Consider the following 115,343-nt stretch of genomic DNA (forward strand, 5'->3'; position numbering starts at 1 on the left):
GCCCAAACTGGCCTTCGACAACAATACCGGCACGTTCTGGCATACGGCCTGGGGCAGCAATGAACCCCAGTGCCCACACACCATCGTGGTGGATATGAAGAAAATCTACAAGGTGACGGCCTTCACCTACCTGGCTCGCCAGGATGGCAACAGCAACGGTATGGTGAAAGCCTACGAGGTATACCTGAGTCTGGACAAGACCACCTGGACCAAGGTGGCCAGCGGCGAGTTCAAGAACACCACCGCCCAACAGACAGCCAAGCTCACCACATCCACCGCAGGACGCTACCTGAAGTTCGTGGCCAAGTCGGAAATCAATGGCAACGCCTGGACATCAGCAGCAGAGATAGGTATCGAGGCCGAGGCAGACATCACAGGCATCAACGCCGTGACAGACAAGCCCCTGGCCAACAACACCGGCTATTACGACCTGCAGGGACGCCACTATACCGGCGAATTCCAGTCACTGCCCAGCGGTATCTATATTAATAAAGGTAAAAAGGTGAAAAAGTAAAAAGGGACTCGCTTTAGCGCTTTTACAAAGCGTAGCGACTAAAAGAAAAAAAACAAAGATAAGCGCTATGAACTACAAGAATCTGCTAGGATACATGGCCTTAGGGGCTATGGTCCTTTCGTGTAACACACAACCCAAGGAGATGGCAGAAACCAAACTCACCACACCGGGCAACCCCTTCCTTCCACTCTGGGAACATATCCCCGATGGCGAACCCTATGTGTTTGAGGATCCCGACAATCCCGGCCAGTACCGTGTCTATCTGTATGGCTCGCACGACGACCTGGTGACAGCCTACTGCGGACGCGACCAGGTGGTATGGTCGGCACCCGTCGACAACCTCACCGACTGGCGTTATGATGGTGAGATATTCAGCGTCAACAAGAATGCCAATGGTGAACTGCTGGACAGTGCCGGACTGGCCGACGTGCTCTTCGCACCCGATGTGACGATGACCACCGACTCGGCAGGCAACAAGGTCTATTACCTCTTCCCCAACAACCAGTCGTGGGGACGCAACGGCATGGTATGTAAGAGCAGCCGCCCCGACGGACCTTTCGAGGTGTGCAACTGGAGTAAGGAGAACCCCAACGCCACCGATGGCGTGCTGCAGTTCGACCCCGCCGTCTTCGTAGATGACGACGGACGCGTGTATGGCTACTGGGGCTTTGAGCGCTCGTATGCCGCCGAGTTCGACCCTGCCACGATGGCTACCGTGAAACCAGGCACCAAGATTGTGGAGGATATGATATCCGGTCGCAACCAGAAGGGCATCTTCAGTTTCTTCGAGGCCTCTTCTATCCGTAAGATTAAGGACAAGTACGTCTTCATCTATAGCCGTTTCACCAAGGATGGCGAGTTCGGACTGCCCATATCCAACTACACGCTGGCCTATGCCTATAGCGACAACCCCCTGGGTCCCTGGACCTATGGCGGCACCATCATCGACGGACGCGGACGTGACGTCAACGAGCAGGGCGACACAATCGCTACGGCCACAGTAGATGGTAATACCCACGGCAGCATCTGCGAGATCAACGGACAATGGTGGGTGTTCTATCATCGTCAGACAGGCACCGACGAGTATGCCCGTCAGGCTATGGTGGCTCCTATCGAGGTAGAAGTAGAGGAAGGTCCTGGCGGCAAGGTCTTCATCAGCGAGGGCGAATATACCTCCGAGGGTTTCTGCACCGATGGCCTGAACCCGCTGGAGCGCCATTCTGCCGGTATTGCCTGCTGGTACACAGGTCCAAAGACCGCCATCCACGAGTGGCCTAACAACACGTTCTTTGGTTCTTATGTAGCCTCTTCCTATGGCACCGACGATAAGTTTGAGAAGCCCTACGACCTGAAGAACAACACCAACTCGGTGGTCAACAATACCGACGGGTCTATCGTAGGTTATAAATACTTCAACTTCACCGAGACGGAAGGCAAGAAGACCTCGCTGCTGCTCAACTTCATCCCCGAAGGCATCAAGGGCCAGATTGACATCATGATCGACAGCCCCTGGGAGTCGCGCGGTGGCGTGAAACTGGGTTCTATGGAGCTGACAAAAGAAATGAAGAAGGTACCCACAGAGGTTGCAGTACCCCTGGATCCCCTGTCCACCTATTCAGGCAAGCACGCCATCTTCTTCGTGTTCAAGTCGGATACGAAGGGCAAATCCCTCTGCAAACTCGAGAATTTTGTGTTCCAGACAAAATAAAATCTGATTTATTTAAAAAAAAGTTGCACCCGTTGCAACTTTTTTATTTCTCCCTACGTCTAACGTACAGAAACAACAAAAGAAAAGGAGAAAGAATATGAAAAAGATTCTATTTACACTGGTACTTGCCATCATGACCATGGCAGTGCCCATGGAAGCACAGAAGAAGGCTGCTACGCCTAAGAATGACACCGTGCCTCAGATAGAGGCATACTCTGACACCACATCATTGGACTCAGCTGCAATGGATGACGAATTCTGGGATGACGACGACGCATGGGACAGAATGAGTTCCTCCGACACCAAGTCGCTGATGAACGATATCGGTGTTGACGGCAGCGACATCATGGGCATGTTCTTTGTGATTGTCGTCCTGATTATTATCTTTATCCTGGCCCCGGTTGGCCTGATAGGCATCATCCTGTTCTTCGTCTATAAGAGCCGCAAGCAGAAGATGCGCATGATGGAGATGGCCATGAAGAGTGGCAAGCAGATACCCGTAGAGGCCGTGGGCATGCCCAGCCAGAAAGGAGAGGACGTGTGGAACAAAGGTGTCAAGCAGATATTCCTCGGCGCTGGCGTTGGCTTACTGCTGTGGGTGATTATCGGCAAACTCGGAATGGCTATCGGTGTCCTCATCACCCTGATTGGTATTGGTAACATGGCTATCGGTTATGGTGCCAAGCAGAAGCAGAAGGAGCAGGAGCTGCACGACCGCATGTTCAACAAAGGCAGCGAGAGCAGAACATCCACCCAGGAACCAGAACACGAATAAACCCAGATAAAGACCATGCAGTCGCTAAGCGATATATCCCTCGTAGCACAGGTGGCGGTATTCCACAACCGACGGGCCTTCGACCAGTTGGTAAGGAAATACCAGTCGCCCGTGCGCCGGTTCCTGCTCAACCTCACGCTGGGCAACGAGGCGCTGAGCGACGACCTGGCACAGGACACCTTTATCCGTGCCTATACCCACATCACGCAATTCCAGGGTATCGCCTCGTTTCAGACCTGGCTCTTCCGTATTGCGTATAATGTGTACTATGACGACAAGAGGAGGACTCACCCACAGCCCCTCTCTGAGAGAGAGGGGAGTGGTCGCCCTCTGGAGCAAAGTCAATCTACGCCCCTCACTTACAGGGAGGGGACGGGGGTGGGTCTTGATATCCACTCCGCCCTCGCCATCCTCAAGGAGGAAGAGCGAGTGTGCGTGACCCTACAGCTCATCGACGGCTATTCACTCGACGAGATAGCCAAGATGACAGAAATGCCGGTGAATACGGTGAAGTCGCACCTGCGACGCGGTAAAGAGAAACTGACGACCTACTTAAAGAATAATGGCTATGACGGAAATAAATGATCAATTACTGGAACAGTTCTTCCAACCCGCAAAGGCGGTGAAGGTGGAAGACAACGGATTTACGGAACGTGTGATGCGCAAGGTGCCTTATAACGCCGTGTGCCTGTCGCATCTGTGGACACTCTTCTGCGTGCTGCTGGGCATCGTGGCCTTCGTGGTATTCGTAGGCTGGCAACCCATCTTCCGCGGTATCCTCACACTCCTGAATACCAATATCGGCGATTTGCACCCCGTACCCATCTTCATGACAGCCGGTGTACTTATCTCCCTGGCTGTGGTTGAACTGGTTCAGAAGATGGAGCGTCTGCAGATTTAGCATCCATGCCGTAGGTTGTACGCAGCACGGTGAATTCCGTGCGGCGGTTCAACTGGTTGCATATCTCCTGTTTCTCCTCGTCTAGGGCCTTGATGAATTCCTCCGTCAGCACATCGCCCTCCTTCAGCCAGGGGTAGGTCTCCGTGAGCTTGCGCTTCACCGTCTTAGGCTTCATCTTACCGTAGCCCACGGGCTTCAGGCGATCCGCCGCTATACCATGTTCTATCAGATAATTCACCACACTCTCCGCACGACGCTGTGAGAGTCGCTCGTTGTAGGCCGCCGAACCACGATAGTCGGTATGCGCACTCAGTTCGATGGTGATATTCGCATTCTCGTTGAGCAGTTCTATTAAGCTATCCAGCGCCATGGTTGACTCCGGGCGCAGCGTAGCCTTGTCGAAATCATAGAAGATATTCCTGATGAGCACAGGCGCCGTGAGCGATGCCAGGGGGAACTGCAGCACGTATTCCTCCGACTCCAGTACCGGTTCTACGCGCAACTCCTCCGTATGGTTCAGGTAGCCCTTACACGTACCCAGGAACACATAGTCCACGTTGGGGTCTATCAGTTCCGTAAACGAACCGTCACCCTTCACGCTCAGTTTCTTGTTCGTACCGTCATTACCCACCATATAGACCAGCGCCTCAGGCAGTTCGTATCCGTCTTTCTCGTACACCCAGCCCTTCACGGTCTGCACCACCTCCTGCTTCTCAAACGAGTAGATATGGTCCCATCCGCGCGCGTCGCCACGGTTCGACGAGAAATACCCCCTGTTGTGCAGTCCCTCGAAAGTCATACCAAAGTCATCCCCCTGCGAGTTGAGCGGTGCGCCAGGGTGCTCTATCACATACACCCCATCCTTATTAGGCGAAGCTATAAAGATATCCAGTCCGCCGAATCCCGGATGCCCGTCGCTCGAGAAATACAGGTCGCCATTCGGGCGGAACGTGGGAAACATCTCGTTGCCGGGCGTGTTGATAGGCGCCCCCAGATTCTCCAGACTGTTCAGTCCGTGGGCCGTAATCTCCACACGCCAGATATCATAGCCACCCAGTCCGCCGGGCATGTCGCTGACGAAATAGAGCCACATGCCATCGGGCGATATGGCAGGATGCGCAAACGTAGATAGCGTGTCCTTCGTAATCTCCAGTTCGGTAGCCTTACCCCACGATGCATCACTACGCTGGGCGGTGGCTATCTGTGCAAAGCGCGGATATTCCGGGTCGGTCTTACACACCGTGAGATACATCGTCTTGAAGTCGGGCGTAAAGACACAGGCACCCTCATCAAACTCCGTGTTCAGGTCGGTCTCTATCGCCTCCGGCTTCGACCATTTTCCCTTGTCATCTTTCTGCGAGAAGAAGATATCCGCATTCTTCGTACCCGTGATGCCACTCAGTTCGTCGCCCTTTGCCTGACTGCGAGTACTCGAGAAATACAATTGGTTGTAATCATCGCCGGCCAACATCGGTGAGTACTCCGCGCGGCGCGAGTTAAACAGGTCCTGCTTCTTCACCGTATAGCCTGAATACTGGGCTTCCGTCTTCCATTTCGGCGCCATCTGCGCACTTTGTAATCCATTCTTAACCAGAATGTTACGCGGCATAGAATCCTCTAACGTTTTAAATGTCTTCTCAGCCTCCTTATACGACCCGTTTTTCAGTTGCAAGCGCCCCAGATGGAGCATCGCCGTAGAGTCGGCCTGCTTAAATCGCACCGCATTCTGGTAGGCTCCGATAGCCTTCTGCGTGTAGTTGATACGTCGGTAGCAGTCGGCCAGTTTCAAGGCTCGCTGCCCGCGCAAGGGCTTGTCCTTCGACTTCGTCTGCGAGTAGGCCTTCTTGTACTGGTCGGCAGCATCATAGTATTCACCCAGGGCATAGAACTTGTCACCCTTACGCATAGCAGAATCGGCTCCACATCCTGTGACGAGGAGACCGATCAATGCTGTATATATGATTGCGATAAGTTTGCGCATACCCTATTATAACGCAAACTTCTCCGTTTTATTGCTCAAAAGGCTTGCGGAAAGTGCATCCTTCCTTCCAGCGCGAACAGCCATAGGCCGTTTTGCCCTTGATAATGGTGCCTTGGCCGCAAACAGGGCAAGGCTGGCCAGCCAAAGAATCTCCGGACTCACCCCCTGCAGACTCACCCCCTGCCCCTCTCTGTGAGAGAGGGGAGTTGTTAGACTTGGGAGCAGTGGATTTTGTTGCGCGCTTCTTCTTGACCTTCAGGTCTTCTTCGGTGGTCACGGTGACACGACGGTTGGTGGTGTCGCCAATCACCTCGCGGACTATTTCCGTGACCTGCTGCTTCAGTTCATCGATAAACTGCATCGGATCGTATTTCTTCGCCTCGATGTCGCGAAGTTTCTTCTCCCAGATACCCGTCAGTTCGGCACTCTTCAGGAGCTCCTCACGAATCAGGTCTATCAGTTCTATACCCGTAGGCGTGGCCAACAGGTTCTTGCGTTCCTTGCGGATATAATGGCGCTTGAACAGCGTCTCGATGATGGCAGCACGCGTTGACGGACGGCCGATACCGTTCTCCTTCATCGCCCTGCGCAGTTCTTCATCCTCCACCAGCTTACCGGCCGTCTCCATCGCACGCAACAGCGTGGCCTCCGTATAGTACTTTGGCGGCGTGGTCATCTTCTCCGTCAGCGTAGGCGTATGTTCCCCACTCTCGCCTTTCACGAAGGCAGGCAACGTGCGCTCTTCCTCCTCCGGCTTCTTCTCGTCATCATCCGTCTGCACGTCCTTTGCATACACGGCACGCCATCCCGGATCAATGATGGTACGACCGGTCACCTTGAACTCCACACCGTCCACATCTCCCAGTACCGTGGTCTGTGCAAACTTACAGTCGGGATAGAACACCGAGATGAAACGGCGGGCTATCAGGTCATACACCTTACGCTGTACATCCGTCAGGTTCTGGGGCACGATTCCCGTGGGGATAATGGCGTGGTGGTCGGTCACTTTCGACGAGTCAAATACCTTCTTTGACTTCTGTAACGGCTTGCCGCCCAACGCTTTAACCAAATCAGCATAAACTGATTGTCCGGCAAACTTCACTTGGAACAGTCCGTTCATTGTCTGCGGACATTTAGCATACACATCATCCGGCAGGAAGGTGGTATCCACACGCGGATAGGTGGTCAGTTTCTGTTCGTAGAGCTGCTGGATAATGTTCAGCGTCATCTCAGCCGAGAACCCGAATTTCTTGTTGCAGTCCACCTGCAGCGAGGTCAGGTCATACAGGCTTGGCGGCGTCTCCTTACCGTTTTTCTTCTCCACCTTCGTCACCGTGAATGGCTTTCCCTCGATGGTGGCAAAGGCCTTCTCGCCCTCCTCCTTCGACGTGAACTTACCCGATGTGGCCGTGAACGTTGTGTCACGATATACGGTGGCCAGCACCCAGTAGGGCTCCGGCTTGAAGTTGTCTATCTCCTTCTGACGGTTCACGATCAGCGCCAGCGTGGGCGTCTGCACACGACCGATGGAGAGCACCTGCCTGTTCTGTCCATATTTAATGGTATACAGGCGCGTACAGTTTATACCAAGGAGCCAGTCGCCCACAGCCCTCGACAGTCCAGCCAGGTAGAGCGACTGATATTCGTTCTGGTCTTTCAGCGTGGCGAAACCCTCGCGGATGGCTTCGTCGGTCATCGACGATATCCACAGGCGCTGCACCGGACACTTGGCCTGCGCTTTCTGCATCACCCATCGCTGAATCAGTTCACCCTCCTGTCCGGCGTCACCGCAGTTGATGATGCCGTCGGCCTTCTGCATCAGGCTCTCGATGATGGCAAACTGCTTCTTGATGCCTGCATCGTCCTTCAGGCGGATGCCGAACTTAGGCGGAATCATGGGTAGTGCCGACAGACTCCACGCCTTCCACACGGGCGTATAGTCCTCGGGCATCTTCAGCTCACACAGATGACCGAATGTCCACGTCACCTGATAGCCGTTGCCTTCCATATATCCGTCGTGACTACTGTTAGCACCGATGATACGTGCTATATCTTTCGCCACGCTGGGTTTCTCTGCTATACAAACAATCATGTTTCTCTTAATTTGCATGCAAAGGTAATCAAAAAAAAAATATTTTGCGCTTTTCTCCCGAATAATTTGGACGCTACGGAAAATATTCTTACCTTTGTCAGTGAAAAAAATAATACTAACACCCCATGAAGGAATTAGGAGACCATTACAAGAAAATAATCTTTAATCAAAATAAAACCATTATGAATAAAAACGTGAAATTTGTCATCACGATCAACCGTGAACTAGGAAGCGGAGGTCGTACCGTAGGTCGTAAACTTGCCGAGCGACTGGGTGTGGAATTCTATGATAAGGCGGTCATCAAAGGGTTGATGGAGCAATACCACCTTACTGTAGAAGAGATTGAAAAGCTGAAGGGTCAGAAACAAGGTTGGTGGGCCGACATCAAGCGCATCATGTTTGTGAGTCCCAGCATGCACTCCAACTACTATATCCCCGAGAAAGGCAGCGAACCCGAACTGCTGGATACCGACCAGATTTTCGAGGCTGAGACCGAGATACTCAAGGGCATCAGCCACGAGGAGTCGTGCGTCATTGCCGGTCGTAGTGGTTTCCATATCTTCCGCAACCACCCCAACCACGTCAGTATCCTCATCCAGGCTTCCCAGCCCTTCCGTCTGGAGCGTGTGATGCGCAAGCAGGGCATCAGCGAGAAAGAGGCACTCAAGGTCATCAAGGAGGTGGACCTGATGCGCGAGAACTATGTCAGGAAACATACCGGCACCTCACGCTACGACACCCGCAACTACGACATCGTGATCAAGGCCGACGGCAAGACCGAGGACGAGATCGTGGACATCATCATGTTGTACCTGAAGTAGCCCTGTGAGCAAAGTTATCAATTTACCCAACCAAATACATTAAAAGTCTAACAAAAAAAAATGATGAAGAAAAATTATCTGAAGACGATGGTGTGCTGCGTAGCATTGCTCGGCACATCATCATTGATGGCCCAGCCAGCCGGCGGTTTCGGCGGCTTCCAGCAGCAGGCAAGTATTGAAACCTCACAGCAGTGGAAGGATGTGAACTATGCCGGCGACGGCCAGGCATTCCACACCTGCGACATCTACCTGCCCAAGCAGGAGAAGGCAGCCTATCCCGTCGTAGTACATATCTACGGCAGTGCGTGGTTCTCAAACAACAGTAAGGGTGCTGCCGATATTGGCACCATCGTGAAGTCGCTCCTCGATGCCGGCTATGCCGTGGTTTGTCCTAACCACCGTTCCAGCGCCGATGCCAAGTGGCCTGCCCAGATCAATGATATCAAGGCCGTGGTGCGCTTCATCCGCGGCGAGGCCAAGACCTATAAGTTCGACACCTCGTTCATCGCCACCTCAGGCTTCTCCTCAGGTGGTCACCTGGCCACCCTCTGTGCCGTCACCAATGGCGTAGGACAGACCAAGGTGGGCAAGGAGCAACTGAATATCGAGGGTACCGTTGGTCAGTATACCGAGCAGAGCAGCCTGGTGAATGCCGCCTGCGACTGGTCCGGCCCTGTCGACGTGACCGATATGGAGTGCGGTGAACACATGTCGTTCGGCCCCTCCAGTCCCGAGGATGCCCTTGTAAACAGCAAGAAGGACGTAGATCCCGACAAATACCTCTCTGTCAGCTTCCTGCCATATATCGACAAGAACGATGTTCCCCTCATCGTATTCCATGGCATGAAGGACAATGTGGTGCCTTGCTGTCAGGGCAAGAAGCTCTACGATGCCCTGAAGGCTCTGGGCGTCAAGACCGACATCACCCTGGAACCTGAAGGCGGTCACGGCATGGGCATGTACTCTGCCGAGAACCTGAAGAAGATGACCAACTTCCTCGATGCTGTTCGCACGAAGAAATAAACCCTCTCTCTTATATCATAAAATGGGAATCTCGGGAGTAGCCCCCGAGGTTCCCATTTTTTATGAGTTTATAAATAGATGTATAGGGAACCTGAGCTACGGGGTCAATTACGTTTAAGCATGTTCTTGAATCGCTTGTATCCTTCCACGCCGAGTATTGTCAGGCCTCCATACTGACAGGTCTTTGCCAGTCCGAAGAGTACCGTCCAAAGAATACCTTTTGCTGCAGCGCTTATAGGTAGCACCATCTGGGCGAAGGATAAAATATAAAACGGTATGCAACTCATCAATACGATAACTCCAGTCCTGAAGGAGAGCGACCGCAACCATTGCCTTACATTCTCGAATAATTGTCTGATTGATTTCATTTGTCTATTTTGTTATAATGTGTTGGATTTAAGATAATTACATATTGCCTCCGGAATAACGCCTCACCGGGTGATATATATGTAATGCAAAGATAACCATAAAAACTAACATAACCAAATAATTCTTTAGCAAGATGCCAGGGGACTGGCATCTCGACTCTTCCTTACCCATAAGGTAATGATTCAGAAGCAAGACACTCGTCTCTTACCTTTGCATCCGATTATAGAGATTGTTCCATTTTCATGAAATAATTCTTGCAGATGGATGCAATACGGTTTAAGTTTTGTAGCTTTGCTAGAGATTTATGCCGTTGAGGGTGAGAAGACACTCGCCTAGATAAGTAGAGACTATATCGTGGGACAGAATAAGCTTCCACCCTCATTTTTCAGATCTTTGGAGCCAGGACGAAGTATCAGAGGACATCGCTCAGGTATGGCAGGGGATGATTCAGAGTATATACAAGAGGAAAGGCGGTGAGGATTTGAGGCTATAATCATCAACATTATTAACTTAAAATTCAAACCGTATGAAACCGAATTTCGAACCTGGCAAGTGGTTTATGCAGTGCGTGGGAATCGACATTGCAAAGGGTACGTTCACGGCCTGCCTGTGTATGTATGAGTTCGATCAGGGATGCTCTACCGACCCTGTAGTGTTTAACAACGACAAGACTGGTTTCAACCAGTTCGTCAAATGGAGTCGTAAGGAGGCTCTGAAGGGCTATCCTTTGCGCTATGTGATGGAACCCACTGGTGTCTATTATGAGCAGCTGGCAGCTCATCTGAGTAAACTCGGCCTGGACGTCTGTGTTGTGTTGCCTAATAAGGCCCGTGAGTTTGCTAAGTACGAAGGCATCCTTACAAAGACCGATGACATGGATGCCTATACTCTTGGGATGCTTGGGTGCTTGGACAAGCGCCTCAAACCTTGGGCACCGCCATCTCCTATCTATAGGGAACTGCGACAGATGACGCGTTTCGTGGCCGACATCAACAAGGTCAAGACACAGTTGAGGAACCATCTGGAGGCACTCGCACACAGCGAGATAGCGGAGAAGAGCATCGTCAAGCACTATAACAAACTTATCAACGAGATAGACAAACAGCTGGACAGTAATCAGAAGGCCATCCGCGAGAAGATCAAGCAGGAGCCCGGACTGTCAGAGCGTATTGACCGTATCACAACCATCAACGGCATAGGGTTTATGACTGTAGTTGCCGTGGTTGCAGAGACTAATGGCTTTGCGTTGATAACAAATCGTAAGCAGTTAGCCAGATATGCAGGGCTTGACGTTCCTGCACATCAGTCAGGACCTGTTGACCCTAAGCGCCACATCTCAAAGCAGGGCAACGTACACATCAGAACGGCACTCTATTTTCCTGCCATTGTCAGCACTCAGTGTAATCCTCAGATGAAAGATTTCTATGGGCGCCTATGTGACAGGAATACACAGTCGAAAATGATTGGAGTAACAGCCACTATGCGCAAGCTACTACTGCTCATATACAGCCTTTGGAAAAGTGGAGAGAAGTATGACCCGACACGTGACAAGCCTGCATGTAATAGGCAAAAGAAAGAGGCTGAAACCACTGAAGGCCAGCCTCACGGGATAGATGTTGGAACATTGGCTGAAGAATAGCCGCAGAACGCAGTCTTCCCTTGATGGCTGCAAAGTTAATCAAATCCTTTTAAATAACAAAGAAATAATCATAAAACATAGCACACTGCTGAGGAGAGCCAGTGCGGCTGCACCCGTAAACATCAGAAAAACATCGCCGCAGACGATAAACGCCATACACTGATTGTTGTTATGGAACTCGCTAAGCATTGAATCTTACATCACAGCAGAGCCCTGTCGCAATTTACATTGAAAACAGGGCATGAATGCTGCGTGTAAATGCAATCAATAGACAAGGATTGTTAAATTGTCTCACTTTTAATCCAAAAAGTTTGGTTTTTAAAACAGTATCTGTCCCTGATGTCCTCCTAAGACTATCTTCATAAAAATGGATGGCAGGAACCAGCCCCTGCGACATTCTTCTGATGTCCTCTTTTTTCTATTGATTTATTTTTCTGAACAATTCATCCAGATAGTCGTCATCATATTTTGTAGCATCGCTTAAGTGATGGCTAATAGCAGGGTTAGCAAAGTCAAGCCTAAGCATCTTGTCTCCATACATTCTAGTCATTTCAAATCGCTCAACGTCACCATCTGCTTCTTCTGCATATTTAGCCATAGCTTTTGCCTTGGGAACATTGTCCTCATCCTTCTTATGAGGTTCGACAATATCAAGTAGATAGCCACCTTGACCATCTCTCCTAACAATGATGAAATCTGGATAGAAAGGATGATTCTTTTCACTCATTGAATAAGTAAGACATAATGCCCAGTGTTTCATATGTTGGTTTCGTAACCAGCATACAAAGTTGGGATCCTTTTTTGCCTCAATGATAACATCCCTTTCCCAACCATTCAATGAAAAGAATGCCTTTCCTTCACTATCTACAAATAGATGATTACGCTCTTCCCATTGCTCTTCACCCTTAGGCAAATAAATAGTACATGGTAACATCCAAGAGTGGTCACTCACACATTCTCCTTCACGAGTGTATTTATCGTATTTACTCTTAACACTTTCGCTATATTTCGACAGATACTTTCTATAGTCATGCTTATACTGATAGAACGTATTCTTTGCATATTTATCAAGTTCAGCCATGCATTCCTCTGACTGCGCAAATAGAATCACCTCCACTTTGGGTTTCATGGGGTCTTCTTCATCATAGTTATCACGGACATAACGAAGACCTGCATTCTTTAGTCTTGAATCAGCTCTCGCAAATTCACGTTCAATATCATAGTCTGTCAATTCCAATACAAGGTTCGAAGCATCTTTCAACTTATTCTCAGTTAGATACTCCATTTTGCTTTCTGTCAGTATAAACTGTTTGACATCGCGCACCTTATCAATGTATATGCCTTCAGTTTTCAGACCCTCAATATAGTCAGAAATCATCTTGCATACCTGTTTTGACACTCTGACTGCTGCATCAGGATCGCAGCCTTGTGTATTAGCAGCAAGATATGCCAGATTAAACAACGAAGTTAGGTAGTTGTTCACCTTAAATCTGTTGAATACATATGTCTTCAACTGCAGATTATTCAACCACTCATACACATCTTTCTTATCCTCTGCCACATGAAGTTCTTGCTCATCAGGATTGCCCACCGGTTTCTTTTTGATATTTGAAGGAATTCCTTCTCCCTCCTTACTGCTTAATGCATCAATGACGCGTTGAACATTCTCACTATTATAGTTTGGCAAAAACAGATGTACATTATTCAACGATTCGTCACCTTCAATTCTGCGATGCAATGGTGTACGCACCATACGACCCATCAACTGAGCGATATATGTATAATCGTTGGCAGTTCTGAACGACATCATCGTCTCTGCCCTTGGACAATCCCAACCTGTAGAAAGACTCTCCTTGAAGAATACAATTCTTACTTTCTGACTCTCGTCGATTCTTGATGGTTCCACATAGGGCACCTTCAAACCATTGATATTCAGTTCTGTCTTAGGTTCGCCAAACGAATGAGCCACTTCGCCCTCATACAAGCTTCTTCCAAGTTCTTCTTCAACCGTCTTCAGACATTCATCAAGATTAGTTTCAGAAATCTTTCCTCCAGTACCATTCTCTACCTGTATCACCATTACAGGATATACCGTTGGTTCATGCTCCTTCTTACAATAGTCTTCCCAGTGCTGGCATTTCTCCATCCATTCACGGGTAGCATATTTCAGAATAGCCATACCACGTTGCATTTGATTATCACCAGGATAGCTTATCTCTATTTCGTCTTTCAGCAGTCCAGAATCCTTGACCTTTTCAGCATCAATAGACCAAGAACGCGTGGTGGATCCAGAATCCTTAATCAGTTCTGTGAAACGGTCAACGGTAGCACTCATTCCAATCACAATGGGCATCTTGCTTAGTCCATCATCAGAACTGCCAAAGATAAACTTTTGCATAATGCTATTGGCCTGTTTAGTTTCGCTGACCTTTGAAGTGCCACGATGCGCTTCATCAATTATAAAATATAAACGATGACCTTTGTTCTCAATGGTTCGTTGAAGAGTCTGCCAGATGGTATGCTCTCTGCCATCTCCTTTCTTGGTTAGGTTGCTCGACTTGCTCAACTTCTGAATGTTCAGAAAGTATATCTTGCCATCCTCCAATTCCGCCTTATCAAAAGACTCATCACTAATAATCTCAAGACTATTTATCGGCAGTTTGAATCTTGTCTCACGCTCCACCTTGTGCATAGATTGTTCATTCAACTCTGGGTCGTCCGACAACCATATGAAGATAGAATTACGTTCGCTCTTGTTGTTTTCATCACCACAAAGAATTTTTTCTATCAGAGCCGACATAATGATAGTCTTACCAGCTCCTGTAGGAGCCGCGAGCGTAATAATGGTGTTCTCACCATCATCTTCATAGTCGCGTTTTGCTTTCTTGCAGAACGAACGAAGTTTATCTAAAGCTTCTATCTGAAAGGGGAAAAGTTCTGATGCAATAGCCATATTATTTCTCGTAGTTAATAGTGAAGTTCTCCAAATAGTCTTTATACAATTGATAGGTCTTGGCCCACTTCAATGGTGCAGCCATCTCACGGAAGCCAATCTCAGAGTCAACAACCAAGAACACCGTTTTAATGTCTTGGCGGTCCTTCATCTCATCCATAAACTTAGCATAGGCCCATTCTTCTGTCAGAATAGCCATCTTATTCTCTGTCAGAATCAAAAATTCTGGAATTTCCTTGCCTTTTAATGTAGGACATTCGCCAATAGCACCAGCTTTCATCCAAAGTAGTGACAGCAATTCATGGAATTGACGATAAGCTGCCACAGAGTTTTTATCAAGGAAACCTAACTTAAAGTATTTTGCATTGGCCTTGAATCCATCCTGCATAGGTATATCACTACCTAAGTAATTACCTTTTAATGGCTGTCCGTTAATATCGTGGCCTTCAATACTACAAACCGTTCGAGGCCAGTTTACATAGCGGGCAATGCCATATTTCTCCCACTCCTCATCGCCAGGTTGGTAACCTTTCTTTCTCAGCGCCTTAGCTTCAAACTCCGATACCTCATTGTTTGTCACCATAATGCAGCGACGATGTCCACCATCCTCTGCATTCAGCAGGTTAACGGCTTGTAATGTTGTACCCGAGCCCGCGAAGAAATCTACGATAAGAGCATTGGGTTTATTAACAACGAAGAAATGTAAAACATCATGAACTGCATACACTGATTTCGGAAAATCAAAACGTTTTCCAATAATTGCATTAAGTTGCTTTGTCCCCTGTTGGGTCGCATCGTGAGAACTAATCCACCATTGTGTTCCTGGAATAAACTTTGCCTCATAGTTACTCTCGTCCACAATAATAGATCCATCTGCAGCATAGCCGATAATCGGGAAATCGCCTCTTTCTACTTTCTGTTGTTCTCCTTTTGCCAGATAGGTTAAGGATGTTTTCTCACCTCTGAGTTTTCCTATTTTTACATAGTGCTTATCGATTAGGTCAATTAATGTTTCTCTTCCGAGTCGCCATCTACCTTCTTTCCCATCCGGAAATATTGGCCATATTTGAATTAATCCTTTTGGGCATGAAACGGACTTTCTATCCACATCCAATGGTATATCGCTACCCACTTCAATTATCTTATCACCTGAAGAATTTAAATATATTGGATAAAACATCTTGGGGCGGTCCGTCCTTAAGACTGCCGTACCTGAACGTTGAAGGCCATTCCAACGCAGTTTGTCTTTATATCCTCCTTTTATATTTCCTCTCCAGTCATTTGATAATGGTAACGCCTGTGGAGATGCATCTCCAAGCATTACTATGTACAAATATTCATCTGTTCTAGCAAATTCTCCACCACGACTTACACCTGCTGGATTAATGACACTACTAACCATCTGTATCCTTGCCTCAGGAAACAATTCCTCCAACAGGCATCCCAATCTAAGATATTCTTTTTCATCTATTGTGACTATCAGAACAGAGTTTTGGGGATTGAGCAACTTCTTGGCAAGAACCAATCTTTTTTTCATCATGCTCAACCATTTACTATGACGGTAACTGTCTGAGCTATCAACATAGTCATTGTTATATTTCCAGTCTTTAGCTCCTGTATTATAAGGCGGATCAACATAGATACAATCCACCATACCACCATAAAGATAAACCAAAAGTTGCAGAGCGTGATAGTTATCGGCCTCTATCAATGTATGCCACAAGTCGCTATCAGGCGCATTCTTCACGGCATCCATTGGCTTTAAGTATGGATAGATGGGCTCTCCAAAAAGCGCAACAGCTACAGCTTCATTCTTTTGTAACTCGACCTGTTCATGACTGTCATCCTCCCGTTCGCAAAACAGAACATTCCCCTCTATACGCTTTACACGGAAGAACTCTTTGAAGTATCCATCCTTACGAGCCACTAACGACTTCACCTTGATGGGGACATCATATAAGGGAGTTGCTTCAGGCAAATGTTCCTCAAACACCAGCCCAAACTTCTTCTGTTGTTGTAAACGTACCACCTCGTCATTAATACGACGACGCAGTTCTGGGTCACTGATTCTATCTATCAGATCATTGATAACAGCCATAAATACTACATAGTTTAATGATGTGGGGCATCATCAAAGCCAAGTAAGCTGAATAAGATTCAGATAACAACAGTTTCCACCAAGTACCTTCATCAAAGAAACGAGAAGTGGACACCTTAACCACATCCCGTTCGGAGGTACTTGGCGGAAACCTAAGAATACAGATGTAGTAGTGCCCACATACGTGAACATCTACTGTTACTCTGTATCCTTGTTCTTTCCACCGCCAAGTTTCCCGAACGTTATTGAATAAACAGCAAACGCTATGTTTTTACCCTCAAAAATCATACCGGCTCTCTGCTCTCAGAGACTGATGCTTTGCAGCATGCGCTGTTTTCTTGAGACCCTTACGGGAACAAGCGACCAGAGGCCGAACAACGACAATTGCCGGTAATTGCCTACAAAGGTAGTAAAAAAAAGTAATCTTATCAAATAGTACAAGAAAAAAAATGAGATTTAGAAAGATTTCCTCTCAAAAATTTGACCCGACGGGCGAATTTTTTCACGACTCAGCAATACAAATGCAAGCATTTATTGCATTCGCTGCTCAAAAATCTGGAATTAACGAAAATACTTTCTATCTTTGCAACGTCAGAACATTTGTTTTTGACTATCCGGGTAGAATCCCGCGTGGGGTAAGGCTTTATCGATACTGCCCAATTTATAGAGAGCCGTCGTTCAACGATTGCTCTTTATTTTTGTTTGTACTTCATCATGAAGTTCTTAAAAAAAAGAATACAATCTTGTCGTTTTTCAAAGAAAAAGAAGGGTTGGTGGGGAAAAATATGGATCCATTAAACCAATAAAGGACAATAAAAAGGAGATTTAGGATGATACATAAAAAATATGTAGATAATACCTGGCGATTTGTTCGATTTTTTGCCGGATTTTTTGTACCTTTGCACCTCGATTGTTTTGAGAATAATTAAACACCGATGTTCAGGATACATATTGTTGCGTTACCTTATTATGAGGTGAAAGAATGCTTGGGCGAGTTTCTTGCCGAGGCGATGGGACGTGCTATGACGTTGCGCCCCGATCCAGCCAACGACGTTGATGCAAAAGCCATCTGTGCCTACGATTGGGAGGGACGGCATGCGGGCTATGTGGCAGCCTACGACCTGAGGGAAGCCTGGCAGACGTTGCGCGGCAGCGGCAGGAAGTCGTTGCGCGGACGTATTGTGGAGGTGAACGGCGAGCACAAGTGCCTGGTGTTTGAGTGCAAGGTGGAGACGCTGGGCGAGTCGTGCGAGTTATACCCCACGGCAGCGTATACGGCCTGGAACTACACGGGGCCACGCCTGAAATCCACGCATGAGATGGTGACGCTGGACTATATGATGGACGAGATCTGCGAGCGACTGGATGAGCATGAGCTGTGGAGCGATGAGGAGCATCGCGATTTTCTGACGCTGACCATGCGATTCTGCGAGTTGTCATGCTACGACCTGAGTGGCGAGATGAGCGACTTCCGCCGCAGGCTCTGTCTGCGCCTGATGGAGATTGACGACTACGGCTTTCAGGAACTGACGGAGGAACTGAAGATGGCGTGTGGCCGCGCAGGACGTGAGTCGCATGGCGGAAAGGTGCTCAACTACTGGATGCGCCTGATTGCAGAACCGAAGACCATCAAGCCCCTGCTGGTATGTCGTCACGAGCACAATATTGACGAGATAAAGAGGCAGTTGGAATGTTTCCCAGAGTCGATGTTTGAGGAGTGGATAGAGAATAAGGAGAACTTTGTGGCTAAGTTGCTGTATATGCACATCCCTCGCGAGGTGTTGTGGCGATTCATCTCGGGCATAGCCTTCTATGAGGCCGTCTCTGCGCGCCAGAAGTCTGAGAGTACATCGGCGGCCGAGAACGAGAAAACGCCTCAGAACGTGAACGTACACGTAGAACTTTTCAGCAATAAGGATACAAACATCGACAAGAACTTCGGGCCGAATATTGAGCATAACGGCGGCACGTTGTCGCTGCCCAATAAAAACATAGAGTAAACGATGGGATTTCATATCAAGAACAACTACGGACCCAACATCGAGGTGAACGCTGGCGGCAAATTGACGCTGGTGCAAGACAAGAACGGGCTGTGGCATACGGTGGAAGAAGCCGAGATTCAGGAGGCAGAATATAAAGAGTTGCCTGAAGTTCTCGCTACAGATAAAGCTATGGCTTTATGGCGGAAGGCGCAGCAGGCGGGCTACGTGGATGAGCACTACCAGCCCTTGATATCGCGGACGCAGGCGGCACTGTTGGCCGATGCGATGGCGGAGCGACTGGGCATCAAAGAGAAGTGGAAGGTGTTCGAGGGCTTCTGGAATCGGAATTACATGCGAAGTGATTATAACTTGGCCCTTACCAGAAAGAAAACGCTCGACTTTCTAGACGAACTGAAGGTGTTGTTTGATTAAGAAGCGAAAAGTCCCGGTGCTCACGCATCAGGACTTTTACTGTTCTTGTTCTTGTTTTATGAAATACATCCGTGCCATCCTAACGGAAAGACGCGGCTTGCAGATCCTTAGTAATACTTGCCATGCAGGCAGTCAGACGCTCATAAGTCTTTTCACCTGCCGTTTTGATACCCCGTGTGTACTGGCGCATCAGCGAAGGATTGATTCCAGCGCGCTTGGCAACCTCTGTGACATTCAAAAAAGAAAAGTAGTCGAAGAACGACTGCAAATCATACTGATAGCGGAACTCTACTTGCTCAGCCGTCTTCCCGCTTTCTTCGTAGTCTGCCTTAGCCTCTTCCAGACAAGCCAGTAAGTCGTCCTTGGCCTCCTTCACAGTCTGGCCTGCTGCATTCAGTCCCGCGCCATAGACATCCTTTTCTGTGTGGCACCAGAATGTGCCGTCGGATGCCTGCGATACTATCACTAATACTTTCCTCATAGACGGTGCAAAAGTAACAAAAAAGTTATAAACAAACAAATTATTTGGTAACTTTTTTGTTATACTACCATATTTTTAACTATTCAGACCGTAGTACCCACGCGTGGTACCCCTAAGGGGAGTAGGAATCGGAGAATACCCCTAACTTTGCCGCCGGAAATCAAAGCTGGCCAGCTCAATCCAACAAACATTATTAATTTTAAAATTTTACTGTTATGGCAAAAGAAAATAATAAAACGACAAAGTTAACGCCTCACTTTACACTTGAGGAGATGACGCGCACAGACGAGGAACTGGGATATGTGGACCGACAGCGGCAGACGCAGCCGGATGAGCAGGTGATGGAGAACCTGACGAGGGTGTGCCAGTGGCTGGAGATGCTGCGCCAGCGGTGGAACGAGCAGTATGGCGAGGGCAACGACCCTGTGATCATCAACAGCGCCTTCCGCTGCAAGGAGCTGAACAGGCTGGTGGGTGGATGCACCACGTCGAACCATCTCACGGGATGTGCCGCCGACCTGCGGGTCATGGGCAAGGAACAGCTGCTGAGGTATGTGGTGCTGCTGCTCGACATCAGCGACGAGATGCATCAGGACTTCGACGAGCTGCTCATGGAGCGCAACACCCGCGGCTACTGGCTGCACTTCGCCGTGCGTCCCAAGAACAACCGCAGGAAGATTTCTCTTCTCAATGTGATTTAAAACAACGAATTAAGACGAATTAAACGAATTATTTATGAAACAGACGATAATAATTACGGAGTGCCCTGAGAAGCAGGGCTGGAAAAAGAATACAGAACTGTGTATGGACGTGAAGACCTTCCTGAGGAGCGACGCCAGGATGAAGGCGGGCAAGTGCTACCAGGGCGTGCTGAAACGGCACGTGATGTGCGAGGACTTCAAATACAACGAATACATGACGTTTGTGGAGACCTCTAGTAAGACATGCACCAAGCGCAACCCTCGCATCTTCGAGGGTGAGTATATCACCATCACCCGGCACAGCGACGGCTCCTACCGTCCTAACCTCCGCCCGATACACATAGGACCAGGCTTCTGCGTGGACAGCTATGCCAGCAGCGTGGGCAACGAACTGATGTGGGCGTTGGAGGGCCTGGTAGAGGAAAGGTAAAAAGGCTGAGTCTATTTCAATTTCAGTTATTTCAATTAAAAAAACAGGGGTCCATACTCGACTTAATTATTATATAACTTATTAATATATAGATAGTTACATATATATTTAAAGAAGATTACACCTCTCAAAAACAAACTGAAATAATTGAAATTGAAATAAGGATGCCCTCCTTAAAAAATATTATTCTTCTAAAAAGCTTATAATCAATGAAATACGATATAACAACAAACAAGGCACCCGAGATGCCTAACCTCGGAAAGGGTACAGAATGTATCAAATTGCTGCTCTCACAGGCCTCAAAAGACATGTATGAACCCCTCGTTCCTATGCTATTTCCCTCTCTTGGTGCACATATCAGCGGCGCGGAATTTCAGTATCCAGACCGCTCATGGAAGGAAATGTGCGGCCAAATGGCACAACTAGTAGGCGATTCGGGGTGTAACAAGGGACAATTGACAGATTTAGTGAAAGCAATCTGTCGCGATTTTCATGAGCACGACGAGGCTGAGTACAAAAAGTTGCGCGAATGGACGAAGCTATACCACACAAAGAGCAGTAGTAAGGATAAGCCCGTGAAGCCAACCATCGCCGTGTTTTTCCCACCGGCCAACACCACCAACGCGGCCTTCATCGACAATGCCGTGGTTCTGGAAGAAATGGGCAAGTTAACACAATACTTCAACTTCCCGGAAGTGGAGATGGCCGATCTGCTGTGTGGTGGTCATAAGCAAGTGAGCCACCTGCTCCGCAACGTGTATGATATGGCACAAGCCGGAGCCCTCCGCGCTACGCCAGACGGTGTGAGCGGTAACCCTGTGATGCGTGTAGGCATTACGCTCTCAGGCGTACCCGTCACAGTCCGATCGTTCTACAAGAATGAGCTGCTCAACGGCACCTTCGGACGTATGGTCTTTTCCTACAAGCCTCGCGGCAGCCGCAGTGGGCGCATACCGCGAAAGGGAGATTTTCCTGACGATTTCTATCAGAAACTTGACGAGTATATGGTCAGACTCAATATCTGCAAGGGGCGCTTCATCATCCGTCCGCTGAACAAGCTCATAGACAACCTCGCAGCAGACATGGCCACACTGGCCGACCTGGTAGACGACGATGTGCTGTGGGATGTATCAAAGCGATCACTCGTTTCGGCTTGGAAGGCAGGGTGTATACTCTGGGCTCTGAACAACCAGACGTGGACAAAGGCCATGGGTGAACTGGTAGAGTGGCTGGTATATCACGACCTGTGGAGCAAGATGCAGATTTTTGCCGACATGCTGGGCAAGGATGGTGATGTGATGGGCGAGGCGCAACGACGAGGACCGAAGAATATGCTCCAGCAGTTGCCAGACAGCTTTAACGAAGCTCAGCTACAAGCCCTACGCACGCAGCTCGGTAAAGCACCTGAGGGTACCAAAGGTCAACTAAGCCTATGGTTGCATCGCAAGTTCATCGAGTACTCTGCGCAAACTGGACTGTACAGCAAGACCGAGGCTTATCTAAAAGGTAATTCGTGAAATTCGTTTTAATTCGTTGTTTAAAGAAATCGCTATTATGGATAAAAACGAACTTCAAAAGCTCCGCGAACTCCCCATTGAGGGAGTCGCTGAGCGACTTGGACTGCGGGTTGTGCATCACAAGGCTCTGTGCCCGTTTCATGCTGACAACCACCCCAGCCTATCGTTTAAGGTAAGCAAGAATACATACCGGTGTTTTGTGTGCGGGGCCAGCGGCGGACCAATCGATTTGGTGATGAAGCACCTGAATCTAGATTTCAAGGCTGCCTGCCGATGGTTGGCCGACGAACATAACATAATCCTTGAAGAATGGAAACCTCAGACATCAGACATCAGCCCTCAGACATCCTTCGACGGGAGTAGGTACGAACGATTCTTTGAGCATCCTTTCTTGAATGACGAGGCACGTCATTTTCTCTTTGAGGAGCGACGGCTGGACCCGAGGGTAATACGCTGGTGCCGCCTCACCTCATGGAAAGACCGTCAGGGGGTGCCTTGGCTGCAGATACCCTATTATGACCGTGAGGGACGGTTGGTGGGCGTGCAGAACCGCAACCTGGTGCGTGGCGCCCTGCCCCGCTTCCGCTTCCCGCAGGGCTCGCAATGTGGCATCTACAACCTGCCAGTCCTGAACCTGCTTCGTCCGGGCGAACAGCTCTTCATCACGGAGGGTGCCTCCGACTGCTGGGCCATGCTCTCTGCCGGTCACAAGGCCATCGCGATTCCATCGGCAACGTTGCTCTCCAAGAGAGATATAGAATTGCTAAACTCTATATACTCCCCTCCATCACAGGGAAAGGCTACGGGTAGGCGCGTCAGCGGGAATGGGGAAGGGGGTGGGTCTTTGTTTCACATGTACCCCGATCGCGACGCCCCTGGCGAGCGTCTGTTCCTGCAGCTGAAGGAGGTGCTGCCGTCGCTGGTGCACCATCAGTTGCCGCCCGACTGCAAGGACTTCTCCGACTATTTTCTGAAGCGAAAAATATCTGAAAAATAATTACGGAAAGACTTGCGTATTTCAGGATTTTTTTGTACCTTTGTAGTGTCAATAAGAGAAACGACGAGTTGCGATGAGAGAAACGACGTTTCGCCTATAGAGAAAGGTCGAGTTGCTCTTTAAGACAACGAGAAGTGGAACTTTAGACAATAGAACCTTAATATTTAACAACCAAAAAAAACATTACAACAATGGGAGAAATTCAAATTCAGAAAGTTCAGCGTACCGTACAGGTAAAGGATGCTGACAACACTCGCAAGAAAGTACAGAAGACCTACGGCAAGATTATCTATCGTAAAACCCTGACGCTGGACGACATGGCCGAGCACATCATGAAGCACGGTTCTGTGTATACCGAAGACGTCGTCATCGGTGTGATCACCAAGCTGAAGAACTGCATGCAGGAGATGCTGGCCGACGGTCATAAGGTGAAGCTCGACGGCATCGGCACGCTGTACCCCACCCTGACCAGCGCAGGTGTAGACAACGCCAAGGACTTCAGCGCCACGGAGAACGTCACCCGCATCGGCATCGCCTTCCTGGCCGACCAGAGCCGCAAGTCCATGTACAAGGCACGCTCTATGCGTGAGGCCGTGAACCTGAGTACCAGCGTGTACAGCGAGCTGACGGGCGAAGAGACCGGAGGCGGAAACACGGAGTCAGGGAACAACGGAGGCACGGAGAACGGCGGCGGCAGTTCTAGCTCCGAGTCTGGCAACGGCGGCGGTCCCGTCAATCCTTAAGGATTAAACATTAAAGATTAAACATTAAAATTCTGAACCATGAAGAACAAGACATTTTGGAAATTCGCGATTCAAACAGCCATTAGTGTGCTGTCGGCCATCGCAACGGCACTGGGAGTGACCTCGTGCATGTGATACATTCTTTTAGTCGGCCTGCGGCCTTTGTAAAAGCGGCAAAGCCGAGCGAAACATGAAACATTTAAAAAAACGGCTCCTGAGGCGGAATGCTTCGGGAGCCGTTGTTATATTAAAAGAGGTATTAATAGGCGTGGTCGTCGGACGCAATCTCGTCACGGTCTATCTTCTTGCTGTCTATCTGGCGCCAGGCATAGACGATGTAGGCAAGGACGAAGGGAACGAGGAGCGACACCCAGAACATGGTGTTGAGGGTGAAATAACTGCTGCATGAGTTCTCGAGCGTCAGCGACGACTGGAGGTCGGCCGTGGAGGGATAATAGGCGGTGTGGTTCCAGGCTGACATCAGGAGCAGGGGCGTCACGGTGAGCACGGTGCCGATGCCGGCAGGCCAAATGCCGTTTGATTTGAGATTTAAGGTTGGAGATTTGAGGTTTATCAACTCACTTCCTATTCCCCAGAGCACCAGGACGACGCCGAGGAGCATCACGGCGGTGAGATACCACATATCCAGCATGTTGTTCAGGTATTTGTTGGGCTCCATGAAAATCAGGCCGCTGTCGTCGTAGGCATAGCCGTCCTTCAGAAGCAGATGGACCAGATAGACCACGAAGAGCACCACGAAGACGAAGGCGGCACCAGCCAGCTGATAGCGACTGCGGGTGCGGATGGTCTCGTCGGCGATATTGTTCATGGTGTACAGGATGCCCAGCGTACGGGCCAGGAAGAGCACGGCCACGGCGAAGACGAGTATCCACGGATTGAGCAGGGCATCAAGGCCATGAGAGGCGTTGGCCCAGTGACTAATAACAGGCGACAGGGCATCGGCATCAATCATATTCCCTTTCTCCACGATGAAATTGGAGCCCTCGAAGAAGGTGGCCACGGCGCCGCCCAGGAGCAGGGGACCCAGGATGCCATTGAGCACCAGGAAGCACTGGAAGGTCTTGGGACCGAGGAAATTGCCCAGCTTATTTTGGAACTCATAGCTCACGGCCTGCAGCACGAAGGTGAAGAGGATGAGCATCCACAGCCAGTAGGCACCGCCGAAGCTGGTGGAATAGAACAGGGGGAAAGAGGCGAAGAAAGCACCGCCGAAGGTGACCAGCGTGGTGAACGTGAACTCCCACTTACGACCGGTGGAATTGATGAGCAGGCGACGCTCGTCGGGTGTCTTTCCCAACTGGAATATCATGGAGTTGGCTCCCTGTACGAAGAGCAGGAAGACGAGTAGTGCTCCCAACAGTGATACGATGAAGCACCAGTAATGTTGCAAGAATTCGTAAGTCATAGTTGCGGTCCTTTCTTAATTTGTTTCAACAGGATGTTTATCTCCACAGCCAGCATCGTGGTGAAGAGGATGAGGAAGAGGAAGAAGGTGAGTGCCACACTGCCGGCACTAAGGTCGCTGACAGCAGCCCACGTAGGCAGCATATCCTGGATGGTCCAGGGCTGACGACCGAACTCAGCCACCAGCCAGCCACTCTCAGAGGCGATATAGGCCAGGGGCACCATGAGTACGGCTGCCCAGCAGAGCCATGCGGGCATCGCATCGGCAGGAGCGGTACGGTCGGCCGAGCGCTCATCGAGCAGTCCGACGGCAGAGAGCAGTCGGCGCACCAGGAGCGACACCATGGGGATATCGAATATCAGGACGAGCACCAGTCCGAAGAAGGCGATGAAGAGACAGCCCAGTCCCACCATGGCACGGAACGCCCAGAAATTGATCCATACGGGCGGCACCACGTCGGCCTTGTCCTTCACGTAGCCATAGCCGAAATAAGGCATATTAGAATTGATAATTGACAATTGAGAATTGAGAATTTCTTCGTCGGCGCCCTCGGCCTTCGCTTTGCGGTAATCAGCCAAGGCTTGTATCGCCTTTCGGCCTCGCTCTATCTTCTCATCGACAGAGGGCTCCACCGTACCATCGTCCTTCACATAGCCATCGAGCAGGTCGTTGATGCCAGGCACATAGCCATCGAGGGTGTTGGTGGCCATCATCGACAGACCATAGGGCACCTCGATACCCTCAACCACCTTCAGGCCAATCTCGTGACCACCATCATAGAGGGCCTCCATAGCAGCCAGTTTCATGGGTTGCACCTGCGCCACGGTCTGACCACTCTTATGACCGGTAGCACCTGCGCCAAGGGCAGCCACGAAGCCGACGATAGCAGCAATGCGGATGCTCTGGACTGCCAGTTGGGTGTGGCGTTTCCTGACCAGATACCAACAGCTCACGGCGACGACAAACACAGCACCGATGATCCACGAGGAGATGACCGTGTGGCAGAATTTCTCGACGGCGAAGGGCGACAGTGCCACCTCGAGGAACGAGGTCATCTCATTGCGCATGGTGTCGGGATTGAACGTACAGCCCACGGGATACTGCATCCACGCGTTGGCCACGAGAATCCACCAGGCAGAGATGGTGGCCCCCAGTCCGGTGAGCCAGGTGGAGGCCAGATGGAAGCCAGCCGACACCTTTTTCCAGCCAAAGAACATCACGGCCACGAAGGTGCTCTCCATGAAGAAAGCCACGATACCCTCGACAGCCAGTGGGGCACCGAAGATATCGCCCACGAACCAGGAGTAGTTGCTCCAGTTGGTACCAAACTCGAACTCCAGGATGATACCCGTGGCCACACCCATGGCGAAATTCACGCCGAAGAGGCGCTGCCAGAACTGGGCCGTGTGTTTCCAGAAGTCCGTACGCTTCTTGTAGTAAATGGTCTCTGCAATGCCCATGATAACGGCCAGGCCAAGGGTCAGGGGCACGAAGAGCCAGTGATAGATTGCCGTGAGAGCGAACTGCGCTCTGGACCAGTCAATGGTACCGGCATCAATGGATAGTAGTAGGTTTGTCATTGTTATAGGAGTTAAAGGAGTTATAGGAGTTAAGCCCCCGCGCGGTCTATGAGCTCGGAGGCTACGAAGTCGGGCTCGGAACCGGCATCGGAGTGCTCGGAGATATAGTTGGGGAAGAAGAAAACCTTCAGGACAAGGAAAATGATGATAAGCTTCACAATGATGACAGCCCACAGGGTGCGACCCACCGTCATGTGACGGAAGCCATCATAGTAAAAATGAATTGTTCGATATAGGAAGTTAGTCATCATAGGTCTTTATAGGAATAGAATTGGTAAATATTGCGGCAAAGATAGTAAAATAATATAAAAGTACCAAATTTTCTTTGGCAATTTAGTGAAAAACTTGTACATTTGCAGCGTTTTTATTTAAATAGTAAGGTACAGACATGAAAAAAGCACTCATAGCAGCAGTCGTGGTGGTGATCCTGGCAATGGCAGGCATCATGGTTTACCTGCTGCTGAACAACCGAAATTTGGAACAGGAAAAAATGGAGATGTTGGAGTTGGCCGAACTGGACAAGCAGGAGATGGAGAACGACTACGAGCGACTGACCCTGCAGTACACAGAGATGATGAACTCTATCAACAATGACTCTATCATAGCCCAACTGACCCAGGAGCAGATGCGCACGCAGCAGCTGCTGGAGGAACTGAAAAACGTGAAGGCAGCCGATGCACGCGAGATTACGCGACTGAAGAAAGAGCTGGCCACGGTGCGCAAAGTGCTGCGCTCGTATATCCGACAGGTGGACTCGCTGAACCAGGTGAACCAGAGTCTGATGGCTGAGAACGACCGCGTGAAGGACCAGCTGGCACAGTCGAACCAGGCCAACGAGGGTCTGCGCATGGAGAAGCAGAACCTGACGGAGAAGGTGGCCATCGCCGCACAGCTGGACGCTACGGGCATCACCATGACCACGCTGAACAAGCGTCAGAAGACGGCCAAGAAGATGAAGGACTGCAAGACCATCCAGGTGGGCTTCAACATTGCACGCAACGTGACGGCACAGACGGGCAACCGCACCCTCTACGTACGCATACAGACACCTGCGGGACAGGTGCTGACAGCAGGCACATTCCCCTACGAGAACCGTCAGCTGGAGTACTCGATGAAGAAAGTGGTGGAATATACCGGCGAGGAAGTGAACGTGCAGACCTACTGGCAGGTCAGCGAATTCCTGGAGGCCGGACAGTATCGCGTCAGCATCTTTGCCGACGGCAACATGATTGGAACAAGAACATTTACCTTTGAATAACAATATGAAGAGAATCTTTACTTTCGGCTTCTTGCTCCTGGCTCTGGGTCAGGGAGCAGCCGAGGCACAGCAGTTGCTGAGTCTTGACAGTTGCCGTGCCATGGCCCTGCGCAACAATAAGCAGATGGGCGTGCAGCAACTGAAACAGGACATCGCAGCCAACCTCAGGAAGTCGGCACGCACCAAGTACCTGCCCCACGTCAGTGCGATAGGCAGTTACCAATTCACCAGCGAGGAGATTTCTATCCTGAACAACGAACAGAAGGGTAAGTTATCAAATCTGGGTACCAACCTCACAGGATCCCTGTCGGGACTGGGCAACACGCTGCAGACGACACTGGGACAGATGGGTACGATGCTGGGACAACTGGGTGTGCCTGCCGAGGCCTTCCAGCAGATGGCTGGACAGTTGCAGCAGAACATGCAGCAGACATCGACCAACGTGGCTGGTCTGCTGGACAGTGAGGGACAGAAGATAGTGGATGCCTTCCGCACGGATACGCGTCATATCTTTGCCGGTTCGGTACTGGTCACCCAACCCATCTTCATGGGTGGCGGCATCGTGGCGCTGAACAAACTGGCCGACATCAACGAGGAGTTTGCCAACAACTCAGTGGCAGCACGTCGTCAGGGTATCCTCTACTCTACCGACCAGGCCTACTGGCAGGTGGTGTCGCTGAAGCACAAGAAGAAGCTGGCTGAGAGTTACCTGGAACTGATTAAGAAATTTGATACCGACGTGCAGCGCATGATTGAAGAGGGCGTGGCCACACGGAGCGAGGGACTGAGCGTCAGCGTGAAGGTGAACGAGGCCGAGATGACCCTGCAGAAGGTGGACGACGGACTGGTGCTGTCGAAGATGCTGCTCTGTCAGATGATTGGCATGCCGATGAACGAGGAGATCACACTGGCCGACGAGGACGTGGAGGACCTGGCCGTGGTGACGCTGCACCCCCAGCTGAACGTGGAACAGGCGGTGGAGAACCGTGCCGAACTGAAGATGCTGGACAATGTGGTGGATATGTCGAAGCAGGCTACCAATATCCTGAAGGCTGCCAACCTGCCACAGGTGGCCCTGATGGGTGGCTATGCGGTGAGCAATCCCAACGTGCTCAACGGATTCGAGAAGAAATTCGGCGGATTCTGGAACGTGGGTGTGCTGGTGCGCGTGCCTATCTGGAACTGGGGCGACGTGGCCTACAAGGTGCGTGCTGCCAAGGGTGCCACAGCCATTGCTGCTCTGGAGCGCGACGAGGCTCGCGAGAAGATAGAGCTGCAGGTGAACCAGAACACGTTTAAGGTGGACGAGGCCAACAAGCGTCTGGTGATGGCGCAGACGGGTATCGAGCGTGCCAACGAGAACCTGCGCACGGCCAACCTGGGATTCAAGGAGGGTGTGATAGCACCTACCGTGGTGATGGAGGCACAGACGGCCTGGCTGCAGGCACAGTCACAGCTCATCGACGCACAGATTGCCGTGAAGCTCTCGCAGGTGGATCTGCAGAAAGCACTGGGAACGCTGTATTAGTTAAGAATTAAGAGTTAAGAAGTATCAAGATATGAGTAATCAATCAAAAAAACAGCATCATAACATTCTGTATGCGATCATTGGTTTTGCTGCAGTTGTTATTATCGTGGCTCTCATAGGTTTCTTTGCACTGGGTCGCGATCCCGAGATTATTCAGGGACAGGTGGAAGTATCAGAGTATCGCGTGTCGAGCAAGGTGCCCGGACGTATTCTGGAAATCCGTGTGAAGGAGGGCGACTACGTACATGCCGGCGACACGCTGGCCATTCTGGATGCACCCGAGGTACGTGCCAAGATGCAACAGGCACAGGGGGCTGAGGACGGTGCCGCCGCGCTGGAGATGATGGCCAAGAATGGTGCCCGCAAGGAACAGGTGCAGGGTGCCTATCAGGTGTACCAGCAGGCAACGGCAGCCCTGGAGATTGCCGAGAAATCATACAACCGCGTGCAGCGTCTGTTTGACGAGGGCGTGGTGAGTGCACAGAAGCGCGACGAGGCGCTGGCTATGTACAAGGCTTCTGAGGCTCAGATGAAGGCTGCCAAGAGTCAGTATGACATGGCTGTGAACGGTGCCCGTCAGGAGGAGAAACTGGCCGCTCAGGCACAGCTGAACCGCGCCAAGGGTGCCGTGCAGGAGGTCAACGCCTATATCGGCGAGACCGTGCAGATAGCCCAGATGGACGGTGAGGTGAGCAGCATCTACCCGAAGGTGGGCGAGCTCGTTGGTACGGGCAGTCCTATCATGACCATCTCAATGATGAACGATATGTGGGGCACATTCAACGTACGCGAGGACCAGTTGAACGGCATGCAGGTAGGCACGGAGTTCACCGCTTTCGTACCCGCATTCAACAAGGAAATCAAGTTGAAGGTGTATCACATGAAGGATCAGGGCTCGTATGCGGTATGGAAGGCTACGAAGGCCAACGGGCAGTATGACTTGAAGACCTTTGAGGTGAAGGCGCGTCCGGTGGAGAAGATTGAGGGCCTGCGTCCCGGCATGAGCCTGGTGGTGAAGTAATGAATGAAGAGTTAAGACGTTAGAGTTGAAAACGCTACAATTATTATATAAGGTAGGACTGCGCGAGTTGCAGATACTGTGCAGGAACAGGGTGTACCTGTTTTGCATGGTGGCTTTCCCGCTGATGGTCATGGTGTTCTTCACATCGCTGATGGACGATGGACTGCCAACGGAGATGCCCGTGGGCGTGGTGGACCTGGACAACACATCGACGTCGCGCTCACTGGTGCAGCGTCTGGATGCCTTCCAGATGTCGAAGGTGGTGGCCCACTACCCCAGCGTGAACGAGGCCCGTCGTGATATCCAGGAGAACGAGATATACGCGTTCCTGTATATCCCCAAGGGTACCACGGAGAACCTGCTGGCAGGCCGACAGCCAAAGATATCGTTCTATTACTCATATACCACACTGGCGTCGGGTGCCCTGCTGATGAAGGACCTGAAGACAATCTCTACACTGGGCTCGGCAGCCGTAGGTCAGGCCACGATGCGTGCCAAGGGATTCACGGATGCACAGATACAGACCTTCCTGCAGCCTATCCGCATAGACCTGCATCAGATAGCCAACCCGTGGACCAGTTACAACTCCTACCTGTCAACGATGCTGGTACCTGGCATGATTATGCTGTTTATCTTCCTGATATCGGCCTACTCGCTGGGCACGGAACTGAAGTTCGGCACGTCGAAGGAATGGCTGGAGATGGCCGACAACCGCATATCGATAGCGCTGATGGGCAAGTTCCTGCCTCAGACCATGATATGGCTGGCGGTGGTCTACAGTTATGAATACTACGTGTTCCACGTGTTGCAGTTCCCCCATCAGGGCAGTCCGTGGATGCTGGTACTGCTGGGATTGGTACAGGTGATAGCCTCGCAGGGCTTTGGCATCTTTGCCTTTGGCCTGATGCCGTCGCTGCGCATGTCGATGAGTGTGTGCTCCCTCTGGGCGGTGCTCAGTTTTTCGATGGTGGGCTCTGCCTTCCCCATGATGGGAATGGACGGTGCCCTGCAGTCGCTCACGTGGCTGTTTCCCCTGCGTCATTACTACATGATTTATCAGATTAACGTGTTCAACGGTTACCCACTGTTGGAGTCGTGGTTCCACATGGCCGCTATGGTAGCATTCATACTGCTGCCCTGGTTGGTGGTGAGGAAAATTAAGAATGCAATGCTGACCTATGTCTACATACCGTAATAGTTTCAGAAGAAGGATCGACGACACCATGTTGATATGGCGCGACGAGATGCGACAGGTGTTGAAGGATGAAGGTATGCTCATCTTCTTTATCATCGTGCCCTTGATATATCCCCTACTCTATTCGTGGATCTACAACAACGAGACGGTGCACGAGGTGCCGGTGGCCGTCGTGGACCAGTCGCACACATCGCTCTCACGCCAGTTTATCCGCATGTGCGACGCGTCGGCAGATGTCAAGATTGCCTATTACGCACAGGATCTCGACGAGGCGGAATCGCTGGTAAGCCGACAGTTGGTGAAGGGTATCTACTTGATTCCGTCTGATTTTGAGACGAATGTCAACAGGATGCAGCAGGGGGTCGTCAGCGTATACTGTGACATGAGCCTGATGCTCACCTACAAGGCTATCTTCCAGACCGCCCAACTGGTTTCCATGCAGATGGGGGCCGAGATACAGACAAAACTGGGAGGCCATTTCACCAGCAGGGAAGAGGCTATCGCTGCCCGTCCGCTGGACTATGCCGACGTGGCTATCTTTAATCCGCAGGGGGGCTATGGCTCTTTCATCCTTCCCGGTGTGCTGATGCTGATTCTGCAGCAGACGCTGGTACTGGGTATCGGCATGTCGGCAGGTACGGCACGCGAGCGCAACCGTTACCACCAGCTGATACCGGTGACGCGCCCTTATCAGAACGTGTTCCGCATCGTGCTGGGCAAGTCGCTGTGCTACTTCATGATATACGCCATCATGGGTGCCTGGCTGGTCATCGCCGTGCCACGCCTGTTCCACTTCCCCCAACTGGCAGCATGGCAACCACTGCTGACGCTGATGTTGCCCTACACGCTGGCATGTATCTTCTTTGGCATCGTGGTATCATGTATTGTGAGATACCGCGAGAACGTGATGCTGCTGATGGTCTTTGTATCCGTACCCCTGCTGTTCCTCTCGGGTGTAAGTTGGCCCCAGAGCAACATCCCCGGCTTCTGGCAGGGTGCATCGTGGGTATTCCCCTCTACCTTCGGCATCAGGGCCTACGTACGCCTGAACTCGATGGGTGCCACCATCAGCGACGTGTCAACGGAGATATGGATTCTATGGCTGCATGTGTTCCTGTATTTCTGGCTGGCATGCGTGGTCTACGGCTACCAGATTTACCTGGCGCGTCACGATGCCTTCTGGCGATATATCGACATGAAGAGGAGAAGACAACAGAGACAAGGATAAACAAACATAATAAAAAGGCTGCCCCACGAATGGAGCAGCCTTTTCTTATGTATCTGAGCGGATGCTTATCTGATCAGCACCTTCATGGTCTGTCCGTTGGGTTTCACCACGATATTCAGTCCGCGCTGCAGCGACTCACGACGTACGCCCGAAGGACTGTAGATACCCTCTGGCATACGACTGACAGGACGGGTGGTGATGCCGGTGAGGATGGACAAGTCGCGCAGACGGCACTCGGCCAGGAGGAACTCCTGCATGCCACTGCCCACTTCCTTGAACTGAATCACGTAGTCGCCCTTGGTGGTGATGTCGAACGACAGCGTGTTGCGCGTGGCCGACGAGATATCGCCTGCGGCATTACCATTCAGGTTGGGCGTAGCGGTATAGTTGGACGAAGAAGCAACGACACCGCCTGTGCTCTTCAGGATACGTGCCAAATAGGTGGGTGTGCCCTTCCATGCGGCCGTAGCGAAAGAGAGCACGTAAGAGCCAGGTTCGAGCGAGAGCTTATAGTTGGCTAGGCGACCATACTCCGCACTGGTGGTACGCCAGTAGAGTGCCTTGCCCTGATAGCCCTGCAGGCCACTGAAGGTACGGGGGCCACTGCCATTCGAGGTGGGATAGTTGCGCACATTGTCACCATCGGTGGTACGCCAGCCAACAGGCAGTTCACCGGCCTGCACATCCGTGAAGTCGAGGTCATAGACGGCGCACATATCGTAGAACTGAGGCTGAATGGTCACGTTCTCATCGGGCATGATGAACGATACCTCCTTGGCACCCACTTCCACAGGAATGGTCTTGCCCTGGGTGAAATAGACGGAGTTGACCACTCGGAGCGACTTGATGCCATAGCCTTCGTCAGCGCTGATGGTGAGGTGGACCTCCTGACCTGCCTGGGCTGAATCGACATCTGCAACCACAGTTCCAAAGTCGGCCTGTCGCACAGCAACATCAAATTTCTCCTTTGGCATCTCTGCAGGCATATACGTAATCTGGTCGATGGTCATCTTGATAGCGCCTGAGTTTTGGAGCACGAAATTATTGGTACCTTCTTTCAGCGTGACAGGGATAACAGCCTCACGCCAGTCGTTTTTATCAACTTTCTCAAAAGCTACAGTCTGAGCAGTACCATTAACGGTGGCTTTCATATTACCCGCCTTACTGCTGTTACAATAGCGCACCAGGATATTATAGGCACCACCTTCGGTCAGCGTCAACTGATGACGCAGGGCGGCGGCTGTACTGGCTTGTGTCTCTACGTAGCCCATACCGGCAAAGTCCTTATAGTCCTGTGCCCACCAGCCGGAGTGTGTCAGACTGACGTTCACGCTCTTGTAGTCCATATTCTCGGCCTCAATGATAACTGGACCATGATAGGCTGCTGGCTGCTGGGGCTGGCCTAAGGGTGTATCGGGGAGATAGTCGGTAAGACGGTTGGTACCCTCGCCGGCACAGGCAATAGTGATGGTGGCAGGACCCATGTGTTTCACACCCACACGATAGGTCTTCGTGTCGGCATCATAGTTCTCGCTAACCAAAGAGGCACTATAGGTGGTGGTACCCGTCTTGTGTTTCTCCACCGTTGTGACAGGCTGGGCGGTGGCACCAACGATATAGATGGTATCGGTACGTACCGTCAGGGTATCACTGCGGTAGTTGTTCAGATAGAGTTCGATACGGTCGGCATACTCACGAATCACACCGCTGGAGAGATTGTAATAGTCGAGTTTCAATGAGTCGCAGGTATTATACTGCAGAGAAATGGCACCCGTGGCGTGCTTATTCTTATTTAAATAGGTATAAGGAGCATAGGTCACCAACTGATTGCGATAGCGGTTCACGAAGAGGTCGCCCTTTGACACCTCTGGATAGAGTTCGTTGAACTCCTTAACCTTCTTTGACTGGGTGCCCCAACGCGAACTGAACCCACTCTTCTTTACTTGCACAGGGATACTTTTGGCAATATCGTCATAGAGGCCTGGCACCATGGGGATAGCGCCATAACGGCCCGAGGACTTCAGATACCAACCGTTGTTCTCCCAACGTCCGTCGCCTTTGTTGCCCGGGTCTTTCACCTCATACAGGCCGGCATAGAGGGCATCGGGCACCTTGAAATCATTGTCGGCATCATGAATCAGCACGGCCTTGGTCTTGGCTACAACCTCCTGGCGGGTGGGGATATACATCTTGCCCTTGGTAATCTCGCGCCACATGTCTAACCAGATGCCTTTGAAATTGGAGAACAAGCCCCAGTTGCGACGGGTGTAGCCGTCAACGGTAGAATTGTTCAGGTTCTGGAAGTCTTCGGTCCAGATCAGCTCAGGACCATCCCACACGGCACCACCATTGACGCAGGTCTGTTCCATCACGGTACCGATACCTGCACTGCCGGGGTATTTCTTGCCGTGCTTCTCGCCCAGCACCTTAGTCAGCATGTCGTTGTAGCCGCAGTTGTCATAGCGCACACCATAGTTCTTGGTCAGACCGGCGATAAACGGACCGAAGCACACACTCTCGTTGTTATAGAAACTGCTGCAATGGGTGTACTTGTAGAGAAACAGGATGGACTCGGGATATTTCTGACAGGCAGCCAAGAACTTGGGCTCGGTCTTCAACTCTGCCAGAGGGTCAGTATCGAAATGATAGATACCGCCACACCAGCTCACCGTGAGAAAGCCGCCATACTTATGAGACATCTCAACAAGGTTGGCAAAGAGATTCCAACGACTGGACTTGGTCATGGAACTCAGGTCGCCTGCATCGCCAAAGGCCCAGAACTGCTCGGCATAGTTCCATCCAAGGAAGTTGGGGAAGGTCTTGAAGAAATACTCGAAAGTCTGCAGGTCGTTATCCTGAATATGGGTGTGACCACCAGAGGCAGGCTGACAAGAGAACCACATATTGTTCTGCTGACAGACAGTGGCCCACGACTTATAGGTTCGCACTGCATTACGAGGCATACGATACATGCCGGTCTTCGTGTCAAACTGACAAGAGAGCGACAGGTTCAGACAAACATAAGGTTTGATATCTGCTGGTATCAAATCAATAATTTTTTGTGGGTCAGCACTGTTCCACACATCAACGTGGACCAACCATAACGGATGCTGATTGTCAATAGGACGACGCTGTTGGGCCTGGATGCCATGAAAGGCACAGACGCTCAGCATCATCACTAAAAGAAATGAGTAAATTTTTCTAATCATAATTCTTAGGTTTTTAAATCTATGCTGCAAAAGTACAAATAATTCCTCTAATAATTATACGAAAATGTTTCATTCGTTTTGGAAATTGTACAGACTACACTCCATTTTCTAAAATTTTCAAAATAAATGAGTGAAACAACAACTGTTTCACGGAAATTATGTATCTTTGCAGTTCAAATCCATAGGAGAAAAATTAAAAATGGGAAAGATTATTGCACTTGCTAACCAAAAAGGAGGCGTGGGAAAGACCACGACAACCATTAATCTGGCAGCATCGCTGGCTACGCTGGAGAAAAGCGTACTGGTGGTTGATGCCGACCCTCAGGCTAACGCATCCAGCGGACTGGGAGTAGACCTGAAAGAGGTGGACTGCTCGCTCTACGAATGTATCATTAACCATACAGATGTACGCGAGGCTATCTATACAACCGACATCGAGGGACTGGACATCATCCCCAGCCATATTGACCTGGTAGGTGCTGAGATAGAAATGCTGAACCTGGACAACCGCGAGCGTGTCATCAAGAATATGCTCGACCCCATCCGCAATGAATACGACTATATCCTGATTGACTGTTCACCATCACTGGGCCTCATCACGGTGAATGCCCTGACAGCAGCCGACTCAGTCATCATCCCCGTGCAGTGTGAGTACTTCGCACTGGAGGGTATCTCAAAACTGCTGAACACCATCAAGATCATCAAGTCGAAACTGAACACGAAGCTCGAGATTGAAGGCTTCCTCCTGACGATGTACGACTCACGTCTCCGTCTGGCCAACCAGATTTACGACGAGGTGAAGCGCCACTTCCAGGAACTGGTGTTCAAGACCGTGATTCAGCGTAACGTGAAACTGTCTGAGAGTCCCTCACACGGTCTGCCCGTCATCCTCTATGACGCAGACTCTACAGGTAGCAAGAACCATTTGGCATTGGCAAAGGAAATTATCAGCAAAAACAAATAAATCATGGCTGTTAGAAAGAAATTTGACAAGAGCGTACTGGGCAGAGGTCTGGACGATATCAGCACTGGTCGCGGACTGGATGCCCTCATAGATACAAGTGACGTTAAGACACAGGGCTCATCAAACCTGAACGAGATTCCCATCGACCAGATTGAGCCCAACCCCGACCAGCCTCGTCGTGAGTTTGACGAGACGGCTATGCAGGAACTGGCAGCAAGTATCCAGACAATGGGTATTATTGCACCTATCACCCTGCGTCAGGTCAGCGAGAACCACTACCAGATCATCGCCGGTGAACGTCGTTGGCGCGCATCGCAGATTGCCGGTCTCACGGCTATCCCTGCCTATATCCGCACGGCCAACGATGAGAGCGTGATGGAGCTGGCACTGGTGGAGAATATCCAGCGTGAGGACCTGAACGCCATCGAAATAGCACTGGCCTACGAGCACCTGGCAGAGACCAGTGGCATGACGCAGGAGAAAATCTCTGAGCGCGTGGGCAAGAGCCGTACGGCGGTGACCAACTATATGCGTCTGCTGAAGTTGCCCGCACAGATTCAGATGGCCCTGAAGAACCGTGAGATTGACATGGGACATGCGCGTGCACTGCTGGCACTGGACTCTCCCTCGCTTCAGCTGAAACTCTTCAAGGAGGTACAGAAGAACCAGTACTCTGTGCGCAAGGTTGAGGAGATGGTACAGGCACTGAAGAATGGCGAGGACGTGCAGACCGTACGCAAGCGCATCACGACAAGGGTGCCCCTGTCAAGCAGTCTGAACGAGAGCAAGAACCGCCTGACAAGCATGCTCAACACAAAGGTACAGCTGACCTGTTCACCCAAGGGTAACGGAAAGATCAGCATCACCTTTGCCAATGAGGAGGACCTGAACCGTATCATGAGTCTGCTGGAGAGATAAGGAAGTGGTTGATATGAATATAAAAAAGGTATACAGAAGGAACGAACGGGTAACAAAGCTTTTACTTTTTTACCTATTTGCCTTTTTACCTTTTACGGCATCGGCCCAGAACGCCCTACCCGACTCCATCGTGATGGCGATGGACTCCATGTACGAGGCACTGCCTCTCGACACGGCCTTCATCGAGGACTCGCTGGAATACCAGAAGCTGACCTTCGTGAAGGACGAGGCAGAGATGAAGGTGGCGCGCGACTGGAACACATGGCGACCCGACCCGCAGAGGGCTCTCTGGCTGGCACTGGTCATACCTGGCGGTGGTCAGATATACAACAGGAAATACTGGAAACTGCCCATCGTATATGGCGGATTCGTAGGCTGTATCTATGCCATGATGTGGAACAACATGATGTACAAGGACTACTCACAGGCCTATCTGGACATCATGGACGACGACCCGGGAACGGCCAGCTATAATAAGTTCCTGCACCTGGGCAAACAGATTACGCCTGCCAACGAAGAGCGCTACAAGCAGATCTTCAAGAGCAGGAAGGATAAATACCGCCGATGGCGCGACCTGAGCTTCTTCTGCATGCTGGGTGTCTATGCGGTATCCGTGATTGACGCCTACGTGGATGCAGAACTGTCGTCGTTCGACATCTCCAAGGACCTGAGTCTGAAGGTACGTCCTACGGTGATCAGCAACAAGTCGTCTGTCAACCCGCTCTATGCCACATCGCTGGGTGTCAACTGTAGTATTAATTTTTAAACACGATAACATTAACGAATGATGATAAAGACATATATTACAAAGCTATTGGACAAAACAGTAAGATGGTCACTGCCACTATGTATGGCTGTGCTGCCCCTGAACGGCAGTGCACAGATTGTGGTCGACGATGATGATGACGACGACGAGATTGAGGTTGTCGACGAGATGGGCAACAAGGAGGAGATTGACTTCCCTGAGGCCATGACCTACGATATGGATAGTCTGATGAGCCAATATATGTCGAAGACTTACCTGGCAACGGACAACGACTGTCAGATGAAGAACGAGAATGTCACCTACGACAAGCAGGTGTATATCGACCGTCTGCACCGCATGCCCACCATCATGGAGATGCCATACAACGAGGTGGTGCAGTCGTGCATCGACAGATATACCTCACGCATGAGACAGTCGGTGAGCTACTTCCTGGGTGCGTCAAATTTCTACATGCCTATCTTCGAGGAAGCACTCGACCTGTACCAGTTGCCCTTGGAACTGAAATACCTGCCTGTCATTGAGTCGGCCCTGAACCCCACAGCCGTATCACGTGTTGGTGCTACCGGCCTGTGGCAGTTTATGCTGACCACGGGTAAGGCCTACGGACTGAACGTGAACACACTGGTGGACGAGCGCCGTGACCCCGTGAAGGCATCATACGCTGCTGCCCGCTATCTGCGCGACCTGTATAATATCTTCGGCGACTGGAACCTGGTGATTGCCGCCTACAACTGTGGTCCTGAGAATATCAACAAGGCTATCCGTCGCTCTGGCGGTGAGAAGGACTACTGGAAGATCTACCCCTATCTGCCCAAGGAGACGAGAGGCTATGTGCCTGCTTTCATTGCGGCCAACTACGTGATGAACTACTACTGCGAGCATAATATCTGTCCGATGAAGAGTCAGTTGCCCGTCAAGACAGACACCGTCATGGTAGACCGCAACGTGAACTTCAGTCAGATAGCCAGTGTCTGCGGACTTGACATCTCCATGATCAGAGCGCTGAACCCTGCCTACAGACGTGACATCGTGCCTGGTGCAACGACACCATCGCCCATCCGTCTGCCTATCAGCGATATCTCGACATTCATTGACAGACAGGACTCCATCTATGCGGCAGAGTCAAGCACAGACAAGCGTCTGGAAGTGGCAGTAGAAGAGGTGACGGTGAAAACCAGCACGACCAAAGACAGAAAGAGCAGCAGAAACGCACAATGGCATAAGGTACGCTCTGGCGATACCCTGAGTGCCATCGCAAAAAGAAATAGAACGACAGTCAGCAAGATAAAGAAATTAAACGGACTGCGCAATAGCAACCTACGTCCCGGACAGCGTCTGAGAGTACGTTAAGAAGAAGAAAGAAGAAGACGATAGTTAGTAGTTAAAATTACAAGGAGGATGTCTATGACTGATGATGAGCAGAAATTAAAGGAACAGGAAGCAGCCGATGAAAAACTGATTAATGATGCGTACGAGAAACTCATCAATGACTACCTGAACTCGCGCCATCGCAAGAAGGTGGACTTGATTGGAAAAGCATTCAATTTCGCACGTCAGGCTCACAAGGGCGTGAGACGACTGTCGGGCGAGCCCTATATCATGCACCCCATCGCCGTGGCACAGATTGTGTGCTCGGAGATAGGACTGGGTTCTACCAGTATCTGTGCAGCCCTGCTCCACGATGTTGTGGAGGATACCGACTTCACCGTTGAGGATATCGAGAACATGTTCGGTCCGAAGATTGCACAGATCGTCGACGGACTGACAAAGATTAGCGGCGGTATCTTTGGCGAACAGGCCTCGGCTCAGGCAGAGAACTTCAAGAAGCTGCTGCTCACCATGAGCGAGGATATCCGTGTGATCCTGATTAAGATAGCCGACCGTCTGCACAACATGCGCACGCTGGACTCCCAGCCTGCCAACAAGCAATACAAGATTGCGGGCGAGACGCTCTACCTGTATGCCCCTCTGGCCCACCGTCTGGGACTCTATAAGATCAAGTCGGAACTGGAGAACCTGAGTTTCAAGTTCGAGCACCCGGAGGAATATGCCATTATCGAACGTAAGCTGGAAGAGACCCGCGTCCTGCGTCATCAGTCGTTCGACGAGTTTACCCAGCCTATCGAGGCTGCCCTCCAGAAGATGGGCTTCCAGTATGAGATCAAGGAACGTGTGAAGACGCCCTACTCCATCTGGAGTAAGATGCAGAAGAAGCATGTGTCCTTTGACGAGATCTATGACATCCTGGCCGTACGTATCATCTTCACTCCCAAGAACCGTGAGGAGGAAGTGGATGAGTGCTGGAAGATATACGTGGCCCTGACGAAGATATACAAATATCACCCCGACCGTATTCGCGACTGGTTGAACAATCCCAAGGCCAATGGCTATCAGGCCCTGCACGTGACGCTGATGTCGAAACAGGGTCTCTGGATTGAGGTGCAGATCCGTTCTGACCGTATGAACGAGATAGCGGAACAGGGACTTGCTGCCCACTGGAAATACAAGGAGGGGGCTGAGGAAGATGGTATCACAGAGGATGAGACTGAGCTGAACGAGTGGCTCCGTACCATCAAGGAGATCCTGGACGACCCACAGCCCGACGCGATGGACTTTCTGGATGCCATCAAACTGAATCTCTTCTCCAGCGAGATATTTGTCTTCACGCCCAAGGGTGAGATCAAGACGATGCCGGCAGACAGTACCGTGCTCGACTTCGCCTTCTCTATCCACACCTTCCTGGGATCACACTGCATCGGTGCGAAGGTCAACCACAAGCTGGTGCCCCTGAGTCACAGACTGGCCAGCGGCGACCAGGTGGAGATTCTCACATCCAAGTCGCACCACGTACAACCCTCATGGGTGAACTTCGTGACCACGGCCAAGGCCAAGGCCAAGATTGAGGCCATGCTGCGCCGTGCCAATCGTGAGATACAGAAGAAGGGTGAGGAGAAACTGGAGAACTGGCTGGCGAAGTACAATATCGAACAGTCGCCTGCTGTCCTGGACCGCCTGTGCAAGATGTTCGACGTAACGCGTCGCGAAGCCCTCTATCAGGGCATCGGCGAGAACACCTTCCTGATTGGCGAGAAAGATATCGACGAGATAAAGGGTAAGAAGAAGAAACACAGTAACAACAACGGTGGCGGCTGGCGCAAATTCGTGCCTTTCGTCAAAGCCAAGAAAGAGGAGGAGAAGAAGGAAGAGGAGCCCGAACTGTTTATCGTGCCCGAGAAGTTCAATCGTAAGAAGCCTATCTACATCAACGAGAAGAATATCCGTCAATATATCTTCCCCGACTGCTGTCACCCCATCCCCGGTGACGACACGCTGGGTTATATAGACAATCGTAACCGCATAGAACTCCATAAACGTACCTGTCCGATTGCCAACAAGTTGAAAGCCAGCTTCGGCAACCGTATCCTGGACGTAAAATGGGATATGCACAAAACCATGTTCTTTGATGCCACCATCCGCCTGGGAGGTATCGACCGCCGCGGACTGGTCAACGAGGTGACGACGATTATCTCCAACCAGATGAGCGTGGACATCCGCAAGCTGACCTTCACCACGGAGGATGGTATCTTCGACGGTGTCATCGACCTGCGTGTTCACGACCGTGATGATGTGGCAGAGATTATCGACCGTCTGAAAGAGGTGGACGACCTGAAAGAGATTTCACAAATCATGTAATACATATGATGAACAGACTACTACAAACTATCATCTTTTCACTGCTGGCAGGCATCACGTATGCCGCCTCACCCTACGACAATCCCGATACGATTGTCGTGGCACGCGACGGCACTGGCCAGTTCCGTAACATTGCAGATGCCATCGAGGTGTGCCGCGCCTTCATGGACTATCACAAAGTTATCTACATCAAGAAAGGTACCTACAAGGAGAAAGTGATTATCCCACAGTGGGTGCAGAACATAGAACTCTGTGGCGAGAGTCGTGAGGAGACCATCATCACCTACGACGACCATGCCAACATCCTCTATCCGCCTACAGGCCTGGGGATGGGTACCTTCCGCACCTATACCGTCAGGGTGGATGCCAACCACATCACTTTCAAGAACCTGACGATAGAGAATAATGCCGCCCGTCTGGGACAGGCTGTGGCCCTGCATACACAAGGCGACTGCCTGAAATTCATCAACTGCCGTTTCCTGGGTCATCAGGACACCATCTATACGGGTATGGAGGGAACGCGCCTGTTCTTTGACCACTGCTATATCGAGGGCACCACCGACTTCATCTTTGGTCCGTCGACAGCATGGTTTGAGCAGTGCACCATTCATTGCAAGGCCAACAGTTACATCACGGCAGCATCAACGCCCAAGCATATCCCCTTCGGCTATATCTTCAACCAGTGCACCGTCACGACTGCAAACGATGTGCAGAAGGTCTATCTGGGTCGTCCATGGCGTGATTACGGCTACACCCTCTTCATGCATTGCAACCTGCCCAGGCAGATCCGTCCTGAGGGATGGCACCACTGGCAGAAAGAGCGCGAACAGACAGCCCGCTATCTGGAGTTCGAGAACACAGGTGAGGGCGCTGCAACAGACAAGCGCGTAGCCTGGAGCCGACAACTCACCAAGAAAGAAGCAAAAGCTATCACACTGGAGAAAGTGTTTCAGAGAAACGAAGAATGGCACCCATAAGGATGCCATTTTTTATTGCAACCCGTCAAGTTGCTTTTTCAGCGCCTGCAGGTCGTCACGCACGCTCATCAGGCGTGTCAGCACCTCGGCCTTCTTGTTGGCACCATCACGATTGGAGTTGATGATTTTCTTGGCAGCAGCCAACTTGAATCCACGCACCTTCACCAGGTTGTGGATCAGCTTAATCTGCTCAATATCCTTCTCGGTATACTGACGAACCTTACTGGGGCCAGCCGTCTTTGGTTTGAGATACGGAAATTCCGTCTCCCAAAAGCGCAAAGTGCTCTCGTTAAGGTCAAACATCTCAGCTACTTCCTTGATGGAATAGTAGAGTTTCAAGTTCTTATTCAGATTCAGTGCCATAAAAACATCATCATTTGGTTGCAAAGATACGAAATTATTCTAATTCCTCATCGATTTTTCGCAATTATTTTGTAATTTTGCACACAAAATTGAAAATAACCAAAGATTGATAATGACTGCAAAAGAAATTCGCGACTCGTTCAAACAGTTTTTCGAGTCAAAACAGCACGCCATCGTGCCCTCTGCACCGATGGTTATCAAGGACGACCCCACGCTGATGTTCACCAACGCGGGTATGAACCAGTGGAAAGATATTATCCTGGGAACACGTGACCCAGAGCCACGTCGCCGTGCCGATACACAGAAGTGTCTGCGCGTTTCAGGTAAGCATAATGACTTGGAGGAAGTAGGTCACGACACCTACCACCACACCATGTTCGAGATGCTGGGTAACTGGAGTTTTGGCGACTACTTCAAGGAGGGTGCCATTGATATGGCATGGGAATACCTTGTCGACGTACTGAAGCTGAACCCCGAGGACCTGTACGTAACCGTATTCGAGGGTTCACCCGAAGAGAACATCCCTCGCGATGACGAGGCAGCCAAATACTGGTCTAAGCACGTGCCTGCCGACCACATCATCAATGGTAACAAGCACGACAACTTCTGGGAGATGGGCGATACAGGTCCCTGTGGTCCCTGCTCAGAGATTCATGTTGACTCACGTACACCCGAGCAGCGCAAGGCCAGTGGCAAGAGCGGCCGTGAACTGGTAAACCAGGACGATCCTCAGGTTATCGAGATTTGGAACATCGTGTTCATGCAGTTCAACCGCAAGGCTGACGGCTCACTGGAGCCCCTGTCAATGAACGTGATTGATACTGGTATGGGCTTTGAGCGCCTGGTCCGCATGATGCAGGGCAAGCACTCCAACTACGATACCGACGTGTTCCAGCCTATCATCAAGGCCGAGCAGCAGATCACAGGTCTGAAATATACCACCTTCGAGGAGGAGACCGAGAACCCCATCAGTAAGGAGCAGGACGATATCAACGTGGCTATGCGTGTTTGCGCTGACCACCTGCGTGCCGTTGCCTTCTCTATAGCCGATGGTCAGTTGCCCTCAAACGCCAAGGCTGGCTACGTGATCCGTCGTATCCTGCGTCGTGCCGTACGCTATGCCTACACCTTCCTGGGTCAGAAGGAAGCCTTCCTTTACAAGCTCCTGCCTACCCTCGTTGAGGAGATGGGCGACGCCTTCCCAGAGCTGAAGGCTCAGCAGACCCTCATTGCCAAGGTGATGAAGGAAGAGGAAGACTCATTCCTCCGCACACTGGAGAAGGGTATCGGCATGCTCAACGACGCCATGGAGCAGCTCAAGGCCGAAGGTAAGAAGGAGCTCGACGGCGTACAGGCTTTCCGTCTGTTCGACACCTACGGATTCCCCTTGGACCTGACCGAGCTGATTTGCCGTGAGAACGGCTTCACCGTCAACGAGGAGCAGTTCAACACCGAGATGCAGAAACAGAAAGACCGTGCCCGCAATGCCGCTGCCGTAGAGAACTCAGACTGGGTAGAGCTGCAGCCAGGCGAACAACAGTTCGTGGGCTACGACTATACAGAATACGAGTGCCGCATCCTGCGCTATCGCAAGGTGACCCAGAAGAAGAACGAGTTCTACGAGCTGGTACTCGATAATACGCCTTTCTATGGCGAGATGGGTGGTCAGGTAGGCGACCAGGGTGTTCTGGTTTCTGAGAACGAGACCATCGAGATTATCGATACCAAGCGCGAGAACGGCCAGAGCGTACATATCGTGAAGCAGTTGCCAAAGGATACCGCAGCCCAGTTTATGGCTTGCGTTGATACCGACAAGCGCGATGCTTCTGCTGCCAACCATACCGCTACCCACCTGCTCGACTATGCTTTGAAGCAGGTATTGGGCGACCACGTGGAGCAGAAAGGTTCATTCGTGAGCCCCGACACCCTGCGTTTCGACTTCTCACACTTCGAGAAAGTTACTGACGAGCAGTTGCGCGAGGTAGAGCGTATGGTCAACGACATGATTCGTCAGGACATCCACATCGACGAGCATCGTGACATGCCCTTCGACGAAGCCAAGAAACTCGGCGCTATCGCCCTCTTCGGCGAGAAGTACGGCGACAAAGTACGCGTGGTTCGCTTCGGTCCCTCATGCGAGTTCTGTGGTGGTGTTCACGCCAGCAGTACCGGCCGTATCGGCTTCTTTAAGATTATCTCTGAGAGCAGCGTTGCTGCCGGTATCCGTCGTATTGAGGCTAAGACAGGTAAGGAGTGTGAAGAGCTCCTGTATCAGACCGAGGATATGCTGCGTGCCGTGAAGGCTTTCTTCAATAATGCCAAGGATTTGCAGGGCGTTATCAAGAAATATATCGACGAGCATGACGCTATGAAGAAGGAAATCGAAGCCTTCCAGGCACAGGCTGTAGAGCGTACTGCCAAGCAGTTGGTAGAGAAAGCCCGCGAGGTCAACGGTGTGAAGGTGATCACCGCTGTGCTGCCCATGGCTCCTGCAGCAGCCAAGGATTTGGCCTTCAAGATTCGTGCAGCCGTGGATAGTTCTCTACTCTGCGTACTAGGCACACATGCAGACAACAAGCCTCAGATCTCTATCATGATGAGCGACGACATGGTGGCCGATCATAAGTTGAATGCTGGTCAGATGGTTCGCGAAGCAGCCAAGCTCATCCAAGGCGGCGGTGGTGGTCAGCCCCACTTTGCACAGGCTGGCGGTAAGAGTGTTGATGGCCTCAGCGCTGCTGTTGACAAGGTGATTGAATTAGCAAAACTATAAAAGGTATAGTGAAGAGTGAAAAGTGAAAAATTTGCTACCGCATATTGGGGATTTACCTCAAACATAAAGCGGTAGCAAATTTTTCACTTTTCTCTTTTCCTTTTACCCTTACTTATCGTATGCGTGAGCCGGATAGTCAATGGTGTAATGCAGTCCCCTACTCTCCTTACGTTCCAGGGCAAAGCGAGTAATCAGATAGCCCACATTAATCATATTGCGCAGTTCGCAGATATCCCTTGTGGCCTTCACGCGCTTAAAGAGGTTCTCCGTCTCCTCATAGAGCGTATCCAGGCGCACCCAGGCACGATGCAGACGCAGGTCGGAACGAACGATGCCCACATAGTTGGACATGATCTCGCCCACCTCCTTCACACTCTGGGTAATCAGCACCTTCTCCTCATTCGTCAGCGTACCCTCATCATTCCATTCAGGCACCTTCTCGTTGAAGTCGTACAGGTCCACATGCTCCAGTGAGTGCTTGGCAGCAGCATCCGCATAGACCACGGCCTCAATCAGTGAGTTGGAAGCCAAGCGGTTACCACCATGCAAACCAGTGCATGAGCATTCGCCGATAGCATACAGGCGCTCAATACTTGAACAACCGTTCAGGTCGACCTTGATACCACCGCACATATAGTGGGCAGCAGGACGCACGGGGATATAGTCCGTGGTGATGTCGATACCCATAGACAAGCATTTCTGGTAGATATTCGGGAAGTGACGACGAGTCTCGGCAGGATCCTTATGCGTGACATCCAGACACACATGGTCCAATCCGTGAATCTTCATCTCCTTATCGATGGCACGTGCCACGATATCACGTGGAGCCAGCGACAGACGCTCGTCATATTTCTCCATGAAGCTCTCGCCGTTAGGCAGGCGCAGGATGCCGCCATAGCCACGCATGGCCTCCGTAATCAGGAAGGCAGGATGTGTCTCGCCTGGAGAATAGAGGGCTGTGGGGTGAAACTGCACAAACTCCATGTCGGCCACCGTACCCTTGGCACGATAGACCATAGCCTCACCATCACCCGTTGCAATGATGGGGTTTGTGGTGGTCTGATACACAGCCCCACATCCACCAGTACACATCAGCGTGACCTTCGACAGATACGTGTCCACCTTCTCCGTCTCAGGGTTCAGCACATAAGCACCATAACAGTTGATATAGGGTGTGCGACGTGTCACCTTGGCACCCAGATGATGCTGAGTGATAATCTCCACTGCGAAGTGGTTCTCTCTCACCACGATATCAGGATTGCTTCTCACGGCAGCCATCAGTCCGCGCTGAATCTCAGCACCAGTATCATCAGCATGGTGCAGGATGCGAAACTCAGAGTGTCCGCCCTCACGATGCAGGTCAAACGTACCGTCTTCCTTGCGGTCGAAGTTGACGCCCCACTCCACCAGTTCCTTAATCTGTTCAGGAGCGTTTCTCACCACCTGCTCTACTGCAGCGCGATCACTGATATAGTCGCCTGCTATCATCGTGTCTTCGATATGCTTGTCGAAATCATCAACAGCCAGATTGGTAACCGAAGCCACGCCACCCTGTGCAAATGAAGTGTTGGCCTCATCGAGCGAGGTCTTACAGATAATGCACACCTTACCTTTCTTGGCGCGGGCCACCTTCAGGGCATAACTCATGCCAGCCACGCCAGCGCCTATAATCAGGAAATCATATTTGTAAACCATACAAATCAAATTAATGGTGCAAAGGTACAAAATAATTCATAATTCATAATTCTTTTTTCTAAAAAAGCGATAAAGGGGAGCCCATAATTCACAATAATTTTATATCTTTGCATCAATTATGAAGAAAAGAACTATTTTAGGCTTATTCTGGTTACTGTCAGTTTCGCTCTATGCCCAAACGGAACAGATAGTCAGCGAACCAGCCGCCACATCCGACACTACCGAACTACAACTGCCCTGGCCTCAGCAGATGCAGAGCCAGCTGGACTCCATGATGCGCGACCCATTGCTGGACTATACCCAACTGGGGCTGATGGTATGGGACCTCACAGACGACTGTCAGCTGTTTGGCATGAACCAGCGACAGCTCCTGCGTCCTGCCTCTACCATGAAACTGGTCACGGCCATCACAGCTCTCGACTATCTGGGCACCAATTATCACTATACCACATCTTTATATTATAAAGGAGACATAACCGACCACACCCTTCAGGGTAACCTCTATTGCGTAGGTGGCCTCGACCCCTCGTTCTCCTATGGCGACCTTGACGCCTTTGCTCAGAGCGTCAAGCAGCAGGGTATAGACACCATCTGTGGCAGTATCATCGCCGACAACACGCTGAAAGACACCCTGAAATGGGGCGAAGGCTGGTGCTGGGACGACGACAACCCCACCCTGTCGCCACTTCTCGTAGATCGTAAGGACAACTTCCTCCTGCAGTTTATCAACGCCCTGTCACGCTATGATATCGTGCTGCAGGATATCACCATCAGGGAAGGTAAGGTTGACGAGGACGCCACCCTGCTGAGTCAGCACAAAACCTCTATAGACCAGATACTGCTGCGCATGATGAAAGATAGTGACAACCTCTATGCCGAGTCGATGTACTATCAGATAGCCGCCCACAGCAACCATCCAGGAAAGGCACTCTACGCCCAGCGTCAGGAGAAAGCCCTGATGGAACGTGCAGGACTGAACAGCAGTCGCTATAAACTGGCAGATGGCAGTGGACTGTCACTCTACAACTACATCTCTGCCGAGTGTCTCCTGCGACTTCTGCGCTATGCCTATCAACACAAGCCCATCTATCAACACCTGTTGCCCTCACTGCCTGTTGCCGGCGAGGACGGCACCCTCAAGAAGCGTATGCTCGATACCCATGCCGAAGGTAACGTGCAGGCTAAGACCGGCACCCTCACGGGCATCATCTCCCTGGCAGGCTATTGCACCGCCTCCAACGGCCATCGTCTCTGCTTTGCCATAATTAATCAGGGCGCACTCAGTGGCAAGGCTGCCCGCAATTTCCAAGATAAGATTTGCGATATCCTCTGCGAATAAACCACAAGACAAAAGAGCATAAGAAAAGCCTGCCCAATGATTGAGCAGGCTTTCACTATTTTTATATGAGTGTTCTTAGAAGTTCACACCAAAGTTGATATACCATGCGCCATTGTGTGCAGCATCGTTGTCATCATCCAGAATGTTGGTCACACCAAACTTCAGACCTGTCTCCAGATACAGCTTGTTGTACTCAGCACCGCAACCGAATTTGATACCTACATCAGGACGGTTGAAGCCACCATCGCTTGAGAATGAACCAGTGCTACCGGGCTTAATCTTACCAGCAATACCCAGTCCGAAGGTAGGACCCAGATAAGGCAGCAGGGCGATCTCGTCAGTTACCTGCACGCCGTACTTAATCAGCAGAGGAATTTCCAGATAGTTCAGGTTTATCTCATCCTTACCATCCTTGGCACCCTGCATAGCAAAATAAAGACCAGACTCCAGGAATACAGGTGTAGCGTCGCTAACACGCAGACCCAGCACACCACCGATGTTCATGCCGGCCTTTGCACCGTAGCCATCAACATCACCGCTGATCCAACCTACGTTCAAACCAACGCGTGCACCATAATATACAGTACTCTCACTCAAAGAAAAACCACCGCTGCTGTACTGAGCGAACGAAGGTGCTGCAAACAGCACGGCTACAATAGCCACTAAAAATTTCTTCATCATTTCTTTTACTATTTAGGTTAATGTTTAAAACTAAGTGCAAAATAACAAGTTTTTTCTGAATTATGCAAGTTTTCTAAAGACTTTTTTACATCAGTGAGATAGTAAACAGATAAACCACTGCCGCAGGGATAGCCAGAAGTGAAGAATCGAAGCGGTCCAGCATGCCTCCATGACCAGGCAGGATATTGCCGCTGTCCTTGATACCCAGCGTGCGTTTCAGCAGACTCTCCACCAAGTCGCCCCAGGTGCCAAACACCACGACAGTAAGGCCCAGTCCAGCCCATTGCCACATATCCAAGTCGCTGTGCTGTTGAGTCTGTCCAAGCAGCCACCAAATCAGTATTGCCACGCCTACCACCAGCAAGCCACCACCGATGCTGCCTTCCCAACTCTTGCCTGGCGAAACCCTTGGGAAGAGCTTATGACGTCCCAGCAGCGACCCACAGAGGTAAGCGCCCGTATCGTTCATCCAGAGGAATATGAACACACTCAGGGGCAACACAAACGAATAGCTGCCTGCCTGGGGGAATGCCAGCACATTAAGCATAGAGAATGGCAGGGCGATATACATCTGTGGCAACATCGTGTAAGCCCAGTTGTTGATAGGATCCTTTGCCTTCAGGTATAGCTCTGCTATCAGCAGATAGACGATGGTTATCAGATAAGGTATAAACACAGTGTCCGTATTCACGTATCCGCTGCAGTGGCCTGCCATCGCCAGAAACAGATACACGCCTGCCACCGTCGAGATAAACTGGTTCACCTGCACATAGGGACGCTCGTTCACCAGTCCGCAGAACTCCCAGATAGTCAGGCCAGTGACCAGCGCAAACAGGAAGACCATTGCCATCGGATTCAGGAAACTGACCACGATAGCGGCGACGAAAAATACGCCTGTGATGGTTCTAACAATAAAGTTTTTCATATTATTCACGTTTTCTTGGTGCAAAAATACAACATTTTTTTGAAAGTTGCACAATTACACCAAGAAAATTCACTCACACGCACGCACCAGCCAACCTATTTGCGGCGTCAGCATATTGTTTTTCTCGTCGTCCAAGGCACCGATAAAGCCAGACATCAGTTCCATGGGTGTCTCACTGAGCGTGGCTCCTGTGATGGGGTCGATGACACGATACTTAAACTCTACGCGCACAAACTCTGCAGGCATACTCTTGGTATAGGGCACCCTGTCGAGCGTGTATCCGTCTTCCGTGGGGAAGAATTTCAGAATCCAACCATCGAGTTCTGTGGGCTTGTCTGCCGAACAAGGACGGGCGCTTGCAAACTCATCCACCCGCTGTTTCTTCACCATCTCCTGCCAGAACCTCTGATTGGGGTTACCCTCGGCCGTCTTGATAAACTCGTTGAGGATAGGCTCCAAGGTTTGCGTCCACCCGCTGAGCCCATACTGTCCCAGTTTCTGCGTCTTGCTGAGCACCGCGCGCCAGTCGTCGGGCGTGCCCTGCAGGGTGACGCTGGGGATGCCGCAACCTATTCGGCCAGCCAGGTAGTTGAAGTACGACTTCATGCTCTCCATCAGCGTTATCTGTGAGGCGATGCGCTCCACGGGCGTCGTCGTTGAGAAGTCGGCCGCGATGGTCTTTGCCACCTCCCCCTTCGTATGAAGCTCTATCTGCTTCGAAAAATCGTTCAGCAGCTTGCTCCAGTCGGCCTTGCCCGACAACAGGTCATCCTTGGTCATAACCATCAGGTCCTGCTTACCCTCGTGATAGACCAGTTGCGAGCGCAGTTCCTCGCTGTGAGCATTCACATAGCGGGCAAAGCCCTGACTAATCAGTAGCCACATCATATCGGGCGACAGTGTGACGCTCTTGTGCTCGGCATAGGCCTTCACCATGCACTGGTAGAAAGCATCTTTCACTACGATTCGCAGGTTCTGGGCATCAGCAAAGCTCAGCGCCACCACATGCTGGTCTTCTACCTTGACGCCATCCTGACCGAGCAGATACTGAGCAGCCAACCTACCATCATAGTGGGCCACCACTTTTTTCTCCAAAGCCTTCAGGTTCTCGTCCACCTTAAACGTGATGCTCTTCGGCTGATTCTTCTTTGCACGCTTTTGCTTGATGATCGGCGCAATCTGCGAGGCTGGCACAACATACGCTGTATTATCTTCCACCTCGTCAATCTTAATCATTATGCCCTCGAAGTCTTCCATATTTATCTTTCCAGTCACCTCCCTATGGGGTATGGGCAGTCCATTCTTGCGATTGCGCGCCATGACCTTGACATCGCGAAGTGTGATAGAAGACTTCAGATGAATCGTTATCGCAGAATCTAGAATCTGAATATTCTCTTGCGTCACATAGCCTAAACATTCAGCATACAGTTTATCCTTATCACGAGGCAACCAAAAAGAGAAACGTCCTTTTGAGTCTGTTGGGGCGCCAGCGCCTTCACCATACACTCCAACCCACACATCACTTATTGGCTTTTCTTTTTCATCTAACACGACACCCGACACATGACGCAGATACTTTTGTCTTTCAGGATGCTGACCAACGTAGGTATCACTAAGTGTATCTACTACAGTTTGAAACTCCCAAAGCTGGCATGCCTTATCGTAACCCGAATACCATTTTGCGCCATAAGGACTCCATTGACGAATTTGGCTCACCAACAATCCACACTGGTGATAGTATTGTTTAGGTCGGTGACGGATTTGTTTACACAAAGAGTCATGCAACTGATGTTTGTTGACCACAATGATTAAAGAATCAGATTTAAATTGAATTGGCCTCATCGCTTCATTCATGTCTGTCAGACACTTCCTTAACGTTGACTCTGCCAACAAGGAATCTCTACGAACAGCATCATTAGAGCAAACACTCTCCACCAACTTTTTGTTAAACGTTACAAAAGGATTTATGCCATTTGGTGCACTCACACGTAACTCGCCATAAGATATTTCACAAGTTCTATTATCCAGGAGGAAAGCCTTTTTCTTATCCCCACTTTTAATGGCATCCTTCCAAAATGAGTTCAAGTCATGCATCTGTTTATCCGTAATAGGCATCGAATAGGTCTTCACCTTTACTTTCCTCATACTCTTCGGATGCTTACGACGTACAATCTTTAATTTTCCATTCGCATCTTTTTCCGTTTTATACAAAGCTTTACGAGCTGTCCACCATATATTCGTATCAGCCTGACAGTAAATGAGAGCATGAGCGATAGAGTCATAACACAATGACCACTCCTTCGACCGTGAGGGCTCACATCCCAAGCCAAATGTCGCATGTTTAGGCATCAAAAGGCGTGCCCTGACCTTATTATATAATTCATATTGTCTATGCTTTTCTTTCCATGATTCAGATGCACTATCTATAGGTATCTGCAATCGTTCTGCAAGTTTCCGACCCTCCTCATAGTTCAACATTAACAAGTAGTTGCCAATAGAGTCAGAACCAATAATCTTCACATCACTCACTCCTTTCTCTGAGCGTTGACTAGTTGGATGAAGTACTATTTCTGACGAATTGGGAACGATTTTCAGACCTGCTATGCGGCCCTGTAATTGTTCCTTTGTTAGTCCTTCAAGTCCCTCGAACTTACTCATATCTATCTTACCATGATCACGACCTACCAGAATCTTTGGATCGCTCTTTTTCTCATAGGCCTTCACCTTGGCAATGAGGCTGTCGGGAAGGGTCTTTATAGGTTTTGTGGTAATCTCAATCACGCCATTCCAGCCCTGACGACCATAGACGGCAGTGGCTGTAGCATCTTTCAGCACTCGGATAGACTCAACGGTCTGTCCTTCCAAACGGAGTATCCTCAGGAAATCTTTATCCGTGGCATGCTTTAAGACTTCATCATCAAGTCTCAAATTAAGTGCCTCACCATTCAGCACAATGAGTGGAGAATCGTCACCAGAAGAAGACATTTCCGATGTTCCACGAAGACGCACGTTATTGCCTGAGCCCAGATTTCCTGCATTCTCAACAACATCCAGTCCTGCAATGCGACCCTGCAGAGCTTCATCGATACTTGTATAGCCAAGCCCTTCATACTCGCGCATCTCTATTCGACGGGGTGTACCAGAGGGACGAACCTCCTCTTCACGGTCATCATCGATACCCGTCATTCTGTTTGAATCACTGTTCTGTTCATAGGACTTCACCTGAGCGATCAACTGAGCAGACGGCACCTTCACAATATCTTTCTTCGCAGTTTCTTCTGCTGTCGTTTCTTCTGCTGTCGTTTCCTCTGCTGTCGTTTCCTCTGCTGTCGTTTCCTCTGCTGTCGTTTCCTCGATGACACCTTCCGCTATCATGGTCTGAGCCGTAAGCAGAGGCTCCTCGGCCAACTCATCCTTCATGTTCAGCACAAACAGCAGGAGCAGCGATGCGGCAATGCCGATACCACCCAACCATATATATAATGGGCGACGACTCTTCTTGGGCGCAGCCTCCTCCTTGTTGATGACCTCGCTCTCAAACTTTGCCCATTCGTCATTGACATCGGGCATACCAATCTTCTTATCGATATCTTCTGTTTTCATGTTACTTTGCAATTTTAAGGGTTTGTCTGATTTTTGCCAAAGACCGAGTGACGTGCTTGTTCACGGCCGACGCACTGATACCCAGCACCGTAGCCGTTTCCTCGTAAGTCATCTCGTCATCATAGTGCAGTTGCAGCACCCGCCTGTCCTGCTCCGTGAGGTTTGCTTCAATCACCTGCCTCAGCTGTTGCATCAGCATCTCGCGCTCTTCCTGTTCGCTGGCCGTCTGCTGTTGTTGCAGTTCCTGCTCCATACGCTGTTGCAACTGTCGTGAGCGGAGGGTGTGAAGACACTGGTTTCGGGTGGCCGCCAGTAAATAGCCCCTGATGCTATCGTCGGCTATCTGGGGCTTGTTCTTCCAGATAAGTGTAAACACCTGATGCACAGCATCCTTTGCATCGTCGGCATTCTCCACCATCGAGAATGCCAGACGATACATGTGCGGATAGTTGTCCTTAAACAGGTGTTCAAACTCTTTTTTGCTGTAGTCCATACTTCTGTTTTTGGTCTTGTTTTATCTATAAGACCCACAAGCGGGCTAATCAAACACCCCTAAATTGCAAAAAAGTTAAGGTTTTTAGTTTAAATAGGGTTTTCAAGCCTCTTTCGAAGCTTCTGTATCTTTCGACTCTTCAGTATCCTTGGCCTCCAGTTGCTTGGCTTCCTGCTGCTGCGCCTCCAGCTGCTTGGTGCGCTCCTCAGCCATCTTCTCGGCCTCGGCTCGCATCTGAGCCTCCAGGAGCTCATCAGCACGACTGGTCCAGGGACGCTTGCCAAAGATACGCTCCACATCCTCGGCAAAGATCACCTCACGCTCCACCAGAAGCTGTGCCAACTGGGCGTGACCCTCGGCATGCTCTGTCAGTATCTGCTTGGCACGCGCATACTGTTCGTTGATCATCTTCAGCACCTCATCATCAATGAGTTTGGCCGTTGTCTCAGAATAAGGACGCTGGAACTGATACTCCGCATTATTATAATAACAGATGTTAGGCAACTGCTCACCCATACCGGCATAAGCAATCATGCCATAAGCCTGTTTGGTAGTACGCTCCAGGTCGTTCATCGCACCCGTAGAGATAGTACCCACGAAGAGTTCCTCGGCAGCACGTCCGCCCAGCAGCGAGCACATCTCGTCGAGCATAGCCTCCTTGGTCTGCAGCACGCGCTCCTCAGGCAGATACCAGGCAGCACCCAGCGCCTGTCCACGTGGCACGATGCTCACCTTCACCAAGGGGTTGGCAAACTCCGTGAACCAGGAGATCGTGGCATGACCAGCCTCATGGATAGCGATAGAACGCTTCTCGGCCTCCGTCATCACCTTCGTCTTCTTCTCCAGACCACCGATGATACGGTCCACGGCATCCAGGAAGTCCTGCTTGCCCACCTTCTGACTATCATGACGGGCAGCAATCAGCGCTGCCTCATTACATACATTCGCGATATCGGCACCCGAGAAACCAGGCGTCTGACGTGCCAGGAAGTCCACATCCACCGTCTCGTCGAGCTTCAGGGGCTGCAGATGCACCATGAACACCTCCTTACGCTCGTTGAGGTCGGGCAGGTCCACGTGAATCTGTCGGTCAAAACGACCGGCACGCAGCAGGGCCGAGTCGAGCATATCCACACGGTTGGTAGCTGCCAGGATAATCACACCGCTGTTCGTGCCGAAACCGTCCATCTCCGTCAGCAGGGCGTTCAGCGTGTTCTCGCGCTCATCATTACCACCCATGGCAGGGTTCTTCGAACGGGCACGGCCCACGGCATCAATCTCGTCGATGAAGATGATACAGGGACTCTTGGCCTTGGCCTGCTGGAACAAGTCACGCACGCGCGACGCGCCCACACCCACGAACATCTCTACAAAGTCAGAACCACTCATCGAGAAAAACGGCACACCGGCCTCGCCTGCCACGGCCTTGGCCAACAGCGTCTTACCTGTTCCCGGAGGACCTACCAGCAGGGCACCCTTGGGTATCTTACCACCCAGGTCCGTATATTTCTGCGGGTTCTTCAGAAAATCCACAATCTCCTGAATCTCCTGCTTGGCACCAGCCTGACCAGCCACATCCTTGAAGGTGATACCCAGTTCACCACCCTTCTCGTACATCTTGGCCTTGCTCTTGCCCACGTTGAAGATGCCGGCACCCATGCCGCCACCGCCGCCCATCCTGCGCATGAAGAACATCCACAGGAATACCAGGAAGAAGATAGGCAGCAGACTGGTGATGATAAAGCTCAGGATGCCATTGCTGGCCTCGTGCTCATAGTCAAACTTACCCGTGAAGTAGCCACGTGCGCGGGCAGAGTCCACAAACTCCTCCACCTTGGCATTGCTGCCATACTCCACGCTCAGGTAAGGCTCCGTGCCTGTTGTCGCCGTAGTCTTATGAAACACAGCCTGAATACTGTCGGGCTTCACATACATCTTCAGCGTCTCCGTACTCTTGTTGGCCACGATACGGTTGGCGTAGCCATGCTTCACGAAGTTCTTGAACTCGCTATACGAAGCCTGACCCTGCGTATTGCCCTGCTCCTGTAGGCCACCGGTTCCGTTTGAAAAATAGAAGAATGCCAGGGCAGCAATCACGAGCAGATACACCCAGTTCATATTAAACCTGGGCATCTTCGGCTGATTATTGTTCGGGTTTTGATTCTGATCCATACAATATAGTTATGTGCATTTAGTCTAAATCGGGGACATATTCCACTGGTGCATCCTCCCACAGATGCTCCAGGTCGTAGTACTCGCGTACATCGGGCAGAAACACGTGCGCCATCACGTCGGTATAGTCCATAGCCACCCACTGGGCGTTCTCCAGACCCACCACGTGAGCAGGCTTCTCGCCCAACTTCTTACGTGCCATCTCAGCAATACTCTCAGTAATAGCCTCCACCTGTGCAGGCGAGTTACCCTGACATATAATGAAATTCTTACAGATAGTGCCTTCTATCTCACTCAAGTCAGCCACTACAATCTGCGAACCTTTTTTTTCTTGTATTCCCTCTATGATTACGTTTACTAATTCCTTTGTTTGTTCCATTAATAATAAGATGTTATTTTGATTGCAAAGATACGAAATTTATCTGAAGTCACAACGATTTCTCTATATTTTTACGGATTTTTTGAAAAAAAGTTGCAAAAAGTTTTGGAGATTCAAGAAAAAGTCGTACCTTTGCACCCGCAATCAAGAAAACGACAACTTGATGCAAAGGAATTGGGGTATGGTGTAATGGTAACACTGCAGATTCTGGTCCTGCCTTTCCTGGTTCGAGTCCGGGTACCCCAACCAAAAGATGGATGTGCAAAAGCACATCCATTTTTTTGTTATATCCTACTCTCTCGCCATGGCCCATCCATCGAGCAAAGCTATCCAATCCAGTCCTTCCGCACCACATTCCTGGACGCACATCGCGGCACCCAACTTCATCCAGCGGGATGGCTTATCCGATGGGATGCCCAGGGGCTCGTCGGGCCCGATGCCCGTATACCTGCAAACATTCTCGATGTACCGCTTCGTGTTGTTCTCATTAGGCGGCGCCCAGCGATTAATTATCGCCCTGATGGTATAAAGGCGGTATGTGTGGTAATACGTCCGCGTCAGCATCACGAACGCAGCACGCCATCCATACGCCATGGTTTCAAACTGACAGAACTGAGGGTCTGTCTGCAAGGCCTTCATGCCCTGCCATTTATCCTTTGAACGACGAATGTTCAATGGGTTGTTATTACGAATTCCTCTTGCAATCATTTTTCAGAATTTTAATGTTTAATATTTAATCTCAAATGGCACATTGGCACGATGGCACGTTTACAGCATCTGCACACCCGTCTTGCGGAAGGTCGAAAGCCCCGTGGTCGTACCCCTGCCGTCGCTCACTTTCTCAATCAGATGGTCGCTTATCAGGCGGCGCGTCTTACTTCGCACGGCTCCGTCGCTCGTCAGTCCAAAGCATCGCATCACGTCCTCACTGGTAAACTCCTCTGGCAGTCGAGCGAATGATTCATAGGTTTTCTGCTTGCGCTGCACATTCACGTTGGCATCCCTCAACTTGTTGTCAAAGTAGGCCTCGGCCATGGCTCCAAAGTAGTGGCGCTGACAGGCGTACTGGATATTGACAATCAGTTCCGCGAGTTTCCAGTCTACGTCATCCGTCTCGAACTCACCGCACCAGTACTGACCGTCCTGATGCATCTTGTCCCAGTGGCGCATCACGATGAATGGTGCAGAGAAGTTCAGGCCGTGATAGGCGCAGCGCTTCAAGAGCATCTCGTCGGCCTTAGAGTCGTTCTCAGCCGCATCAGCCATGCGGCGAGCCGTCCAGTCGTAGAGTTCATCGACAATCTTCTGTACAGTGAGTTCGCCCTTCATCTTGTCCAGTTTCTCAGCCCACTCCTTCAAGCGATTATCGCTGTCGTAGTCCACGCTGCTCTCACGACTCATCATCTCGAAGTTGGTGGCAGGCAGAGGGATGCACGTGAGGCGGGTTGCGAGACCAGAGCCGAAATTCTGCTCGTTCACCTTCTTCTTCAGCGCGATGGGCGTACCCGTATAGATGAAGTTCCACGTCACGATGAAGTCCTGCAGGATTGAGTCGTTGTTCGAATACGCCTGACCGTCCTCCTCGTTATGAAAAGCCTTCAGTTCCATTGAGAACTTGTCAATCCAGGAGCCGCCCTTCTGTACGCTCACCGTGTTGTCGAGCTCCGTGTCGAAGGTCAGCATGTGAAGCTGCATATCCTCGCCGTCCACATTCTCCACCGAGTTCACCATGTCCTGAATAAACTGGGCGTTACTGGTTCGAGCTGGATGCACCCTGACCACCACCTTCGGCTTCTTAGGCTTCTCCTTGTTGGCACCCTTCGTACGCATCTGTTCACGATAGGCATTGATGGCCTCCTTGCCCACCTTATCAGCTGCCACGATGGGAGAAGCGAGCAATTTAAAGAGCCTGGTTGCGAACGATTTACCTGATGCAGGGTCGCCAATAATCAGCGTCGAGTTATTCAGACGACGAAGTTCCTCAGGACGATGATAGAAGCGATAGGTACAGCGTGTCATGAGCGTCATCAGCAGACCACCAGCCACGAACATTGCCGCAGGATACTGGTTGCGCTTCAAGCCTTTGCAGATGTCACGCAGCAACGGATATTCAGGCATCAAGGCTTCAATCTGAGCGCCCCAGTCCCAGAGCATCTGATTGATATTCTGCTCAGAGGTAGCGGTAGCCAATTTTTCACTTTTCACTATTCCCTTTTCCCTCAAAATGCTGTCAAGCATTTTGCTAAGTCCTTTTGGAGGTTCCTTGCAAGCCGACTCCACAATACTCCTGAGTTCCTGTTCATCCAGTCCCAGGCGAGGCATGATTTCCAGGAGCAGCTCACGGTTGTTGTCGCAGATAGCCCTGAGGTTCACGGCCAGTTGGTACAACTTCACGTTTCTCTCGCCTTCCTGCGGCTCACCGCCATTGCGCTGCCACCACTCGCTGATAATTTCCGAATAAGGGATACCCTTGAATTTTGGAGTCTGACCACTCCCCTCACTCACAGGGAAAGGCAACGGGTCGGCGAGCTCTGCTCGGGAATGGGGCTGGGGGTGGGTCTTTTCCTCCCACGGCCTATAGTGCTTATTGGCCTTCTTCGCCCCAGCCGGCACCTGCTCCTGTTTCCGCATCACACGCACCTTCAGTCGCTTGTATTCGGCCACGCACTCCTCTGGCGACATCAGTTCGTCAAACAAGGCGTCGTCCAGATAAGGCAGGTCGCACTCACTGCCACTGGTCGAGAAAACCACCCTCTGCAAGTCCTTCGTTGAGGTATCCATCTCCAGTTGCAGGATTGTGGCCACACGCACCTGATTCTCCAGAATCGTGGTGCCTGGCTGTCGCTTGCACACCAGATGCCATCCGCCGCTGGCACTCCTTTCGAGCATCATCAGTCCTATCTCATCCTTCTTCTCCAGAACAAGGCTTTTGATACGTTCCGAATGCTCACTGTCGTAGCAGTCCACATCATGGAAGAAATAACTGCCAATGCTGTTGCAGCCTGCTATCTGACCGTCCGCATGACCTATGTTATAAGCCAACTGCAACAACTTCATTTTCGCCTCATGGTCGCCCTGTCGTGCCTTCGCAAGGTTCTCCAGATTCTCAGGCGCATTACGCAGTGCCATCAATGCCTCGCGGTTTTTCACAGGGTGGGCAAACTTGCGTTTGTCCCTACCCTTTCCTTCATATTCTATTCTATATATCATACTACCTACAACGTTTAACAGAACTCAATACTATCCAACTCCCTGTCAATCAAGGCATTCTTAGCCTCCTTGGTATGCTCCTCTAAGAGTCCCATTACCTGAGCCGTACTGTACTCCTTCGGAAAACTGCCAAACACCTTGACGCGTTGCATTGACTCCTTCACCCATCCCCAGGGCAACTTCTTCACCATCACATCCTTCTCGCGTATTCGCACCTGACGGTTGTACGCCTTAAAGGTCAGTTTACCTGTGTTCTGATCCAGATACAGAACACCTTCCACTCGTTTGCCATTCATCAGCTGAGCCAACAACTCAATGGCGTTTAAAACAAAAATATACTTTTTCATTTGTTGTCGAATTATGAGTTTTGGAAAGCGGGTTTTAGTTTGAGCTCAATTCGTACGTACACATTTCCACGCTCATCCTCCGACTCGGTTAATGTTTAATGTTTAATCTCCTTAGGTCCATACGTGCGAAGCATGTACTTCATATGGTTTGCAAACATCAGCTGCGGCATATCCTCCCTCAGCATCTTGCAGATGGTCCTGTAGTGCTGGTTAGCCGCTCCGTTCTTCAGTATCATCTTCGTGCCAGTCATCACATAGACCACCAAGGCATACGCCATTGCCGCACGATCCAGAGGGTGATAGTATTCGAGCATCTGTTCTATGCGCTCGCGGCTATCCTCAGTCAACCAGAGCTCCAACAGTTTCACCATCATCTTCGAAGCCATCGAGGTTTCCCACGAACCGATAGATTCCTCATCATTGGTTTTCTCTTTCCATGGAGCAAGGTATTGCATCACCTTACCCAAATCATCATCAAAAAAATCAGTTTCCATCATTTTCATTATTTATTTTACGTCGTTTTTTGTTTTTGACGATGCAAAATTACAATGAAAATCATGAAGTTTTTTAAAATAAAAATGGTCATTTCTGAACGACCAGAAATGACCAGAAATGACCAGAAAAACTAACTATCAAAGGGCTTGAAACGCCTTTTTCATCGTCTCAAAATCAGCACCATTATAAGGTTCGTTCCCTGGATTTGTATATCCGCTAAATGAAGCTTTCGATTTTAATCTGTCTTTGCCAAATTCGCCGCAAAACTCTTCCCACGTAGGCCGTCTGATGACACCAGCCTCCATTGCCGCGCGCACAGGCATCATCACGTCCTTAGGCTTCGTCTTACCTTCCATCAGTTGGCACAGTAAGACTACAATGGCATCTACTTTAGCCGCATCAACCACGGCTGAGGCAAACGCCCTCTTGTGTCGTTTCTCTTTTACTGGAGCCTCTGCCGTTTCATCCACCACCTCCTCAAAGTCGGCAAACTCCTTCTCCAGTTCCTCTGCTTCCTTTTCTTCCTGCTGCTTCCAGTCGCCCTTCTGCTCAGGCACATTATATTGTACGAACTTAAACATGATGCTCCCAGCCTGGTGCACATGCTTATCGCCCTTGATATATTCCTTCGTATCACTCATTGTTATTAATTCTCCTTTTGCTTTAGCAGAGCCTGCTGTTGTTCAGCTATACGTGCAGCTATCTTAGCAGGGTCTGTGCCCTGAGGTATGCCCATCTTCAACAACTGCGCCCCACTTTGAAAGTCGTTCTTATCGCCATAGATATTTTGTGTCGTTGGCTTGTTCGCCACCTTTTTTACTTCCTCAATCATCTTGTCCTGTTTCTGCTCCTGCTTGTCCTGCTGCTCCTGAGCCTTTGCCAGTATCTGCTGATGAAACTTTGGCGAGTTTTTCTGCCACGAAGGATGCCATGCCAGCAATGTTGACACACCACTATACAGCCTAAGGGCTGTGTTGATAGGATACTTTTTAAATGACTCGGCGAAATCATTCATGGATATACTATTACCGTCCGACGCGTCATCCGCATAGTCGGTCTGTGCCATTGGTTTCATCTCAATGCCCAACTGCCGGCATGTCTTCACCCTCAGAGCCAACAGCGCTAAAACTGAGGTCAGCGTTGCCCTGGGAATGCTGAGATAATACAATTGCGAGAAGACCGTCTCCAGATGGCCGATACTTTCATAAAGTTTCCCAGGCAACTGGCGCAATTTCTCGTCAATCAGCCTGAGGCCATCCCATAGCCGTCCGTTGGTCTGCTCGTGCCAGTGCACCCACAGGTTCTCCATCTTGTCAGAATCCACCAGGCATGGCCACCACTCCAGCACACGCTCTTCCAACCGATGGCGGCAGCACATGCTCGCACTCTGGTGCTCCAGTTCCTTGGCCAACAGGCGCACCTCGCTGCGCTCTGATTCCGCAAGCAGTCTGATGTATTGCTGTCGCTGACTGCTGGCTTCCTGACTCATGTCGTGACGACTGCCTTCCATCCAGATATTCAGGTAGGTTTGCAGCTCCTCTAAGTCTGCATCATTCAGGTTGGGCAGCAGCTCCTCTTCCAGGATAAACGCAGCCTCCTCCTCAGCATTCAGTGCATCCGATGGCGGCAGCAGGGGCATGTCCGTATGCCATTCACGCCAGTCGAAGCCCGTCTCCTGCACGTCGGCGGTTGTAGTAGCATCATCGCTTTGCACCGTAACGTATAGGAAACCGTGCTTGTCAATCACCACCTCGCCAACCTCAGCACACAGCATACCGCGCTTCGAGCGTCTCAACAATTGTCTTACATCATTCTGCTGATCTCTGTTCACGTATCCTATCTTCTTTCCTATAGCCCTAGCCATCACAGCCTTCTCATCATGAATATTTTCAGGCTCAGGTTTCAGTACGACGCGTGGTTTCGTGTTTTTCAGTTTAGTAAGCATATCGATGGTGCGACCACAAATCTCCTCCGTCTCCGGATCACCAAACTTGTAATCCGGATTAGCCGCAAATTGTGCTCCAAGTATTTTAATGGTATATTGTGTCATCAGGTCTAAACAATCTTTTTACTTTACGGATGCAAAGGTATAAAAAAAATTCCACATCCTTTTACGATGTGGAATAAATATTTAGTAGAATTGCAAAAAAATCACCGTATCACCTTCCGTCCATCCTTCACGTAGATGCCATGCTTGGACGCGTCCTTGACAGGACGGCCCAGGAGGTCGAAGAGTCTTGATGTTTTTTCTGATGTTGCGTTTGTAATACCTCGAACAATAGTTTGGTCGTCAGGGGCACGTTGCTCTACCAGGTCTGGTACAGCACTTGCAAAATCACCACTTTCATGTAATTCATTCGCGCATTGTAATGGACTTTTTTCTGACTCAGGAGTAACAGACAGAATATACCATAAGGGCATCAAAGTCATATGCTCAGCAATCCTGAGTTTGTACTGCTCAGCATAGGTGTTCAATAAATTTTCATCCTCCTCTTTTTTAAGACATACATTCAAGTATGGAGACTCATAAACTGGTGCTTTCTTACTTGCCTTTAAGAAAAAACAAGATGTCAGAATTACAGACTTTGAATCTTCCTCCCAAAAATCCATTGTGGTCAAATTCTCATAATCAGAACGAGAAATAACAATAATATCCATTCCATTACTATCATTTATCGTAACAAGTACCTGAACGTTTGCATGAATCCTTTCTATAATCTCATTACATGTTTTAGAAACACTAACCACAACCTTGTCCTCATTTAGGTATAGGGGGATTTTCTGACTACCATAATAATAAAAATAGTCTGTCTGTGCTGTTGCGTGCAGTGAGCATATGATGAGCAACAGCAAAGTTAAAATAAAAGTTCTACCTGTTTTCATTGTTTTTGGAATTTTTAATAATTAAATTTCTTAATGAATTCCCTGGAAATCAACGGGACTGGTCTTTGATTATTTCATCATCTTATCACCTTCCGTCCATCCTTCACGTAGATGCCATGCTTGGGTGCATCCTTGACAGGACGGCCCTGGAGGTCGAAGAGCAGATGAGTATCTGGTGCAGATTTCTGCACCATGATGGCATCGGTATCTTCCTCGATAGGTACTATGTATTTGAACTCAGCCCACCTAACGGCTTCCTTATATGCTTGCAGGGCCTCATTTGGCACATGAAGAGTTGCTTCTGGAGAAATGTATCTGAAAACGGCTAACCCAAAAGTATTTGGAGGTGTCATAGCACGACAGTAAACATCCGAAAGATTCTCACACCTTTGAAAAACGCCGTTTTGTAACATAGTCAGACTTGCAGGCAAGTCAACCCTTTTCAAACTAGTGCACTTTGCAAAAGCATTACCCCCTATCGTATCCAAATATTCTGGAAAGGTTACCGACTGTAAACTTGTACAACCATTAAAAGTGCCTCTCCTAATCGAAGAAAAGTTTCTTGGGAAAGATACAGAAACAAGATCTGAACATTCAGTAAATGCTGAAGCACCAATACTTTTCACATTATCAGGAAGAACGACCTCTGTCAATCCACATTTCTGGAAAGCAAAATCTCCAATTGAAATGATGCTCTGTGGCAATATAACAGATTTGAGATTCGTACATTCACTAAATGCATAAGAATCAATTGAAACGATGCTCTGTGGTAATGTGACGGATTCTATATTCGTGCATCCGCCAAAAGCATAATTCCCAATAGAAACGATGCTCAGTGGCAATGTGACAGATTTTAGATTTGTGCAGTTATTAAATGCATAACCGGAAATGCCTACGACATTGCAATCAACACCCCATATTCTCACTGAAGATGGAACGACTATACTATCTGTTGACAAGTAACTATGAGTAACACTTGCCGCTTCTTTTGATAAATCTACATAGTAGCGCAATCCTCCAATTTCAAGATAGCCATCATACATTGAAAGATTATCGCTATCTATAGTAAAATCATCTTTAGTAAAAATGCACTTCTCACCATCATAACATGCTACAAACTTTATGCTATCAAACAATTCTCCTGCTGCGTATTCCAGGAGTCCCCTTGAACTACCAATGCCCTCTACCCAGTAATACAGGCTGTCTTTTTCCAAAGGTACGGAGTCTCTCTTGTTAACTAAAAGAAACCTGTTGTAGTACTTATCCCCCACCTTAATGTTATCAGAGTTGACAATCATAAGTGAATAACCATTGGGGCGCATTCGTGTTAAATTAGTATCAAAGCAATAAAGCGGTTCGTCTTTTGCTTTACCTGGTGCCAAATATGTCACCTCCCCCAGTTTCTCAAACAAAGCGCCAGCATAGCAAGACTTTACGATTTGGTCTGTATTGTCCTTTAACGTCATCTGGATCTTATAGCCCTTATATCCCTGATTCAGTGTATCACCTTCCATACTGTAGGTCAGCGTGCCTTTCATCAGATCATTATCATAGTCATATACCCAACGGCGACCTTGCTGCAATATACTCGGATGACCACTTTGTTTCTTTTTAATAGCTTCAATATCTTGAGCCAAGATGCTTACATAGCTTCCCTCAGTCGAGTACAACCTGAAGTTAATCATCGCTCCATAATCATTATATTCAGGCTTCATGTTCAGCCAGAACAACAACATTCCTGGCGAGTTGATGCTACCGACGCCCTCAATAATCTCAAAACCATTACTCAAGGTGAGACAGCGACGTGTTACGCCGTCCTCGGTCTTTAGTATATGATTCTTTGTGACTGTCAATGTGGTACCACCATCCATCTGAAGATAAACCTCGCCCTCCTTCTTTGTGAAATCATAAAGCACTAGTTCACCTTCAGCTGTTGTCTCATAAGGTAGGGGCTCACCCTCTACCACATTAATCCAGAGATGCTCTTCTGTCAGCAGGGATAGATATTCATCTTTATCTACATAAATACGCCCGTTATCCTCACGAATGCCGATTGTTGCCCTAAAATAATCATCATAGGAAACATCGTTCATCAGTGGGCTACCGGGGAGTAAAACTCTTGAGCCATAGCCTCCTCGGATAACGGTTAGCAATTTGTAATCCTTGCCATTCAGTGTCTTAGAACCGTCTATTTTATATTCCTCATGTACATACTGACCTCTATAAAACCATTTCAAACCATCAAGGAGAAAGTCTGAGGACTGAGCCATAGAATGTTCCACGGAGGTTATAATCAATAGAAATATCAACAATAAAAACTTCTTCATAATTTTTTTATTGAAATAAATAGCATTCTAACATCTCCTAATGAATTTACTTCAAGTTGAGCATTTTGCGCTGATGGTAAATATAACCATCAAGATTGATAAAAGATAAAATCGTCTCATAGCGTAGTAATTTTAATGTTTAGGTGATATGAATTCTTTTGCAAAGATAAACAATAATCATCACAAAACAATGGATTTTAACAATATTAACACATGCCCTAACGCCCTAACGCCCTAACACACTCACATTTGAATTCTTGGAATATAACATTGGAATGCTATCACTTTATATATTTATATTATATATTATATATATTATAATATATATAATATATAATATAAATTTAATATCCACCTAACAACTACACACCGCTAATGTGAGGGCGTTAGGGTGTTAGTTGTTAGGGGTAGCCACTCAGACTGCAATAAACTACTGAAAATATTTTGCATTTTCCTAAAAATAATCGGGGGAAACTATTGTTTCGCGTTGATATTCTTCGTACCTTTGCATTGTCAAAAATGAGCAACACGCCGTATCGCTGACAGCAAAACGCCGGCTCGCTGAAAGCAAAACGCCGTTTCTCTCAAAACGACACAAAAACAACATTAAACAACAAACATTTAAAAACTAAACTACACAAAAAACTATGGGAACAATTGAAATTAAGAAGGTAGAACGTAAGGTGACTGTGGGCAAGAAGGGCGAGCAGCGCCAGCAGGTGAAGAAGACCTACGGTAAGATTATCTATCGCGGCACAATGCGACTCACCGACATGGCCGAGCACATCATGAAGCACGGCAGTATCTATACCGAGGACGTGGTCATCGGTGTGATCACCAAGCTGAAGAGCTGCATGCAGGAGATGCTGGCCGACGGCTACAAGGTGAAGCTCGACGGCATCGGAACCCTCTACCCTGTCCTCACCTCCAAGGGCGTCAGCGACGCGAAGGACTTCAGCGCCTCTGAGAACGTCACCCGCCTGGGCATTGCCTTCCTGGCCGACCAGAGCAAGAAGTCTGCCTACAAGGCTTCCGCCATGCGACAGGGCGCTACGCTGAGCACCCAGCTGTACAGCGAGCTGACGGGCGAAGACACTCCTGAGTCTGGCAACTCCGAGGAGAACGGCGGCGGCAGTTCTAGCTCCGAATCTGGCAACGGCGGCGGACCCGTAAATCCTTAAGCCTCGCGCTGAGTTTTAGGTCGCACAGATTGCGCAGATTTCACAGATTTTAATTCGCTGAAGCGAATTGTTTATACCAGTGTCATTCTTGCAGTCATAGCCTAAAGTTTTTCTTTAGAAAAATAAATATCTGTGTCATCTGTGTCATCTGTGCGACAATAAAAAATCAGCGTGAACTTAAATAATCTATCGGTGTGAAATCAAAACATTATTACCATGAAGAACAAGACATTTTGGAAATTCGCGATTCAAACAGCCATTAGTGTGCTGTCGGCCATCGCAACGGCACTCGGTGTTACCTCGTGCATGTGAACATTAAACATTCTTTTAGTCGGCCTGCGGCCTTTGTAAAAGCGGCAAAGCCGAGCGAAAAATTAAACATTAAAAAAAAGGCTCCTGAGGCGTAAGCGCTTCAGGAGCCGTTGTTTATGTATAAGATTCTAGATTAAATCTTGTCGAGTGCCTGACGGATATCTGCCAGGAGGTCGTCCACATCCTCGATACCTACAGAAAGACGAATCAAGTCGGGGGCTACGCCTGCCTCGCGCAACTGCTCGTCGGAGAGCTGACGGTGGGTGTGGCTAGCAGGATGCAGCACACAGGTACGGGCATCGGCCACGTGGGTCACGATACAGATCAGCTCCAGAGAATCCATGAACTTCACGGCCGTTTCGCGTGTTCCCTTCAGGCCAAAGGCAATCACACCGCAAGAGCCGTTGGGCAGATACTTCTGTGCCAGGGCATGACTCTCGTCAGAGGGCAGTCCGCTATAGTGCACCCAAGCCACGCGCTCGTCGGCCTGCAAGAACTCGGCAATCTTCTGGGCATTCTCACAATGACGGGGCATGCGCAGATGCAGCGTCTCCAGTCCGAGGTTGAGCAGGAAGGCATTATGAGGCGACGGAATACTGCCCAGGTCGCGCATCAGCTGAGCCGTAAGCTTGGTCATATAAGCCATCTTACCGAATTTCTTGGTATAGGTAAGTCCATGATAAGACTCGTCGGGGGTGCAGAGACCAGGGAATTTATCTGCATGAGCATCCCAGTCAAAGTTACCGCTGTCCACGATGCAGCCGCCTACCTGCGTGGCATGGCCGTCCATATATTTGGTAGTAGAATGGGTCACGATGTCAGCACCCCACTCAAAGGGACGGCAGTTGATAGGCGTGGGGAAGGTATTATCGACAATCAGGGGCACGCCATGCTGATGGGCAATGCGAGCGAACTTCTCGATATCCAGTACCTTACAGCCGGGGTTAGAGATGGTCTCGCCAAACAGCGCCTTGGTATTGGGACGGAAGGCAGCACTGATCTCCTCCTCAGAAGCCTCGGGATTCACGAACGTGCACTCGATACCCAGTTTCTTGAGCGTCACGCCAAAGAGGTTGTAGGTGCCGCCGTAGATCTCGTTGGAAGTCACAAAATGATCGCCAGCCTCACAGATATTGAAGATGGCATAGAAATTAGCAGCCTGACCGCTACTGGTGAGCATGGCCCCCACGCCACCCTCGAGGGCAGCAATCTTGCGAGCCACCGCATCATTGGTAGGATTCTGCAGACGGGTATAGAAATAGCCCTCTTTCTTCAGGTCGAAGAGGTCGGCCATCTCTTCTGTGTTGTCATACTTGAACGTAGTACTCTGATAAATAGGTAGCACGCGCGACTCACCGTTTTTAGGTTCCCATCCAGCCTGCACGCAAAGGGTCGATTGCTTCATTTTCTGTTTCATTTTATTACGTTTTAGAACAAATTTGCGTGCAAAGGTAAGAAATAATCAGGAAAAACAAGATAAAGTTTTGTTATTTCGCAGATTTTATTTAAATTTGCACAGTCAAAACAACCTAAGATGATCAATCCACTGCATAATCCCCAAAGGAGGAGCAACTGTTGCGTATGGAAGCAAGGTCTTATCGCCTTGCTGGTTGTTTTGTTGTGTGGACTGACGCAAGGTTATGCGCAGGACCAGACAGAAGATGCCCTCCACTTCACTGCTGACGACCCGGTGGTCTATGAAGACACCTGGGACGTATGGCCCTACTCCTTCCTGGAAGACGGCAAGCCCACCGGCTACCGTGTGGACCTGATGAGGATGATTTTCGAGGAGCTGGGCATGCCCTATGAAATCAAGCTCAAAGACTTCCGCAAAGTACTGGATGACCTGAAAAGCGGCAAGGCCGACGTGATGATAGGCCTGAAGGCACCCTACCATGACAAATACGGCCAGTACGGCGGCATCGCGCTGAACCTGGCCACCCACAGCGTGGTCTATGCAAAAGGTGAACAGCAGCCCATCAAGACGCTCAACGACCTGGCAAGAAACCGCGTCATCGTGCACAAAGGCAGTTACAGTCACCACCTGATGCAGGAAAAGGGCTGGGAAAAGAACGCCATCCCCTATAACGACATGAAAGAGGCCATGCTGCAGGTGAGCACCGAGGGCGAGGGCGTCATCGTATGGAACACGATGTCGCTGAAATGGCAGCTCAACCAATTCCATTCCGACAACCTGGAGATAAAGCCCATAGACATGCCCCACAGCGAATACAGGTTCATGGCCAACAACCCGCAACTGCTGGCGCTGATGGACAGCACCTATGCCGTGCTGCGCGCGCAGGACAGGCTGCAGGAGTTGCAGAACAAATGGTTCTATCCTGAGCGGAAGGACACCGGCATCCCCTCGTGGATATGGATGGTGGCCAACCTCCTGATACTCTTCCTCGCAGGCATACTGGGCATCTACCTGTTCTACACCATGCGAGCCAGACGCGCCACACGCGACATCCGCAGGGAGAACACCCGACTGGCACTGACGCTGAAAGCCAGTAACGTGAGGATATGGATCTACGACATCAGGCGGCAGACCGTGACCTGGCTCGACAAGAACGGCAACAACAAGCACGAATACACCCTGCTGCAGTTCTTCAGCAACTACACGTCGCAGGACCTGGAGCAGATGATGCAGGCACTGAACCGCATCACCAATCAGGAGGTGGAGAACGCCGAACTGACAATGCAGGCGCCATCAGACGTGAACAGCAGCGACATACACGACTATGCCATCTCGCTCTCCGTGCTGCATCGCGACCGCAACGGCAAGCCTACCGTCATCATCGGCACACGCAATGACATCAGTGAGGACCGCCAGCGACAGAACAGGGTGAAGGACACGCTGATACGCTATCAGGCCATCTTTGACTCCGTGATGATCGACATGGTGTATTTCGACAAGAACGGCTTTATCGTGGACCTGAACGACAAGGCCTGCCATACCTTCGGCTGCAGGCGTGAGGACATCCTGAGCAAGGACATCCATATTTGCGACTTCTACGGACTGAAGGAAGAGGACCTGCCGCAGGACAGGTATGAGCCTTTCTACGCCAACATCAGACTGAAGGTACCCTTTGGCAGAGGTGTGCAGAAGGCCATCTCCTATGAACTGAAGTTGCAGCCCCTCTACGACGATAGCGGCAAGGTGCTGCAAGGCGGATACGGCACAGGACGCGACGTGACCGATATATCCAACTACCACCACCAGAGGCTGGAGGGCCTGCAGCAGTTGACCCAGGCCAACAAGGAGGTGAGCCGCTATATCGACAACATCAACTATGCACTGAAGGTGGGCGGCATGCGCTTCGTCATCTACCAGCCCGACACGCATATCATGTCTATCTACAGCACCATCAGCGACGTGCAGCAGCAACTGACCCAGACACACGCCATCCACCTGCTGGAAGAGGAATACAGGATGCAGGCCATGCAGATGCTGATGGATATGGACAGCCACAAGGCCACGCATATCGACGTCACGCTGAAGACCACGCTGAAGAATCCTGACGGTCAGCCGCTCTATATCCAACTGCTGCTGATACCATCGACATTCAGCCAGGGCAAGGAATACTTCGGTATCTGTCGTGACGTGAGCGAACAGAAGAACACGGAGGCGCTGCTGGAGAAGGAAACGGTGAAGGCGCAGGAGGTGGAGACCATCAAGAACGCGTTCCTGCACAATATGAACTACGAGATACGCACGCCGCTCAACTCTATCGTGGGTTTCGCGGAGTTCTTCCAGATGCCCCACTCGCCCGAGGACGAGGTTCTCTTCGTAGAAGAGATCAAGAACAACGCCGCCACGCTGCTGGCACTGATCAACAATATCCTGTTCCTGTCGAGAATAGACGCGGGCATGATCGAGATAAAGACAAAGCCCACGGACTTCGCCTTGGCGTTTGACAGCATGTGCAACACCTACTGGGGCAATAATCACACAAAGGAGGGCGTTAATTTCATAGTGGAGAACCACTACAGTCACATGGTGCTCGACATCGACGTGCAGAACATCGGGGTTATCCTGGAGCAACTGATCAAGAACGCGAAGCAGTTTACGGAGAAGGGCTCCATCCGCGTGCACTATGACTACACGGGCGACCAGCTGATCGTGGCTGTGGAGGATACGGGCAGCGGCATCGAGCCCGAGCTGACCGACCATATCTTTGAGCGTTTCTCTACAGGGGCCAACAATGGCACCGGACTGGGCCTCAGCATCTGTCACGAGCTGACCAGGCTCATGAACGGCAGCATCAAAATCAAGTCGGCCGAGGGCAAGGGCACCACCGTATGGTTTGCCATTCCCTGTAAGGCCAAGGAAATAGAACGGAAGAATATCTGATATGATCAAGAGACACATCATCACACTGATCCTGGCACTGTCAGCGCTCACCGCCATGACAGCAGCACCGCAAGGCAGGCACGGACGTCCGTATACGGAGGCCGACCCGCTGGTGATGGTGTGCGACTGGAGTTTCCCGCCCTACGAGCTCAACAAGAATGGCACGCCCACGGGCTACTGCGTGGAGGTGATGGATGCCATCCTCAACAAGCTGGAGATACCCCACCGCTTCGAGATGCGCGACTGGACCAAGGCGATCGAGGCTTTTGAAAACGGACAGGCCGACATGATTCACGCCCTGGACGTGGTCTATGACAAGCCACCGTATGTACAGACGCAGAACTTCATGACGTTCTATAAGATTGAGGTGGCCTATCGCGATGACACCCCGCCACTGCGCTCGCTGAAGCAGTTGACCAGCGGGGACACCATCGTGGTCAAGAACAACGACTATGCGGCCGTATACCTGAACCAGCAGGAGTTCCGTCCGTATCATGTCAGATACGAGAATCCCCACGATGCCCTGGTGGCACTGTCGAACGGCGAGATCAAGTACTACCTGTGGGGCAGCATGCCCCTGCGGCAGGAGATTCAGGAGATGGCGCTCGACAATGTGAGGACCTGCGACGTGGACATCCCTACGGGCGAACTGCACTTCACGAGTACGGACGGGGAACTGATCAACGACATTGACGAGGAGTTTGCCCGCATGATGCAGGAAGGCGAGCTGGAGGTGATCACTGACAAGTGGTTCCACCCGGAGCGCATCCACCACAACACGCCCAGATACGTGTTCTTCATCATCGGCCTGGTGGTGATGCTGATTATCGTCTTCATGATTCTCAGTCACTTGCTCAGACGTCAGATCAGGAAAAAGGCGGAGAAGACACGAGACCTTGGAAATATCATGGCGCAGGCTCTGAGCATGGGCCGTTTCTACGTCATTGAGCATAACCAGGCTACCGGACAGATTAGTAATGTCTATGGCAACCTGGTGCCTGAGGAAGGCATGGACGTGGAGGAGTTCTTCGACCAGATAGCCCCATCCGACGTAGAGCATGCCCGTTCGGTCTATGGTCACCTGCTGAAGAATGCCAAACAGCCGTTCGACCTGGACTTCAAATGGAACGGACGTCAGTTGCATGGCAACTCTATTGCTGAGATGGAGGGCGACCAACTGACGCATATCATCAATATCGTGAAGGATATCACGCTCGAGGTGGAGCAGGACAGCGCCAATAAGGAGCTGGCCAACAGATACAGCAGGATATTCCACTCGAATGCTATCGCGATGTCGTTCTATGATGCCAGCGGCAAGCTCATCGACTTCAACGACAGCATGCGCGAGCTCTGTGTATTCACCGAGGAGAGTGAGGCATACTTCAGGAAGACCTGCATGTTTGACGCGCCCCTGCTGCAGACCGACTTCGACCGCACCAGCAAGCACTCGTTCCACGTGTGCCAGCGCATGTACTACCCTGAGATTGGCATCGACAAATACCTGGACTTCAGAATACGTCCTACCTTCGATGACCAGGACCACCTGCTGTATTATATCGTCACCTCGCGCGACGTCACCGCAGAGCGTGAGATGGACCTGGAGCAGCGCAAACACGAGAAGAAGCTGAAACAGATCAGCAAGCGGGTGAGCCGCTATGAGCACGAGCTGAACTACCTGCTGAAGAATGGTAACATGTTTGTATGGTCCATCAGTTTCAAGACGATGGAGATTATCTTCTCAAGGTCGCTGTCGTCGTATGAATTCAAGGAGTCGTTTGAGGACTACCTGAACTCAATGTTTGAGGACGAGCGGGCTGCTGCCGCAAGCAACCTCAAGGCACTGATGGAGTCGAGGCAGCCGTTTAACAACACCCACCATTTCCTGTCGACACCCATCGACAACGGACCACAGTGGTATGCCATCAGTGGTATGCCCATTATTGAGGACGACGGCGAGTGCACGGGCTATTTCGGTGTGCTGAAGAATGTGAACGACCTGATGACGGTGCAGGAGCAGTTGAAGAAGGAGCGCACCAGGGCAGAGGCATCGGGCACCATGAAGAGTGCGTTCCTGGCCAATATGACCCACGAGATACGTACGCCGCTGAATGCCATCGTAGGATTCAGTGACCTGCTCCAGATCATCGACGAGCCGGCAGACCGTCAGGAGTTTATCCGCATCATACGCAACAACTGCGACATGCTGCTCCGACTCATCAACGATATTCTGGAAGCATCTGGCACAGGACAGACACTGGCTATCGCGCCTACTGACGTGGACTTCTCGCAGGTGTTCGACGATATCTGTCAGACACTGGCACAGCGTGTGCAGGAGCCCGGCGTGGAGTTCCTCAAGGAGAACCCCTACCCCACGCTCAACACCACACTGGACAAGGGACGCGTGCAACAGGTGATTACCAACTTCGTGACCAATGCGGTGAAATATACCCGCGAGGGACATATCAAGGTGGGGTACCGCAAGCAGGACGAAGGACTCTATATCTACTGCGAAGATACTGGTGCAGGCATCCCGAAGGACAAGCAGGCCAGCGTCTTTGAGCGTTTCGTCAAACTGAACGACTTCGTACAGGGCACGGGTCTGGGACTGAGTATCTGCAAGACCATTGCCGAACGGTGCAACGGAAAGATTGGCGTGTTCAGCGAGGGCGAGGGCAAAGGCTCTACCTTCTGGCTGTGGATTCCCTGTGAACTCAATAAAGACTAAATATAATCCTCTAAAAAACAATGCAGATAAGTAAATATATGCTGGCCAGCGACCGTGATGCCCTGTGGGGACTCACAGCAACGACAATTGGCTATGAAGAGATAGGGCCCAACGACCCTTATCCTACTAGAGGTCATGCTGACGGCTACTATTTTGAACTGGAGAAAGGACGAGTCCTGTCTGAATATCAGTTGCTTTATATCATCGAAGGTGAAGGTATCTTCCACAGTCGCACCGTACCTGAGGTGCACCTGAAGGAGGGCGACTTCTTCCTGCTTTTCCCTGGCGAGTGGCACAGCTATCACCCCGTAGGTCCGAAGGGCTGGAAGAAATACTGGATTGGTTTCAAGGGCGAAAACATGGACGCACGCGTCAGGGCTGGTTTCCTGTCACCCACCAAGCCTGTCTATCACGTGGGCTTCTCGGATGCGGTGGTGAGCCTCTACAAACAGGCTTACAAGACGGCGCAGGAAGAGGCGGCCTACTCGCAGCAGCTGATGGCCGGCATCGTGAACCACCTGATTGGCATGATGTATTCGCTGGAGCGCAACATAGAACTGAAGAGCCGCAACCAGACGCATGTGGACATGATCAACAAGGCGCGTCTGCGCATCCGCGAATCGCTGGAGAGCTCGCTCACCATTCAAGAGGTGGCCGAGGAACTGGGTGTCAGCTACTCTAATTTCCGCAAGTTGTTCAAGGAACATACGGGATTGTCGCCTGCCACCTATCAGCAGGACCTGCGCCTGCAGCGTGCCAAGGAGCTGCTTTCCACGACGGATATGAGCATCAAGGAAATAGCCTACCAACTCAATTTCGAGTCGCCAGACTATTTCTCTGCAAAGTTCAAGCTCAAGACGGGAAGGAAGCCAAGCGAGCTACGTAATCAATGATGGAGTTAAGGAGTTAAGACAAAACTGACGTCTTAACTCCTTAACTCCTTTAACTCCTTAACTCCTAAACTCCTAAAAGAACAGTTTCTCCACCCAGTAGCATCCTATACCTGCCAGATAACCGGCAAAAGCTACCCAGGTTATTTTCTTCAGGTACCAGCCAAAGGAAATCTTCTCAAGGCCCATCACGACAACACCAGCAGCACTGCCGATAATCAGCATGGAGCCACCTACGCCGGCACAGTAGGCCAACAGCTGCCAGAACACGCCGTCAACAGCCATCGCATCGCCTGCAACATCTGATACAGGATACATACCCATACAACCGGCTACCAGCGGTACATTATCTACGATAGACGACAGCACACCGATGATACCGTTAATCAGATAGTAATTGCCTGCAAAGGCTTCGTTCAGTCCCTCACCCATCGTCTTCAGCACACCGATTTCCTGGAGCACGGCCACAGCCATCAGGATGCCCAGGAAGAACATGATAGTAGAGAGGTCTATCTTTGACAGCAGGTCGCTGACGCGTTTTGCCATGGTGTCGTCCTCACCCGTTTCCTGCATACGGTGGAAGATTTCCGTCACCGTCCACAGCAGGCCGAGCACCAGGAGGATACCCATAAACGGAGGCAGGTGGGTGATGGTCTTGAAGACAGGCACGAAGACCAGTCCGCCTACGCCCAACCAGAAGATAACCTTGCGCTGATTCTTAGTAAAGGCCGTTATCTCCGTGCACTTCAGGTTCTGCTCCTTGTCAAACTTGCCTTTCAACTGGAGACTCAGAATAGCTGCAGGAATAACCATCGACACCAGCGAGGGAATGAAGATTTCTGTCAGCACACCCTGGGTCGTTATCACGCCCTTGATCCACAGCATGATGGTGGTCACGTCGCCAATCGGCGAGAAAGCACCACCCGAGTTGGCCGAGATGATAATCAGGCCGGCATAGATCAGGCGCTCCTCGCGACTCTGCACCAGTTTGCGCAGCACCATAATCATCACGATAGAGGTGGTGAGGTTGTCGAGGATGGCCGACAGGAAGAAGGTCATGAAGGCCACGCGCCACATCAGCTTTCTTTTTGAGCGCGTCTTGATGGCATCGCGCACGAAGTTGAAACCGCCATTGGAGTCCACAATCTCTACGATGGTCATGGCGCCCATCAGGAAGAAGAGGGTCTCGCTAGCATCGCCCAGATGATGCTGTATCCGCTCTGTGACATAGCTCACGCCATCGGGCATCTCAGGGAAGAATCCCTGCACGCCAACCATCAGCAATGTCCAGCACCCCACACACATCAACAAGGCGATAGCTGCTTTGTTGATCTCGAACACACTCTCGAGGGCAATACACAGGTAACCCACGACGAAAAGTGTGATAATCAAAACTGTAAATGTCATGTCTTATGCTATACTTTTTATAATATTAATAATGTCGTCTTCACAAATTGGCTGCAAAAGTACGAAAAAAAGTGATTCAAACAAAAAACTATGCCCAAAAATCAAATTATGAGGTCAAGAATGGGCAAATCTCTGTACTTTTGTGGGCAATTAGGCTAAAACACTAAAACATCAAATGGAAAATAAGAAATATTTCTTTGCCGTGGACCTGGGCGCCACTAGCGGACGCACCATCATTGGCAATATTGCAGACGGGAAATTTGAACTGGAAGAGGTGACCCGCTTCCCCAATAATCTTATTGAGCAGGGTGGTCACTACTACTGGGATATCTACGCCCTCTACTTCGAGATTATCAAGGGTCTGAAAGAGGTAGCCCAGCGTGGACTGGAGATCACCTCTATAGGTATCGACACTTGGGGGGTGGACTTTGTATGCATCGGCGACGACGGTGCCATCCTGAGAAACCCACGCGCCTATCGCGATCCCATCACCTTCGACGCCATGGACGACTACCTGCGCCACGTTGTTTCGCAACGTGAGGTATACGACGTCACTGGTATCCAGTTCATGAACTTCAACTCTATCTTCCAGCTTTACGCCATGAAGCGCGAGGGCAACTCGGCTTTCCGCAACGCGCAGAAGATTCTCTTCGTGCCCGATGCACTGAGCTGGATGCTCACGGGCAACGAGGTTTGCGAATATACCATCGCCTCAACATCACAGCTCCTCGACCCACGCACAAAGCAACTGGACGAGCGCCTGCTGAACTCACTGGGACTGACACGTGCCAAATTCGGCAAGATGGTAAACCCAGGCACCATGATTGGGGTACTGACGGACGAGGTGCAGCGCCTCACCGGTCTAGGTCCGGTACCTGTCATCGCCGTAGCCGGTCACGACACTGGCAGCGCTGTGGCTGCCGTACCTGCCAAGGACGAGAAATTTGCTTATCTTAGCAGTGGCACCTGGAGTCTGATGGGTATCGAGACTAAGGATGCCGTGATCAGCGATCTCTCGTACGAGCGCAACTTCACCAACGAGGGTGGCATCGAGGGTACCACACGCTTTCTGAAGAATATCTGTGGCATGTGGCTCTATGAGCGCTGCCGCCTGGAGTGGCCGGAGGAGGTACGCAAGTTGTCACACCCCGAACTGCAGGGTCAGGCCATGACGGTAGAGCCCTTCCGCTCTATCATCAACCCTGATGATGCGGCTTTTGCGGCTCCTTCAAGCATGATTGCTGCCATTCAGAAATACTGTCGCGACACGAACCAGCCCGTTCCTGAGACACCAGCAGAGATATGCCGTTGTATCTTCGACTCGCTGGCCCTGCGCTATCGTCAGGTGTTCACCTGGCTGCAGGAGTTTGCCCCCTTCCGCCTGGATGTGCTCCATATCATCGGTGGCGGTTCGCTGAACAAATACCTGAACCAGTTTACTGCCAACTCTACAGGCGCCACCGTACTGGCAGGACCCCAGGAGTGCACGGCCATCGGCAATATCATGTTGCAGGCCAAGGCGGCCAATATGGTGAAGGACATCTGGGAGATGCGCCAGATCATCGCCAACTCCATCGAGATGGTGAAATACGAGCCACAGGACAAGGCGGCTTGGGAAGAGGCTTATCAGAAATATCTAAATATCATCAACAAATAAAAAACAAAACAAATGAAAGCAGAACTGATTGAAAAAGCTTATGCCGTAGCGAAAGACCGCTATGCTGCTATTGGCGTCGATACCGATGCCGTACTTGACCAGCTCCAGAAACAGCAGATTTCTCTGCATTGCTGGCAGACCGACGACGTGGTAGGTTTCGAGCGCAACGAGGCTCTCTCTGGTGGTATCCAGACCACAGGTAACTACCCCGGCCGTGCCCGTAACATCGACGAGGTGCGTCAGGATATTGAGTTCGTAAAGACTTTGCTGGGTGGTAACCACCGCCTGAACCTGCACGAGATATATGGTGACTTCGGAGGTAAGTTCGTAGACCGCGACCAGGTGGGCGTAGAGCACTTCCAGAGCTGGATTGACTGGGCTAAGGAGAACAACATGAAGCTCGACTTCAACTCTACTTCGTTCTCTCACCCCAAGAGTGGAGACCTCACACTGAGCAACCCCGACAAGGGCATCCGTGATTTCTGGATTGAGCACACCAAACGTTGCCGTCGTATCGCCGACGCCATGGGTAAGGCACAGAACGACCCCTGTATCATGAATATCTGGGTACACGACGGAAGCAAGGATATGCCCGTACAGCGCAAGAAGTATCGTGAGCTGCTGGCTGCTTCTCTCGATGAGATTATGGAGGAGAAGCTCGACGGCGTGAAGAACTGCTTCGAGGCTAAGTTGTTTGGTATCGGTCTGGAGAGCTACACCGTAGGCTCACACGACTTCTACACCGCTTACTGCGCTACCCGCAAACAGATGTACACCATCGATACTGGTCACTACGAGCAGACTGAGAACGTGAGCGACTTCGTTTCTACCCTGCTGATGTACGTGCCCGAGCTGATGCTCCACGTGAGCCGCCCTGTACGTTGGGACTCAGACCACGTAACCATCATGAACGACCAGACACTGGATCTGTTCAAGGAACTGGTACGCTGCGATGCCCTGGACCGCGCTCACGTAGGTCTCGACTACTTCGATGCTTCCATCAACCGTATCGGTGCTTACATCATCGGTAGCCGTGCCACTCAGAAGTGTATCCTCCAGGCTCTGCTCGAGCCCAAGGCTAAGCTCCGCGAATATGAGGACAACGGTCAGTACTTCGAGCGTCTGGCACTGATGGAAGAGGCTAAGTCAATGCCTTTCGGTGCTGTGTTCGATTACTTCAACCTGAAGAACAACGTACCCGTGGGCGAGGAGTATATCGCTGCCATCCAGGAGTACGAGAAGAATGTGACGAGCAAGCGCTAATCACTGTTTTAGGTAATTTTGGTGGGCTCCCGACTTATTCCGGGGGCCCTTTTTTCATCCTTTTAAATAAATAATGTAGGGAAAAAGGTCGTTTATTGTTGAAAAAATTGTAATTTTGCATCCGTTTAAAACCGAGTATTATTACCTAAACTATAAACGATGAGAAAAAAAATAAAATCTTTGGTGTTGTTTGCAGCAATGTCTGTCACAACAGCAACAGCACAGGATGGACCAACAATGGGATGGAGTTCGTGGAACACGTTTGAACTCAACATCAGTGAATCGATTATCAAGGGACAGGCAGCTGCAATGGTCTCGAAGGGGCTGTTTGACGCGGGCTACGACCATATCAATATTGATGACGGCTATTTTGGCGGACGCGATGCAGCAACGGGCAAACTGAAGATTCACCCCACACGCTTTCCCAACGGACTTCAACCCGTGGTTGACTTTATTCACTCAAAAGGCCTGAAGGCCGGCATCTACAGTGATGGTGGCTACAACACTTGCGGCAGCTACCATGGCGGCGACAAAGACGGTGAAGGCGTGGGGCTGTATCAGCACGACCAGCAGGATTGTGACTTCTTTTTCAAGGAACTGGGTTTCGACTTTATTAAGGTGGATTTCTGTGGTGGCGACCCCGTTCATAATAAGGACGGTTTGGATCTTGACGAGAAGGCCCGCTATACCGCTATCGCCCAAGCTATCAAAAATACCGGTCGTACCGATGTACGCATGAACATCTGCCGTTGGGCTTACCCTGGCACATGGGCTAACAATGCAGGTTTCTCATGGCGCACCACGCAGGACATCTTCTCCAACTGGGACTCCATAAAGGACATCCTGAAGCAGAACCTTTATATGAGTGCCTACAGCAGCAAGGGGCACTACAACGACATGGATATGCTCGAAGTGGGTGTCAACAAATGGGGTAATGAACTCACCGCCGAAGAAGCCAAGACCCACTTTGGCATGTGGTGTATCATGAACTCGCCTCTGCTTATCGGCTGTAATATAAATAGCCTCAGCACCACCAACCTCAACCTGCTGAAGAACAAGGAACTCATCGCCCTGAATCAGGACACACTCTACCAGCAGGCCTATCTGGCAGCCAAGGTCAACGACTGCTACATCATGGTGAAGGATATTGAGAAGCACTATGGCAACAAACGTGCTTTCGCCATTTACAATCCCAACGATGCGGCCAAGAAGGTGACACTGAACTTCAAGGATATAGACCTGGCCGACAGTGTGGCACTGCACGACTGCTTCACAAAGAAGGATATCGGCAAGTTCTACGGGACCTACGAGGTCACCGTTCCCAAGCATGGCACAAAAATCTATGTGGCCGAGGCCGACACCCGACTGGAGCGCACCCGCTATGAGGCAGAGACGGGCTACAGCAAGGCCTATTCTGAGATTGACTGGAACATCTGCCAGTACTCAGAGGCCTCCTACTGCTCTGGTGGCTACAAAGTGGGCTACATCGGTGGCAGCAACAGCAACAACTACCTGGAGTGGAGCAATGTGTACAGCAAGGAAGGTGGTGACTACAAACTCACCATCGGCTATATCTGTGGTGAGAATCGCACTATCAATGTCTATGTGAACGGCAAGAAAGCAAAAGGACTCAGTTGCAATTCTGGTGGCTGGGAAAAGGTTGGCAAGAAAACGCTCGACATCACTCTGGAGAAAGGTGAGAACACCATCCGCTTAGTGAATACCAGTGGCTGGCTGCCCGATATGGACTATATCGACGTGACGCCTGCTATACCTACTTCCGTTGGCATGATAAAAGACGAGGCAAACAAGCCTCAACGTCTGTTCGACTTGCAGGGACGCGAGGTGAAGGGCGCACAGGCTCACGGCATTGTGGTGAGCAACAACCGCAAGATAATCAGGAAATAATTCATTTAACAAACAAACAATACTAATTCATTACTAAACAACATGGAAATTGTTATCGGACTAATCATTATCGCGATTGGCGCTTTCTGCCAGTCGTCATGTTACGTACCTATCAACAAGATCAAGGACTGGTCTTGGGAGTCTTACTGGATTGTGCAGGGTGTCTTCGCCTGGCTGCTCCTGCCCCTGTTGGGCGCACTGTTGGCAGTACCTGCAGGCCATTCGCTGTTTGAGCTCTTCACAGCCGAACAGTCATTCAATATCTGGATGACGATCCTCTTCGGTGTGCTGTGGGGCGTGGGCGGACTGACCTTCGGTCTCTCTATGCGCTACCTGGGTGTGGCACTTGGCCAGAGCATCGCCCTGGGTACCTGCGCCGGTCTGGGAACCATCATGGGACCTGTGCTGCTCAACATCTTCTTCCCTGAGCAGGATCCCCTGTCAAAACTGACCTTCTCAGTGATTCTGGGTGTGGTAGTCACGCTTGTGGGCATCGCCATCATCGGTGTGGCAGGTTCCATGAAGTCGGCTGGCCTCTCTGAGGAGGAGAAGAAGGCTGCCGTGAAGGACTTCAACTTCCCCAAGGGACTGACCATCGCCTTGCTTGCCGGTTTCATGAGTGGCTGTTTCAACGTAGGTCTCACCTTCGGTGCCGACATCAAGTTCGCTGAGACGCAGGAGATGTTTGCCGCCCTGCCCGCCACCTTCCTGGTGACCCTGGGCGGATTTGTCACCAATGCCATCTACTGTTTCTACCAGAACCAGAAGAACAAGACATGGGGCGACTATAAGAAAGGCAGTGTATGGGGCAACAATGTGGTGTTCTGTCTGCTGGCCGGTGCCCTGTGGTATTCACAGTTCTTCGGACTCTCACTGGGTCAGAGCTTCTTCGAGAAGGGCGGCACCATGTTTGTCCTGTCGTTCTGTATCCTGATGGCACTCAACGTGGTATTCTCTAATGTATGGGGTATCATCCTCAAGGAGTGGAAGGGATGTTCCGGCAAGACCATCAGCGTACTGATTGCAGGTATCGCAGTGCTGATTATCTCTACCTTCCTGCCTACTATCATCGATAGCCTCAGCAAGTAACAAGCGTCTTTTAATCAAGGAAATGCGTTTTTTCGAGCAAAACATTTGCTTTTCTCGAAAAAACGCATTATCTTTGCGGCTAGTTAACGAAACTTAAACAATACAAATATTATCACATGAAGTACAGAATCTTTCTTTCAATGGTGGCAATGCTGTTTGCTATCAATGTTTCTGCGCAGGAAACAAAAGACTATCCCCACGCTTTTATCGGTGTGCAGGGTGGTGTGATGAGAGCCTATAACGGTCAGGGAATAGACCGCAAATGGAATCCCATGGGCGCTGTTTCCCTGGGATACAACTTCACCAGCGTGTTTGGAATGCGTCTGCAGGCTAATGGAAGCACTTGGAAGGCGACACTGGCCGATGGTTCTGAATACAAGAGCAAGATTGGCAACATCGACCTCGATATGATGTTCAACCTCTCTAACGTATTCTTCCCCCACCAGAAAAATACGGTGAACCTGATTGCCATTGCAGGCGTACCCTTTGAACTGGCTGTGCCCCACGCATGGGTCGACAACAACGCACGTGCCACCGCTTATGGCAGTGACCGCTGGAACACCGCATGGAAGGTGGGCGGTATGATTGACTTCAACCTGTCAAAGCACTGGGGATTCAACATCGAGGCTGGTACCAACTATATCCGTCAGAACAACGAGGTATACGTTGATAACAACAAGTGGTGGCCTTATGCCATGGCTGGTCTGACGTTCAAGTTCGGCCACAAGAAGGCAAAGGCAGAAGAGCCTGCCGTTATCGAGGAAAAAGAGTATGTCTATGTAGAGGAGCCTGCCGAGGTGAAGCCTGAGCCCAAGCCAGAGCCCAAGCCCGAACCAAAGCCAGACCCCGCACCTGTGGTGAAGAAGCCCGTGAAGATTACAGAGAATATCTTCTTTGATCTGGCAAAGGCCGACATCAAGGATGAGCAGGCTGGCAAGATTGACAAGATCATGGAATGGGCCAACGAGCATCCAAAGGCTAACATCGTGCTCACCGGCTATGCTGACAAAGAGACTGGTAATGCCGGTGTCAACAAGCGTATCGCCAAGCAGCGTGCCAACGCCGTGAAGAAGGCACTCGTAGAGAAAGGTATTGCAGAAGACCGTCTGAAGATTGAGGTGAAGGGCGATACCGAACAGCCATTTGCCAATAATGACGACAACCGTGCAGTGATTGCCTTTGGCGAAGAGTAACCCCTACCCTGTCAACATAGAACAAATCAAAGCCCCAGCATTTCTCAACGCTGGGGCTTTTTAATTACCCGTTAATAAGTAATAATATAATATGTAGTCAGTAGTTGTTTTCTTATCTGGGCAGGTTGAAGGCCTTTGTCATCTCCTTCATCTGCTCATCACTCATGCCCTCGGGTTCGAAACCCATGCATTTTGAGTTGATGTAAATCTTGGCACTCTTTGAGAGCACATCAATCTGGTCGAAAGCATCCATCACGTCAGTACCCTTGGCAAAGACACCATGCTTCTCCCACATCACCACATCATAGTCCTCCAGTTCTTTCAGCGTGGCATCAGCCAGTGCGTTGGAACCAGGCAGGGTGTAAGGCACGATACCCAGACCCAGCGGACAGAAAGCCTTGGTCTCTGGAATCATACTCCACAGAATCTTCGTCAGCACATCCTTACCCAGGAATGCACGGTTATGACTCATAGCCACCAGTTCGATGGGGTGTGTATGAACCGTTGCCTTATAGCCGGAATTGGTCTCAATCTGACGGGCATGAACGGTGAGGTGACTGGGCAGTTCGCTGGTAGGCATCACGGCATTGTCAGCAATAATCACATACGAAGCGCAGTCGTCAAGGATACGAATCACAGATCCGTTGTCCATAGGCCAGCGAGCCAGGTCGCGCATACGCTTGCCTGTACCCTTGCAATAGAAGTAACAGCCCTTCAGTGCAGGCAATGTCACACCAATCTGCTTCACGTCACTGATAGGAGCCATGCTGCGAATCTCGTCGTCAACATACTCTGTAATATTCACTGTGATATTTCCGCCGTTGCGCTCAGCCCATCCGTTTTGCCACAGATAGCCGGCCACCTCAGCGATTTTCTCAATCTCTGCCTTCAAGGCAGGACGTCCGTCTAAGATACTCTTCATAATCTATAGTTTTCTTTGCATTTGCAAAGGTATACCTATTTTTAAGTACCCGGCACAATAATTTGATTTTTAACCCCTGAATTATGATTTACGGTTTGATTTATGTCAATCACATGAAATTAAATTAAAATATGGCGAAAGATTTGGTAAATTACCCGTCATTTTGTACCTTTGCACTTATGAATAATATACAATGGAGCGAGAATGTTATCATAGCGGATGCAGCCCTTGTAGACAGAGTGACATTCGACTTGATAGTGAATTTTGAACGAATGCTGGAAAGGCGGATTCCGCAGGCTGACATGGCCAAATGGGTGGAGTGTATCGCACTGGACGGCGGACTCAGGAACGGTGAGCATCAGGCGACCGTCATACTGACGCACGACAAGGAAATGACGGCGATGAAAAACTTCGTGCCAGGCCAGTTCTCAGAGGAACTGGACGGAAAGGCCTTCAAGGGTAACCTGGGCGAGTTTTGCTTCAGCACACCCAATGGCGAAGGATTCGTTGACAAGGACTCGCTATTCCTGGACACGCTCCAGACCGTGATGCAGCAGAAAGAGGTGAAACGCGTGATGGTGATACCTGAGGAATCGCTATATAATAATGTACGCGACATTCTCCGCAAGACAGATGATGACATGAAACGTGTCACTGTGTTTGCCATGCAGCCAATGACAGGCGGTGCTTTCCGTCAGGAGATATTAGGCTACTCGCTCATGGCTGCACTGGGTATTAGAGGGGAAGAGTTGGAGGCAGGAGTTAAGAGTTAAGAATTAAAAAAGAAACTATAAAAGACTATGAGCAGTATATTAGACAAGCTATTCGCTGCCGTGCCCTATGAGCAACTTTGGCAGTGGGGACTCACCTTTTGTAAGAATCTGGTAGTAGCAGCCATTGTGTATTTCATTGGCCGCTATCTGATTAAACTGATTATCAAGCTGTTTACCAAGATGCTGGAGAAGAGCAAGGTGGACGCTACGCTCTATACCTTCCTCAACAGTATCATCAACGTGGTATGCTGGTTTGTGCTTATCATCATCATCGTAGGCATCCTGGGCATCGAGACCTCTTCATTCATTGCCCTGTTTGCATCAGCAGGTGTGGCCATCGGTATGGCACTGAGCGGCACGCTGCAGAATTTCGCCGGTGGCGTGATGATTCTGCTGTTCCGTCCGTTTAAGGTGGGCGACTTCATCGAGGCGCAGGGCTATGCCGGCATCGTGAAGGAGATTCAGATTTTCAATACCATCATCCGTACTGGTGATGCACAGATCATTCTGATTCCCAACGGAACCCTGAGCAGCGGCACCATGAAGAACTCCTCCAAGGAGCTCTATCGCCGTGTGGACCTGGAGTTTCAGTTTGAATATGGTGCCGACTACAATGAGGTAAAGGCAGCCATCATGGATATACTGAAGAGTCACCCACAGGTCATTCAGGGTCCCGTAGAGGATTCTCCCATCGTGGCAGAGCCCTGGATTGGTCTGCTGAACCTGGGCGAGAGTGGCGTAACGGTAGTCACCCGCTCTTGGTGTAAGGGTGCCGACTACTGGGCTGTCTATTTCAACCTGAACGAGACCGTTTACCAGATGCTGAAGGAGCGTGGCTTCATGTTCCCATTCAACCGTGTAGATGTTAACATACTGAACAACAAATAAATAAAATATGTCAAGAGTATTAATGATTGGCGCCGGTGGCGTCGCTACAGTAGCAGCATTCAAGATTGCACAGAATGCTGACGTATTTACAGAATTCATGATTGCCAGTCGCAGAAAGGCTAAGTGCGACAAGATAGTAGAGGATATTCACAAGGCTGGATACAAACTGGACATCAAGACTGCCCAGGTGGATGCCGACGATGTAGAGCAGTTGAAGGCGCTCTTCAACGACTTCAAGCCTGAGTTGGTAATCAACCTGGCCCTGCCCTATCAGGACCTGACCATCATGGATGCCTGTCTGGCATGCGGATGCAACTATCTGGATACCGCCAACTACGAACCCAAGGACGAGGCCCACTTTGAGTACTCATGGCAGTGGGCTTATCGCGAGCGTTTCGAGAAGGCCGGTCTGACAGCCATCCTTGGTTGTGGCTTCGACCCAGGTGTAACATCTGTCTACACCGCCTATGCTGCCAAGCACCACTTCAAGGAGATTCAGTATCTGGATATCGTTGACTGTAACGCTGGCGACCATCACAAGGCTTTCGCCACCAACTTCAACCCGGAGATTAATATCCGCGAGATTACCCAGAAGGGACTCTACTGGGAAAATGGCAAGTGGGTTGAGACCGAACCTCTGGAAATCCATAAGGACCTGACCTACCCCGAGATTGGTCCTCGCGACAGCTACCTGCTGCACCACGAGGAGATTGAGTCACTGGTTATCAACTACCCAACCATCAAGCGTGCCCGCTTCTGGATGACCTTTGGTCAGCAGTACCTGAAGCACCTGGAGGTGATTCAGAACATTGGCATGAGCCGTATCGACGAGGTGGAGTACGAGGCTCCATTGGCCGACGGCACTGGCACTGCCAAGGTCAAGATTGTGCCTCTGCAGTTCCTCAAGGCCGTGCTGCCCAACCCACAGGATCTGGGCGAGAACTACGAGGGTCAGACTTCTATCGGCTGTCGCATCCGCGGTATCGGCAACGATGGCAAGGAGCATACCTATTATGTATACAACAACTGCAGCCACCGTGCCGCCTACGAGGAGACTGGCATGCAGGGTGTCAGCTATACCACAGGTGTACCCGCTATGATTGGTGCCATGATGTTCTGCAAGGGTCTTTGGAATACGCCCGGCGTTCACAACGTAGAGGAGTTTGATCCCGATCCATTCATGGAACAGCTCAACAAGCAGGGTCTGCCCTGGCACGAGATTCACGACGGAGACCTGGAGCTCTAATGTTGTGATAACGATATAACGTAATAACGAAAAAAAAAGAAAAAAGACCATATGGCAAAGAAAGAAGAAACAGAACAGTTGACTCCTCAACAGGAGAAAATGAAGGCCTTGCAGGCTGCCATGGCGAAGATCGAGAAAGACTTCGGTAAGGGTAGTATCATGCGCATGGGCGAGGAAAGCGTGGAAAACGTGGAGGTCATCCCCACCGGTTCTATCGCACTGAATGCTGCCCTTGGCGTAGGTGGCTATCCCAAGGGACGTATCATCGAAATCTATGGTCCTGAGTCATCAGGTAAGACCACTCTGGCTATCCATGCCATCGCAGAATGCCAGAAGAATGGCGGTATTGCAGCCTTTATCGACGCAGAGCATGCCTTCGACCGTTTCTATGCACAGAAGCTGGGTGTCGATATTGATAACCTGTATATCTCACAGCCCGACAATGGTGAACAGGCTCTTGAGATTGCCGACCAGCTGATTCGCTCGGCTGCTATCGACATCATTGTGATTGACTCTGTAGCCGCCCTGACGCCTAAGAAGGAGATTGAGGGCGATATGGGTGATTCAGCAGTAGGTCTGCACGCACGTCTGATGAGCCAGGCCCTGCGCAAAGTCACCTCTACCATCGCCAAGACCAACACCACCTGTATCTTCATCAACCAGTTGCGTGAGAAGATTGGTGTCATGTTTGGCAATCCTGAGACAACCACTGGTGGTAACGCCCTGAAGTTCTACGCTTCCGTACGTCTGGATATCCGTAAGGTGACCTCTATCAAGGATGGCGACAACATCATTGGTAACCAGGTCCGCGTGAAGGTGGTAAAGAACAAGGTGGCTCCTCCTTTCCGCAAGGCAGAGTTTGAGATCACCTTCGGCGAGGGTATCTCAAAGATTGGCGAGATTGTAGACCTGGGTGTAGAACTGGGTATCATCAAGAAGAGTGGCTCATGGTTCTCTTACGGGGAATCAAAACTGGCTCAGGGACGTGATGCCGTGAAGAATCTGCTGAAGGACAACCCCGAGCTTTGTGAGGAACTGGAGGCAAAGATTATGGAGAAACTACACGAGCAGTAAGCAAGAGTAGAAATCAAAATAAAAAGGGCAATTTCGATTGCCCTTTTTTATTTTAATGCTTCACGCTCTTCACTTTCTTGGTTTTCTTATCCATGAAGACACAAGCATATCGCTGGTTCACGCTCTTATACTCCATCGTATAGGTCTTGTCGTCCACTTCCCTCCTGCTGCTTGGTTCGCCAAGGGCCAGCAGCACCTCGGCCTCAGTGAAACCAGGACGGGCCACACCTTTCTGGATATCTACCATATGTTCCTTCTTAACACCAGGGATATCCAGAGGATTACCCTCAGCAAACAGGTTGTCGTAAAGGTCCTCATGCGTACCTGCGATATCACCGGACACATCCTGACTCACAAAGGTGACCTCCTTCGTATAGGTCTTGCCTGAACCGAGTCCGCGCAGTGTCATCTTGACATAATGGGTACCACGCTGGGCACGCACATCCTTGATTCTGAATGTTGACAGGCGTGCAGCCTTCGTAGGTTTGCCATTCTGGTCAGTAAAGACAGATGCATACAATGTATAGACCTCCTTACCTATATATTTCTTATAAGCAGAACTTGCTGCCATATTGTCAGCAGGCAGTTCAAAGGCACCACGGAAGGTATGGAACTTCATATTGCTGATTTCAAACTCCTCGTCACGCATACCACTGTTGGTCTTACTGATAGCCACATTCTGATAGAACTCACGTCCTGACTCATCAGCCACGATAATCTTTACGGGGAAGTTACGCGTGCCTACGCCTACAGCCACAACCTTCACCTCCGTACCAGGTTTCACATCCGTGATGGTCTTGTAGCCATCACCATCCAGTTCTGTATCCACATAATACTCACTGGCCAGGGTAAACAGCGTCTTATCCTTGAAAAACTCGATAGCAGCATCCACATCACCCAGATATGCCAGGGTGGGCACACCCAGTTTGCCAAAGCAGTAGTCATCGAATGATGCTGTCGGCACCTCGAAATAGTAAGCCTTGCCATCATCCTCGCACTTGAAGTTCACACGCTCGTGCAGTCCACCGGTATTCTCATGTCCCTGATAGACCATAATCTTATGACGGAGTTTCAGACTGCTCACCATCTGACCTGTCTCTGCATCGGCAAAAGTCTTGATGACCATATCCTTCTTGTCGGGAATCACCATAAAGCGCATACCTTCTCCCCAGTCGCACATGCTGACATAACGGAAGAAGCGGCTCAGCGTATCCTGAGGTTCCTCCGTTTCCTTAGCGGCCTGAGGATCCTCTGCAGAAGTTGCGACAACAGTCTTCTTAGCGCCCTTCGTTTTCACGATATACTTATTCTCCTGAGCCGAGGCACCAATGACAGCCACGGCCATGACAACCATCACAAATAGTCTTTTCATAACGTTATGTTGATTGATAACGAGTGCAAAGATATAATTTTTTTCTGACTTATGACAAAATGACGTGACAAAAAATCGATTATGGGTATTTTTTTCACTTTTGGCACGCACTTTGCTAGATTGTCAGTGACATATTTTGAATAATAACAAAAAAAATAAATACAATTATGGGAAAGATTATTGGAATTGACTTAGGTACAACAAACTCTTGTGTATCTGTATTCGAAGGCAACGAGCCTGTTGTTATCGCTAATAGCGAGGGCAAGCGCACTACGCCTTCTGTAGTAGGTTTCGTTGAGGGTGGCGAACGTAAGATTGGCGATCCCGCCAAGCGTCAGGCTATCACCAACCCCAAGAACACCGTTTATTCTATTAAGCGTTTCATGGGTGAGACATGGCAGCAGACCGAGAAGGAGATCTCACGCGTACCATTTAATGTAGTAAACGAGGGTGGCTATCCCCGTGTTGACATCGATGGCCGTAAGTATACGCCTCAGGAAATCTCTGCTATGGTGCTTCAAAAGATGAAGAAGACCGCAGAGGACTATCTGGGTCAGGAGGTGACAGAAGCCGTTATCACCGTGCCCGCTTACTTCTCAGACTCTCAGCGTCAGGCTACTAAGGAAGCCGGTCAGATTGCTGGCTTGAACGTACGTCGTATCGTGAACGAGCCTACAGCAGCTGCTCTGGCTTACGGTATCGACAAGACCAACAAGGATATGAAGATTGCCGTGTTCGACCTCGGTGGTGGTACTTTCGATATCTCTATCCTCGACTTCGGTGGTGGTGTGTTCGAGGTGCTCTCTACCAATGGTGACACTCACCTGGGTGGTGACGACTTCGACCAGGTTATCATCGACTGGCTGGTACAGGAATTCAAGAACGACGAGGGTGCAGACCTGAAGAGTGATCCTATGGCTATGCAGCGTCTGAAGGAGGCTGCTGAGAAGGCTAAGATTGAGTTGTCAAGCACTACTTCTACAGAGATTAACCTGCCCTACATCATGCCCGTAGGTGGTGTTCCCAAGCACTTGGTGAAGACCCTGACACGTGCTAAGTTCGAGCAGTTGGCCCACAACCTTATTCAGGCTTGTCTGGTGCCCTGCCAGAATGCCGTTCGCGATGCAGGTATCTCTACATCAGATATCGACGAGGTTATCCTCGTAGGTGGTTCAAGCCGTATTCCCGCTGTGCAGACCCTCGTAAAGAACTACTTCGGCAAGGAGCCTTCAAAGGGTGTTAACCCCGATGAGGTAGTGGCCGTAGGTGCTGCTATCCAGGGTGCTATCCTCAACCAGGAAACCGGTCAGGACATCGTATTGCTCGACGTTACTCCTCTGACGCTCGGTATCGAGACTCTCGGTGGTGTGATGACCAAGCTGATTGATGCCAACACCACTATCCCTTGCAAGCAGAGCCAGGTATTCTCTACCGCTGCCGACAATCAGACAGAGGTAACCATCCATGTACTGCAGGGTGAGCGTCCTATGGCTTCTCAGAACAAGAGCCTGGGTCAGTTCAACCTCACGGGCATCGCTCCCGCCCGTCGCGGTGTGCCTCAGATTGAGGTAACATTCGACATCGACGCCAACGGTATCGTGAAAGTTAGTGCTAAGGATAAGGCTACCGGTAAGGAGCAGGCCATCCGCATCGAGGCTTCATCTGGTCTGTCACAGGACGAAATCAACCGCATGAAGGCTGAGGCCGAGGCTAATGCTGAGAACGACAAGAAGGAGCGCGAGCGCATCGACAAGATGAACCAGGCCGACTCTATGATTTTCCAGACTGAGACCTTCCTCAACGAGAATGGTGACAAGCTGGGTGCCGACAAGGCTAACGTAGAGGCTGCTGTCAACCAGCTGAAGGAAGCTCACAAGGCAGGTGATGTTGCTGCTATCGACACAGCCATGAACAACCTGAACCAGGTGATGCAGGCTGCTTCTCAGAAGATGTACCAGCAGGCAGGCGCAGGTCAGCCCGGTGCCGATGCAGGTCAGCAGCAGTACCAGGGTGGTCAGCAGACTCAGTCAAATCCTAACGATGACGTTCAGGACGCTGACTTCGAGGAAGTGAAGTAAATACCACATATGACAATGATGAAGGCGTGCATCCGAAAGGTTGCACGCTTTTTTTGCCTCAAAGAGCGTGATTCCTCAGATAATTTGCATAACTTTGCACCCCGTATGGATGACAAGCATTATCTTCTCAGCCTCATTCGCGAAGGCGAACACCAGCAGCAAGACTTCAAATATCGCGTTGCCGATGCCTGCAAACTGGCGAAAACGGTATCGGCTTTTGCCAATACCGATGGCGGTCGCCTGCTGATTGGCGTGCGCGACGACGGACATCTCTCGGGGGTACGAAGCGAGGAGGAGATCTACATGATGCATCAGGCGGCTTACAAATACTGCAAGCCCGAGGCGAGCATCAAGTTTGATACCTATCATGTAGAGGGCAGGACCATTGTCATTGCCACCGTTCCGCCCTCCCCCAACCGTCCTATCTGTGCTTTGGATGAAGAAGGTAGCAGGCGTGCCTATATCCGCATTGCCGACGAGAACATCGTTGCCTCGCCTGTTCATCTGGCTCTTTGGCGCGAACAGCAAAAGCCTCAGGGGGCTATCATGACATACAACGACACAGTGAGACAATTGCTCAATGCCATTGAGGGACAGCGCACACTGAACCAGATAGTACGCTCCTCACGATTGTCCCGTCCTAAAGTCATTGCTCTGCTGGCCCGTCTTATCCGCTTTGGCATCGTTCGCTGGGAGTACCAAAGCCAGCAGTTCCTATTCAGTCAGATATAATCCCACCTAAAAAGAGTTCATAAATATGTCGCTTGGCGGTTTCGGGCTTCACGGCCTCGTCAAGCGGTACGTCAGGCGGATTGATGCATTCTACACGTTCAAAACCTGCATCGAGCAACGCCTCACGATCACTAATGCGACCAGCTATCAGCCAGGTGGGTACATGGTGTTTCTTTGCTCGCTGCAAGATGCCGAAGGGCAGTTTACCCATCAGCGTCTGACGATCAGCAGAGCCCTCGCCCGTAATGACCAGCGAGGCATCTTGTAATAAAGTATCGAAGTGGACGCTGTCAAGCAACAGGTCAATACCCGAACGGCATTCAGCATTCATATATTGCAGGAAAGCATAGCCCAAGCCGCCCGCCGCACCGGCTCCTGGCATATCCTGGCGGTCGTAGCCCATGTGTCTGGATGAGACTTCCGCAAAACGACGGGCTCGCGCATCGAGGGCAAGCACCTGTTCCTGTGTTGCTCCCTTTTGAGGCGCGAACACATGTGCAGCGCCCTTCTCACCGCAAAGCGGATTGGTCACGTCAGTAGCAATCGTGAAATGTACATGACTCAGTTCCCTGACATCATCCCAACTGCCATGACGGGCGAAGGCATCGATAATAGCCCGTAGCATCCCGATACCACAATCGCTGGTAGCGCTGCCACCGAGCCCCACGATAATATGCCTGCATCCGCGCCTTACAGCATCCACCACCAGCTGGCCTGTGCCATAGCTCGTTGCCACCATAGGATTACGTTCCTCTGCCGTGAGCAGTGTCAGTCCGCTGGCCTTCGCTATTTCTATCACCGCTGTATCGTCTTTCACCAGATACTGCGCCATGATGGTCCGCATCATTGGATCCTTCACGTTCACGTCTACTACCTCTCCGCCAAGGACACCCTTGAATGCCTCCAGCCAGCCCTCGCCGCCATCACTTACGGGAATACTGACGACCTCTGCCTCAGGCATAGACAAGGCAAAGCCATCCGCTGCAGCCCTGTTGGCTTCAGTAGATGTCAGACACCCCTTCAGGGAGTCGATGGCTATAATAATCTTTTTCATATGACGGCGCAAAGATACGAATTAATTCTGGAAACCAGACAAACGGAGCAATTCTTTTTAAAAGAAAAGCAAGCTTTCCTTTTGTATTTTGCTCGCTTATTTGTATCTCCTCCATCGCATTATCATAAGTGGCATGAAACTTCTCCTGACTTGTAGTTTTATCGATAGTCAGACGTTCATAGTCATAGTTGTCGAGTGTATCAAGGGCGTAAGTATAATCTACCACCACATTCAGCAGGTCCTGATTCTCAACCGTCTTCTCCACCTTCTGATTGCTAATGGCACGACTGGCCACCTGCACCAACTGTCGCAACTCACCAAGCTGCTCCTTGCGGATGCGCTCGTTTACGACGTAGCCTTTTATCAGATAGTCTTTGATAATCTTTCGAGCCCAAATGCGGAAAGCAGTACCGCGTTTACTATGAACGCGATAACCAACAGAGATGATGACATCAAGGTCGTAACATTTCACTCTACGAGAAACCTTTCTTTTGCCCTCTTGTTGAACTGTCAAGTATTCCTTGACTGTTCCCTTTTTTTCAAGTTCACCTTCCTTATATAAGTTATTAAGGTGAAGGCTTACATTTTGTTTCGTAGTTTGAAACAATTCAACCATCTGAGCCTGTGTCAACCATACTGTCTCATTCTCTAGACGGACATCAATCTGTGTCTGCCCATCCTCTGTCTGATAGATTACAATCTGATCCTGTTTCATAACATTCTTTTCGTTTTGCAAAAGTAATACTTTTCTATCAATATAGTATGCAAAAAACGGAAATGTTACGTCTCAATACCCCCAAAACGTCACTCGAGTGAAATCATCGATTGAGCTAGCCTTACCTTTGCAGAAAAATTATCATCGAAGGATGAATGATGAACAAAAGTTAATTCGTACCTTTGTTGTAGGAAGGACGGATTAACCTCCAGTGGGTAATCTAGTGAGCTAGCCAGACCATGAGTCTAATTTCAGTTATAGTCCCTCTGGGTTCTATCTGCGAAGGCTTAATAGGAAGATAGGCTCGGAGCCTGAGTAAGGTGATAGCCCTAGGCAGAAGATAGTTAATCACGTCCTGAGAATAATAATTCAGACACAAAGGTATGAAAAAAATCTTTATTGGCATCGATGTTTCGAAAAAAACTATAGATGCAAGCGTGATTATCCCGTCAATGACTGGTGACAAGCCCTCACTCCAAGTCTATGGCAAGTTCGACAACAGACCTTCAGGCTTCCGTAAAATGGTCGCTATGGTGCGTAAGGCAGCTGCAGGCATAGATACGTCCGAATGGACATTCTGCTGTGAGACAACAGGCGGATACGACATCGCATTGTGTGACTACATTACATCCAAACAGATGATTATCTGGCGTGAACATGCGGCGGAGATTGCAAAGATTCGCAGAGACCACGGCAAGGACGACCGCAGGGACTCGCTGCTCATTGCTGAGTATGCATGGCGCAACCAGGACAAAACACGCCCTTATACGCCAAAAAACGTTGAGATTCTGAATCTGCGACACCTGCTTCTCTATCGCAGGCAGCTGGTGGAGATGCGCAAGCAACTGGTCGTTAGATCAAACGAATTGAAACAGATTGCCGAGAACTGCGAACAACTCAAATTCATGTACAAGGACAGCCAGAAACTCATAAAAGAGATAACAGAGCGAATAGAGAACTGTGAGGTAAAAATGCGTGAACTGATGTCAACAAGTCCCACGATTGCTGCCAATTTCAGTCATATCATATCCATCACAGGCATAGGACTGGTCAGCACAGCGGCCATCCTCATCTATACGAATAACTTCATTGGCATAACATCATATAAGAAGTTTGCAAGTTACTGCGGTATAGCGCCATTCTACGAGGACTCCGGAACGACCGTGCACAAACGCGACTATATAGGACACAAGTCCAACAGTATAGTACGAACATATCTCACACAGGCTGCACAGGTCGCATCACGCTTCAACGTGGACATGGTTGAATACAAACAGCGCATGGCATTAGCTGGAAAACCTCAACAGGTGATTATCATCAATATTGCCAACAAACTGCTCAGAATCGTATTCTCTGTCATCAAGAACGACTGTGACTATGAGCCAAGACATGAGTACATGCGACAACAACGCATTGCACAAGAAAAAACTGTTGCATGAAACATATGAATTGAGAAAGGGCGTAGCCCCCTTAAACATCAAAAACATCGTCACAGGCGATAAACATATAAGAAATAATAGAAATTTAAATATTTTAATACTCAAAATTCGTGATTTACCATAGGAAGCCTTACTATCATTTGGTCGAGCCTTCACACAAAGCCGTTAACAGCGGATGATATGCATGAATACATAGAGGGAACAAAGGCAAACAAGTATCTTCTGGCAAAAACCAAAAAAGCATTTATAGGCGAATTAAACACATTGTTGACAGTCACAATAGGATCAACCAAAAAGCTCTTTGAATTACTATTGCCAAAGTTAATTCAGAAGATGTCCCCTAAATTCATAGAGTCACACAGAAATGAGTTTATAGAACTAAATAAAGATAGTCTGAACAGATTTGTGCTATCAAAACATAGAGAGTAACAATACCCCAAAAGAAAAAGAACCGCCACTATTAGGAAATAGCTTTGGCTCTCTTTAATGTTCACAACGGAATAATCCTTATTGTGAATACCTCAAATTAGTGATGCAAAGATACGTTTTTTCTTAGAATGAACAAAGAAAACGACGAAAAATATTGCCAAATCATATCCTAAACTATAATTTTTTTAAAAATCGACGCTGTTTTTATCTCATTACGTCGCCTTTTTACTATCTTTGCAAGACATTATTTAATTGCTGCTACCCTATGAAATTTATACTAGGATTAGACCCGGGAATTGCCAGTATCGGCTGGGCGCTGATATTAGAAGCAGAGAACGACAACGAACAATCAAGGATTATTGATTCGAATGTCGTCAAGGTTGATTTTGACAATTTTGCGTATATGAATGCCAAAGGCAAGATTTCAGAGGGTAAGCCTATTGACATGTTCAGAAAGGGACTCACCGTTTCTCCCAATTTGGTGAGGCGGCAGAAGCGTGGAGCTCATCGTAATCTTCAGCGATACAAACAAAGACGTGCCGACCTGATAGCCCTGTTGCGCGAGAATGGTTTCATCAACGGCGATACCCTGCTGTGTGAAGACGGCAAGGGAACCACCTACGAAACCCTCATGTTGCGATCAAAGGCTGCAAGTGAGGAAATCTCATTAAGCGAGCTGGCAAGGGTACTGCTCATGATTAACAAGAAACGCGGATATAAAAGCAGCCGTAAGGGCAAAGCTGATACCGACATAGAGGATATGGGAGCCTATCTGGCTGCCATAACAGGACGTAGCAATATGTTGGTTGAAAACCATCAGACCGTTGGCCAATACCTGATGAACCAACTGACTCTCAATCCATTGAAAGGCATCAAGCGCCAGACATTCTATCGCAAGGACTACGAGGATGAGTTTGAGCAGATATGGAAGACACAGATGGCATTCCACCCAGAACTAACTCGCAAACTGAAGAAGGAAATCAAGAACCGGATTATTTTCTTCCAACGCCCCATAGAGAGCAAGAAACAGGACCTGAGTTTTTGCGAACTGGAGAGTCATCAGATAGAGGTTGAGAAAAACGGCAAGAAGCAACTTGTAACAACAGGTAGCAGAGTCTGCCCCATATCGTCGCCCTTATTCCAAGAATTCAGGATGTGGCAGCGACTGAATGATGTCATTCTCACCAACACCACCACGCTGGAACAATACACCCTGACGCTGGAGCAGAAGGAGATGCTGGCCGCAGAACTGTCTATTAGGAAGGAACTGACAAAAACAGCCGCTATCAAACTGCTTGTAGGCAAACAAACCAAGACCTACGACCTGAACTTCGACACCCTCATTGGCAACGAGACTCAGGCCAGACTGGTGAGCGCATATCTGAAGATATTGGAAATGACAGGTCACGACATATTGGATATCAAGAAGATGAAGGCACAAGATGTGCTTGATGTTATATGCAAGGTATTCGAAGGCTTGGGTTACAAGACGGAAGCGCTGAATGGCGAAGTCGTGATAGGTCCTGAAATCTACATGCAGCCTAACTATAAGTTGTGGCATCTGCTCTATTCTTTCCCTGGCGACAATTCACGCTCTGGCAGTGCCAAACTTGTGCAACGTGTAAGGGAGTTCTTCGGCTTCGACAACGATGAATACGCCAAGATCATTGCCGATGTAAAATTCCCCGATGGATATCGCAGCCTCAGCGCCAAAGCCATACAAAAGTTACTGCCTTTCCTGAAAGAGGGTTATCAGTATAATGAAGCCTGCGAAAAAGCAGGTTACAATCACTCCAAGCGTTCCATCACCAAGGAAGAGAACGAAAGCCGCGTTTTGCACCATTACTTGCAACCCATTCCTCATAATAGCCTGCGCAATCCGCTAGTAGAAAGAGTCCTTAACCAGATGGTTTCGGTTGTAAACGGATTGATAGACGAATATGGCGATGAGTATGGTCAATTCAACGAGATACGCATTGAACTGGCACGCGACCTGAGCAAGAACGCAGAAAGCCGAAGGCGAATGACTCAGGACATAGAGAATAACAAGAACGAACGAGCAAAGTGCCGACAGGAACTCATCGACCAGCTGAACGAAAGAGGCTATCATGTAACCTACGTCAGCGAAAACGACATCCTGAAATACAGATTATATAAGGAGTTGGCACCTCTCGGCTACAAGACACTCTATTCTAAGACCAAGGTCGATTTGGTTGACCTTATCATCCATCGTAAGTTCGACAAGGAACACATCATACCCAAAGCCAAAAGCCCCAGCAACGCTTTCTCTGTGCTGACTGTAGAACTATCGAGTATCAACGAAGAAAAGGGCGATATGACTGCCTTAGACTATGTAAAGTGGAAATATGGCGAGGCTGAAGCCCAGCAGTATATAGCCAGAGTCAACGACCTGTTCAAGAAGAAAGCCATCAGCAAAGCCAAGAAGGAGAACCTGCTGCGCACGGCTGCCGACATTCAAGACGAGCCGCTGACAAGGGATTTGGGCCTGACGCAATACATCAACCGCAAGGCCTACGAGCTGCTGGGTACTATCACTCATAGAGTAGTGCCCACTACGGGTAGCATCACCAGCCGTCTGCGCGACGACTGGCAATTGGTGGATGTATTACAGGAACTCGTTTGGGACAAATACGACAAATTGGAGCTGATTGATACCTACGAGGACAAAGACGGTAAGACGGTTCGCAAGATTAGCGAGGATGCCTGGACTAAGCGTACCGACCATCGTAACCACGCGATGGATGCTATCACCGTTGCCTTCACCAAGCCTGCTTTCATCAATTACCTCAACAGTCTGAATGCTGAGGGCGAAAAGCGGGAACAGTTGATGAAGATGCGACAGAAAAATCTGCATCGCGACAAGCAGGGCAACTGGCGCTTCAATGAGCCAATGCCATTGGGAGAGTTGCGTGCCGAAGTCAAACAACAGCTGGAGAGAATCAACGTTTATCAAAAACCAGCAATAAACGCAGTAACACCAAACCTGAACATCTCGAAGAGTAAGAAGAAAAAAGAAGGCAACCGCCAGATACAGCTAACGCCAAGAGGCAAACTGCACGATGATACCTACTATGGCAGCATCATGGAGAATGGCGTGATGGTGTTCACCAAACGTATTGAGGTGAACGAGAGTTTAAATGTAAATGATGTCGTTGACAAGGGCGTACAGCGCATTCTGCAAGAAAGACTTCGCGAGTATGGCAACAAGCCTAAGGAGGCATTCACCAATCTGGAGAAGAATCCTATCTGGTTTAATCGCGAGAAGGGCATCTGCATCAAACGGGTCATCGTAAGAACCAAATTAAAGGATGCCCGAGCCATCCACAAGAAACACGACAACAAGGGCGAGCTGCTGCTTGGTAAGGATGGTAAGACTCAATCTGCCGACTACGTCAGAACAAACAACAACCATCATGTTGCGATATACGAAGATGCGCAGCATGAGTTGCACGAAGTTGTGGTGTCATTTTTCGATGCTGTTGACAGCGCCATACAGGGTAACCCCGTCATCGACATGACATATAATGCAGACAAGGGCTGGAGGTTCCTGTTTTCGCTTCAGCAGAACGACTGCTTTGTGTTCCCCGACGAGGCCACAGGTTTCAATCCAGCTGACATAGATCTGACCGCAAAAGATAACTATGCTTTGATAAGTCCACACTTATTCAAGGTTCAGGCCATATCGGAAGGAGACTATCGTTTCAGACATCAGTACGATGCGACGAAAAACAATAATGCGAAATTGAAAAACATGACGTGGAAAAGAATTCGTGTTATAAACGATTTAAAGGGTGCTGTAAAAGTTCGGATAACCAAGATTGGACATATAGAGTATGCAGAATAAAAGAAATCCCTCACTATCGAGGGATTTCTCTGTTATCATAAACATTTTTGTTTTCCTGTTTGCAATCATAAATCTCTGTGGTTCTATCTTTTACAGCAGATCTACTGTTTATGATATTGCTTTCGTACTAATTTGAGAGGTATTCACAACGGATTCGATGAACGAAGTGCCGGAACTTTACTGTTTATGATATTGCTTTCGTACTAATTTGAGAGGTATTCACAACTTGAAGTGACGACATGGTAACGGATGAGTAACTGTTTATGATATTGCTTTCGTACTAATTTGAGAGGTATTCACAACACGGGGCACACCCTCATGGTCTATCTGCCAACTGTTTATGATATTGCTTTCGTACTAATTTGAGAGGTATTCACAACTGTTGCCGCATAACGGAATAGAAAACGTAAACTGTTTATGATATTGCTTTCGTACTAATTTGAGAGGTATTCACAACTCAATGGCAGAGCACGCACCACTCCAGGATACTGTTTATGATATTGCTTTCGTACTAATTTGAGAGGTATTCACAACTTGATGAAGTAGCGGAACCGCTCCTTCAGACTGTTTATGATATTGCTTTCGTACTAATTGAGAGGTATTCACAACGCTGAACGTCGGGGGGAACGCGAATAACAGACTATGTATGTATTCTTTATACTAATATGTCAAAGACCACCCTTTGCGCTGCAAATATACGATGTTTTTTTCAAACCACCAAAATCTATTGTAATTTCTTACCATCATACAGTTCCTTCCTCACGAGCTGCCACTTAACGCTTACCTATGCAAGAATGTTGTGGAACGTAGCCGTTCTAATCAGGAATCACTATGGGATCTTCTTCTAGTTCTCTTGTATTTCTGGGTACTATTTGTATTGACTAATCAGCACTGTATAACCTAGAAGCAAGAACTAAATTACGGAGTTGCAATCTGCCTTCTATATGATAGTAAAAAAATTCTCTAGAGAATTTCTTCCTGTATAACTAAGTAGCAAATGCTATATCACTTAGTAAGGACAAAATTCTCTAGAGAATTTCTTTACTACTCTACAGTTAAGAAATGAGGAACAACAGACTGGGGTTTACTTTATAACCGATAGAGATGGAACGGGTGAGTGTCGGAAGATGTTTAAATCAAGATTATCGAGAAATAATTGGCATTCTCAGGAGTATTTACTAAATTTGCACGAAAATACGAAAAGCATTATGAAATATAAGATTAAGCAAGAAACCAAGCCCACCCTCAAGAACTTTGGAAAATACAAGGCAGTGGCCGTTCACGAGAAGACCATAGAGAGCGAACAGATTATCAAGGAGACTGCCCTGCGCACGGGGTTCAGCGCAGGCAACATCAAAGGCGTGCTGATCAGCATCGCCGAAGTGGTGAACAGTCACCTGCGCGACGGTGATCGTGTGCGTCTGCCAGACTGGGGTATGATGAAACTCGAGATAGAAAGTGACAAGGTAGATGATCCCAAGGAATTCCGCGCCAAGAAGCACATCCGTGGCGTACGACTCCACTTCCTACCCCAAAGCAATGACGGTTCGCAGGAACTCTACGAGAACATGAGTTTCGAGAAGGAGAAACAGGACTAACCAGCAAAGCAAGAATAAAATATAAAAATGGTGCAACCCAGCAGGTTACACCATTTTTAATATATCACATATTCAAACAATTACTCTACCGTAACCGACTTTGCCAGATTTCGAGGCTGGTCAACATTCTTACCCTTGCAGACGGCCACATGGTAAGCCAAAAGCTGGAGAGGAATGGTAGCCACCAAAGGCTCCAGACATTCCAGCACATCAGGCAGTTCGATAACCTCGTCAGCTATACGACTAATAGTATCGTCACCCTTTGACACAAGTGCAATGACACGTCCCTGGCGAGCCTTGATCTCCTGAATGTTCGAAAGCACCTTCTCGTACATGGCATTGTGTGTAGCAATGACCACAACAGGCATATCAGAGTCAATCAGAGCAATAGGTCCATGTTTCATCTCTGCAGCAGGATAGCCCTCGGCATGTATATAAGAAATCTCCTTCAGTTTCAAAGCGCCCTCCAAAGCTACTGGATAAGAATAGCCGCGTCCCAAATACAGGAAGTTGTGCGCATATGTAAAGGTACGAGCAAGATCACGCACTTTCTCATTTGTCTTCAGCACCTCCTTGATAATTTCAGGAACACGATTCAACTCTTCCACCACCTTCAGGTATTCATCACGACTGATAGTACCCTTTGCCTCACCAAGGGCAAGGGCAAACATGGTGAGTACCGTGACCTGACCCGTGAAAGCCTTCGTTGAAGCCACACCAATCTCTGGACCTACATGGATATATGTACCCGTATCGGTGGCACGAGGGATGCTTGAGCCAATGGCATTACAGATACCATAGATAAAGGCCCCTTTCTCCTTAGCCAACTGGATAGCAGCAAGCGTATCGGCCGTCTCACCACTCTGTGAGATGGCGATCACCACATCATCAGAGGTTACAACTGGATTACGATAACGGAACTCCGAGGCATACTCCACCTCGCATGGAATACGGCAGAACGATTCTATCAGTTGTTTACCAATAAGACCTGCATGCCAAGAGGTACCACAAGCTACTATGACAATACGCTTGGCTTTCAACAGTTGGAGACGATAATCGATAAGGGCAGAAAGTGTCACGTGGTTGGCATCTACATTGATACGTCCACGCATACAGTTAGTAAGACATTCGGGCTGCTCAAAGATTTCCTTCAGCATAAAATGAGCATAGCCGCCTTTCTCTATCTGTCCAAGGTCAATATCCACCTTCTTCACCTGCAGTTCCTGCTCCTCACCGAGGATACTCATCACCTTCAAGTCCTCACCCAAACGGATGACGGCAATCATACCATCCTCCAGATACACAACCTTGTCCGTATATTCAATGATAGGACTGGCATCAGACCCTAGGAAAAACTCATCCTTTCCGATACCTACCACTAGTGGACTCTGCTTACGGGCAGCAATTATCTGACTGGGGTCGCGCTTATCAACAATAGCGATGGCATAAGCACCAATCACCTGATAGAGTGCCACCTGAACAGCCTCAAGCAGAGTGATGCCCTTTTTCTCCATGATATACTCTACGAGCTGCACCAGTACCTCGGTATCCGTGTCACTCTTGAACTCCACGCCTTTATCTATCAGCTTAGCCTTAATATCGGCATAGTTCTCAATAATTCCGTTATGGATAATTGCCAGGTTATGGCTCTGCGAATAGTGTGGATGGGCATTACGAGCCGAAGGTTCGCCATGAGTAGCCCAGCGCGTATGGGCAATACCTACACAGCCCGTGACATCCTTGTCAGAGCAATACTCCGTCAAATTGTCCACCTTACCTTTCGTCTTGTAAACATTAAGGTCGCATTTATCATTAATCAGTGCCACACCGGCAGAGTCATAACCACGATACTCCAGTCGACGAAGTCCCTTAATAAGTATTGGATAAGCCTGTTGCTTACCAATATAACCAACTATTCCACACATATATTGTTTAGTTTTATACTGCTAAGTTTTGTTTTTTCGGCTGCAAAATTACAAAAAAAACGGCTACCTTAATAAAAGATAGCCATTTTTTTAAAAAGAAATTTAATGTATAATGTGAATGGTTGGCTTTATTCGTAATATTCGATAGTGCGGGTCTGTTCCATCTCCTGCCCCATCATAGAGGTCTTACGGCTGATCCAGTTACCCTTAGCATCATATTTTATATCGGTATATTCCATCTTCATTTCCTGGCCACCCATATCCATGGTCTGACTGACAACAGCGCCCTTGTCGTTATAGGCAAAAGTCATAGAAAAGCCCTGGCCACCCATGTCCATGCTCTGGCTCTTCACCTTACCGTTTTCCCACTTATAGGTAACAACAATATCCATACCGCGTGCATTCATTTTTGCCGACTGCAGATAGCCATTGGCATCATATTTTGCATCGCTCATACCCTCCTGCTGCATCTTTCCGTCGGGAGAGAAATTAATCACTTGCTGGCGGCCCATCTGGCTGCTCTCAATCTTCTTCACTTTTCCAGTAGCATCGTTTGCTTCGACGTCGTGGAATGTTGTCTGTGCCTGCATGGCAAACGGAAGTGCCAGCATTGCAATCATCATAAAAAGTTTCTTCATAGTTTTAATTGTTTTTAATTATATGGTGATTAAAATATGGTTTGAAATCACAGGTTAGACGCAATAGTGACGAAAAAGTTTAAAATAATACTCAAAAATTTCTTTATTTTACAAAAAATATGTACTTTTGCACCCGAAAATACTAAGCTAATATGAAAAATCCATTAGACAAAATAATCAGTTGGTACTTCACCAAGAATACTTTACCTTATTGGTGTGTGCTAATCGCAGATAGTCTATTTGTATTCCTCTCAGGTATCTTTACCTTCTGGACTTTCAGGAAAACTGCCGTATTATTTGATCTCCGATTTGCGGTGTTGTACACCATGCTTATCTATACGGCATTCGCAATCATTGGTTTCCGCGTCTTCCGCACATACTCCGGAATTGTACGTTACTCAAGTTTCGTAGACTTGATGCGTGTAGGCTATGGCAGTTTGCTGTCAATGGTTATTGCTCTTATCTACTCTGTCATCGCAGAAAAGTATGTTTGCTGCATTGCCATCCTGAGCCAGACAGAAACAGTTGTCACATTCTGTGTGGCTACCCTGCTGATGTGGGCCGGACGTGTGATGGTTAAAAACCTATACGACGTGATGGTATCTGACAAGCGAGCCATGAGAGTACTTATCTACGGCGCACTCTCTGGCGGTATTGGTCTTGCCAAGTACATCAACTCACAAAACCCCAAGAAATATCTCCTTCAGGGTTTTATCTCACACGACAAGCAGGCTAAGCACATGTTGCTGATGGGTAAGCAAGTTTATAATGTCAATGACAATCTGGAAGACATCATTGCCCAGAAACATATTGACGCCGTACTTGTATCCCCCCTTCGTATTGACGATTTCAGAAACAACCAGCAGATACAGGACATGCTTATCAAAGCTGGCTGCAAGATTTATATGGCTCAGCAGGCAAAGGAGTTAAAACCAAACGAAGACAACCTCAACGAAGATAACTTCCGTAGCATGCAGCTGAAAGAGGTCTCTGTGGAAGATCTCCTCCCACGTCAGGAAATCACTGTGGATATGGCATCCGTAGGTGCACTTCTGAAAGGCAAACGTGTGTTGATTACCGGTTCTGCAGGCAGCATCGGCTCTGAGATGGTGCGTCAGGTAGCCGTCAACAAGCCTGCCAAGATGATGCTGATAGACCAGGCCGAGACGCCTGAGCATGATATCCGTCTGATGATGGAGAAAGAATTCCCCGATGTGAAGGCTGAGACTGTGGTCACAAGTATCTGCAAGGAAGACCGCATGGAGCAGATTTTCAGCGACTTCAAACCCGACTATGTTTTCCATGCTGCCGCCTATAAGCACGTGCCGATGATGGAGAACAACCCCAGTGAGGCTGTACAGAATAATATATATGGTACGAAGGTGATTGCCGACCTGAGCGTAAAGTATGGCGTCAAGAAGTTCGTCATGGTATCAACGGATAAGGCCGTGAACCCCACCAACGTGATGGGATGTTCAAAGCGCATCTGTGAAATCTACGTACAGAGCCTTGGCAAGACTACGGATAAGACACAGTTTATCACCACCCGCTTTGGTAATGTACTGGGATCTAACGGCAGTGTGATTCCTCTGTTCCGGGAACAAATCAAGAATGGCGGTCCTGTCACAGTAACAGATCCACGCATTGTGCGATTCTTCATGCTGATTCCCGAAGCATGTAAGTTGGTACTTGAAGCAGGCACAAAAGGCCACGGTGGCGAAATCTTTGTATTTGACATGGGACAACCAGTAAAAATTGCAGACCTGGCTCAACGCATGATTGCACTAAGCGGCGCTAAAAACGTAAAAATAGAGTACACCGGACTGCGTGCTGGCGAGAAGCTTTACGAGGAAGTGCTCAACGAGTTGGAAGGCACTAAGCCCTCGTTCCACGAAAAGATACGTATTGCCGAAGTGCGTGAATACGATTATGAAGAAGTCAATAAGGAGATCAATAACCTGATAGCCATATCCAAGCAATATGACGACATGGCAACGGTAAAGAAGATGAAGGAGATTGTGCCTGAATACAAGTCAAACAACTCAGTATACGAAGTATTAGACAAATAAGAAAAGCCCTCACTTTTTGAGGGCTTTTTCTTATTAAGTGGAGCTGGAGGGAGTCGAACCCTCGTCCGCACAAGGAAACCATACGCTTTCTACACGCTTATCTTGGCCTTCATTTTCGAGCTACGACAAGACCCAAGCCACCAATCGTAACCTTATCCCCTAAAATTTCATCTACCAGTCGAGGCGCCCAACAGACTATTTCCGATTTAACCTGCGCCGCTGAGCCCTCGGATTCGGAACCAGATCCTTGGAGCGACGTCTCGTTCCCTCACCTTGTAAGGGAATTAAGCCAGTAATCTACTATACTTCGATTAGGCAGCGAGAGCATACTCATTGTTGCCAATTAATTTTCCTACAGAAGAGATTAAGGAGCCTCCCATAGCCCAGCTCCGCGTGCTTACGTACCATTTCATCTTGCCGTCAAATCCAGTCAACCCCAGACTATGAACCATGCAAAATGCAGGTATTGCGGGTGCAAAGGTATAAAATAATTATGAAATAAGAACTATGAATAAAAAAATATTTCGTACCTTTGCAATAATTTTGCCGTGAATCGGTTTATTATAATGTATTATTATGCCAAAACAATAGACAAGATATGAGAAAATACCTATTCCTCTTAGGAATGATGCTGCTTACCTGCACATCAATGACTGCGCAGTCGAGTATGACTGACAACCAAATCATGGATTATGTAATTGAGCAGAACGCCAAGGGTGTATCGCGCCAACAGATTGTGACTCAGTTGATGCAGCGTGGCGTCACCATTGACCAATTACGCCGCATCCAGAAGAAGTATCAGAAGCAGATCAAAAACGGTGCCCTTGGTGCAGAAGATATTACAGCCGGTTCGAAAGCCGTAAAGAATCGTATGCGCGAAGCCAACGGTGAAAAACGTGAGGAACAGGTAAAGAAAGACAAGCAAAACGCCTCACAATTCCGTGTTAAGGATGGCAAGAAATCAAACCAGATTCAACGCCATACGTACGATGACGACGATAAGGACTTTGTGGAAATGGACGAGGCCATTGACTTTATGATGCCAGATTCCCTAAAATACAAGTTGGATGAGCAAAAGCCTGAAAAACGTAAGATATTCGGCCACGATGTATTTAACAACAAGAATCTGACTTTCGAGAGTAGCATGAACCTGGCTACGCCTCAGAATTACGTACTTGGTCCTGGTGATGAAGTGAACGTCGATATTTGGGGAGCCTCACAAGAAAGTATCACAGAGTCTGTTTCTCCTGATGGTACAATAACCATAGAAGGAATTGGCGTCATCAAGCTGGGCGGGCTCAGCGTTAGTCAAGCCAAAGCAAAACTCAAGCAAGTCATAGGTCCACGCTATCAGGGTTCGCAAATAGATTTAACCCTAGGACAAACACGCACAATCACAATCAGCGTGATGGGTGAGGTGAAAGTACCGGGAACATACACGATGTCGGCCTTCGCCACTGTTTACAATGCACTTTACATGGCAGGCGGTCCCAATGAAATTGGAACATTGCGCAACGTTAAAGTATATCGCAAAGGGAAATTGCTTTCAAATGTTGATGTTTATGATTTCCTGCTTAACGGAAAGTTAAGTGGTGACGTACGTCTGCAAGACAATGACGTGATTACCGTCAGCCCCTACGAAACATTGGTGAATATTACGGGTAAGGTAAAGCGCCCAATGTTCTACGAGATGAAAGAAAACGAGAGTGCCGCTACCCTACTCCGCTATGCTGGTGGTTTCACAGGTGATGCCTATACTAAGGCTATCCGCGTCAATCGTAAAGCCGGTGCAGGCTACTCTGTATTCAATATTGGCGAATTTGACATGAACAGTTTCAAATTAATGGATGAAGACAGCGTCAGTATTGACTCAACGCTAAATCGATATCAGAATATGGTTGAGATACGCGGCGCCGTATTCCGTCCTGGCATGTATCAAGTGGGAGGAGAAATCAACACCGTCAAAGCACTCATAGAAGCAGCAGCAGGAGTCACAGAGGAAGCCATCTCACAGCATGCCGTGATGCATCGCATAAAGGCAGACCGTTCACTTGAGATGATAAGTTTGGATTTACGTGCCATTATGGAAGGTACAGCTCCTGACATTGCCCTGAAGAACGAGGATGTTATTTACATTGCCAGTCGTCAGGAACGCAACGAGAAGAAAACGGTAACAATCAATGGTGAAGTGGCCTATCCTGGTGTTTACCGCTATGCTGAGAACGAGACACTTGAAGACCTGATTATCCAAGCTGGTGGTCCTACTGAGGCTGCATCGTTGGCAAAAGTCGATGTAGCACGTCGTATTACCAACCCCAACTCTACGGAGGCTGGCGACCAGATAGCCCAGAACTTCAGTTTCAAGCTGAATCCTGACTTCACGATTTCTGAACAACCCGATTTTACACTGCAACCATTCGATGAAGTTTATGTACGTCGTTCTCCCGACTATAACGAACAACAGAATGTCACCATCGAAGGCGAGGTGCAGTTTAGTGGCAACTACGCATTGTCAAGCAAGGGACAGCGACTGAGCGAAGTCATCAAGATGGCAGGCGGACTGACCAATCAGGCTTATGCTGAAGGTACCAAACTGTTGCGCCAGATGACCTCTGAAGAGCGCGACATGATGGAAACCATGTTACGCACCGCCCAGCGCAACTCGGGTAACGACTCTATTGACGTGAAGAAGCTGATGACGAACACCACTTACCCCGTAGGTATTGAGTTGGATAAAGCTCTGAAGAACCCAGGAACCGATGACGACCCAATCCTTCGCGAAGGCGACCGTATCGTAGTGCCCCGTTATGACGGAACAGTAAAAATTAACGGTGAAGTACTATTCCCCAACACTGTATATTTCAAGGAGGGCAAGAGTACCGACTACTATATTAACTTAGCCGGTGGAACAACATCAACAGCCAAGAAATCCATGACCGTTATCATCTACATGAATGGCATGGTGGCACGCGCAGACCGCAAGCACAAGCCTCGCCCAGGTTGCCAGATTGTGGTGCCCACAAAGTCACGCCGCAAGGGCATGTCACTGCCAGAAATCCTGAGTATCGGCTCTAGCACTGCCTCTATCGCAACAATGATTGCTACGATTGCAAACTTGACAAAGTAAGAAGCTATGGAAGATAATAAGAAAGAACTGAAGACCATTGATGTCATTAATATAGCAAAAAAGCTGTGGGCCAGGAAGAAACTCTTTGCCAAGACATTACCCATAGCCTTTGTATTATCATGTGTATTTATCCTAGGTTTTCCGCGCTACTATAATACAGATATCAAGTTAGCCCCAGAACTAGGCGGGTCGTCTATTGGTAGTAGTACATTAGGATCGCTAGCATCTTCTTTCGGATTCGATTTGGACAATCTGCAAAGCAACGATGCCATTACCCCCCTTCTATATCCCGACCTTATGGAAGATAATGGCTTTGTCACCAATCTTTTCAATGTACGGGTAAAAACTGTAGACGGAAACATTGAAACCACATACCATGATTATTTACAGAAACATCAAAAGCCTGTTATATGGTTTGTCCCCATTGATTGGATGAAGAACCTGTTTCGTAGCAAACAAAAAGCAGAAGAACGAACTATCGATCCCTATAACCTGTCGAAGGACGAAGATGCTATTGCCGGAAGTATCAGAAATAACATCAAGATTAATTTCGACAAGAAAACAGCTGTTATCAGTATCAGTATAAAGGATCAGGACCCGCTGATCTGTAAAACTATCGGTGACTCCGTTAAGGAACGACTTCAGGAGTTCATTACAGACTATCGTACCAGCAAAGCCCGTACTGATTACGAGTACTACATGAAACTAACAATGGAAGCCAAACAGGAATACGAGAAAACTCGTCAGCAATACGGCAGGATGGCAGATGCCAGTACAAATGTAGCTCTGAAAAGCCTTGAGTTGCAACTTGAGGATATGGAGAATGACCTTCAGCTAAGATACAACACTTATACCACACTCAACACCCAGATGCAGGCATCAAAAGCGAAAGTACAGGAGCGCACACCAGCGTTCACCGTCATCAAAGGTGCTTCAGTGCCCATTAAACCTGCAGGTCCTAAACGCATGATTTTTGTTGCATTCATGCTAATGCTTACATTTGCCGGCACTTCACTATATATATTGCGTAAACAATGATATATACCTTCCTCTTACTATTTATTGTTATTGTCTCTTTGATATTCCTGGAGGAATATCTTGGAGACCATAATAAATATGTATATTGGGGACTATGTATCATTATGATACTTTTATGTGCATTCAGGACGATAGGCGTCGACCCTGACTCTGAAGCTTACGAAGAGATCTTCAAAACCCATGAAAACAATCCAGAACTTCTGGTAGAAGCCTCTTTCTTATTCTTTTCGGGGATTGTGCAAAGATTTACGGACGATGTCCACTATCTGTTCTTGATATACGCCATTTTGGGTGTCACGATAAAGTTTATTGCCCTTAGGCAACTATCGCCTTGGTATTTTCTTCCATTAGCCATATACTTCGGAAACTATTTTATTCTTCACGACTACATACAGATTAGAGCTAGCATTGCATCAGGTATGCTTTTGCTGGCCATCAAACCTCTCTCTGAAGGAAAGAAGAAGAAAGCCATTCTCTTCTTCTTAATAGCAAACATATTTCACTATTCATCACTCGCGTTTTATCCTATCCTATTTTTCAACAACAGACTATCACAGATCTGGAAATATCTACTGATAGCGATTATGCCTATTGGAGTCGTGTTGTTCCTGCTTCATTATGATTTCTTCTCCGCCCTCCCAATACCCTATATTCAGGACAAGATTGAGATGTATAAAGCATTAACAGAAAGAGGAATCTTTGATGAACTATCCCTCAAGAATGTGTTTATTTGGATTCAATATTGCATCATCCTCTACTCGCTCTATTTTTACGACACAATGTTAGAAAAGTGTCCTGCATTACCATTATTACTAAAAATCACAGCCTATTCAATGGCCTGCTTTTTTGCCCTCTCGTCAATTTCTGTAGTTGCGGGCCGACTGCACGAATTACTGGGTATCGTTGAACTGGCACTATTCCCATGCGTCTGTTACACTATACGTCCGCAGTACTATGGTAGAATTGCGGTCTGCTTTATTGGAGCGGTAGAAATGTACTTCACGCTATTCGTATGGGAGCTATTAGACTTTGCAATGGAATGAGTAACAATAAAACCGTTAGCAGCAGCCGTTCTTCCCTGTTACAGAAGAATATCTTTGCCTCTTTTGTTATCAAAGGGTGGTCAGCCCTCATTGTACTTCTGCTGGTTCCGGCAACCCTTCATTGCTTAGGAGAGTACAAAAACGGCATTTGGCTCACCATAAGTAGCCTGCTATTATGGATTGACAACATGGATATTGGTCTTGGTAACGGACTCCGTAACAAGATAGCAGAATACATGGCACACGATGAGTTTGAACGGACCCGTTCTCTCATTTCATCGACCTTCGCCATGTTGACATGCATCATCATCCCCGTACTGCTTATTCTGTTATTATTAATTGCCCTTACCGACCCCTACTGGATTTTCAACGCTTCGCCATCGAAAGTGGATCATCTTGACCAAGTTCTGATGGCAACGGTGACACTGGTATGTACATCATTTATTTTTAAGTTGATTGGCAACTTCTACATGGGTATGCAACTCCCTGCTGTCAGCAATCTGCTAATAGCCTTGGGTCAAACACTGGCACTCATTGGCACCTATATCGTACTGTGGTCAGGAAGCCATTCACTGATGCTTATCGCCTTGGTAAACACGGTGTCACCACTCATTATCTATTTACTAGCTTTTCCATATACTTTTCTCTACAAATATCCGCATCTGTGCCCATCGTTAAAACTTATCAAGCTCAAAGAAGCAAAGGCAGTCATTCATATGGGGGTACAATTTTTCATCATGCAAATTTCCAGTGTCGTTTTGTTTATGACATCAAACATACTCATCTCGAATCTGTTCTCTCCTACGATGGTCACTCCTTATCAGATTACCTATCGTTACTTCAGCATACTGCTCGTCATCTTTACTGTTATCTGCATGCCATTCTGGAATGCTACAACCGATGCCTATCAGAAAAACGATATAGCATGGATTCGTAATGCCACAAAAAAACTACGACTGATGACGGTAGGAATTCTTATCTGTCTGATAGTCATGATTGCGCTCTCAGATATCGTCTACGCCATCTGGATAGACCAACAGACGGTCATTGACCTGAAGATGAGCATCATGATGGCTGCCTATATTTTCATCCTTATCTATAGCATGCGCTACAGCTATTTCATTAATGGTATCGGGAAACTGCGACTACAACTCATCTTTACCACAGCAGCAGCCGTTCTTTTTATTCCATTGGCTTACCTGACGACACAATGGACACACAGCATCATCTGGTTTATGATTGTCATGTGTTTGGTGAACATCCCCGGGCTCATTGTCAACCGAATTCAATTCTATAAGCTCATCAACGGAAAAGCAAATGGTATTTGGATGAAATAAGTTGCATTCGAGCAATAATCTCCTCTTAGTGCTTGCGCATCATTTCAAAATAGTTGCTCCTGATAATCCAATCCGACAAAGTCTGCAACCTTTCAACGTTGTATTCCTGATAGTTGGCGTTTAACAGGGAATGTCCTAATCCGCGCCATGTTGAACGTACGCCATAGATATCCAGTAGTGTGGTATAGACGTCCAACTGGTTGCAACGTCCGGTCCATGCATTGCTACTGTTAATACCACCATTGATAATGTAAAGTGGCAACTCGTCAACGACCTGACTATCAGCCATATTCAAATGAGCAGGATGGGCTTGGTGGTCGGCGGCTATCACGATGACGCTATTATCATAGAGTCCCTGTTGTTTTAAATGCTTGATATACTTCTCAATCTGCATATC

89 protein-coding genes, 1 tRNA gene and 1 other RNA gene (2 of these 91 cut by a window edge) are annotated in these 115,343 nt (G+C 49.3%); 55 read left to right on the forward strand and 36 right to left on the reverse strand.

The genetic code is table 11. The annotated features are described in order from the left end of the window. The 5 genes from L6466_RS09650 to L6466_RS09670 form a co-directional block, all read left to right on the forward strand. Window positions 1-514, forward strand: the final stretch of a protein-coding gene (locus tag L6466_RS09650; protein WP_237803064.1) for a glycoside hydrolase family 2 TIM barrel-domain containing protein. The gene continues 3,449 nt to the left of window position 1, outside the view; 514 of the gene's 3,963 nt are visible here — the last part of the coding sequence; its start codon lies off the left edge, out of view; it ends in the stop codon at window positions 512-514. A gap of 67 nt (window positions 515-581) precedes the next feature. After that, complete coding sequence (locus L6466_RS09655) at window positions 582-2,222, forward strand: family 43 glycosylhydrolase (protein ID WP_237803062.1); 1,641 nt, start codon at window positions 582-584, stop codon at window positions 2,220-2,222. Between the two features lie 97 nt (window positions 2,223-2,319). Further along, the gene (locus L6466_RS09660; RefSeq protein ID WP_237803060.1) at window positions 2,320-2,997 is read left to right on the forward strand and encodes a DUF6249 domain-containing protein; all 678 of its coding nucleotides are present in this window, start codon (window positions 2,320-2,322) and stop codon (window positions 2,995-2,997) included. Between the two features lie 15 nt (window positions 2,998-3,012). Beyond that, complete coding sequence (locus L6466_RS09665) at window positions 3,013-3,582, forward strand: RNA polymerase sigma factor (RefSeq protein ID WP_091816007.1); 570 nt, start codon at window positions 3,013-3,015, stop codon at window positions 3,580-3,582. After that, complete coding sequence (locus L6466_RS09670; RefSeq protein WP_176756902.1) at window positions 3,566-3,898, forward strand: DUF5056 domain-containing protein; 333 nt, start codon at window positions 3,566-3,568, stop codon at window positions 3,896-3,898. The genes L6466_RS09665 and L6466_RS09670 overlap by 17 nt, the downstream gene beginning before the upstream one ends. Here L6466_RS09670 and porE read toward each other — a convergent pair. Both porE and L6466_RS09680 read right to left on the reverse strand, forming a co-directional pair. After that, window positions 3,843-5,879: a PorE family type IX secretion system protein gene (gene porE / locus L6466_RS09675; protein ID WP_237803059.1), complete on the reverse strand. Its 2,037-nt coding sequence runs from the start codon at window positions 5,877-5,879 to the stop codon at window positions 3,843-3,845. The two genes, L6466_RS09670 and porE, sit on opposite strands and share 56 nt — an antisense overlap. A 28-nt stretch (window positions 5,880-5,907) precedes the next feature. Further along, window positions 5,908-7,971 (reverse strand): DNA topoisomerase 3, encoded by a 2,064-nt coding sequence (locus tag L6466_RS09680; RefSeq protein ID WP_237803058.1) that lies wholly within the window; start codon window positions 7,969-7,971, stop codon window positions 5,908-5,910. A 182-nt stretch (window positions 7,972-8,153) separates the two neighbouring features. On the opposite strand from L6466_RS09680, the gene L6466_RS09685 reads away from it, so the two are divergent. Both L6466_RS09685 and L6466_RS09690 read left to right on the forward strand, forming a co-directional pair. Continuing rightward, entirely contained in the window at window positions 8,154-8,792 is a 639-nt protein-coding gene (locus L6466_RS09685; RefSeq protein WP_237795692.1) for a cytidylate kinase-like family protein, read from the forward strand. A 60-nt stretch (window positions 8,793-8,852) separates the two neighbouring features. Continuing rightward, window positions 8,853-9,815 carry an alpha/beta hydrolase gene (locus tag L6466_RS09690; RefSeq protein ID WP_237795690.1) on the forward strand — a complete coding sequence of 321 codons (963 nt, stop codon included), beginning with the start codon at window positions 8,853-8,855 and terminating at the stop codon, window positions 9,813-9,815. 104 nt (window positions 9,816-9,919) lie between these two features. On the opposite strand, the gene L6466_RS09695 is transcribed toward L6466_RS09690, so the two are convergent. Beyond that, on the reverse strand, window positions 9,920-10,183 hold the full coding sequence (locus L6466_RS09695) for a hypothetical protein (RefSeq protein ID WP_237795688.1): 264 nt from the start codon (window positions 10,181-10,183) through the stop codon (window positions 9,920-9,922). A gap of 527 nt (window positions 10,184-10,710) precedes the next feature. On the opposite strand from L6466_RS09695, the gene L6466_RS09700 reads away from it, so the two are divergent. Then, a complete protein-coding gene (locus L6466_RS09700; RefSeq protein WP_237802039.1) occupies window positions 10,711-11,823 on the forward strand; it encodes an IS110 family RNA-guided transposase in 1,113 nt (370 codons plus the stop codon). Between the two features lie 418 nt (window positions 11,824-12,241). On the opposite strand, the gene L6466_RS09705 is transcribed toward L6466_RS09700, so the two are convergent. Both L6466_RS09705 and L6466_RS09710 read right to left on the reverse strand, forming a co-directional pair. Further along, window positions 12,242-14,776, reverse strand: coding sequence for a DEAD/DEAH box helicase (locus L6466_RS09705; RefSeq protein ID WP_237795687.1), 2,535 nt, complete (start codon window positions 14,774-14,776; stop codon window positions 12,242-12,244). A 1-nt stretch (window position 14,777) separates the two neighbouring features. Continuing rightward, a complete protein-coding gene (locus L6466_RS09710; RefSeq protein ID WP_237795684.1) occupies window positions 14,778-16,874 on the reverse strand; it encodes a site-specific DNA-methyltransferase in 2,097 nt (698 codons plus the stop codon). A 449-nt stretch (window positions 16,875-17,323) separates the two neighbouring features. Between L6466_RS09710 and L6466_RS09715 the strand changes: the two genes are divergently transcribed. From L6466_RS09715 to L6466_RS09725, 3 genes are all read left to right on the forward strand, one after another. Further along, window positions 17,324-17,680, forward strand: coding sequence for a hypothetical protein (locus L6466_RS09715; RefSeq protein ID WP_237795682.1), 357 nt, complete (start codon window positions 17,324-17,326; stop codon window positions 17,678-17,680). A 129-nt stretch (window positions 17,681-17,809) separates the two neighbouring features. Beyond that, the gene (locus L6466_RS09720) at window positions 17,810-18,874 is read left to right on the forward strand and encodes an HIRAN domain-containing protein (protein WP_237803057.1); all 1,065 of its coding nucleotides are present in this window, start codon (window positions 17,810-17,812) and stop codon (window positions 18,872-18,874) included. A 3-nt stretch (window positions 18,875-18,877) separates the two neighbouring features. Beyond that, entirely contained in the window at window positions 18,878-19,288 is a 411-nt protein-coding gene (locus L6466_RS09725) for a hypothetical protein (RefSeq protein WP_237795678.1), read from the forward strand. Window positions 19,289-19,367: 79 nt separating this feature from the next. Here L6466_RS09725 and L6466_RS09730 read toward each other — a convergent pair whose 3' ends face one another. Further along, a complete protein-coding gene (locus L6466_RS09730; protein ID WP_091816044.1) occupies window positions 19,368-19,769 on the reverse strand; it encodes a pilus assembly protein HicB in 402 nt (133 codons plus the stop codon). Between the two features lie 215 nt (window positions 19,770-19,984). Here L6466_RS09730 and L6466_RS09735 point away from each other — a divergent pair, with 215 nt between their 5' ends. The 6 genes from L6466_RS09735 to L6466_RS09760 all read left to right on the forward strand — a co-directional run bounded on the left by L6466_RS09735 (window position 19,985) and on the right by L6466_RS09760 (window position 24,292). Continuing rightward, entirely contained in the window at window positions 19,985-20,470 is a 486-nt protein-coding gene (locus L6466_RS09735; protein WP_237803056.1) for a D-Ala-D-Ala carboxypeptidase family metallohydrolase, read from the forward strand. 34 nt (window positions 20,471-20,504) lie between these two features. Next, window positions 20,505-20,900: a hypothetical protein gene (locus tag L6466_RS09740; protein WP_237812916.1), complete on the forward strand. Its 396-nt coding sequence runs from the start codon at window positions 20,505-20,507 to the stop codon at window positions 20,898-20,900. Window positions 20,901-21,109: 209 nt separating this feature from the next. Next, window positions 21,110-22,417, forward strand: coding sequence for a hypothetical protein (locus tag L6466_RS09745; RefSeq protein ID WP_237812917.1), 1,308 nt, complete (start codon window positions 21,110-21,112; stop codon window positions 22,415-22,417). Window positions 22,418-22,454: 37 nt separating this feature from the next. Then, entirely contained in the window at window positions 22,455-23,414 is a 960-nt protein-coding gene (locus L6466_RS09750; protein ID WP_237812918.1) for a CHC2 zinc finger domain-containing protein, read from the forward strand. Between the two features lie 191 nt (window positions 23,415-23,605). Further along, complete coding sequence (locus L6466_RS09755; RefSeq protein ID WP_237795671.1) at window positions 23,606-24,157, forward strand: HU family DNA-binding protein; 552 nt, start codon at window positions 23,606-23,608, stop codon at window positions 24,155-24,157. Window positions 24,158-24,196: 39 nt separating this feature from the next. Further along, a complete protein-coding gene (locus L6466_RS09760) occupies window positions 24,197-24,292 on the forward strand; it encodes a smalltalk protein (RefSeq protein WP_176757075.1) in 96 nt (31 codons plus the stop codon). Window positions 24,293-24,416: 124 nt separating this feature from the next. Here the strand turns inward: L6466_RS09760 and L6466_RS09765 are convergent, their stop codons facing one another. From L6466_RS09765 to L6466_RS09775, 3 genes are read right to left on the reverse strand one after another with little or no spacing between them, the layout of a single operon-like run. Beyond that, window positions 24,417-25,583 carry a cytochrome d ubiquinol oxidase subunit II gene (locus L6466_RS09765; protein ID WP_237795670.1) on the reverse strand — a complete coding sequence of 389 codons (1,167 nt, stop codon included), beginning with the start codon at window positions 25,581-25,583 and terminating at the stop codon, window positions 24,417-24,419. Continuing rightward, complete coding sequence (locus L6466_RS09770) at window positions 25,580-27,163, reverse strand: cytochrome ubiquinol oxidase subunit I (RefSeq protein ID WP_237812919.1); 1,584 nt, start codon at window positions 27,161-27,163, stop codon at window positions 25,580-25,582. Before L6466_RS09770 ends, L6466_RS09765 begins: the two co-directional genes overlap by 4 nt. Window positions 27,164-27,192: 29 nt before the next feature. Then, window positions 27,193-27,414 carry a DUF4492 domain-containing protein gene (locus L6466_RS09775; RefSeq protein ID WP_431356495.1) on the reverse strand — a complete coding sequence of 74 codons (222 nt, stop codon included), beginning with the start codon at window positions 27,412-27,414 and terminating at the stop codon, window positions 27,193-27,195. Between the two features lie 137 nt (window positions 27,415-27,551). Between L6466_RS09775 and L6466_RS09780 the strand changes: the two genes are divergently transcribed. From L6466_RS09780 to L6466_RS09800, 5 genes are read left to right on the forward strand one after another with little or no spacing between them, the layout of a single operon-like run. After that, window positions 27,552-28,421 carry a GumC domain-containing protein gene (locus L6466_RS09780; protein WP_237803051.1) on the forward strand — a complete coding sequence of 290 codons (870 nt, stop codon included), beginning with the start codon at window positions 27,552-27,554 and terminating at the stop codon, window positions 28,419-28,421. A 4-nt stretch (window positions 28,422-28,425) separates the two neighbouring features. After that, complete coding sequence (locus tag L6466_RS09785) at window positions 28,426-29,949, forward strand: TolC family protein (RefSeq protein ID WP_237803050.1); 1,524 nt, start codon at window positions 28,426-28,428, stop codon at window positions 29,947-29,949. 31 nt (window positions 29,950-29,980) lie between these two features. Continuing rightward, window positions 29,981-30,970 carry an HlyD family secretion protein gene (locus L6466_RS09790; RefSeq protein ID WP_091816076.1) on the forward strand — a complete coding sequence of 330 codons (990 nt, stop codon included), beginning with the start codon at window positions 29,981-29,983 and terminating at the stop codon, window positions 30,968-30,970. 25 nt (window positions 30,971-30,995) lie between these two features. After that, window positions 30,996-32,165 (forward strand): ABC transporter permease, encoded by a 1,170-nt coding sequence (locus tag L6466_RS09795; protein ID WP_237803049.1) that lies wholly within the window; start codon window positions 30,996-30,998, stop codon window positions 32,163-32,165. Further along, complete coding sequence (locus L6466_RS09800) at window positions 32,149-33,393, forward strand: ABC transporter permease (RefSeq protein ID WP_237803048.1); 1,245 nt, start codon at window positions 32,149-32,151, stop codon at window positions 33,391-33,393. The genes L6466_RS09795 and L6466_RS09800 overlap by 17 nt, the downstream gene beginning before the upstream one ends. A 65-nt stretch (window positions 33,394-33,458) precedes the next feature. On the opposite strand, the gene L6466_RS09805 is transcribed toward L6466_RS09800, so the two are convergent. Continuing rightward, window positions 33,459-36,602: a glycoside hydrolase family 98 domain-containing protein gene (locus L6466_RS09805; protein ID WP_237803047.1), complete on the reverse strand. Its 3,144-nt coding sequence runs from the start codon at window positions 36,600-36,602 to the stop codon at window positions 33,459-33,461. A 199-nt stretch (window positions 36,603-36,801) separates the two neighbouring features. Here L6466_RS09805 and L6466_RS09810 point away from each other — a divergent pair, with 199 nt between their 5' ends. The 6 genes from L6466_RS09810 to L6466_RS09835 all read left to right on the forward strand — a co-directional run bounded on the left by L6466_RS09810 (window position 36,802) and on the right by L6466_RS09835 (window position 43,920). Then, window positions 36,802-37,566, forward strand: coding sequence for a ParA family protein (locus tag L6466_RS09810; protein ID WP_091816089.1), 765 nt, complete (start codon window positions 36,802-36,804; stop codon window positions 37,564-37,566). A 3-nt stretch (window positions 37,567-37,569) separates the two neighbouring features. After that, on the forward strand, window positions 37,570-38,484 hold the full coding sequence (locus L6466_RS09815) for a ParB/RepB/Spo0J family partition protein (protein WP_237803045.1): 915 nt from the start codon (window positions 37,570-37,572) through the stop codon (window positions 38,482-38,484). Window positions 38,485-38,497: 13 nt separating this feature from the next. After that, a complete protein-coding gene (locus L6466_RS09820; RefSeq protein WP_237795653.1) occupies window positions 38,498-39,250 on the forward strand; it encodes a DUF5683 domain-containing protein in 753 nt (250 codons plus the stop codon). A gap of 84 nt (window positions 39,251-39,334) precedes the next feature. Beyond that, entirely contained in the window at window positions 39,335-40,600 is a 1,266-nt protein-coding gene (locus L6466_RS09825) for a lytic transglycosylase domain-containing protein (RefSeq protein ID WP_237803543.1), read from the forward strand. Window positions 40,601-40,654: 54 nt separating this feature from the next. Continuing rightward, window positions 40,655-42,943, forward strand: a complete 2,289-nt coding sequence (locus L6466_RS09830; protein ID WP_237796643.1) for a RelA/SpoT family protein — start codon at window positions 40,655-40,657, stop codon at window positions 42,941-42,943. An 8-nt stretch (window positions 42,944-42,951) separates the two neighbouring features. Further along, window positions 42,952-43,920 carry a pectinesterase family protein gene (locus tag L6466_RS09835; RefSeq protein ID WP_431356520.1) on the forward strand — a complete coding sequence of 323 codons (969 nt, stop codon included), beginning with the start codon at window positions 42,952-42,954 and terminating at the stop codon, window positions 43,918-43,920. Window positions 43,921-43,932: 12 nt separating this feature from the next. Here the strand turns inward: L6466_RS09835 and L6466_RS09840 are convergent, their stop codons facing one another. Further along, a complete protein-coding gene (locus L6466_RS09840; RefSeq protein ID WP_091816100.1) occupies window positions 43,933-44,283 on the reverse strand; it encodes a MerR family transcriptional regulator in 351 nt (116 codons plus the stop codon). A 109-nt stretch (window positions 44,284-44,392) separates the two neighbouring features. Here L6466_RS09840 and alaS point away from each other — a divergent pair, with 109 nt between their 5' ends. Then, window positions 44,393-47,056 carry an alanine--tRNA ligase gene (gene alaS, locus L6466_RS09845; RefSeq protein ID WP_091816402.1) on the forward strand — a complete coding sequence of 888 codons (2,664 nt, stop codon included), beginning with the start codon at window positions 44,393-44,395 and terminating at the stop codon, window positions 47,054-47,056. Between the two features lie 108 nt (window positions 47,057-47,164). Here alaS and nadB read toward each other — a convergent pair whose 3' ends face one another. Beyond that, window positions 47,165-48,751: an L-aspartate oxidase gene (gene nadB, locus L6466_RS09850; RefSeq protein WP_091851610.1), complete on the reverse strand. Its 1,587-nt coding sequence runs from the start codon at window positions 48,749-48,751 to the stop codon at window positions 47,165-47,167. Window positions 48,752-48,869: 118 nt separating this feature from the next. Here nadB and dacB point away from each other — a divergent pair, with 118 nt between their 5' ends. Next, window positions 48,870-50,090: a D-alanyl-D-alanine carboxypeptidase/D-alanyl-D-alanine endopeptidase gene (dacB, locus tag L6466_RS09855; protein ID WP_237803041.1), complete on the forward strand. Its 1,221-nt coding sequence runs from the start codon at window positions 48,870-48,872 to the stop codon at window positions 50,088-50,090. A 75-nt stretch (window positions 50,091-50,165) separates the two neighbouring features. Here the strand turns inward: dacB and L6466_RS09860 are convergent, their stop codons facing one another. The 6 genes from L6466_RS09860 to rsfS form a co-directional block, all read right to left on the reverse strand. After that, the gene (locus L6466_RS09860) at window positions 50,166-50,771 is read right to left on the reverse strand and encodes an outer membrane beta-barrel protein (protein ID WP_237803039.1); all 606 of its coding nucleotides are present in this window, start codon (window positions 50,769-50,771) and stop codon (window positions 50,166-50,168) included. An 85-nt stretch (window positions 50,772-50,856) separates the two neighbouring features. Beyond that, a complete protein-coding gene (locus tag L6466_RS09865) occupies window positions 50,857-51,696 on the reverse strand; it encodes a phosphatidate cytidylyltransferase (RefSeq protein ID WP_237803037.1) in 840 nt (279 codons plus the stop codon). A 69-nt stretch (window positions 51,697-51,765) separates the two neighbouring features. After that, window positions 51,766-55,299 carry a DUF4419 domain-containing protein gene (locus tag L6466_RS09870; protein ID WP_237803035.1) on the reverse strand — a complete coding sequence of 1,178 codons (3,534 nt, stop codon included), beginning with the start codon at window positions 55,297-55,299 and terminating at the stop codon, window positions 51,766-51,768. A 1-nt stretch (window position 55,300) separates the two neighbouring features. Further along, entirely contained in the window at window positions 55,301-55,792 is a 492-nt protein-coding gene (locus L6466_RS09875; RefSeq protein ID WP_237803033.1) for an RNA polymerase sigma factor, read from the reverse strand. Window positions 55,793-55,894: 102 nt separating this feature from the next. Continuing rightward, on the reverse strand, window positions 55,895-57,964 hold the full coding sequence (ftsH, locus tag L6466_RS09880; protein WP_237803031.1) for an ATP-dependent zinc metalloprotease FtsH: 2,070 nt from the start codon (window positions 57,962-57,964) through the stop codon (window positions 55,895-55,897). A gap of 19 nt (window positions 57,965-57,983) precedes the next feature. Then, on the reverse strand, window positions 57,984-58,343 hold the full coding sequence (rsfS, locus tag L6466_RS09885; protein WP_091851590.1) for a ribosome silencing factor: 360 nt from the start codon (window positions 58,341-58,343) through the stop codon (window positions 57,984-57,986). Between the two features lie 175 nt (window positions 58,344-58,518). Here rsfS and L6466_RS09890 point away from each other — a divergent pair. Continuing rightward, window positions 58,519-58,592, forward strand: a tRNA-Gln gene (locus L6466_RS09890). Between the two features lie 42 nt (window positions 58,593-58,634). Here L6466_RS09890 and L6466_RS09895 read toward each other — a convergent pair. The 8 genes from L6466_RS09895 to L6466_RS09930 form a co-directional block, all read right to left on the reverse strand. Beyond that, window positions 58,635-59,051, reverse strand: coding sequence for a hypothetical protein (locus L6466_RS09895; protein ID WP_237803029.1), 417 nt, complete (start codon window positions 59,049-59,051; stop codon window positions 58,635-58,637). Between the two features lie 60 nt (window positions 59,052-59,111). Further along, entirely contained in the window at window positions 59,112-61,553 is a 2,442-nt protein-coding gene (locus L6466_RS09900) for a hypothetical protein (protein ID WP_237803028.1), read from the reverse strand. 14 nt (window positions 61,554-61,567) lie between these two features. Then, window positions 61,568-61,900 (reverse strand): hypothetical protein, encoded by a 333-nt coding sequence (locus L6466_RS09905; RefSeq protein ID WP_237803026.1) that lies wholly within the window; start codon window positions 61,898-61,900, stop codon window positions 61,568-61,570. A gap of 95 nt (window positions 61,901-61,995) precedes the next feature. After that, on the reverse strand, window positions 61,996-62,394 hold the full coding sequence (locus tag L6466_RS09910; protein ID WP_237812921.1) for a hypothetical protein: 399 nt from the start codon (window positions 62,392-62,394) through the stop codon (window positions 61,996-61,998). Window positions 62,395-62,532: 138 nt separating this feature from the next. After that, window positions 62,533-63,036, reverse strand: coding sequence for a hypothetical protein (locus L6466_RS09915; RefSeq protein ID WP_237803024.1), 504 nt, complete (start codon window positions 63,034-63,036; stop codon window positions 62,533-62,535). A 5-nt stretch (window positions 63,037-63,041) separates the two neighbouring features. Further along, window positions 63,042-64,445 (reverse strand): hypothetical protein, encoded by a 1,404-nt coding sequence (locus tag L6466_RS09920; protein WP_237803023.1) that lies wholly within the window; start codon window positions 64,443-64,445, stop codon window positions 63,042-63,044. Between the two features lie 101 nt (window positions 64,446-64,546). Further along, window positions 64,547-65,278, reverse strand: a complete 732-nt coding sequence (locus L6466_RS09925) for a hypothetical protein (protein WP_237803022.1) — start codon at window positions 65,276-65,278, stop codon at window positions 64,547-64,549. Between the two features lie 77 nt (window positions 65,279-65,355). Next, window positions 65,356-67,605, reverse strand: a complete 2,250-nt coding sequence (locus L6466_RS09930) for a leucine-rich repeat domain-containing protein (protein ID WP_237803021.1) — start codon at window positions 67,603-67,605, stop codon at window positions 65,356-65,358. 647 nt (window positions 67,606-68,252) lie between these two features. Here L6466_RS09930 and L6466_RS09935 point away from each other — a divergent pair. Beyond that, window positions 68,253-68,786 (forward strand): HU family DNA-binding protein, encoded by a 534-nt coding sequence (locus tag L6466_RS09935; RefSeq protein WP_237803020.1) that lies wholly within the window; start codon window positions 68,253-68,255, stop codon window positions 68,784-68,786. A gap of 216 nt (window positions 68,787-69,002) precedes the next feature. After that, window positions 69,003-69,098 carry a smalltalk protein gene (locus L6466_RS09940; protein WP_176757075.1) on the forward strand — a complete coding sequence of 32 codons (96 nt, stop codon included), beginning with the start codon at window positions 69,003-69,005 and terminating at the stop codon, window positions 69,096-69,098. 133 nt (window positions 69,099-69,231) lie between these two features. Here L6466_RS09940 and L6466_RS09945 read toward each other — a convergent pair whose 3' ends face one another. Beyond that, window positions 69,232-70,515, reverse strand: coding sequence for an O-acetylhomoserine aminocarboxypropyltransferase/cysteine synthase family protein (locus L6466_RS09945; RefSeq protein ID WP_237803019.1), 1,284 nt, complete (start codon window positions 70,513-70,515; stop codon window positions 69,232-69,234). A gap of 117 nt (window positions 70,516-70,632) precedes the next feature. Here L6466_RS09945 and L6466_RS09950 point away from each other — a divergent pair, with 117 nt between their 5' ends. From L6466_RS09950 to L6466_RS09960, 3 genes are read left to right on the forward strand one after another with little or no spacing between them, the layout of a single operon-like run. Further along, entirely contained in the window at window positions 70,633-73,452 is a 2,820-nt protein-coding gene (locus L6466_RS09950; protein ID WP_237803018.1) for an ATP-binding protein, read from the forward strand. A gap of 1 nt (window position 73,453) precedes the next feature. Continuing rightward, window positions 73,454-76,177, forward strand: coding sequence for an ATP-binding protein (locus L6466_RS09955; protein WP_237803017.1), 2,724 nt, complete (start codon window positions 73,454-73,456; stop codon window positions 76,175-76,177). Between the two features lie 20 nt (window positions 76,178-76,197). After that, the gene (locus tag L6466_RS09960) at window positions 76,198-77,070 is read left to right on the forward strand and encodes a helix-turn-helix domain-containing protein (RefSeq protein WP_091816131.1); all 873 of its coding nucleotides are present in this window, start codon (window positions 76,198-76,200) and stop codon (window positions 77,068-77,070) included. Window positions 77,071-77,142: 72 nt separating this feature from the next. Here the strand turns inward: L6466_RS09960 and nhaD are convergent, their stop codons facing one another. Continuing rightward, the gene (nhaD, locus tag L6466_RS09965; RefSeq protein WP_237803016.1) at window positions 77,143-78,474 is read right to left on the reverse strand and encodes a sodium:proton antiporter NhaD; all 1,332 of its coding nucleotides are present in this window, start codon (window positions 78,472-78,474) and stop codon (window positions 77,143-77,145) included. A 175-nt stretch (window positions 78,475-78,649) separates the two neighbouring features. Here nhaD and L6466_RS09970 point away from each other — a divergent pair, with 175 nt between their 5' ends. From L6466_RS09970 to L6466_RS09990, 5 genes are all read left to right on the forward strand, one after another. After that, on the forward strand, window positions 78,650-80,131 hold the full coding sequence (locus L6466_RS09970) for a rhamnulokinase (RefSeq protein WP_237803015.1): 1,482 nt from the start codon (window positions 78,650-78,652) through the stop codon (window positions 80,129-80,131). Window positions 80,132-80,143: 12 nt separating this feature from the next. Continuing rightward, on the forward strand, window positions 80,144-81,394 hold the full coding sequence (locus L6466_RS09975; RefSeq protein WP_237795608.1) for an L-rhamnose isomerase: 1,251 nt from the start codon (window positions 80,144-80,146) through the stop codon (window positions 81,392-81,394). A 159-nt stretch (window positions 81,395-81,553) separates the two neighbouring features. Further along, entirely contained in the window at window positions 81,554-83,302 is a 1,749-nt protein-coding gene (locus L6466_RS09980; protein WP_237795605.1) for an alpha-galactosidase D, read from the forward strand. Window positions 83,303-83,344: 42 nt separating this feature from the next. Then, window positions 83,345-84,391 carry an L-rhamnose/proton symporter RhaT gene (locus tag L6466_RS09985; protein WP_237795603.1) on the forward strand — a complete coding sequence of 349 codons (1,047 nt, stop codon included), beginning with the start codon at window positions 83,345-83,347 and terminating at the stop codon, window positions 84,389-84,391. A 116-nt stretch (window positions 84,392-84,507) separates the two neighbouring features. Beyond that, window positions 84,508-85,584: an OmpA family protein gene (locus tag L6466_RS09990; RefSeq protein WP_237803013.1), complete on the forward strand. Its 1,077-nt coding sequence runs from the start codon at window positions 84,508-84,510 to the stop codon at window positions 85,582-85,584. Window positions 85,585-85,696: 112 nt separating this feature from the next. Here L6466_RS09990 and rhaD read toward each other — a convergent pair whose 3' ends face one another. Then, entirely contained in the window at window positions 85,697-86,506 is an 810-nt protein-coding gene (gene rhaD / locus L6466_RS09995; RefSeq protein ID WP_091816149.1) for a rhamnulose-1-phosphate aldolase, read from the reverse strand. A 179-nt stretch (window positions 86,507-86,685) separates the two neighbouring features. Here rhaD and L6466_RS10000 point away from each other — a divergent pair, with 179 nt between their 5' ends. Genes L6466_RS10000 through recA form a run of 4 tightly spaced genes read left to right on the forward strand, consistent with a single transcriptional unit; the run spans window position 86,686 to window position 90,487 of the window. Next, a complete protein-coding gene (locus tag L6466_RS10000) occupies window positions 86,686-87,279 on the forward strand; it encodes a DUF6621 family protein (RefSeq protein WP_237803011.1) in 594 nt (197 codons plus the stop codon). Between the two features lie 27 nt (window positions 87,280-87,306). Further along, window positions 87,307-88,167, forward strand: coding sequence for a mechanosensitive ion channel family protein (locus tag L6466_RS10005; RefSeq protein WP_091816155.1), 861 nt, complete (start codon window positions 87,307-87,309; stop codon window positions 88,165-88,167). A 7-nt stretch (window positions 88,168-88,174) separates the two neighbouring features. After that, on the forward strand, window positions 88,175-89,413 hold the full coding sequence (locus L6466_RS10010) for a saccharopine dehydrogenase family protein (RefSeq protein WP_091816158.1): 1,239 nt from the start codon (window positions 88,175-88,177) through the stop codon (window positions 89,411-89,413). Between the two features lie 51 nt (window positions 89,414-89,464). Beyond that, window positions 89,465-90,487, forward strand: coding sequence for a recombinase RecA (gene recA, locus L6466_RS10015; RefSeq protein ID WP_091816160.1), 1,023 nt, complete (start codon window positions 89,465-89,467; stop codon window positions 90,485-90,487). A 52-nt stretch (window positions 90,488-90,539) separates the two neighbouring features. On the opposite strand, the gene L6466_RS10020 is transcribed toward recA, so the two are convergent. Continuing rightward, a complete protein-coding gene (locus tag L6466_RS10020; protein WP_237803010.1) occupies window positions 90,540-91,859 on the reverse strand; it encodes a hypothetical protein in 1,320 nt (439 codons plus the stop codon). A 167-nt stretch (window positions 91,860-92,026) separates the two neighbouring features. Here L6466_RS10020 and dnaK point away from each other — a divergent pair, with 167 nt between their 5' ends. After that, window positions 92,027-93,937, forward strand: coding sequence for a molecular chaperone DnaK (dnaK, locus tag L6466_RS10025; RefSeq protein ID WP_237795593.1), 1,911 nt, complete (start codon window positions 92,027-92,029; stop codon window positions 93,935-93,937). A 105-nt stretch (window positions 93,938-94,042) separates the two neighbouring features. After that, entirely contained in the window at window positions 94,043-94,669 is a 627-nt protein-coding gene (locus tag L6466_RS10030; protein ID WP_237803009.1) for an AlbA family DNA-binding domain-containing protein, read from the forward strand. On the opposite strand, the gene L6466_RS10035 is transcribed toward L6466_RS10030, so the two are convergent. Beyond that, the gene (locus L6466_RS10035; protein WP_237803008.1) at window positions 94,656-95,723 is read right to left on the reverse strand and encodes a glycerate kinase family protein; all 1,068 of its coding nucleotides are present in this window, start codon (window positions 95,721-95,723) and stop codon (window positions 94,656-94,658) included. The two genes, L6466_RS10030 and L6466_RS10035, sit on opposite strands and share 14 nt — an antisense overlap. Continuing rightward, a complete protein-coding gene (locus L6466_RS10040; protein WP_348535156.1) occupies window positions 95,668-96,438 on the reverse strand; it encodes a virulence RhuM family protein in 771 nt (256 codons plus the stop codon). The genes L6466_RS10035 and L6466_RS10040 overlap by 56 nt, the downstream gene beginning before the upstream one ends. Before the next feature lie 383 nt (window positions 96,439-96,821). On the opposite strand from L6466_RS10040, the gene L6466_RS10045 reads away from it, so the two are divergent. From L6466_RS10045 to L6466_RS10055, 3 genes are all read left to right on the forward strand, one after another. Continuing rightward, the gene (locus L6466_RS10045) at window positions 96,822-97,877 is read left to right on the forward strand and encodes an IS110 family RNA-guided transposase (RefSeq protein ID WP_091817140.1); all 1,056 of its coding nucleotides are present in this window, start codon (window positions 96,822-96,824) and stop codon (window positions 97,875-97,877) included. Between the two features lie 694 nt (window positions 97,878-98,571). Next, on the forward strand, window positions 98,572-102,171 hold the full coding sequence (gene cas9 / locus L6466_RS10050; protein ID WP_237803007.1) for a type II CRISPR RNA-guided endonuclease Cas9: 3,600 nt from the start codon (window positions 98,572-98,574) through the stop codon (window positions 102,169-102,171). 1,208 nt (window positions 102,172-103,379) lie between these two features. Continuing rightward, window positions 103,380-103,769 (forward strand): HU family DNA-binding protein, encoded by a 390-nt coding sequence (locus L6466_RS10055; RefSeq protein WP_237795563.1) that lies wholly within the window; start codon window positions 103,380-103,382, stop codon window positions 103,767-103,769. Window positions 103,770-103,849: 80 nt separating this feature from the next. Here the strand turns inward: L6466_RS10055 and glmS are convergent, their stop codons facing one another. Both glmS and L6466_RS10065 read right to left on the reverse strand, forming a co-directional pair. Further along, window positions 103,850-105,694 carry a glutamine--fructose-6-phosphate transaminase (isomerizing) gene (gene glmS, locus L6466_RS10060; RefSeq protein WP_237803006.1) on the reverse strand — a complete coding sequence of 615 codons (1,845 nt, stop codon included), beginning with the start codon at window positions 105,692-105,694 and terminating at the stop codon, window positions 103,850-103,852. Between the two features lie 128 nt (window positions 105,695-105,822). After that, the gene (locus tag L6466_RS10065) at window positions 105,823-106,332 is read right to left on the reverse strand and encodes a hypothetical protein (RefSeq protein ID WP_237795559.1); all 510 of its coding nucleotides are present in this window, start codon (window positions 106,330-106,332) and stop codon (window positions 105,823-105,825) included. A 152-nt stretch (window positions 106,333-106,484) separates the two neighbouring features. On the opposite strand from L6466_RS10065, the gene L6466_RS10070 reads away from it, so the two are divergent. Then, complete coding sequence (locus tag L6466_RS10070; protein WP_237795557.1) at window positions 106,485-108,401, forward strand: polysaccharide biosynthesis protein; 1,917 nt, start codon at window positions 106,485-106,487, stop codon at window positions 108,399-108,401. A 35-nt stretch (window positions 108,402-108,436) separates the two neighbouring features. Here L6466_RS10070 and ssrA read toward each other — a convergent pair. After that, window positions 108,437-108,839: a transfer-messenger RNA gene (gene ssrA, locus L6466_RS10075) on the reverse strand. Window positions 108,840-108,999: 160 nt separating this feature from the next. On the opposite strand from ssrA, the gene L6466_RS10080 reads away from it, so the two are divergent. From L6466_RS10080 to L6466_RS10095, 4 genes are read left to right on the forward strand one after another with little or no spacing between them, the layout of a single operon-like run. Next, entirely contained in the window at window positions 109,000-111,528 is a 2,529-nt protein-coding gene (locus L6466_RS10080) for an SLBB domain-containing protein (protein WP_237795554.1), read from the forward strand. 6 nt (window positions 111,529-111,534) lie between these two features. Next, window positions 111,535-112,566, forward strand: a complete 1,032-nt coding sequence (locus L6466_RS10085; RefSeq protein WP_091851520.1) for a chain-length determining protein — start codon at window positions 111,535-111,537, stop codon at window positions 112,564-112,566. Beyond that, window positions 112,563-113,609, forward strand: coding sequence for an EpsG family protein (locus tag L6466_RS10090; protein WP_237803004.1), 1,047 nt, complete (start codon window positions 112,563-112,565; stop codon window positions 113,607-113,609). Before L6466_RS10085 ends, L6466_RS10090 begins: the two co-directional genes overlap by 4 nt. Then, on the forward strand, window positions 113,606-114,946 hold the full coding sequence (locus tag L6466_RS10095; RefSeq protein ID WP_091851514.1) for a lipopolysaccharide biosynthesis protein: 1,341 nt from the start codon (window positions 113,606-113,608) through the stop codon (window positions 114,944-114,946). The genes L6466_RS10090 and L6466_RS10095 overlap by 4 nt, the downstream gene beginning before the upstream one ends. Window positions 114,947-114,971: 25 nt before the next feature. Here L6466_RS10095 and L6466_RS10100 read toward each other — a convergent pair whose 3' ends face one another. Further along, window positions 114,972-115,343, reverse strand: partial view of an LTA synthase family protein gene (locus L6466_RS10100; RefSeq protein ID WP_489146333.1) — the end only. Its footprint extends 1,377 nt past the window's final position; the window shows 372 of its 1,749 coding nt (coding positions 1,378-1,749); the start codon falls outside the window, past its right edge; it ends in the stop codon at window positions 114,972-114,974.

The organism is Prevotella communis, from assembly GCF_022024175.1.
Classification (GTDB): domain Bacteria; phylum Bacteroidota; class Bacteroidia; order Bacteroidales; family Bacteroidaceae; genus Prevotella; species Prevotella communis.

Coding starts and splice junctions, on each gene's coding strand:
- L6466_RS09655 (WP_237803062.1), top strand. CDS start 582: ATGAACTACAAGAATCTGCTAGGATACATGGCCTTAGGGGCTATGGTC.
- L6466_RS09660 (WP_237803060.1), top strand. CDS start 2,320: ATGAAAAAGATTCTATTTACACTGGTACTTGCCATCATGACCATGGCA.
- L6466_RS09665 (WP_091816007.1), top strand. CDS start 3,013: ATGCAGTCGCTAAGCGATATATCCCTCGTAGCACAGGTGGCGGTATTC.
- L6466_RS09670 (WP_176756902.1), top strand. CDS start 3,566: ATGACGGAAATAAATGATCAATTACTGGAACAGTTCTTCCAACCCGCA.
- porE (WP_237803059.1), bottom strand. CDS start 5,879: ATGCGCAAACTTATCGCAATCATATATACAGCATTGATCGGTCTCCTC.
- L6466_RS09680 (WP_237803058.1), bottom strand. CDS start 7,971: ATGATTGTTTGTATAGCAGAGAAACCCAGCGTGGCGAAAGATATAGCA.
- L6466_RS09685 (WP_237795692.1), top strand. CDS start 8,154: ATGAATAAAAACGTGAAATTTGTCATCACGATCAACCGTGAACTAGGA.
- L6466_RS09690 (WP_237795690.1), top strand. CDS start 8,853: ATGATGAAGAAAAATTATCTGAAGACGATGGTGTGCTGCGTAGCATTG.
- L6466_RS09695 (WP_237795688.1), bottom strand. CDS start 10,183: ATGAAATCAATCAGACAATTATTCGAGAATGTAAGGCAATGGTTGCGG.
- L6466_RS09700 (WP_237802039.1), top strand. CDS start 10,711: ATGAAACCGAATTTCGAACCTGGCAAGTGGTTTATGCAGTGCGTGGGA.
- L6466_RS09705 (WP_237795687.1), bottom strand. CDS start 14,776: ATGGCTATTGCATCAGAACTTTTCCCCTTTCAGATAGAAGCTTTAGAT.
- L6466_RS09710 (WP_237795684.1), bottom strand. CDS start 16,874: ATGGCTGTTATCAATGATCTGATAGATAGAATCAGTGACCCAGAACTG.
- L6466_RS09715 (WP_237795682.1), top strand. CDS start 17,324: ATGAGATTTAGAAAGATTTCCTCTCAAAAATTTGACCCGACGGGCGAA.
- L6466_RS09720 (WP_237803057.1), top strand. CDS start 17,810: ATGTTCAGGATACATATTGTTGCGTTACCTTATTATGAGGTGAAAGAA.
- L6466_RS09725 (WP_237795678.1), top strand. CDS start 18,878: ATGGGATTTCATATCAAGAACAACTACGGACCCAACATCGAGGTGAAC.
- L6466_RS09730 (WP_091816044.1), bottom strand. CDS start 19,769: ATGAGGAAAGTATTAGTGATAGTATCGCAGGCATCCGACGGCACATTC.
- L6466_RS09735 (WP_237803056.1), top strand. CDS start 19,985: ATGGCAAAAGAAAATAATAAAACGACAAAGTTAACGCCTCACTTTACA.
- L6466_RS09740 (WP_237812916.1), top strand. CDS start 20,505: ATGAAACAGACGATAATAATTACGGAGTGCCCTGAGAAGCAGGGCTGG.
- L6466_RS09745 (WP_237812917.1), top strand. CDS start 21,110: ATGAAATACGATATAACAACAAACAAGGCACCCGAGATGCCTAACCTC.
- L6466_RS09750 (WP_237812918.1), top strand. CDS start 22,455: ATGGATAAAAACGAACTTCAAAAGCTCCGCGAACTCCCCATTGAGGGA.
- L6466_RS09755 (WP_237795671.1), top strand. CDS start 23,606: ATGGGAGAAATTCAAATTCAGAAAGTTCAGCGTACCGTACAGGTAAAG.
- L6466_RS09760 (WP_176757075.1), top strand. CDS start 24,197: ATGAAGAACAAGACATTTTGGAAATTCGCGATTCAAACAGCCATTAGT.
- L6466_RS09765 (WP_237795670.1), bottom strand. CDS start 25,583: ATGACTTACGAATTCTTGCAACATTACTGGTGCTTCATCGTATCACTG.
- L6466_RS09770 (WP_237812919.1), bottom strand. CDS start 27,163: ATGACAAACCTACTACTATCCATTGATGCCGGTACCATTGACTGGTCC.
- L6466_RS09775 (WP_431356495.1), bottom strand. CDS start 27,414: ATGATGACTAACTTCCTATATCGAACAATTCATTTTTACTATGATGGC.
- L6466_RS09780 (WP_237803051.1), top strand. CDS start 27,552: ATGAAAAAAGCACTCATAGCAGCAGTCGTGGTGGTGATCCTGGCAATG.
- L6466_RS09785 (WP_237803050.1), top strand. CDS start 28,426: ATGAAGAGAATCTTTACTTTCGGCTTCTTGCTCCTGGCTCTGGGTCAG.
- L6466_RS09790 (WP_091816076.1), top strand. CDS start 29,981: ATGAGTAATCAATCAAAAAAACAGCATCATAACATTCTGTATGCGATC.
- L6466_RS09800 (WP_237803048.1), top strand. CDS start 32,149: ATGTCTACATACCGTAATAGTTTCAGAAGAAGGATCGACGACACCATG.
- L6466_RS09805 (WP_237803047.1), bottom strand. CDS start 36,602: ATGATTAGAAAAATTTACTCATTTCTTTTAGTGATGATGCTGAGCGTC.
- L6466_RS09810 (WP_091816089.1), top strand. CDS start 36,802: ATGGGAAAGATTATTGCACTTGCTAACCAAAAAGGAGGCGTGGGAAAG.
- L6466_RS09815 (WP_237803045.1), top strand. CDS start 37,570: ATGGCTGTTAGAAAGAAATTTGACAAGAGCGTACTGGGCAGAGGTCTG.
- L6466_RS09820 (WP_237795653.1), top strand. CDS start 38,498: ATGAATATAAAAAAGGTATACAGAAGGAACGAACGGGTAACAAAGCTT.
- L6466_RS09825 (WP_237803543.1), top strand. CDS start 39,335: ATGGCTGTGCTGCCCCTGAACGGCAGTGCACAGATTGTGGTCGACGAT.
- L6466_RS09830 (WP_237796643.1), top strand. CDS start 40,655: ATGACTGATGATGAGCAGAAATTAAAGGAACAGGAAGCAGCCGATGAA.
- L6466_RS09835 (WP_431356520.1), top strand. CDS start 42,952: ATGAACAGACTACTACAAACTATCATCTTTTCACTGCTGGCAGGCATC.
- L6466_RS09840 (WP_091816100.1), bottom strand. CDS start 44,283: ATGGCACTGAATCTGAATAAGAACTTGAAACTCTACTATTCCATCAAG.
- nadB (WP_091851610.1), bottom strand. CDS start 48,751: ATGGTTTACAAATATGATTTCCTGATTATAGGCGCTGGCGTGGCTGGC.
- dacB (WP_237803041.1), top strand. CDS start 48,870: ATGAAGAAAAGAACTATTTTAGGCTTATTCTGGTTACTGTCAGTTTCG.
- L6466_RS09860 (WP_237803039.1), bottom strand. CDS start 50,771: ATGATGAAGAAATTTTTAGTGGCTATTGTAGCCGTGCTGTTTGCAGCA.
- L6466_RS09865 (WP_237803037.1), bottom strand. CDS start 51,696: ATGAAAAACTTTATTGTTAGAACCATCACAGGCGTATTTTTCGTCGCC.
- L6466_RS09870 (WP_237803035.1), bottom strand. CDS start 55,299: ATGAAAACAGAAGATATCGATAAGAAGATTGGTATGCCCGATGTCAAT.
- L6466_RS09875 (WP_237803033.1), bottom strand. CDS start 55,792: ATGGACTACAGCAAAAAAGAGTTTGAACACCTGTTTAAGGACAACTAT.
- ftsH (WP_237803031.1), bottom strand. CDS start 57,964: ATGGATCAGAATCAAAACCCGAACAATAATCAGCCGAAGATGCCCAGG.
- rsfS (WP_091851590.1), bottom strand. CDS start 58,343: ATGGAACAAACAAAGGAATTAGTAAACGTAATCATAGAGGGAATACAA.
- L6466_RS09895 (WP_237803029.1), bottom strand. CDS start 59,051: ATGATTGCAAGAGGAATTCGTAATAACAACCCATTGAACATTCGTCGT.
- L6466_RS09900 (WP_237803028.1), bottom strand. CDS start 61,553: ATGATATATAGAATAGAATATGAAGGAAAGGGTAGGGACAAACGCAAG.
- L6466_RS09905 (WP_237803026.1), bottom strand. CDS start 61,900: ATGAAAAAGTATATTTTTGTTTTAAACGCCATTGAGTTGTTGGCTCAG.
- L6466_RS09910 (WP_237812921.1), bottom strand. CDS start 62,394: ATGGAAACTGATTTTTTTGATGATGATTTGGGTAAGGTGATGCAATAC.
- L6466_RS09915 (WP_237803024.1), bottom strand. CDS start 63,036: ATGAGTGATACGAAGGAATATATCAAGGGCGATAAGCATGTGCACCAG.
- L6466_RS09920 (WP_237803023.1), bottom strand. CDS start 64,445: ATGACACAATATACCATTAAAATACTTGGAGCACAATTTGCGGCTAAT.
- L6466_RS09925 (WP_237803022.1), bottom strand. CDS start 65,278: ATGAAAACAGGTAGAACTTTTATTTTAACTTTGCTGTTGCTCATCATA.
- L6466_RS09930 (WP_237803021.1), bottom strand. CDS start 67,605: ATGAAGAAGTTTTTATTGTTGATATTTCTATTGATTATAACCTCCGTG.
- L6466_RS09935 (WP_237803020.1), top strand. CDS start 68,253: ATGGGAACAATTGAAATTAAGAAGGTAGAACGTAAGGTGACTGTGGGC.
- L6466_RS09940 (WP_176757075.1), top strand. CDS start 69,003: ATGAAGAACAAGACATTTTGGAAATTCGCGATTCAAACAGCCATTAGT.
- L6466_RS09945 (WP_237803019.1), bottom strand. CDS start 70,515: ATGAAACAGAAAATGAAGCAATCGACCCTTTGCGTGCAGGCTGGATGG.
- L6466_RS09950 (WP_237803018.1), top strand. CDS start 70,633: ATGATCAATCCACTGCATAATCCCCAAAGGAGGAGCAACTGTTGCGTA.
- L6466_RS09955 (WP_237803017.1), top strand. CDS start 73,454: ATGATCAAGAGACACATCATCACACTGATCCTGGCACTGTCAGCGCTC.
- L6466_RS09960 (WP_091816131.1), top strand. CDS start 76,198: ATGCAGATAAGTAAATATATGCTGGCCAGCGACCGTGATGCCCTGTGG.
- nhaD (WP_237803016.1), bottom strand. CDS start 78,474: ATGACATTTACAGTTTTGATTATCACACTTTTCGTCGTGGGTTACCTG.
- L6466_RS09970 (WP_237803015.1), top strand. CDS start 78,650: ATGGAAAATAAGAAATATTTCTTTGCCGTGGACCTGGGCGCCACTAGC.
- L6466_RS09975 (WP_237795608.1), top strand. CDS start 80,144: ATGAAAGCAGAACTGATTGAAAAAGCTTATGCCGTAGCGAAAGACCGC.
- L6466_RS09980 (WP_237795605.1), top strand. CDS start 81,554: ATGAGAAAAAAAATAAAATCTTTGGTGTTGTTTGCAGCAATGTCTGTC.
- L6466_RS09985 (WP_237795603.1), top strand. CDS start 83,345: ATGGAAATTGTTATCGGACTAATCATTATCGCGATTGGCGCTTTCTGC.
- L6466_RS09990 (WP_237803013.1), top strand. CDS start 84,508: ATGAAGTACAGAATCTTTCTTTCAATGGTGGCAATGCTGTTTGCTATC.
- rhaD (WP_091816149.1), bottom strand. CDS start 86,506: ATGAAGAGTATCTTAGACGGACGTCCTGCCTTGAAGGCAGAGATTGAG.
- L6466_RS10000 (WP_237803011.1), top strand. CDS start 86,686: ATGAATAATATACAATGGAGCGAGAATGTTATCATAGCGGATGCAGCC.
- L6466_RS10005 (WP_091816155.1), top strand. CDS start 87,307: ATGAGCAGTATATTAGACAAGCTATTCGCTGCCGTGCCCTATGAGCAA.
- L6466_RS10010 (WP_091816158.1), top strand. CDS start 88,175: ATGTCAAGAGTATTAATGATTGGCGCCGGTGGCGTCGCTACAGTAGCA.
- recA (WP_091816160.1), top strand. CDS start 89,465: ATGGCAAAGAAAGAAGAAACAGAACAGTTGACTCCTCAACAGGAGAAA.
- L6466_RS10020 (WP_237803010.1), bottom strand. CDS start 91,859: ATGAAAAGACTATTTGTGATGGTTGTCATGGCCGTGGCTGTCATTGGT.
- dnaK (WP_237795593.1), top strand. CDS start 92,027: ATGGGAAAGATTATTGGAATTGACTTAGGTACAACAAACTCTTGTGTA.
- L6466_RS10030 (WP_237803009.1), top strand. CDS start 94,043: ATGGATGACAAGCATTATCTTCTCAGCCTCATTCGCGAAGGCGAACAC.
- L6466_RS10035 (WP_237803008.1), bottom strand. CDS start 95,723: ATGAAAAAGATTATTATAGCCATCGACTCCCTGAAGGGGTGTCTGACA.
- L6466_RS10040 (WP_348535156.1), bottom strand. CDS start 96,438: ATGAAACAGGATCAGATTGTAATCTATCAGACAGAGGATGGGCAGACA.
- L6466_RS10045 (WP_091817140.1), top strand. CDS start 96,822: ATGAAAAAAATCTTTATTGGCATCGATGTTTCGAAAAAAACTATAGAT.
- cas9 (WP_237803007.1), top strand. CDS start 98,572: ATGAAATTTATACTAGGATTAGACCCGGGAATTGCCAGTATCGGCTGG.
- L6466_RS10055 (WP_237795563.1), top strand. CDS start 103,380: ATGAAATATAAGATTAAGCAAGAAACCAAGCCCACCCTCAAGAACTTT.
- glmS (WP_237803006.1), bottom strand. CDS start 105,694: ATGTGTGGAATAGTTGGTTATATTGGTAAGCAACAGGCTTATCCAATA.
- L6466_RS10065 (WP_237795559.1), bottom strand. CDS start 106,332: ATGAAGAAACTTTTTATGATGATTGCAATGCTGGCACTTCCGTTTGCC.
- L6466_RS10070 (WP_237795557.1), top strand. CDS start 106,485: ATGAAAAATCCATTAGACAAAATAATCAGTTGGTACTTCACCAAGAAT.
- L6466_RS10080 (WP_237795554.1), top strand. CDS start 109,000: ATGAGAAAATACCTATTCCTCTTAGGAATGATGCTGCTTACCTGCACA.
- L6466_RS10085 (WP_091851520.1), top strand. CDS start 111,535: ATGGAAGATAATAAGAAAGAACTGAAGACCATTGATGTCATTAATATA.
- L6466_RS10090 (WP_237803004.1), top strand. CDS start 112,563: ATGATATATACCTTCCTCTTACTATTTATTGTTATTGTCTCTTTGATA.
- L6466_RS10095 (WP_091851514.1), top strand. CDS start 113,606: ATGAGTAACAATAAAACCGTTAGCAGCAGCCGTTCTTCCCTGTTACAG.